General features: G+C 67.8%; 101 protein-coding genes, 1 tRNA gene, 1 other RNA gene and 1 pseudogene. 46 read left to right on the plus strand and 58 right to left on the minus strand.

Going from position 1 to position 95,714, the window contains the following annotated elements:
- Window positions 1-1,016 precede the first annotated feature (1,016 nt).
- Entirely contained in the window at window positions 1,017-2,078 is a 1,062-nt protein-coding gene (locus AX676_RS08215) for a 1,9-bis(guanidino)-5-aza-nonane synthase (protein WP_066480246.1), read from the minus strand.
- 149 nt (window positions 2,079-2,227) lie between these two features.
- Window positions 2,228-3,469, minus strand: coding sequence for a decarboxylase (locus AX676_RS08220; protein ID WP_066480091.1), 1,242 nt, complete (start codon window positions 3,467-3,469; stop codon window positions 2,228-2,230).
- Between the two features lie 151 nt (window positions 3,470-3,620).
- Between AX676_RS08220 and AX676_RS08225 the strand changes: the two genes are divergently transcribed.
- Entirely contained in the window at window positions 3,621-4,613 is a 993-nt protein-coding gene (locus tag AX676_RS08225; protein ID WP_066480089.1) for a threonine ammonia-lyase, read from the plus strand.
- A gap of 62 nt (window positions 4,614-4,675) precedes the next feature.
- Window positions 4,676-5,113 carry a hypothetical protein gene (locus tag AX676_RS08230; protein WP_066480087.1) on the plus strand — a complete coding sequence of 146 codons (438 nt, stop codon included), beginning with the start codon at window positions 4,676-4,678 and terminating at the stop codon, window positions 5,111-5,113.
- A gap of 54 nt (window positions 5,114-5,167) precedes the next feature.
- On the opposite strand, the gene AX676_RS08235 is transcribed toward AX676_RS08230, so the two are convergent.
- Window positions 5,168-5,872, minus strand: a complete 705-nt coding sequence (locus AX676_RS08235; protein WP_066480085.1) for a Crp/Fnr family transcriptional regulator — start codon at window positions 5,870-5,872, stop codon at window positions 5,168-5,170.
- A gap of 106 nt (window positions 5,873-5,978) precedes the next feature.
- On the opposite strand from AX676_RS08235, the gene AX676_RS18050 reads away from it, so the two are divergent.
- The gene (locus tag AX676_RS18050; RefSeq protein ID WP_197417173.1) at window positions 5,979-6,152 is read left to right on the plus strand and encodes a hypothetical protein; all 174 of its coding nucleotides are present in this window, start codon (window positions 5,979-5,981) and stop codon (window positions 6,150-6,152) included.
- A gap of 110 nt (window positions 6,153-6,262) precedes the next feature.
- Here AX676_RS18050 and AX676_RS08240 read toward each other — a convergent pair whose 3' ends face one another.
- Window positions 6,263-6,919: an alpha/beta hydrolase gene (locus AX676_RS08240; RefSeq protein ID WP_066480083.1), complete on the minus strand. Its 657-nt coding sequence runs from the start codon at window positions 6,917-6,919 to the stop codon at window positions 6,263-6,265.
- Window positions 6,920-7,024: 105 nt separating this feature from the next.
- Here AX676_RS08240 and AX676_RS08245 point away from each other — a divergent pair, with 105 nt between their 5' ends.
- The 7 genes from AX676_RS08245 to AX676_RS08275 all read left to right on the plus strand — a co-directional run bounded on the left by AX676_RS08245 (window position 7,025) and on the right by AX676_RS08275 (window position 12,885).
- Window positions 7,025-8,128, plus strand: a complete 1,104-nt coding sequence (locus AX676_RS08245; RefSeq protein WP_156437736.1) for a cysteine desulfurase family protein — start codon at window positions 7,025-7,027, stop codon at window positions 8,126-8,128.
- Window positions 8,125-9,210, plus strand: a complete 1,086-nt coding sequence (locus AX676_RS08250; RefSeq protein WP_066480081.1) for a cysteine desulfurase family protein — start codon at window positions 8,125-8,127, stop codon at window positions 9,208-9,210. Before AX676_RS08245 ends, AX676_RS08250 begins: the two co-directional genes overlap by 4 nt.
- Window positions 9,207-9,542 (plus strand): 2Fe-2S iron-sulfur cluster-binding protein, encoded by a 336-nt coding sequence (locus tag AX676_RS08255; protein WP_066480080.1) that lies wholly within the window; start codon window positions 9,207-9,209, stop codon window positions 9,540-9,542. The genes AX676_RS08250 and AX676_RS08255 overlap by 4 nt, the downstream gene beginning before the upstream one ends.
- 3 nt (window positions 9,543-9,545) lie before the next feature.
- Complete coding sequence (bla, locus tag AX676_RS08260) at window positions 9,546-10,427, plus strand: class A beta-lactamase (RefSeq protein ID WP_082730874.1); 882 nt, start codon at window positions 9,546-9,548, stop codon at window positions 10,425-10,427.
- 51 nt (window positions 10,428-10,478) lie between these two features.
- Window positions 10,479-10,576, plus strand: an RNA gene (gene ffs / locus AX676_RS08265) — signal recognition particle sRNA small type.
- A gap of 352 nt (window positions 10,577-10,928) precedes the next feature.
- The gene (locus AX676_RS08270; RefSeq protein ID WP_066480078.1) at window positions 10,929-12,560 is read left to right on the plus strand and encodes a DNA polymerase III subunit gamma/tau; all 1,632 of its coding nucleotides are present in this window, start codon (window positions 10,929-10,931) and stop codon (window positions 12,558-12,560) included.
- Between the two features lies 1 nt (window position 12,561).
- Window positions 12,562-12,885 (plus strand): YbaB/EbfC family nucleoid-associated protein, encoded by a 324-nt coding sequence (locus AX676_RS08275; RefSeq protein ID WP_066480076.1) that lies wholly within the window; start codon window positions 12,562-12,564, stop codon window positions 12,883-12,885.
- A 102-nt stretch (window positions 12,886-12,987) separates the two neighbouring features.
- Here AX676_RS08275 and AX676_RS08280 read toward each other — a convergent pair whose 3' ends face one another.
- Together AX676_RS08280 and AX676_RS08285 are read right to left on the minus strand one after the other, a co-directional pair.
- Window positions 12,988-13,683 carry a helix-turn-helix transcriptional regulator gene (locus AX676_RS08280; RefSeq protein ID WP_066480074.1) on the minus strand — a complete coding sequence of 232 codons (696 nt, stop codon included), beginning with the start codon at window positions 13,681-13,683 and terminating at the stop codon, window positions 12,988-12,990.
- Window positions 13,683-14,060, minus strand: coding sequence for a VOC family protein (locus tag AX676_RS08285; protein WP_066480069.1), 378 nt, complete (start codon window positions 14,058-14,060; stop codon window positions 13,683-13,685). The genes AX676_RS08280 and AX676_RS08285 overlap by 1 nt, the downstream gene beginning before the upstream one ends.
- 190 nt (window positions 14,061-14,250) lie before the next feature.
- Between AX676_RS08285 and AX676_RS08290 the strand changes: the two genes are divergently transcribed.
- On the plus strand, window positions 14,251-14,529 hold the full coding sequence (locus AX676_RS08290) for a hypothetical protein (RefSeq protein WP_066480067.1): 279 nt from the start codon (window positions 14,251-14,253) through the stop codon (window positions 14,527-14,529).
- 768 nt (window positions 14,530-15,297) lie between these two features.
- On the opposite strand, the gene mtgA is transcribed toward AX676_RS08290, so the two are convergent.
- The 3 genes from mtgA to AX676_RS08305 all read right to left on the minus strand — a co-directional run bounded on the left by mtgA (window position 15,298) and on the right by AX676_RS08305 (window position 18,007).
- Window positions 15,298-16,014: a monofunctional biosynthetic peptidoglycan transglycosylase gene (gene mtgA, locus AX676_RS08295; protein ID WP_066480237.1), complete on the minus strand. Its 717-nt coding sequence runs from the start codon at window positions 16,012-16,014 to the stop codon at window positions 15,298-15,300.
- A gap of 92 nt (window positions 16,015-16,106) precedes the next feature.
- Entirely contained in the window at window positions 16,107-17,012 is a 906-nt protein-coding gene (rpoH, locus tag AX676_RS08300) for an RNA polymerase sigma factor RpoH (RefSeq protein WP_066480235.1), read from the minus strand.
- Window positions 17,013-17,056: 44 nt separating this feature from the next.
- Window positions 17,057-18,007, minus strand: a complete 951-nt coding sequence (locus tag AX676_RS08305; RefSeq protein WP_066480065.1) for an RluA family pseudouridine synthase — start codon at window positions 18,005-18,007, stop codon at window positions 17,057-17,059.
- A gap of 20 nt (window positions 18,008-18,027) precedes the next feature.
- On the opposite strand from AX676_RS08305, the gene AX676_RS08310 reads away from it, so the two are divergent.
- The 7 genes from AX676_RS08310 (at window position 18,028) to AX676_RS08340 (ending at window position 24,374) form a co-directional block, all read left to right on the plus strand.
- Entirely contained in the window at window positions 18,028-18,450 is a 423-nt protein-coding gene (locus AX676_RS08310) for a Mov34/MPN/PAD-1 family protein (protein WP_066480064.1), read from the plus strand.
- 83 nt (window positions 18,451-18,533) lie between these two features.
- Entirely contained in the window at window positions 18,534-19,178 is a 645-nt protein-coding gene (locus AX676_RS08315) for a histidine phosphotransferase family protein (protein WP_066480063.1), read from the plus strand.
- Window positions 19,179-19,246: 68 nt separating this feature from the next.
- The gene (locus tag AX676_RS08320) at window positions 19,247-21,568 is read left to right on the plus strand and encodes a chemotaxis protein CheA (RefSeq protein WP_066544228.1); all 2,322 of its coding nucleotides are present in this window, start codon (window positions 19,247-19,249) and stop codon (window positions 21,566-21,568) included.
- Window positions 21,565-21,990 carry a chemotaxis protein CheW gene (locus AX676_RS08325; RefSeq protein WP_066480056.1) on the plus strand — a complete coding sequence of 142 codons (426 nt, stop codon included), beginning with the start codon at window positions 21,565-21,567 and terminating at the stop codon, window positions 21,988-21,990. The genes AX676_RS08320 and AX676_RS08325 overlap by 4 nt, the downstream gene beginning before the upstream one ends.
- A gap of 73 nt (window positions 21,991-22,063) precedes the next feature.
- Window positions 22,064-22,429 (plus strand): response regulator, encoded by a 366-nt coding sequence (locus AX676_RS08330; RefSeq protein WP_066480233.1) that lies wholly within the window; start codon window positions 22,064-22,066, stop codon window positions 22,427-22,429.
- Between the two features lie 32 nt (window positions 22,430-22,461).
- Window positions 22,462-23,544 (plus strand): chemotaxis-specific protein-glutamate methyltransferase CheB, encoded by a 1,083-nt coding sequence (cheB, locus tag AX676_RS08335; RefSeq protein WP_066480231.1) that lies wholly within the window; start codon window positions 22,462-22,464, stop codon window positions 23,542-23,544.
- Window positions 23,541-24,374 (plus strand): CheR family methyltransferase, encoded by an 834-nt coding sequence (locus tag AX676_RS08340; RefSeq protein ID WP_066480053.1) that lies wholly within the window; start codon window positions 23,541-23,543, stop codon window positions 24,372-24,374. The genes cheB and AX676_RS08340 overlap by 4 nt, the downstream gene beginning before the upstream one ends.
- Before the next feature lie 10 nt (window positions 24,375-24,384).
- On the opposite strand, the gene AX676_RS08345 is transcribed toward AX676_RS08340, so the two are convergent.
- A complete protein-coding gene (locus AX676_RS08345; protein WP_066480050.1) occupies window positions 24,385-24,996 on the minus strand; it encodes a CC0125/CC1285 family lipoprotein in 612 nt (203 codons plus the stop codon).
- Window positions 24,997-25,328: 332 nt separating this feature from the next.
- On the opposite strand from AX676_RS08345, the gene AX676_RS08350 reads away from it, so the two are divergent.
- The 3 genes from AX676_RS08350 to AX676_RS08360 are packed head-to-tail and all read left to right on the plus strand — an operon-like array spanning window position 25,329 to window position 31,157.
- Entirely contained in the window at window positions 25,329-26,522 is a 1,194-nt protein-coding gene (locus AX676_RS08350) for an efflux RND transporter periplasmic adaptor subunit (protein ID WP_082730875.1), read from the plus strand.
- 7 nt (window positions 26,523-26,529) lie between these two features.
- Window positions 26,530-29,718 carry an efflux RND transporter permease subunit gene (locus tag AX676_RS08355; RefSeq protein WP_066480042.1) on the plus strand — a complete coding sequence of 1,063 codons (3,189 nt, stop codon included), beginning with the start codon at window positions 26,530-26,532 and terminating at the stop codon, window positions 29,716-29,718.
- Window positions 29,715-31,157: an efflux transporter outer membrane subunit gene (locus tag AX676_RS08360; protein ID WP_066480038.1), complete on the plus strand. Its 1,443-nt coding sequence runs from the start codon at window positions 29,715-29,717 to the stop codon at window positions 31,155-31,157. Before AX676_RS08355 ends, AX676_RS08360 begins: the two co-directional genes overlap by 4 nt.
- 87 nt (window positions 31,158-31,244) lie before the next feature.
- On the opposite strand, the gene AX676_RS08365 is transcribed toward AX676_RS08360, so the two are convergent.
- The 7 genes from AX676_RS08365 to AX676_RS08390 form a co-directional block, all read right to left on the minus strand.
- Entirely contained in the window at window positions 31,245-31,664 is a 420-nt protein-coding gene (locus tag AX676_RS08365; protein WP_231726142.1) for a hypothetical protein, read from the minus strand.
- The gene (locus AX676_RS18260) at window positions 31,654-32,592 is read right to left on the minus strand and encodes a DNA/RNA non-specific endonuclease (RefSeq protein ID WP_082730876.1); all 939 of its coding nucleotides are present in this window, start codon (window positions 32,590-32,592) and stop codon (window positions 31,654-31,656) included. The genes AX676_RS08365 and AX676_RS18260 overlap by 11 nt, the downstream gene beginning before the upstream one ends.
- 137 nt (window positions 32,593-32,729) lie before the next feature.
- Window positions 32,730-32,805, minus strand: a tRNA-Thr gene (locus AX676_RS08370).
- 19 nt (window positions 32,806-32,824) lie between these two features.
- A complete protein-coding gene (locus AX676_RS08375) occupies window positions 32,825-33,691 on the minus strand; it encodes a hypothetical protein (RefSeq protein ID WP_066480031.1) in 867 nt (288 codons plus the stop codon).
- Window positions 33,675-34,022 carry a hypothetical protein gene (locus tag AX676_RS08380; protein ID WP_066480029.1) on the minus strand — a complete coding sequence of 116 codons (348 nt, stop codon included), beginning with the start codon at window positions 34,020-34,022 and terminating at the stop codon, window positions 33,675-33,677. Before AX676_RS08380 ends, AX676_RS08375 begins: the two co-directional genes overlap by 17 nt.
- A gap of 13 nt (window positions 34,023-34,035) precedes the next feature.
- Window positions 34,036-35,409, minus strand: a complete 1,374-nt coding sequence (locus AX676_RS08385; RefSeq protein ID WP_231726141.1) for a serine hydrolase domain-containing protein — start codon at window positions 35,407-35,409, stop codon at window positions 34,036-34,038.
- A complete protein-coding gene (locus AX676_RS08390; protein WP_066480025.1) occupies window positions 35,393-36,712 on the minus strand; it encodes a replication-associated recombination protein A in 1,320 nt (439 codons plus the stop codon). Before AX676_RS08390 ends, AX676_RS08385 begins: the two co-directional genes overlap by 17 nt.
- Before the next feature lie 165 nt (window positions 36,713-36,877).
- On the opposite strand from AX676_RS08390, the gene AX676_RS08395 reads away from it, so the two are divergent.
- Both AX676_RS08395 and AX676_RS08400 read left to right on the plus strand, forming a co-directional pair.
- The gene (locus AX676_RS08395) at window positions 36,878-37,297 is read left to right on the plus strand and encodes a hypothetical protein (RefSeq protein WP_066480018.1); all 420 of its coding nucleotides are present in this window, start codon (window positions 36,878-36,880) and stop codon (window positions 37,295-37,297) included.
- The gene (locus AX676_RS08400; RefSeq protein ID WP_066480016.1) at window positions 37,297-37,527 is read left to right on the plus strand and encodes a helix-turn-helix transcriptional regulator; all 231 of its coding nucleotides are present in this window, start codon (window positions 37,297-37,299) and stop codon (window positions 37,525-37,527) included. The genes AX676_RS08395 and AX676_RS08400 overlap by 1 nt, the downstream gene beginning before the upstream one ends.
- 34 nt (window positions 37,528-37,561) lie before the next feature.
- On the opposite strand, the gene AX676_RS08405 is transcribed toward AX676_RS08400, so the two are convergent.
- Both AX676_RS08405 and AX676_RS08410 read right to left on the minus strand, forming a co-directional pair.
- Complete coding sequence (locus AX676_RS08405) at window positions 37,562-38,641, minus strand: DUF5694 domain-containing protein (protein ID WP_197417107.1); 1,080 nt, start codon at window positions 38,639-38,641, stop codon at window positions 37,562-37,564.
- A 97-nt stretch (window positions 38,642-38,738) separates the two neighbouring features.
- The gene (locus AX676_RS08410) at window positions 38,739-39,905 is read right to left on the minus strand and encodes a glycosyltransferase family 4 protein (RefSeq protein WP_066480218.1); all 1,167 of its coding nucleotides are present in this window, start codon (window positions 39,903-39,905) and stop codon (window positions 38,739-38,741) included.
- Window positions 39,906-39,995: 90 nt separating this feature from the next.
- Here AX676_RS08410 and AX676_RS08415 point away from each other — a divergent pair, with 90 nt between their 5' ends.
- The 6 genes from AX676_RS08415 (at window position 39,996) to AX676_RS08440 (ending at window position 45,014) form a co-directional block, all read left to right on the plus strand.
- A complete protein-coding gene (locus AX676_RS08415) occupies window positions 39,996-40,214 on the plus strand; it encodes a DUF2945 domain-containing protein (protein ID WP_066480011.1) in 219 nt (72 codons plus the stop codon).
- Between the two features lie 262 nt (window positions 40,215-40,476).
- Window positions 40,477-41,850, plus strand: coding sequence for a DNA repair protein RadA (radA, locus tag AX676_RS08420; protein WP_066480009.1), 1,374 nt, complete (start codon window positions 40,477-40,479; stop codon window positions 41,848-41,850).
- A 59-nt stretch (window positions 41,851-41,909) separates the two neighbouring features.
- Complete coding sequence (locus AX676_RS08425; protein WP_066480006.1) at window positions 41,910-42,476, plus strand: CvpA family protein; 567 nt, start codon at window positions 41,910-41,912, stop codon at window positions 42,474-42,476.
- On the plus strand, window positions 42,473-42,913 hold the full coding sequence (locus tag AX676_RS08430; protein ID WP_066480004.1) for an iron-sulfur cluster assembly scaffold protein: 441 nt from the start codon (window positions 42,473-42,475) through the stop codon (window positions 42,911-42,913). The genes AX676_RS08425 and AX676_RS08430 overlap by 4 nt, the downstream gene beginning before the upstream one ends.
- A 2-nt stretch (window positions 42,914-42,915) precedes the next feature.
- Entirely contained in the window at window positions 42,916-44,694 is a 1,779-nt protein-coding gene (locus AX676_RS08435; protein WP_066480003.1) for a cation:proton antiporter domain-containing protein, read from the plus strand.
- 2 nt (window positions 44,695-44,696) lie between these two features.
- On the plus strand, window positions 44,697-45,014 hold the full coding sequence (locus tag AX676_RS08440) for a DUF423 domain-containing protein (protein ID WP_443025986.1): 318 nt from the start codon (window positions 44,697-44,699) through the stop codon (window positions 45,012-45,014).
- Between the two features lie 261 nt (window positions 45,015-45,275).
- On the opposite strand, the gene AX676_RS08445 is transcribed toward AX676_RS08440, so the two are convergent.
- Window positions 45,276-46,148 carry a LysR substrate-binding domain-containing protein gene (locus AX676_RS08445; protein ID WP_066480000.1) on the minus strand — a complete coding sequence of 291 codons (873 nt, stop codon included), beginning with the start codon at window positions 46,146-46,148 and terminating at the stop codon, window positions 45,276-45,278.
- Window positions 46,149-46,267: 119 nt separating this feature from the next.
- On the opposite strand from AX676_RS08445, the gene AX676_RS08450 reads away from it, so the two are divergent.
- Entirely contained in the window at window positions 46,268-48,172 is a 1,905-nt protein-coding gene (locus tag AX676_RS08450; RefSeq protein ID WP_066479997.1) for a TonB-dependent receptor domain-containing protein, read from the plus strand.
- Window positions 48,173-48,324: 152 nt separating this feature from the next.
- Here AX676_RS08450 and AX676_RS17250 read toward each other — a convergent pair whose 3' ends face one another.
- Genes AX676_RS17250 through AX676_RS08460 form a run of 3 tightly spaced genes read right to left on the minus strand, consistent with a single transcriptional unit; the run spans window position 48,325 to window position 50,107 of the window.
- Window positions 48,325-48,468 carry a DUF2256 domain-containing protein gene (locus AX676_RS17250; RefSeq protein WP_082730879.1) on the minus strand — a complete coding sequence of 48 codons (144 nt, stop codon included), beginning with the start codon at window positions 48,466-48,468 and terminating at the stop codon, window positions 48,325-48,327.
- Window positions 48,468-49,568 carry a 3-dehydroquinate synthase gene (gene aroB, locus AX676_RS08455; protein ID WP_066479993.1) on the minus strand — a complete coding sequence of 367 codons (1,101 nt, stop codon included), beginning with the start codon at window positions 49,566-49,568 and terminating at the stop codon, window positions 48,468-48,470. The genes AX676_RS17250 and aroB overlap by 1 nt, the downstream gene beginning before the upstream one ends.
- Window positions 49,565-50,107 (minus strand): shikimate kinase, encoded by a 543-nt coding sequence (locus AX676_RS08460; RefSeq protein ID WP_066479991.1) that lies wholly within the window; start codon window positions 50,105-50,107, stop codon window positions 49,565-49,567. Before AX676_RS08460 ends, aroB begins: the two co-directional genes overlap by 4 nt.
- A 100-nt stretch (window positions 50,108-50,207) precedes the next feature.
- On the opposite strand from AX676_RS08460, the gene AX676_RS18055 reads away from it, so the two are divergent.
- Genes AX676_RS18055 through AX676_RS08475 form a run of 4 tightly spaced genes read left to right on the plus strand, consistent with a single transcriptional unit; the run spans window position 50,208 to window position 53,979 of the window.
- Complete coding sequence (locus tag AX676_RS18055) at window positions 50,208-50,345, plus strand: hypothetical protein (protein ID WP_197417106.1); 138 nt, start codon at window positions 50,208-50,210, stop codon at window positions 50,343-50,345.
- On the plus strand, window positions 50,326-52,119 hold the full coding sequence (locus AX676_RS08465; RefSeq protein ID WP_082730880.1) for a hypothetical protein: 1,794 nt from the start codon (window positions 50,326-50,328) through the stop codon (window positions 52,117-52,119). Before AX676_RS18055 ends, AX676_RS08465 begins: the two co-directional genes overlap by 20 nt.
- Complete coding sequence (locus tag AX676_RS08470) at window positions 52,116-53,021, plus strand: tyrosine-type recombinase/integrase (RefSeq protein ID WP_269450163.1); 906 nt, start codon at window positions 52,116-52,118, stop codon at window positions 53,019-53,021. The genes AX676_RS08465 and AX676_RS08470 overlap by 4 nt, the downstream gene beginning before the upstream one ends.
- Window positions 53,022-53,031: 10 nt before the next feature.
- Complete coding sequence (locus tag AX676_RS08475; RefSeq protein ID WP_066479986.1) at window positions 53,032-53,979, plus strand: acetyl-CoA carboxylase carboxyltransferase subunit alpha; 948 nt, start codon at window positions 53,032-53,034, stop codon at window positions 53,977-53,979.
- A gap of 245 nt (window positions 53,980-54,224) precedes the next feature.
- Here the strand turns inward: AX676_RS08475 and AX676_RS08480 are convergent.
- Together AX676_RS08480 and AX676_RS08485 are read right to left on the minus strand one after the other, a co-directional pair.
- Window positions 54,225-54,380, minus strand: a pseudogene (locus AX676_RS08480) (Flp family type IVb pilin); the annotation flags it as partial.
- A 127-nt stretch (window positions 54,381-54,507) separates the two neighbouring features.
- Window positions 54,508-54,696 (minus strand): Flp family type IVb pilin, encoded by a 189-nt coding sequence (locus AX676_RS08485; RefSeq protein WP_066479984.1) that lies wholly within the window; start codon window positions 54,694-54,696, stop codon window positions 54,508-54,510.
- 64 nt (window positions 54,697-54,760) lie between these two features.
- Here AX676_RS08485 and AX676_RS08490 point away from each other — a divergent pair, with 64 nt between their 5' ends.
- Window positions 54,761-55,183 (plus strand): (deoxy)nucleoside triphosphate pyrophosphohydrolase, encoded by a 423-nt coding sequence (locus AX676_RS08490; protein ID WP_066479983.1) that lies wholly within the window; start codon window positions 54,761-54,763, stop codon window positions 55,181-55,183.
- Window positions 55,184-55,250: 67 nt separating this feature from the next.
- Here AX676_RS08490 and AX676_RS08495 read toward each other — a convergent pair whose 3' ends face one another.
- Complete coding sequence (locus AX676_RS08495; RefSeq protein ID WP_066479982.1) at window positions 55,251-57,422, minus strand: primosomal protein N'; 2,172 nt, start codon at window positions 57,420-57,422, stop codon at window positions 55,251-55,253.
- Between the two features lie 60 nt (window positions 57,423-57,482).
- Complete coding sequence (locus tag AX676_RS08500) at window positions 57,483-58,964, minus strand: diguanylate cyclase domain-containing protein (RefSeq protein ID WP_066479979.1); 1,482 nt, start codon at window positions 58,962-58,964, stop codon at window positions 57,483-57,485.
- 97 nt (window positions 58,965-59,061) lie between these two features.
- On the opposite strand from AX676_RS08500, the gene fsa reads away from it, so the two are divergent.
- Window positions 59,062-59,715, plus strand: a complete 654-nt coding sequence (fsa, locus tag AX676_RS08505) for a fructose-6-phosphate aldolase (protein ID WP_066479977.1) — start codon at window positions 59,062-59,064, stop codon at window positions 59,713-59,715.
- A 13-nt stretch (window positions 59,716-59,728) separates the two neighbouring features.
- Here fsa and AX676_RS08510 read toward each other — a convergent pair whose 3' ends face one another.
- On the minus strand, window positions 59,729-60,088 hold the full coding sequence (locus AX676_RS08510) for a hypothetical protein (protein ID WP_066479975.1): 360 nt from the start codon (window positions 60,086-60,088) through the stop codon (window positions 59,729-59,731).
- Between the two features lie 68 nt (window positions 60,089-60,156).
- Between AX676_RS08510 and AX676_RS08515 the strand changes: the two genes are divergently transcribed.
- The gene (locus AX676_RS08515) at window positions 60,157-61,047 is read left to right on the plus strand and encodes a tyrosine recombinase XerC (RefSeq protein ID WP_066479973.1); all 891 of its coding nucleotides are present in this window, start codon (window positions 60,157-60,159) and stop codon (window positions 61,045-61,047) included.
- A 176-nt stretch (window positions 61,048-61,223) separates the two neighbouring features.
- Here the strand turns inward: AX676_RS08515 and AX676_RS08520 are convergent, their stop codons facing one another.
- The 13 genes from AX676_RS08520 to AX676_RS08580 all read right to left on the minus strand — a co-directional run bounded on the left by AX676_RS08520 (window position 61,224) and on the right by AX676_RS08580 (window position 67,606).
- The gene (locus AX676_RS08520) at window positions 61,224-61,826 is read right to left on the minus strand and encodes a DedA family protein (RefSeq protein WP_066479970.1); all 603 of its coding nucleotides are present in this window, start codon (window positions 61,824-61,826) and stop codon (window positions 61,224-61,226) included.
- The gene (gshB, locus tag AX676_RS08525; protein WP_066479967.1) at window positions 61,819-62,787 is read right to left on the minus strand and encodes a glutathione synthase; all 969 of its coding nucleotides are present in this window, start codon (window positions 62,785-62,787) and stop codon (window positions 61,819-61,821) included. Before gshB ends, AX676_RS08520 begins: the two co-directional genes overlap by 8 nt.
- A 308-nt stretch (window positions 62,788-63,095) precedes the next feature.
- Window positions 63,096-63,503: a SufE family protein gene (locus AX676_RS08530; protein WP_066479965.1), complete on the minus strand. Its 408-nt coding sequence runs from the start codon at window positions 63,501-63,503 to the stop codon at window positions 63,096-63,098.
- 259 nt (window positions 63,504-63,762) lie between these two features.
- The gene (locus AX676_RS08535; protein ID WP_066479964.1) at window positions 63,763-64,002 is read right to left on the minus strand and encodes a hypothetical protein; all 240 of its coding nucleotides are present in this window, start codon (window positions 64,000-64,002) and stop codon (window positions 63,763-63,765) included.
- Between the two features lie 92 nt (window positions 64,003-64,094).
- The gene (locus AX676_RS08540; protein ID WP_443025985.1) at window positions 64,095-64,292 is read right to left on the minus strand and encodes a hypothetical protein; all 198 of its coding nucleotides are present in this window, start codon (window positions 64,290-64,292) and stop codon (window positions 64,095-64,097) included.
- An 89-nt stretch (window positions 64,293-64,381) separates the two neighbouring features.
- Window positions 64,382-64,708: a hypothetical protein gene (locus tag AX676_RS08545; RefSeq protein WP_066479962.1), complete on the minus strand. Its 327-nt coding sequence runs from the start codon at window positions 64,706-64,708 to the stop codon at window positions 64,382-64,384.
- 14 nt (window positions 64,709-64,722) lie between these two features.
- Window positions 64,723-65,043, minus strand: coding sequence for a hypothetical protein (locus tag AX676_RS08550; protein ID WP_066479960.1), 321 nt, complete (start codon window positions 65,041-65,043; stop codon window positions 64,723-64,725).
- 26 nt (window positions 65,044-65,069) lie between these two features.
- Window positions 65,070-65,360, minus strand: coding sequence for a hypothetical protein (locus AX676_RS08555; RefSeq protein WP_066479957.1), 291 nt, complete (start codon window positions 65,358-65,360; stop codon window positions 65,070-65,072).
- Window positions 65,361-65,390: 30 nt separating this feature from the next.
- Window positions 65,391-65,669 (minus strand): hypothetical protein, encoded by a 279-nt coding sequence (locus AX676_RS08560; protein ID WP_066479954.1) that lies wholly within the window; start codon window positions 65,667-65,669, stop codon window positions 65,391-65,393.
- 30 nt (window positions 65,670-65,699) lie between these two features.
- Window positions 65,700-66,080 (minus strand): envelope stress response membrane protein PspC, encoded by a 381-nt coding sequence (gene pspC / locus AX676_RS08565; RefSeq protein WP_066479952.1) that lies wholly within the window; start codon window positions 66,078-66,080, stop codon window positions 65,700-65,702.
- Window position 66,081: 1 nt separating this feature from the next.
- Window positions 66,082-66,351, minus strand: coding sequence for an envelope stress response membrane protein PspB (gene pspB, locus AX676_RS08570; protein ID WP_066479950.1), 270 nt, complete (start codon window positions 66,349-66,351; stop codon window positions 66,082-66,084).
- 4 nt (window positions 66,352-66,355) lie between these two features.
- Window positions 66,356-67,024, minus strand: coding sequence for a phage shock protein PspA (gene pspA, locus AX676_RS08575; RefSeq protein ID WP_066479947.1), 669 nt, complete (start codon window positions 67,022-67,024; stop codon window positions 66,356-66,358).
- 81 nt (window positions 67,025-67,105) lie between these two features.
- Window positions 67,106-67,606: a TonB family protein gene (locus AX676_RS08580; protein WP_066479943.1), complete on the minus strand. Its 501-nt coding sequence runs from the start codon at window positions 67,604-67,606 to the stop codon at window positions 67,106-67,108.
- Between the two features lie 175 nt (window positions 67,607-67,781).
- Between AX676_RS08580 and pspF the strand changes: the two genes are divergently transcribed.
- Together pspF and AX676_RS08590 are read left to right on the plus strand one after the other, a co-directional pair.
- The gene (pspF, locus tag AX676_RS08585) at window positions 67,782-68,822 is read left to right on the plus strand and encodes a phage shock protein operon transcriptional activator (RefSeq protein WP_066479941.1); all 1,041 of its coding nucleotides are present in this window, start codon (window positions 67,782-67,784) and stop codon (window positions 68,820-68,822) included.
- Between the two features lie 115 nt (window positions 68,823-68,937).
- Window positions 68,938-69,558, plus strand: coding sequence for a superoxide dismutase (locus AX676_RS08590; protein WP_066479938.1), 621 nt, complete (start codon window positions 68,938-68,940; stop codon window positions 69,556-69,558).
- A gap of 117 nt (window positions 69,559-69,675) precedes the next feature.
- On the opposite strand, the gene AX676_RS08595 is transcribed toward AX676_RS08590, so the two are convergent.
- The 3 genes from AX676_RS08595 to mtaB form a co-directional block, all read right to left on the minus strand.
- Window positions 69,676-70,296 (minus strand): septation protein A, encoded by a 621-nt coding sequence (locus tag AX676_RS08595; RefSeq protein WP_066479936.1) that lies wholly within the window; start codon window positions 70,294-70,296, stop codon window positions 69,676-69,678.
- A 126-nt stretch (window positions 70,297-70,422) separates the two neighbouring features.
- On the minus strand, window positions 70,423-71,352 hold the full coding sequence (gene ftsY / locus AX676_RS08600) for a signal recognition particle-docking protein FtsY (protein ID WP_066479934.1): 930 nt from the start codon (window positions 71,350-71,352) through the stop codon (window positions 70,423-70,425).
- Complete coding sequence (mtaB, locus tag AX676_RS08605) at window positions 71,349-72,584, minus strand: tRNA (N(6)-L-threonylcarbamoyladenosine(37)-C(2))-methylthiotransferase MtaB (RefSeq protein WP_066479932.1); 1,236 nt, start codon at window positions 72,582-72,584, stop codon at window positions 71,349-71,351. The genes ftsY and mtaB overlap by 4 nt, the downstream gene beginning before the upstream one ends.
- Window positions 72,585-72,710: 126 nt before the next feature.
- Between mtaB and AX676_RS08610 the strand changes: the two genes are divergently transcribed.
- Window positions 72,711-73,733: a methyl-accepting chemotaxis protein gene (locus tag AX676_RS08610; protein WP_066479929.1), complete on the plus strand. Its 1,023-nt coding sequence runs from the start codon at window positions 72,711-72,713 to the stop codon at window positions 73,731-73,733.
- Between the two features lie 3 nt (window positions 73,734-73,736).
- On the opposite strand, the gene AX676_RS08615 is transcribed toward AX676_RS08610, so the two are convergent.
- From AX676_RS08615 to AX676_RS08635, 5 genes are all read right to left on the minus strand, one after another.
- On the minus strand, window positions 73,737-74,624 hold the full coding sequence (locus AX676_RS08615; protein WP_066479926.1) for an acyl-CoA thioesterase: 888 nt from the start codon (window positions 74,622-74,624) through the stop codon (window positions 73,737-73,739).
- Between the two features lie 173 nt (window positions 74,625-74,797).
- Window positions 74,798-75,910 (minus strand): acyl-CoA dehydrogenase family protein, encoded by a 1,113-nt coding sequence (locus tag AX676_RS08620; RefSeq protein ID WP_066479923.1) that lies wholly within the window; start codon window positions 75,908-75,910, stop codon window positions 74,798-74,800.
- 140 nt (window positions 75,911-76,050) lie between these two features.
- A complete protein-coding gene (locus AX676_RS08625; protein ID WP_066479920.1) occupies window positions 76,051-77,235 on the minus strand; it encodes an acyl-CoA dehydrogenase family protein in 1,185 nt (394 codons plus the stop codon).
- Between the two features lie 183 nt (window positions 77,236-77,418).
- Window positions 77,419-79,446, minus strand: coding sequence for a 3-hydroxyacyl-CoA dehydrogenase NAD-binding domain-containing protein (locus AX676_RS08630; protein ID WP_066479917.1), 2,028 nt, complete (start codon window positions 79,444-79,446; stop codon window positions 77,419-77,421).
- A 235-nt stretch (window positions 79,447-79,681) separates the two neighbouring features.
- Complete coding sequence (locus AX676_RS08635; protein ID WP_197417132.1) at window positions 79,682-80,905, minus strand: serine hydrolase domain-containing protein; 1,224 nt, start codon at window positions 80,903-80,905, stop codon at window positions 79,682-79,684.
- A gap of 151 nt (window positions 80,906-81,056) precedes the next feature.
- Between AX676_RS08635 and AX676_RS08640 the strand changes: the two genes are divergently transcribed.
- Entirely contained in the window at window positions 81,057-82,811 is a 1,755-nt protein-coding gene (locus AX676_RS08640; protein WP_231726095.1) for a class I adenylate-forming enzyme family protein, read from the plus strand.
- Between the two features lie 200 nt (window positions 82,812-83,011).
- Window positions 83,012-83,929, plus strand: coding sequence for a helix-turn-helix domain-containing protein (locus tag AX676_RS08645; protein WP_066479914.1), 918 nt, complete (start codon window positions 83,012-83,014; stop codon window positions 83,927-83,929).
- Window positions 83,930-83,939: 10 nt separating this feature from the next.
- On the opposite strand, the gene AX676_RS08650 is transcribed toward AX676_RS08645, so the two are convergent.
- Genes AX676_RS08650 through AX676_RS08680 form a run of 7 tightly spaced genes read right to left on the minus strand, consistent with a single transcriptional unit; the run spans window position 83,940 to window position 89,067 of the window.
- A complete protein-coding gene (locus AX676_RS08650) occupies window positions 83,940-84,743 on the minus strand; it encodes a TrmH family RNA methyltransferase (protein ID WP_066479912.1) in 804 nt (267 codons plus the stop codon).
- Window positions 84,744-84,767: 24 nt separating this feature from the next.
- On the minus strand, window positions 84,768-85,040 hold the full coding sequence (locus AX676_RS08655) for an HPr family phosphocarrier protein (RefSeq protein ID WP_066479910.1): 273 nt from the start codon (window positions 85,038-85,040) through the stop codon (window positions 84,768-84,770).
- The gene (locus tag AX676_RS08660) at window positions 85,037-85,444 is read right to left on the minus strand and encodes a PTS sugar transporter subunit IIA (protein WP_066479908.1); all 408 of its coding nucleotides are present in this window, start codon (window positions 85,442-85,444) and stop codon (window positions 85,037-85,039) included. Before AX676_RS08660 ends, AX676_RS08655 begins: the two co-directional genes overlap by 4 nt.
- On the minus strand, window positions 85,441-86,376 hold the full coding sequence (rapZ, locus tag AX676_RS08665; RefSeq protein ID WP_066479904.1) for an RNase adapter RapZ: 936 nt from the start codon (window positions 86,374-86,376) through the stop codon (window positions 85,441-85,443). Before rapZ ends, AX676_RS08660 begins: the two co-directional genes overlap by 4 nt.
- Before the next feature lie 6 nt (window positions 86,377-86,382).
- Entirely contained in the window at window positions 86,383-86,823 is a 441-nt protein-coding gene (locus AX676_RS08670; protein ID WP_066479901.1) for an HPr kinase/phosphorylase, read from the minus strand.
- Entirely contained in the window at window positions 86,820-88,394 is a 1,575-nt protein-coding gene (locus tag AX676_RS08675) for a sensor histidine kinase (RefSeq protein ID WP_066544233.1), read from the minus strand. Before AX676_RS08675 ends, AX676_RS08670 begins: the two co-directional genes overlap by 4 nt.
- Window positions 88,363-89,067 carry a response regulator transcription factor gene (locus AX676_RS08680; RefSeq protein WP_066479896.1) on the minus strand — a complete coding sequence of 235 codons (705 nt, stop codon included), beginning with the start codon at window positions 89,065-89,067 and terminating at the stop codon, window positions 88,363-88,365. Before AX676_RS08680 ends, AX676_RS08675 begins: the two co-directional genes overlap by 32 nt.
- Before the next feature lie 214 nt (window positions 89,068-89,281).
- Between AX676_RS08680 and AX676_RS08685 the strand changes: the two genes are divergently transcribed.
- The 4 genes from AX676_RS08685 (at window position 89,282) to AX676_RS08700 (ending at window position 92,950) form a co-directional block, all read left to right on the plus strand.
- A complete protein-coding gene (locus AX676_RS08685; RefSeq protein ID WP_066479893.1) occupies window positions 89,282-90,907 on the plus strand; it encodes a phosphoenolpyruvate carboxykinase in 1,626 nt (541 codons plus the stop codon).
- Between the two features lie 47 nt (window positions 90,908-90,954).
- Entirely contained in the window at window positions 90,955-91,422 is a 468-nt protein-coding gene (locus tag AX676_RS08690) for a hypothetical protein (RefSeq protein ID WP_066479892.1), read from the plus strand.
- 85 nt (window positions 91,423-91,507) lie between these two features.
- Complete coding sequence (locus AX676_RS08695) at window positions 91,508-91,834, plus strand: hypothetical protein (RefSeq protein ID WP_066479890.1); 327 nt, start codon at window positions 91,508-91,510, stop codon at window positions 91,832-91,834.
- Between the two features lie 33 nt (window positions 91,835-91,867).
- On the plus strand, window positions 91,868-92,950 hold the full coding sequence (locus AX676_RS08700; protein ID WP_082731180.1) for a mechanosensitive ion channel family protein: 1,083 nt from the start codon (window positions 91,868-91,870) through the stop codon (window positions 92,948-92,950).
- 180 nt (window positions 92,951-93,130) lie between these two features.
- Here the strand turns inward: AX676_RS08700 and AX676_RS08705 are convergent, their stop codons facing one another.
- On the minus strand, window positions 93,131-94,939 hold the full coding sequence (locus AX676_RS08705; protein WP_082731182.1) for a DUF885 domain-containing protein: 1,809 nt from the start codon (window positions 94,937-94,939) through the stop codon (window positions 93,131-93,133).
- A 254-nt stretch (window positions 94,940-95,193) separates the two neighbouring features.
- Entirely contained in the window at window positions 95,194-95,640 is a 447-nt protein-coding gene (locus AX676_RS08710; RefSeq protein ID WP_066479886.1) for an NfeD family protein, read from the minus strand.
- Window positions 95,641-95,714 lie beyond the last annotated feature (74 nt).

Genomic DNA, 95,714 nt, shown 5'->3' on the forward strand with positions numbered 1-95,714 from the left:
ATACCCGCCCCTTCGACTGCCTGCCGGGGGAGGGGCTCAGGACAGGCTTCGCCAAGCTCAGTTGCCACTCAGGATGAGCGGACACCGATAACATGTTTGCCGTCGCCCCGGGGCTTGACCCGGGGCCTCGCTGCCTGTTCCGGCGCGAGAACCAGCGGGACCCCGGGTCAAGCCCGGGGTGACGCGATGGGGGCGTGCGCCAATGATGGCGCTGTGACTGCTGCGCCGTGGACCCCGGCACGAGGCCGGGGTGACGGTTTGCGCTGATTTCCGTGGGGTTCGTCGAGTTTCGATGCAGGGCGCAAAAAACAAGATTGTTTTATCCGGATGCGCCTTGACGTGAACATTAAGGAACGAGAATGATCTTGCATCAAAAAGGAGGTGGATATGAGGCTCACATCGCTAATTTTATCTGGTTTGGCTTTAAGCGCTCCCATCCCTGCTTTTGCTCAAGATGCGGGAGCAAATGCAGCTGCCTATGCCGAGTCGGTTTGTAACGACGGAGGCTATTTTCTCTTGGGATACATTTCGTACGAATATTGCTTCGGAGGCGAGTTCGCGAAGTATATCGAGTGGTATCCACAAGATAATGGCGGAAGCGAGCCGTCACCCGACTATGATCCTGGCGTTCCTGTAGTTCGTTGTACAGGTCGTATTGACTGCAAGGGGAGTTAAGTACTGCCCTTGCGTTTTGATAGATACGATCTATCGCTGTCGACTGCATGCCTGATATAACGGTGCCCGGGCCGATATAGGCTAAACTAAGAAGTCTGCCCTTTTATGTTATACGCGAACTCTGCAAGCTTACGGGCTGCTTGAGCGTTGGTTGGAAGGCATTTTGTCTTCAAATTTGCTGGGTTTGCCTGGTATTCTGGCTTTTCGAGCAAGGCTGCCGGGCCGCAGAGGGCGCTTGATCGGTTCAGAATCGTCGGATGTATGTCCTGTGGGGTTCGTCGATCCGGACAGGCCCCACCCCAGCCCCTCCCCTGAACGGGAGGGGCTTGAGCGTCGCGTGGTCAGGCGAACAGTTTGGCCCAGCCGCGCTTGGGGCGGTTCTTCCACGCGCCGCGGTGCCAGGCGTCGCTGGCGAGGAGCGGCATGACGCTGCCGGCTTCGGCAAACACCATCTGCTCGTGCACGGTCTGGACCTTGCCCCAGCTCGCCGCTTCCTGAAGCGTCGAGGACGAGCACGCGCCGTCGCGGACGTCGGCGACCGTGATCTGCACGGCGTATTTGTGCATCTCGACATCGTCGTGACCCAGGATCTCGGCGCAGACGACGGTGTCCTGGATGAAGTTCTTGGGCACGCCGCCGCCGATCATCAGCAGGCCCGATGCGCCGGCCGCGATCTTGATGTCGGTCAGCTCGCGGAAGTCGGCGATCGCGTCGAGCATCATGTAGGGCTTGCCTTCCTTCATCCGCTCGACCTGGTGCTTGACCAGGCCGAAGCCGGCGGAGGAGTCGACGAACGCCGGGCAGAAGATCGGCACGTCATGCTCATAAGCGAGCTTGACCAGGCTGTTGTCCTTCTTGCCGTGCTCGACCAGGTACTTGCCCATCGCGGCGATGAACTCGCGGCTGGAATAGCCGCGCGGCTCCAGGCTGTCGGCGATGCGACCGATGGTGTGATCGCAGTCCTGGAGCTGCTCTTCGTCGATATAGGTGTCGTAGATGCGGTCGATGTAGAGCGAGCGCAGCGTGTTGTCGTCGGGGATCTCGCGCGCCTGATAATGCTTGTGGCCGAGCCCTTCGAAGAAATCCATGTCGACGATGCTGGCCCCGGTCGCGACCACCGCGTCGACCATGTTGGAGCGCACCAGTTCGGCATAGAGGTCCATGCAGCCGCCCGCACTGGTCGAGCCGGCGATGACCAGGAAGATGGTGCAGTCGGGATCCTCGAGCATCATGTTGTAGATGCCGGTCGCGCGCGCCAAGTCGCGGCTGGTGAAGCTCATCTTGCCCATCGATTCGATGATCGGGCGCGCGTCGAAGCTGCGGATGTCGACATGCTCGACCTGATGCGAAAGCAGTTCGGCCTTGCGCTGGTCGTTGACGGGGGCGGTGAGGGTGTCGGTCATGGTCATTCCCTATCAAACAGCGTCGCCCCGGCGCAGGCCGGGGCTGCTAAGTTCGTGGCACAGCGATCGCCAACGGTCCCGGATCGGCTGGCAATCCAGGAATGGCTAACGGCCCCGGCCTTCGCCGGGGCGACGTTGATGGATCCGCGTTACAGGCTGAAGACGTTCGACGCCACCATCGGCGCGGCTTCATCCTCGACGTAAAGGCTGGTCATCGGCTCGTCGTCGACGACCACCGTGTCGCCGGCACCGAAGCCGTTGAACGCGGTGCGCATCGCCGCGCCATACGCGCCGAGCATGCCGACCTCCAGATAGTCGCCGGCGCGCACGTCGGCGGGCAGCATGAACGGACCCGTCATGTGATCGAGATCGTCACAGGTGGGCCCGTAGAAGCTGAACGCCATGTCGCGCGCATTCGAATCCGGCTCGCGCAGCAGACGAACGGGGAAGCGCCAGCCGAGATGCGCCGCATCGAACAACGCGCCATAGGCGCCGTCGTTGATGTAGAGCTCGTCCCCGCGGCGCTGTTCGACGCGCACGACGATCGAGCTGTATTCGGCGCACAGCGCACGGCCCGGTTCCGCCCACAATTCCGCCGAGTAGCTGATCGGCAGGCTTTCAAAGGCGCGGTGGATGGTCGCGAAATAGCGGTCGAGCGGCGGCGGCTCCATGCCCGGATAGCTCGACGGGAAGCCCCCGCCGACATCGACCACGTCGACGGTGACGCCGGCATCGACGATCGCGATGCGCACACGCTCCATCGCGTTGGCATAGGCCTCCGGGCTCATCGCCTGGCTGCCGACATGGAAGCAGATGCCGAGCGCGTCCGCCGCCTGGCGCGCGGCCATCAGCAGCACGCGGGTGTCGCCCTGGCCGACGCCGAACTTCGACGCGAGGCTGAGCTTCGAATGGTCGGACGACACGCGCAGCCGGACGCACAGCGTGAGGTCGGTCGCGACGTGGCCGGCTTCATCGGTGGTCGCGCGGACGATCTTGTCCAGCTCCTCGATCGAATCGAGCGAGAAGACGCGCACGCCATGCGTGAAATAGGCTTCGCGAATCGCCTCGGGCGCCTTGACCGGGTGCATGAAGCACAGGGTCGCCTCGGGCGCGACGCCCGCGACCAGACGCACCTCACCGATCGACGCGACGTCGAAATGGGTGATGCCGGCATCGAACAGGATGCGGATCAGGTCGGGCGACGGGTTCGCCTTCACCGCATACATCGATCGGCCCGGAAACTTCTCGACGAAGTAACGGGCCGCACGACGGGCGGCGTGCGGGCGAACAAGCGTGACCGGCTGAACCGGTGCACGATTTGCGATGTCGATGCCGCGAACGGCAATCGAATGGGGAATCGCTAACCCCAGCGCGCTATGGTGCTTGGCCAATTCAAGGGACCTCCAATTGCCTTTCGGCATACGGTGACAAAAAGCTGCCTTGCGGTTGGAAGTCCCATGGGGCAGCGGAAGCGCCACATAGGGTTGACCCGGGGGTGTGTAAAGCGTTTTTGGACCCCGGAACGCCAGCCGAGGATCATTTGTGACGACTTTGCGACAGCCCACCCGCGCAGGGGTCCGCGACGCGGCGGCCAAGCTGGCGGCGGTGGTCCCGCCGACCCCGATCTTCGTCCATGAAATCAAGGGCGTGGCCGTCACGTTCAAGGCCGAATCGCTGCAGCCGATGGGGGCGTTCAAGCTGCGCGGCGCATGGCACCGGCTGACCGCGATCGAACCCGCGCAGCGCGCCCGCGGGGTCGTCGCCTTCTCCTCGGGCAATCATGCCCAGGGCGTCGCCTGGGCCGCGCGCCGGCTGGGCATGCCGGCTGTGATCGTGATGCCCGCCGATGCGCCGCGCGTGAAGCGCGAGTCGACGCTGGCGATGGGGGCCGAAGTGGTCGATTACGATCGCGCGACCGAAAGCCGCGAGAAGATCGCCGCGCACCTGGCCCATTCGCGCGGTGCGGTGCTGGTGCCGAGCTTCGACGATCCGTGGGTGATCGAGGGACAGGGCAGCGCGGGGATCGAGGCGGCGGAACAGATGCGCGCGATGGGCCTGGGCCTGCCCGCGCATGTCGTCACGCCATGCGGCGGCGGCGGGCTGGCGGCCGGGCTGGCGCTCGCGCTGCCCGACGCGCGGGTGACCGTGGTCGAGCCCGAAGGATGGGACGACATGCGCCGTTCGCTCGACGCGGGCTGGATCGAGCCGGTCGGGGCGGATGCCCCGCCGACCGCGTGCGATTCGCTCCAGACCAAGGAAGTCAGCCCGCTGACGTTCGAGGTGCTGGCCCGGCGCGGCGCGACCGGCGTCGCCGTCAGCGAAATGCAGGTCCGCGAAGCGCAACGTTGGGCAGCGCGCCACCTGCGGCTGGTGGTCGAGCCGGGTGGCGCGGTCGCGCTCGCCGCGCTGCTCGGCGGACAGGTCCCGGTCGAGCCGGGGATGCTGGTGATCCTGTCGGGCGGCAACGTCGATCCCGATGCCTATGCCGGGGTGCTGGCGGGCGAAATCATGCAGCGCGCGCACGAGACGATTTGACGGTCGTCAAAGCGGTACGGCCGCGCCGACGCTAGGCCGCTTCCAACAAGAGGAGGCGTCCCATGACCCAGCACCATCCCAAAGCCGTCTTTGCCCAGGCCGACCTGATCGTCGCGCCGCCCCAGCCGCAGGTGCCGCCGGTCCCCGATCGGGCACAGCGCAGCTTTGACCTGCACCCGGCGATCTTTGCCGGCATCTTCGGATGCTTTGCGGCCTATCTCGGCATCATGGGCGCGACCTTCATGGGGCCGGAGCTGGTGATCCCGTTCGCCATTTTCGGCGTGTTCCTGGTGATGTTCTTCGCGCTGCCGATCTGCTGGGCGCGCGTCACCGGCGACAAACCGGGCACGCCGCAGGGCTGGCACGATTTCATGCGCGAAGGCGTGATGACCGGCAGCGGCCACGCGACCGCCGGCGCGGCGCTGGCGCAGATTTTCACCCTGTTGCTGTTGATGGTCGGTTGGGGCGTCGCCGTCGCGGTGATCGTGGCGACGTTGTAAAAACGGGACGGCGTGCAGCAACCCGCGCTGCATGCGACGCCGGGCGGCTGGCCATCAACCCAGGCCAGCCGCCCGGTGCAACATGCCGACATCGCAAATGACCAGGTGCCGCAAACCGTCACGGCGGACGATGCCTTCGGCTTCGAGCGCGCCGATCTGGCGGCTGATCGTCTCGATCGTGGTGCCGAGCAGTGCGGCAATGTCGCCACGCCCGAGCGGCAGTTCGAGCCGCAGGCCGTTATCTGCCGGACCGTCGCAATGCTGATCGACGAGCAGGCACAGCAGTCCCGCCAGCCGTGCGCGCGCATCGTTGCGCCCGATCAGCTCGATCAGCGCGTGCGACTGGGCCAGCTGATCGGTCGTCGCGGCGAGCACGCGCGCCATAAACCCGGAATGCGCGTGCATTTCGCGCTCGACATCGCTGCGCGCGAACAGGCAGAGTTCGACATCGGTCAGCGCGATGGCGCTGCTGTCGAGCGTCGGCGCGAACAGCCGGGCGAGGAAGCCGGCGGGATAGACCAGCCCGAGCATCCGTTCGGTCCCCTGCGCGTCGATGCGCGCGAGCTTGAGCGTGCCGCTGACCAATGTCGCGCAGGCGATGCTGTCATCCCCGGCCGCGAATATCGTCCGCCCGCGCGCAAAGCGCCGCCGCCGGCCCAGCCGCGCCAGGTCGCGGCGCTCCGCTTCGCCCATCCCCGCGCAGACCGCGATGTCGCGGACCGGGCATTCGGCGCAGTGCAACGGGTCGTGTTCGGCCATGCGGGGGTGTTAGGACTGGCCGGTCGATGCGGCAATGGCTTCGCAAGCGGGGCGGGCTCGGCTAGTCGTGAGCCCGACGCCAAGCAATCGACAGGAACGACGCGCGATGAACGAGTTGCCCGCTGTCGCATCCGCCGCGCTGGCGGTGATGATGATCGCCGTCTTTGCGCTGACGATCGGTGCGGTGGTGCTGATCCGGCGCGGCGACTGGCGCAAGGGCGGGCTGATGCTTGCGGCGGCGGCGGTGATGCTGGGCAATGTGCTGATCTGGACGGTGTGACGAGGCGGGCACCGGCACGGGCGAAGCCCGTGCCGTCGGTCGGCGCGTTGCGCCGCCGGCCGTGATCGTCGCCGAGATGCGGATTAGCTTCTGCTAATCCGCTGCGACGATCAACGAATCGGCGAGTTCGGATCCAGCCGCATGTCGAGATATTTGTCCACGCTGCCCATCAGCTGATCCATTTCATGTTCAAAGAAATGGTTGGCGCCGGGGATGGTGTCGTGGTGGATGGTGATGTGCTTTTGCGTGCGCAGCTTGTCGACCAGCTTCTGCGTCGCGCTGGGCGTCACGACTTCGTCGGCGTCGCCCTGGATGATGATGCCCGAGCTGGGGCAGGGCGCGAGGAAGGTGAAGTCGTACATGTTGGCCGGCGGCGCGATCGAGATGAAGCCGCGGATTTCGGGCCGGCGCATCAGCAGCTGCATGCCGATCCATGCGCCGAAGCTGAAGCCCGCGACCCAGGTGGTCTGCGCCTCCGGGTGAAAGCTCTGCACCCAGTCGAGCGCGGCGGCGGCGTCCGACAGCTCGCCGATGCCGTTGTCGAACACGCCCTGGCTCTTGCCGACGCCGCGGAAGTTGAAGCGCAGCGTGGCGAAACCGCGGCGCTGGAACGTCTTGTAGAGATCCTGGACGATGCGGTTGTTCATCGTGCCCCCCGACTGGGGATGCGGGTGCAGGATCATCGCGACGGGCGCGCGCGGACGCGGGGCGGGCGCGAAACGGCCCTCGAGACGACCTTCGGGACCGGGGAAAATGACTTCGGGCATGGGGCTGGACGCTGACCTGTCTTGCAAGCGGGAACCGCGCTGGCGCGGATGGATTGCACGGCTATATAGACGCCAGGCGCAGCCGCGCAATCATTGGAGCCGAAGTTGAGCGATCGTCGATATTTCGATCATGCGGCGACCACGCCAATGGTGCCGGCGGCGCGCGACGCGGTGATCGCCGCGATCGGCGACTGGGCCAACCCGTCCTCTCCCCATGGCGAAGGCCGCGCCGCGCGCGCCGCGATCGAGGCGGCACGGGTTGCGATCGCGCGCGGCTATGGCTGGCCGGGCGAGGTGATCTTCACCAGCGGCGCGACCGAGGCGATCGCGATCGGTATCGGCCGGGCACAGGTCGCCAGCCGGATGGTCGGCGCGACCGAGCATGACGCGGTGCTGCGCGTCGCGGGCGATGCGGTGCGGCTGCGCGTCGACCCCGATGGCGAGATCGACCTGGACGTGCTGACCGAGGAACTGGCGCGCGCCACCGCGCCGGCGCTGGTGTGCGTGCAATGGGGCAACAGCGAGACCGGGGTGTTGCAGCCGATCGCGGCGATCGCCGAGCGCGTGAAGGCGGCGGGCGGCGTCCTGTTCGTCGATGCGGCGCAGATGCCGGCGCATTGGGACGACGGCGACCGGCCGCAGGACCATGCCGACCTGATCGCGGTGTCGGCGCACAAGCGCGGCGGGCCGCCCGGGGTCGGCGCGCTGCTGGTGCGCGACCTGGCGCAGCTGCTGCCGAGCGGCGGGCAGGAGCGCGGCTATCGCGGGGGAACCGAGAATGTGCCGGGCGCGGTGGGGTTCGCGGCGGCGCTGGAGGCGCCGGAGGACCTCGACACGCTGGCCGAGCTGCGCGAGCGGATGGAGGACGCGATTGTCGAGGCGGGCGGCGAGGTGATCGCCGAGGAAGCGCGGCGCAGCCCGCTGGTCGGCGCGTACCGGATGCCGGGGGCGAAGGCGGCGGTGCAGCTGATCCGATTCGACGTGGCGGGGTTTGCGGTGTCGGCGGGCAGCGCGTGCTCGTCAGGCAGCATGCGGCCCAGCCATGTGCTGGCGCATATGGGCATCGACGCCGACCTGGCGGACGAGGTGATCCGGATCAGCTTCGGCCGGTCGACGACCGCCGAGGATGTCGATGCGCTGGTCGCGACGTGGATGACGATCGCCGAGGAGATCGCGCACGGCCCGACCGCGGGCGAGATGATCGCGTGACCTATCTCGACTATCAGGCGACGACACCGCTCGCGCCCGAGGCGCTGGCGGCGATGCTGCCGTGGCTCGCGCAGCAGCACGCCAACCCGCATTCCGCGCACGCACCCGGCCGGGCGGCGAAGGCGGCGGTCGAGGCGGCGCGCGCCGACATCGCCGCGCTGTTGCCGCCGGGCGGCACGGTGAGCTTCACCAGCGGCGCGACCGAGGCGCTCAACTGGGCGATCAAGGGGGTCGGGCCGGGGGGCGTCGTCACCTGGGCGAGCGAGCATGCCGCGGTGCTGGACACGGTGCACGCGGCCGGCGCGGGCACGACGGTCCTGGGCGTCGGCGCGGACGGGCGCATCGACCTGAAGCTCGCGCGCGCGATGATCGAGCCGGGCACCGCCCTGGTTGCCGCGATGCTGGTCAACAACGAGATCGGCACGATCCAGCCGATCGCCGAGCTGGCGGGAATCGCGCATGACGCGGGCGCGCTGTTCCTGTGCGACGCGGTGCAGGGCTTTGGCCGGATTGCGGTGCCGGAGGGGCCCGACCTGATCGCGATTTCGGCGCACAAGATTCATGGGCCGAAGGGCATCGGCGCGCTGTGGGTGCGCGACGGCGTGGAGCTCGCGCCGCTAATGCATGGCGGCGGGCAGGAAAAGGCCGGACGGTCGGGCACCTTGTCGCCGGCATTGTGCGCGGGGTTCGGCGCGGCGGCACGGCTGGCGCGCACGCAGATGGACGCGGACGCGGCGCATGTCGCGCGGCTGGCGGAGATGGCGCTGGCGCGGCTGGGGCCGGAATGGGTGCTCAACGGGTCACGCGACCATCGTTATCGCGGGAACCTCAATCTGCGGCGCGCGGGGCTCGACGTCGCGCGGCTGATGAGCGAGCTGCGCGACATCGCGTTTTCGGCCGGGTCGGCGTGCGCCAGCGGATCGGGCCGGGCGAGCCATGTGCTGCGCGCGATCGGGCTGAGCGAAGGCGAGGCACGCGCGTCGATCCGCCTGGGCTTTGGCCGATACACGACGGAGGAGGAAATGATGGCCGCGATCGACCGGATCGACAGCGCCGCGCGCGCCCAGCGGGTGGCGGCATGATCCGCGTGCGCTTTGTCAGCGCCGACGGCGGCGCGGTGCGCGAGGTCAGCGCCGAGCCGGGCGCGGTGCTGCTCGACGTGGCCCAGGCCGACGGCCAGCCGCTGGAGGGGACATGCGAGGGCCAGATGGCCTGTTCGACGTGCCACGTGCTGATCGCGGCGGAGGATTTCGACCGCCTGCCGCCCGCGCGCGAGGAAGAGGAGGACATGCTCGACCTGGCGGTCGGCGCGACGCGGCACAGCCGGCTGGCGTGCCAGATTATGCTCGACGCGACGATGGACGGGATGACGGTGCGGATGCCGCCCGCGCACCGCAACATGCAGGGGCGCTAGGGCATGGCGGAGGTTTCACGCCGCGCGGTCGTCGCCGCCGGAATCGGTGCGGGTGCCGCGATGCTGCTGCCGCGCGCGCTGCACGCGCAGGCGCGCGACATGCTGGGCGACATTACGGCGGAGATCGGCGGGCGGCTGGGCGTATCGGTGTTCGACACCGGGCGCGGCTGGCGGCTGGGGATCGACCCGGACACGCGCTATCCGCTGTGTTCGACCTTCAAGCTGCCGCTGGCCGCCGCGATCCTGGCGCGCGCGGACATGAGCCAGCTGCCGCTTAATCGGATGATCCGCTATTCGGAGGCCGACCTGCTCGATTACGCGCCGGCGGTGCGCGCCAACCTGGCGGCGGGGCAGATGAGCGTGCTCGAGCTGTGCGAGGCGGCGGTCGTGCTGAGCGACAACAGCGCGGCCAACCTGTTGCTGCCCCAGATCGGCGGGCCGGCGGGGCTGACGCGCTTTTTCCGCGCGCATGGCGACCGGCTGAGCCGGCTCGACCGCGACGAGCCGACGCTCAACATCTTTCGCCGCGAGGACCCGCGCGACACCACCACGCCGCTGGCGATGACGATGCTGATGGAGCGGCTGTTGATCGGCGAGGCGCTCCAGCCGGTATCGCGCGGGCGGCTGATCGAGTGGATGGTGGCGAGCCAGACCGGCGCGAAGCGGCTGCGCGCCGGATTGCCCAAGGGCTGGCGGACGGGTGACAAGACCGGGACGAGCGGCGCGGGCCAGTATAACGACATCGCCATCACCTGGCCGCCGGGCGGGCGCAAGCCGATCCTGATCGCGGTCTATATCGACGCGCCGGGGCTCGCGGCGGAACGCGCCGACGCGGCGATGGCGCGGATCGGCGGGCTGGTGGGCGACGTGTTCGGGCGCGGGTGAGCCGCCGTCCGCGCGAACCTTGCGTCGCGGGGCGGCTTGGCCCATATGGCGCGCGGGAGTCGGGCGGACGGGATCGTCGCCAACCCGGTCAGGTCCGGAAGGAAGCAGCCGTAACGATTTCGTCCCGGGTCGTTCCGGCTCCCACCTCCGCTTCATTTCATCGCCTCCCAAACCGCTATCTCGGCGTCGCCCCGGCCTTGCGCCCGGTTTTCGCTTCGTCGCGCCGGAACAGGCAGCGGGACCCCGGCGCAAGGCCGGGGTGACGGTTGGGGTCGGGTGGGTTCGACTTGCGTGCCGGGTGCTTCCGGGCGCGGGATGCGGCCCGGCGCACGCAGGGGTTTTCGGTCGCAGGGCCAGGCGGCGTGGTGGACCCCGGCACAAGGCCGGGGTGACGACGAGCACGTGGCGGTAATCGGTTTGAGTGGCCCGTCAGATCCCTGCGATCAACAATGGGCGGTCCCCTTCGACACGCTCGCTGCGACCGGCTAGGACGGAAGGGCCATGGAAGACGGATTCGATCTGGGCGAGCCGCCCCAGCCCAAAAAGGCCGAGGCCTATCGCGTGCTCGCGCGCAAATACCGGCCGCAGACGTTCAGCGCGCTGATCGGCCAGGACGCGATGGTCACGACGCTGGCCAACGCGATCAAGCGCGACCGGCTGGCGCACGCCTTCCTGCTGACCGGGGTGCGCGGGGTCGGCAAGACATCGACCGCGCGGCTGATCGCCAAGGCGCTGAACTGCATCGGGCCGGACGGGCAGGGCGGGCCGACGATCGATCCGTGCGGGGTGTGCGAGCCGTGCCGCGCCATCGCCGAGGGGCGCCATATCGACGTGATCGAGATGGACGCCGCGAGCAATCGCGGCATCGACGACGTGCGCGAGATTGTGGAGGGGGTGCGCTATGCTGCTGTCAGCGCGCGGTACAAGATTCACATCATCGACGAAGTTCACATGTTCACCAAGGAAGCGTTCAACGCGATCCTGAAGACTCTGGAAGAGCCGCCGGCGCATGTGAAGTTTCTGTTCGCGACGACCGAGGTGAACAAGGTCCCGGTGACGGTGCTGTCGCGATGCCAGCGGTTCGACCTGCGCCGCATCCCGGCCGAATTGCTGGCCGCGCATTTCACCGAGATCGCGCGCGCCGAGGGGTTCGAGGCCGAGCCCGAGGCACTCGCGCTGATCGCGCGCGCGGCGGAGGGGTCAGCGCGCGACGGGCTGTCGATCCTGGACCAGGCGATCGCGCACGCCGACATGGACGGCAGCGGCGTGCGCGCCGACGCGGTGCGCGCGATGCTGGGCCTGTCCGATCGCGGCGCGATCCGGACGCTGTTCGAACGCGTCATCACCGGCGATGCGGCGGGTGCGCTGGCGGGCCTGCGCGATCAATATGATCTGGGCGTCGACCCGGTCGCGGTGCTGCGCACGCTGCTGGAGACGGTGCACGCGGTCACGCTGACCCGGATCGGCGCGGACCTGGGCGCGGGCGTGTCGCGCGAGGAGCGCGCGGCGTTCGAGGGCTGGGCGGAGAAGCTGTCCTTTCCGGCGCTGCACCGGCTGTGGCAGCTGTTGCTGCGCGGCCATGACGAGGTGGCGCACGCCGCCATGCCGATCGAGGCGTGCGAGATGGCGCTGCTGCGCGTCATCCATGCCGCATCTTTGCCCGATCCGGGCGAGCTGGCACGTCAGTTGGCGGCCGGCGGGCCGGTAGCGGTGTCCGCCCCGGCACCCGTGGCGGCGAGTCCCGAGCCGGCCCCGGCAGCGGCCCTGCCCCAGTCGGTTGTAGAAATCGCCGAGCTGCTGGGGCGGCACAATCGCCATCATCTGGAGGCGCAGGTGCGCAACCTGGTGCGGCCGATCCGCTGCGCGCCGCCCGCGCTGGAGATCAGCGGCGCCCGGCCCTTGCCGGCCGAGTTCAGCCGCGACCTGGCGGCCGCGCTGCGCGAGCTGACCGGGACGGCGTGGACGATCACGGTCGGGCGCGAGGAGGGCAGCGCGACGCTGCGCGAGCTGGAGGAGCGGCGTCAGGTCGACGAAAAGGCGGCGGTGCTGGCATCCCCCGTGGTCGCCGCCGCGTTTGAAGCATTTCCGGATGCCGAACTGATCGGCTGGACCAACACCAAACGGAGTGGCTGAGATGAAGAATCTCGATGAAATCATGGCGATGGCGCAGAATGTCCAGAACGAGCTGCAGAAGGCGCAGGCCAATCTGGACACGATCGAGGTCGAGGGGGTCGCGGGCGGCGGCATGGTCAAGGTGCGCGCCAGCGCCAAGGGCCGGGTGATCGGCGTCGACATCGACGAGTCGCTGTTGCAGCCGTCGGAAAAGAACATGGTCGAGGATCTGATCGCCGCCGCGTTCAACGACGCGCGCGCCAAGGCCGATGCGGCATCCGCCACCGAAATGTCGAAGATGACCAGCGGCCTGCCGCTGCCGCCGGGGTTCAAGCTGCCGTTCTGAGACGGTTTTCGATCAAGCCGGTCCTTTCAAGCCCCTCCCCTGAAGGGAAGGGATGAGCCGGATTGATCGACCGCGGTTCCGAACCGTCGTTGCCTACTCGGCTCAGTGCTGGGGGCCGTACTGCCCCTCGATCTGGCGGAGGCATTCGGCCAGCGACCGTTCGGCGGCGGGTGTGAAGCGTTCGCCGGTGCAGGCCAGCGCGGTCATGCGATCGATGCGGAACATGCGGAAATCGGCGCGTGTCTCGCACCAGCCGACCATCGTCCAGACCTTGCCCCAGAACCACAGCCCGAGCGGATGGACGCGCCGCGACGTCGCCACCTCATTGCGGTCGCGATAGTCGAAACGCAGGATGTCGAGCGTGTCGATCGCGCGCTGGATCAGATCGATCAGGTCGCGCACATCCTGGGCCAGACCCATGGGCGGCGCGAAGACGCTGGTCCGTGCGACGCGGCTGCGATCTGCCTCGGGCATGACAAGTTCGATCTTCACCAGGGCCTCGGTCGCGGCGCGCGCCATGTCGATGCCGCCCCAGGACCGGACCATCCGGATGCCGGCGACGAGCGCCGCCACCTCGTCGCGCGAGAACATCAGCGGCGGCAGGTCGTAGCCGCTGCGCAGGATATAGCCGACACCGGGCTCGCCATCGATCGGGACCCCGGTGCTCTTCAGGTCGGCGACGTCGCGATAGATCGTCCGTTCGGACACTTCGAGCCGGTCGGCGAGCGTCGCCGCGGTGACGAGCCGACCGCCGCGCAGATACTGGACGATCTGAAACAGGCGGTCGGCGCGTCGCATCAGCGCTTGTACCGGAACAGCCCCAGGCTGTTGCCCTCGCTGTCGATCGCGTAGAAGAACGCGCCGCTCGGGATGTCGATCACCTCCGACACCACCTCGCCGCCGCCGCGCCGGACGCGGTCCATCGCGTCGCTCAGATCATCGGTGACGGCGAAGTGCGCGGTCATCCCCGCGCCATGCTGCGCAGGGGTGCCGGGATAGAGATGGCCGACGGGGTGACCTTCCGCGCCATGCGGGAACATCCAGACGGGGTTGGGGCCTTGGTCGTCATGGATGAGCGGGGCACCGAACAGGGTCTGATAGAAGTTGCAGGCTCTTTGTGCGTCCGCAACCGGAATCTCGGTGAAGACGATCGCGACGGGCGTGGCATCGGGCATGGGTCCGTTTCCTTTCATGTTGGCGATCGGGTCTTGCCACAGCGGTCCTGACAGCGTTCTGTCAGCAGTCTCCTCGACGCCGGCCGGACGTTGGATCTGCTCACCCGTGCGGTCGCGCCATTGCGGGGGCGGAACCCCTAACCTGTGCTTTCGTTAAAGCAGCGGAACAGGTTTGAGGGAGTTTGCCACGATGAGCACGGAACAGATTGATACGGTCAGCACCACCGCGCCGGGCACCCAGCCGCACACCACGATCATCGAGCGCCGCAGCAGCGGCTTCGGATCGGTGCTGATCGGGCTGGCGCTGCTGATCGGCGTCGTACTGCTCGCCTATTTCCTGGTGCTGCGCGAGAATAATGAAGCGGTCGAGACCCGTGCGGTGACCGAGGCGGCACAAGCGGTCGGCGAAGGCGCGCAGAAGGTCGGCGACGCGGCAGAGAAGGCGGGCGACAAGCTGTCGGGCGAGTGACGTTGCGCGAGCGGGTGACCGTAGCCTGAAAATGCAAACGGACACGCCAATAGGTACGCCGTCAATAGCCTTGCAAACCTTGCCTGCCTGCTCGGGACGCCATTGCGGTTGTTCGCTATGTAGCTACTATTCCCATCCGTGAGATCATGGCTCCTTCCAATGATGTGCGCCGTCGCAGGGTTGGCATGCGGATGCTCTTTTACGGAGGGCGCGCAGCACGAGTGGGATTATGGAGCTGACCCGCCGGTTGAACCGGAGAATCAGACTTCTGGAACGTGGCATGATTGGGCGACGAGTGCTTGGCCGAAGGCGTGTCAGAACGTCAGAAGGGAATATGTTTGGGGAAAGGTGTCCCGCCAAGGTCGTTCTTGCGAGTTAACCGAGGTCAGCGGTTATGTGCCGGTCATGCACATGAGAGCCAAGGGCACCTTACGGGCGGAAAACGGACGAGTTTATCGGGTTGCGTGGACATGGGACGAACTCCAAGTTGGTGATCCAGCCGAGATCTGCGCCAATAGCCCGGTTGACGAGTCAAAACGTCTCTATGTTCTTGTTCGCTCCCGATCCGAGCAAATGTGGGGAATGTCGTTTGCAGAGACTGAGGAAGTTCCCAATTTAGATCGCGATTCGGTTGAAAAAACCTGTGCCGATCTGAATAGGTATCTAGCTATCCCCACTGTCGTAGGTAGCCGCTAGCGACTCAACGGCCATCGCTACGTTCATGCAAAGGAAACGGCCAGATCGAGATGGTTGGATCGCCGCCAAACCCTACCTCAAACACCCATCCAGCCCGTCGTCGCGCACGACGTTCATCCGTGCGGCGATCGAGTTGCCGTAGCGGCGGGTGAAGCCGCGGGGCGAGATGCCGGCGCGCTTCTTGGGGAGCGGCAGGACGGCGGCGATCTGGGCGGCTTCGCGTTTGGTGAGGCTGGTCGCGCCGTGCTTGAAATAGCGGCGTGCGCCCGCGTCGACGCCATAGGTGCCGATGCCGGTCTCCGCCACGTTCAGATAGACTTCCATGATCCGGCGCTTGCCCCAGACGCCCTCGATCAGCAGGGTGAACCAGGCCTCCAGCCCTTTGCGGAAGAAGCCGCCATTCTGCCACAGGAACACGTTCTTCGCGGTCTGCTGGCTGATCGTCGATCCGCCGCGGATGCGACCGCCCTTGGCATTGCGCAGCGCGGCGGCGGCGATCGCCTTGTAATCGAAGCCGCCATGCGCGCAGAAATTGGCATCTTCGCCCGCGATCACCGCGCGCGGCATGTCGGGGTCGATGCGGTCGAGCGCGACCCAGTTCTTGGTCGCGCCATGCCCCGCGATCACGTCGCTGAGCATCGTCAGCGTGATCGGCGGCGGCACGAAGCGATAGAGCAGGACGAGCAGCACCGACACCAGGACGAAGCCGAAGACCAGCCGGCCGAGCCAGCCGGCGATGCGCCGCCCGATCGAGCGGCGCGGCCGTTTTGCCCGACGCGCTGCACGCATGGCGGCGACTCCGTCCATGTCCAGTTCGCGCAAGGGGACCGCCCCCGCGCCCGATCCGCCCCGATCCGTCATCGCGGCGTGGTGATGCCCGATCAGCCGGCGGTCAGCAACCGCTTCTCGCCCGCCAGCCGCATCATCGCCTTTTGCAGCTTCTCGAACGCGCGCACCTCGATCTGGCGGACGCGCTCACGCGACACGCCGTAGACCTGGCTCAATTCCTCGAGCGTCTTGGGATCGTCGGTCAGCCGGCGCTCGGTCAGGATGTAGCGTTCGCGCTCGTTCAAATTCTCCATCGCCTCGACCAGCATGTCGTGGCGGACATCGGCCTCCTGCGCGTCGGCGACGCGTTCGTCCTGAAGCGGCGCATCGTCGGCCAGCCAGTCCTGCCACTGGCTTTCCGAATCGTCGCGCATCGGCACGTTTAACGACGTGTCGCCGCCCATCGACATGCGCCGGTTCATGCTGGTGACCTCTTCTTCGGTCACCCCCAGATCCTTGGCGATCTTGGCGAGGTGTTCGGGCGTCAGGTCGCCGTCCTCGAACGCGTCGAGCTTGGCCTTCATGCGGCGCAGGTTGAAGAACAGCTTCTTCTGGGCGGCGGTGGTGCCCATCTTCACCAGGCTCCACGAGCGCAGGATGAATTCCTGGATGCTCGCGCGGATCCACCACATCGCATAGGTGGCGAGGCGGAAGCCGCGATCGGGCTCGAACTTCTTCACGCCCTGCATCAGACCGATATTCCCTTCGGAAATCAGCTCGCTGACCGGCAGGCCATAGCCGCGATAACCCATCGCGATCTTGGCCACGAGGCGCAGGTGCGAGGTGACGAGCTGGGCCGCGGCCTCCGGATCGCCATGCTCCTGAAAACGCTTGGCGAGCATATATTCCTGCTCGGGCGCCAGGATCGGGAATTTCTTGATCTCGGCCAGATAGCGGTTGAGGCTCGCCTCGCCGCCGAGCGCGGGGATCGTCGCGGGGACGTTGCTGCCGGTTGCCATGATCGTGTCTCCCTTCCCGGAACCGCGTGTGCGGCCCCGCATATTCATACGAGAAGCTTATCGAACAGTTCCTGCATGTCAGCAGGCAGTTCGCTATCGAACGCCAAAGCGTTACTTGTCAGGGGGTGGATGAACCCCAGCCGCGCTGCGTGCAAGGCCTGGCGACGGAAACCCAGCGTTTCGAGCAATCCGCGCTGGTTTCCCCGATTTCGCGCATAGACCGGATCCCCCAGCAGCGGGTGGCCGATCGATGCCATGTGGACGCGCACCTGATGCGTGCGGCCGGTTTCCAGCCGGCATTCGACGAAGCTGGCGTCGCGCAGCGGCCGGAGCAGCCGGTAATGGGTGACGGCGCGCTTGCCGCCCGACACGATCGCGACCTTCTTGCGGTCGTGCGGCGACCGGGCGAGCGGCGCGTCGATCGTGCCGCTGGCCGGCATGACCCGCCCGGCGGCGATCGCCTTGTAACGGCGGTCGATGCTGTGCGCCTTGAACTGGCGGGCCAGCCCCTCATGCGCGCGATCATGCTTGGCCGCGACCATCAGGCCCGACGTGTCCTTGTCGATCCGATGGACGATGCCGGGGCGCGCGACGCCGCCGATGCCCGACAATTGCCCCGCGCAGTGGTGAAGCAGCGCGTTGACCAGGGTGCCGTCGAGGTTGCCCGCGGCAGGATGAACGACCAGCCCGGCCGGCTTGTCGATGACGATCAGATGCTCGTCCTCGAACACCACATTCAGGTCGATCGCCTGCGCCACATTGTGCGCGGGCGTCGGTGCCGGCACCTCGACCCGGAACAGCGCGCCGGCCACCGCCTTGCGCGCCGGGTCGCGCGCGGGCGTCCCATGGGCATCGACGACGCGACCGGCGGCGATCAGCGTCTTCAGCCGCTCGCGCGAAAGGGTGGGGACGGCGTCCGCCAATGCCCGGTCGAGCCGCCAGCCATTGGCCGCCGCGTCGATCCGTGCTTCGATGGTAGAAATCCCTGAATCCATTTTTCATCTAGATGGGCGCAATGGCGGTTTTTTCAACACGGGTGATCGACCATGTCGCCCGCGCGGCGCGCGCCGATCCGCAGGTCGAGATCTGCGGGCTGCTGCTCGGGCGTGACGACCATGTCACCGAGGCGGTGGTCGCGCGCAACGTCGCCGACGACCCCGCCGCGCGGTTCGAGATCGACCCCGCGATGCTGATCGCGGCGCATCGCGATGCGCGGGCGGGCGGTCCGGAGGTGGTCGGCTGGTTCCATTCGCATCCGCGCGGCGACAACCGGCCGTCGGCGACCGACGCGGCGATGGCGCAACCCGATGGCCGGCTGTGGCTGATCCTGGGCGGGCCGCCCGACCATGCCCCGGCATTGTGGCGCGCGGTGCGCGACGGGCCGGTGCACGGCCGCTTCGAGCCGGTGGCGCTGCGCACTGACCCGCAGGCCGCATAGCTTGCGCGCCCGTCGCGGCTGCTCCAAAAGGCGCACGACCGCGGCGTCCGCCCTGTGCCGACGCCTCATCCGGAGTGAATTGATTGAACATCAGCCCGACCGATTTCGCCAGCATGCTGTGCTCGCGCCTGTGCCACGACCTGCTGAGCCCGGTCGGTGCGCTCAACAACGGGCTGGAGCTGCTCGCCGACGAGCATGATCCCGAGATGCGGGCGCGCTGCCTGGAACTGCTGGCCGACAGCGCGCGGGCGTCGGCGAGCAAGCTCAAATTCTTTCGCCTGGCATTCGGCGGCGCGGGCGGTTTCGGCGAGACGATCGACACGCGCGAGGCGCACGCCGCGTTGCAGGGGCTGTTCGGCGACAACAAGCGGCTGGTGCTGGGCTGGATGGTCGACGAACCGGTGCTGCCCAAGACCGCGATCAAGGTGCTGCTGAACCTGGCGCTGATCGGCGGCGATGCGCTGATCCGCGGCGGGCAGCTGGATGTCGGGGCGGAGAATGTCGACGGCGTGACCGAAATCGTCATCCGCGCCGACGGGCCGCGCATCGTGCTCGACCCTGAACTGCGCGCGGCGCTGGAGGGCGAGATTGAGGAGAGCAGCGTGTCGCCGCGCGCGGCCGCGGCGCTGCTGGTCCATGCGCTGGTGGTGCAGAGCGGCGGGATGCTGCGCGTGTCGCCGCCCGATGCCGAAGTGCTTCTGTTCGGCGCATCTTTCCGCGCCGGGTAAACTCCGCTTTAACCCTGACCGGCGCAAGGTCCCGGCGTGCAGACCGCGAGGACAGCCGCCGGGGACCCATGGACGACCTTCTTCAGGAATTCATTCTCGAGACCCGCGAGACGCTGGAGGCGCTGTCCGGCGAGATCGTCGCGTGGGAGGCGGACCCGTCCGACACCGCGCGGCTCGACGCGATTTTTCACTTCGTCCACACCGTCAAGGGGAGCTGCGGCTTCCTGGACCTGCCGCGCCTCGCCCGGCTGAGCCACGCCGCCGAGGATGTGCTGGCGCAGGTGCGCAGCGGCGAGCGCAAGCCCGACCGCGCGCTGGTCAACGCGGTGCTGGCGATCGTCGACCGCATTTCCGAGCTGGTCGAGGCGATCGACCAGGGCGTTTCGCTGCCCGATTCGGGCGAGGAGCTGCTGATCGCCGCGCTGGCGGCGGGCAGCGACGAGGTGGCGGCCACCACCGCCGCCCCGGCGGTGCGCGCGGCATCGCGCAGCGTCCGGCTGGGCGTCGAGCTGCTCGACCGGATGATGAGCGGCATGTCGGACATGGTGCTGGCGCGCAACGAACTGGCGCGGCGGCTGCGCGACGTCGATGCGGACCCCGCGCTCGACGCCTCGCTCGAGCGGCTGTCCGCGACCGTCGCCGAGATGCGCGACACGGTCACGCGCACCCGCATGCAGAAGATCGACGCCCTGTTCTCGGCATTGCCGCGCATGGTGCGCGACACCGCCGCGACGCTGGGCAAATCGGTCACGCTGAGCCTCGACGGCAGCGACGTCGAACTCGACCGCGAGATGATCGAGGTGATGCGCGACCCGCTGGTCCATATCGTGCGCAACGCGATCGACCACGGCATCGAGAGCCCGCAGGAGCGGCGTGCCGCGGGCAAGCGCGAGAACGGCCGCCTGTCGGTCGCGGCGCGCCAGTCGGGCAACCAGATCATCATCGAGATCGCCGATGACGGGCGCGGCATCGATACCGACCGGCTGATCCGCAAGCTGGTCAAGAACGGCTCGCGCAGCGAGCGCGAGCTGATGGAACTGAGCGCGCGCGCGCGGATCGACCTGGTCTTCGAACCCGGATTGTCGAGCAAGGACGAGGTGACCGCGATTTCCGGGCGCGGCGTCGGCATGGACGTGGTCCGCGCGTCGATCGAGCAGATCGGCGGGCGCATCGACCTGCAGAACCGGCCGGGCCAGGGCCTGCTGATCGCGATCCGCGTCCCGTTGACGCTGTCGATCATCCCGACGATCGTCGTCGGGGTGGGTGGACTGGAACTGGCCATTCCGCGCCAGCCGATCGAGGAGATCGTGCGCGACCGGGGCGACGCGATCCGCATCGACCTGATCGGCGACACGAGCGTGGCGACGGTGCGCGACCGGCGCCTGCCGCTGGTCGACCTGGCGCGCCTGCTGGGGACCGAACGGACGGGCGCGGACGCCCAGATGATGCTGGTGATCATCAATCTGGGCAGCATTTCCTTTGCGATCGCGGTCGATTCGGTGCTCGACAACGAGGAACTGGTGATCAAGCCCGCCGCTCCGGCGGTGATGGCGACCGGCATCTATGCCGGCCAGACCCTGCCCGACAGCGGTCGCCCGATGCTGATGCTCGATTGCGCGGGCGTCGCGCGCGCGGCGGGAATCAGTGGTGCGACCGTCGTGGATCGCGACGCCGAAGCGGTCGATGCCGAGGCCGCGGCCGCCGAGGGCATCCGCGTGCTGCTGTTCGAGGATCTGGACGGCGTGCGGCGCGCCATGCCGCTCGCCATCGTCGATCGCGTCGAAAAGGTCGACGCGAGCGCGATCCGCCACAGCGCGGGGCGGCTGCGCCTGGCCGTTGACGGATCAATCGTGGCGCTCGCCGCAGTGGCGCCGCCGCCGCCGGGCGAGGAAGTCCTGGTCCTGCGCCTGCGCGACGAGGCGTCCGAGCTCGGCTATGCCGTCGCCGAAACGGGCGACATCGTGACCCTGGCCGGCGACATCGCGCCGCCCGCCGCGCCGGGCATGGTCGCCGGCGTCGCACTGGTCGACAACGACCCGGTCGAGCTGCTCGACCCGCACTGGCTGTTCACGCATCACGGCGCGGAGGCGATCGAGGGCGATCGCGCGCCCATCTGTCTGATCGGGGCGGACCCGAGCGGGTGGATCGGCACGTTCCTGCGCCCGATGCTGGAGGGTTATGGCTACCGCGTCACCCAGCGCCTCGGCCCGGAGGAACAGCCCGCGATCGTGCTGACGCTCGACGCGCCGCCCCCCGACACCGTCGCGCCCGCCCCGGTGGTGCGGCTGACCAGCGATCGCGGTGCCGCGGAAACCGGGCAGATCTATCGTTATGACCGGGCGGCGCTGATCGACGCCCTGCAGCGCGCGGTAACGGGGGGACGCCGGTGAACAAGCTGTTTCTGGTCGCGCACATCGACGGCCGCGCAATCGCGATCGACGCGGACCAGGTGGATTCGGTCGTCGATCTGGGGCCGGTCACGCCGGTGCCGCTGGCCAGCCGGCAAGTGCGCGGCCTGGCGGCGCTGCGCAGCCGGGTCGTCACCGTCATCGACACCAAGGCTGCGCTGGGCATGCCGGCGCACGGCGCGCCGCGCCGCGCGGTGATCACGCGGATCGACGGCCATCATTATGCGCTGCTGGTCGACGCGCTGGACGACATCGTGGCGATGACGCTGCTGCCCCTGTCGCCGGCGATCCCGCTCGAGCCCCTGTGGCGCGAGGCCGCGCGCGGCGTCGTCGAACGCGACGGCGAGCCCATCCTGGTGATCGATGCTGCTGCACTGATTCCGCAGAGCGCGGCCGCAGCATGATTTGTGGATTAACGCCACGGTTACGGACTTGTGCCAAAACCCTACTCCTCGAGTGCAAAATGAAAGCGTGTTCATGAAAACCTGTCTGGTGGTCGACGACTCAAAGGTCATTCGCAAGGTTGCGCGACATATCCTCGAGACCCTCGATTTCGAGGTTCGCGAGGCCGGCGACGGCCGCGAGGCGCTGGACGCGTGCATCGCCGACGCGCCTGACGTGGTGCTGCTCGACTGGAACATGCCCGTGATGAGCGGCATGGATTTCCTGCGCGCGCTGGGCGAGAGCAGCCTGCCGGCAAAGCCCAAGATCGTCTTCTGCACGACCGAGAACGGCATCGCCTACATCCGCGCCGCGATCGAGGCGGGCGCCGACGAATATGTGATGAAGCCGTTCGATCGCGAAACGCTGCAGAGCAAGCTTCAGATCGTCGGCATGGCCTGAACGCCGTTCAGGGGAGAGCGGCGGTGGGCGAGATGACGCACCAGGCAAAAATCGACAGAAGGGGCGCCGCCGCCGCCAAGGTCGTGCGCGTGCTGGTCGTCGACGATTCGGTCGTCGCGCGCACCGTCATCTCGCGCATGGTCGACGCCATTCCCGGTTTCATGGTCGCGAACGCGGTCAACAATGCGGCGCGGGCGATCGACTTTCTGCGCCGCGAGCGCGTCGACATCATCCTGCTCGACATCGAGATGCCGGGGACGGACGGCCTGTCCGCGCTGCCCGACATGCTGCTGATCGGCGCGGGCGCCCGCATCCTGGTCGTCTCCTCGATCTGCGAGGAGGGCGCGGCATCGACCATCCAGGCGCTGTCGCTGGGTGCCGCGGACACACTGGAAAAGCCGATGGCGGGGGCGCTGGCCGGGCGCTTTGCGGCGACACTGCACGAAAAGCTGACCCGGCTGGTCGCCCCGGCGGGCGACATCCAGCAACCGACGCTCGCGCATGAGCGCCCGGTCACGCCGGTTCCGGTCGGCTCGCGTCCGTTCGACATCGTGGCGATCGGGGCGTCGACGGGCGGCATCCACGCGCTCACCCAGCTGCTGCGCGAGCTGCCGGCGGGGCTGCAGACCCCCATCCTGATCACGCAGCATCTGCCGGATTCGTTCATGAGCTATTTCGCGGCGCAGATCGCGGTACTGGCCGCGCGCCCGTGCGACGTCGCGACCGAACGCCTGCTGATCCGGCCCGGCCGGGTCATCGTCGCGCCCGGCAACGCGCACATGGAATGCGTGCAGGTGGCCGGCGGAATCGGCGTCACCCTGACCCACGAACGGCAGTCGTCGGGCTGCATGCCGTCGGTCGACCCGATGTTTGCGTCGGTGGCGCGCGTTTACGGCGACCGGGCACTCGGCATCGTGCTGAGCGGCATGGGTCGCGACGGCGTGCGCGGCGCGGAACAGCTCGCCGCGACGGGCGCGAACGTGGTCGCACAGGACGAGCGCAGTTCGGTGGTGTGGGGCATGCCGGGCGCGGTCGTCGCGGCGGGTGTCGCGCGCACCATCCTGCCCCCGTCGGAGATCGGCCGGCTGGTCGCGCGCGGGCGCGCAACCGCATGATTACGGGCCACGCCAACGCGATCGGATCCCCCCGCGCCACCGGCATCATCCTTGGCCTGCTCGAACAGCGGACCGGCCAGCGCATCGACTCCAGCCGGTCGTGGCGGATCGAAACCGCGCTCAAGCCGCTGCTGCGCGACCTGGGGCTGGCGAGCATCGACCAGCTTGCCAGCGCGCTGGGGGACGGCACGTCGCCGGGGCTGTCCGATTCGATCGTCGACGCGTTGCTCAACCAGGAAACATCATTCTTTCGCGACGCCAACGTGCTGGAGATGATCGCCGACGTCGTCGCCAGGCTGCAGGCCGAGGAACCGGACCGGCGGATGCGGGTGTGGTCGGCGGGGTGCTCGACCGGTCAGGAGCCGCTGTCGCTGGCGATGCTGTTCGCCGAAGCCGAGACGAAGGGCGGGGCCGCCGCGCCGGAAATCCAGGCGTCGGATATCTCGGCGCAGGCGATCGAACGCGCGCGGCGCGGCACGTTCAGCCAGTTCGAGATCCAGCGCGGGCTGCCCGTGCGGCGCATGGTGACATGGTTCGACGACCGCGACGGCCAGTGGGTTGCGAAGCCCGAGCTGATGCGCCGGATCAGCTTCCGGCGACACAATCTGGTCGATCAGCCCCCGCTGCCGGGCCGGTTCGACCTGATCCTGTGCCGCAACGTGCTGCTCTACTTCGCAGCACCCGTGCGTCAGCGCGTCCTCGCCAGCCTGGCGAGTGCGCTGCGGCCCGGCGGGCTGCTCGTGCTCGGCGCGGGCGAGACCGTGATCGGCCAGACCGACCTGTTGCAGCCCAGCGTCACCTATCGCGGGCTCTACGAACTCTCCCGCTGAGCCGGATGCCTCAGCGCGGCTCGGGCACGCGGATCTTCGACCCGAGCCGTTCGACGACCTGTCGCGCATCGAAGGCTCGGACATTGTCGGCCGGCTTCGGCCCGCGCCCGACGACGATCTCCGCGATCGCTTCGTAACGGTCGACCGAGCGCACGTCGAACCCGGGGCCGAAACCGCCGCCGAACCCGCCCGCGAAGAACGGGTCATAATAGCGCCAGCCATAGCCGCGGCCGAAGTAACGCCAGCTCGGGCCCCACAAGCCGCCGCCGTAGAACCCGCCATAGCCACCGAAGAAATTGCCGGTCGTGTAGGTCTGCGTCTGGCGTTCGGTATCGCGGTCGACGAGGATGAAATGGTCGTAACCGCGCTCCAGCGTCAGCTGGGCCGCGCGGTAGAGGAGATACCGCTCGACCACCTCGCGCGAGGTCAGGCTGTTGCCGCTGAAGCTGACGCGGAAGCGCGCGTCCTCGATCTGCTCGTCGGCATAGCCGGCGCGCGAGAAGCCGCGCCCCGATGCGGGCTGATAGGGGGTCGGCGTCGCACACGCACCGAGCGTCGCCGCCATCAGTACCGCCGCCACGGCCGGCCGCAGCCGACGCCGTTGTGCAACCAATCCCACCATTTTCGTTCTCCAATCAAACCGATCCGGCGAATATGCGGCGAATCGTGCGGCTGCCACGTTACAAGCCGACATGGAACCAGAACATCCATTGCTTGTTGCTGAACGCGACATGACGGGGACCGCTCCGTCGACCCGGCAACAAATTTTCCACGGCGTTACACATTGCGACAAAAGGCCGCATTGACATCCGCGACGTTGTCCGGTCGTAGGCGCATCCTGGAGCGCGCCGGCGTTCCGTCTTCTCCATCATTGCGGAGGCAGGGCTTGGCCACGTCCGACACACCAGGGATCGCGACGCGGTGCAACCGGGCCGGCCGGATAAAGTCGAGGCGATGAGGTTGAACATTCCGGGTACCCGCCGCGGCGCGCGGCGCGGCCTTGCCATCCTCCTGATCGTCAGCCTACAGGCCTGCGGCGCTTCCGAAGGCGAGCAGGCGGGCGGGCGGGCGCAGCGCACGCCGACCGTCGGCTATGTCACCGTCCAGCCGGTCAGTGCGCCGATCGAGGTCGAGCTCGCGGGACGGACCGCGCCGTTCGCGATGTCGGAGGTGCGCCCGCAAATTTCGGGGGTGATCGAGCGGCGGCTGTTCACCGAGGGTGGCCTGGTCCGCGCGGGCCAGCCGCTCTATCAGATCGATCCGAGCCTGTATCGCGCCAGCGTGAGCGAGGCGGAAGCAAATGTCGCGATCGCGCGCGCCAATGCGGAGGCGACACGCATCCGCGCCGAGCGGCTGAAGCCGCTGGCCGATATGGAAGCGGTGAGCCGCCAGGACTATACCGACGCCGCTGCCGCCGCGCGCCAGGCGGCCGCGACGGTCCAGCAGGGCCGGGCGCAGCTCGACACCGCGCGCATCAACCTGCGCTTCACGCGCGTGCCGGCCCCGATCACCGGGCGGATCGGCCGGTCGCTGTTCACCCAGGGCGCGCTGGTCACGGCCAACCAGGCGCAGCCGCTCGCGGTGATCGAGCAGCTCGATCCGATCTTCGTCGACATCCAGCAGTCGAGCGCCGATCTGCTCGAGCTGCGGCGGTCGCTGGCGCGCGAAGGGGTGATGCCGACCCAGGCGGTGGTCAAGCTGACGCTCGAGGACGGCAGCGTCTATGGACCGACGGGGGTTATCCAGTTTTCCGAGGTGATCGTCGATCCCGCGACCGGTACGGTCACGCTGCGGGCGCGCTTTCCCAACCCCGAACAGCTGCTGCTGCCCGGCATGTTCGTGCGCGCCAGCTTTGCCCAGGCGATCAACACCCGCGCGTTCATGGTGCCGCAGTCGGGGCTGACCCGCGATCCGCGCGGCCAGGCGACGGTGCTGGTCGTCGGGCGCGACGGCAAGGTCGCCGAGCGCAAGGTGACGGCCGACCGGACGATGGGGACCAACTGGGTGGTGACCAAGGGGCTGGAACCGGGCGACCGCGTGATCGTGCAGGGGACGAACGGGCTGAAGCCGGGCCAGGCGGTGAAGGCGGTGCCGGCGAGCGCGCCGCAGCCGGTCACGCGCCCCGCCGCCGGCAAGACCAAGGGCTGATCGCCACATGATCTCGCGCATCTTCATCGATCGGCCGATCTTTGCCTGGGTGATCGCGATCCTGATCATGCTGCTGGGCGTCGGATCGATCTTCATCCTGCCGACCGAACAATATCCCGACGTCGCGCCGCCCCAGGTCAATATCCGCGCCAGCTATCCCGGCGCGTCGGCGGAGACGCTGGAAAGCAGCGTGACGCAGGTGATCGAGCAGCAGCTCGCGGGCATCGACGGGCTGATCTATTTCAGTTCGGAATCGAACGCGCGCGGCCAGGTGACGGTCACCGTCACGCTCGACAAGGGCACCGACCCCGACATTGCGCAGGTCCAGGTCCAGAACCGCGTGCAGCAGGCGCTGCCGCGACTGCCCGGCCCCGTCCAGCAACAGGGGCTGACCGTCACCAAGTCCAATTCCGATTTCCTGATGATCGTCGCGGTCTATGACGCGACCGACCGGGTGACCAACCAGGACGTGTCGGATTATCTGGTGTCGAACCTGCAGGACCCGATCGGCCGGCTGCCCGGCGTCGGCGACACCAATGTGTTCGGCGCGCCCTATGCGATGCGCATCTGGCTCCGGCCCGAAAAGCTCGCCGGGGTGGGGCTGATCCCCGCGGACGTGATCGCCGCGATCCAGGCGCAGAATACCGAGGTCGCGGCCGGCGAGGTGGGCGGATTGCCGTCGCCGCCGGGGCAGTTGCTCAACGCCACCGTCACCGCACAGTCGCGGCTGCAGACCGCGGACCAGTTCCGCCGCATCGTCCTGAAATCCCAGTCCGACGGGTCGATCGTCACGATCGGCGACGTCGCGCGCGTCGAGCTGGGTGCCGAAAGCTATGCGGTGCGCACGCGCGTCAACGGGCATCCGGGCGTCGGCCTCGCCATCTCGCTCGCCCCCGGCGCCGACGCGCTGGCGACCGCAGAACTGGTCAAGGCCGAGGTCGAGCGCCAGGCGAAGAGCTTTCCCGCCGGATTCCAATATGCCTATCCGGTCGACAGCACCGAGTTCATCCGCCTGTCGGTCAAGGAAGTGGTCGAGACGCTGATCGAGGCGATCATCCTGGTCGTCATCGTCATGTTCGTGTTCCTGCAGAGCTGGCGCGCCACGCTGATCCCGACGATCGCGGTTCCGGTCGTGCTGCTCGGCACCTTTGCCGTGTTCGCCATCGCGGGCTTTTCGATCAACGTCCTGACATTGTTCGGGCTGGTGCTGGCGATCGGCCTGCTGGTCGACGACGCGATCGTCGTGGTCGAGAATGTCGAACGCGTCATGCACGAGAACCCCGGCATGAGCCCGCGCGACGCCACGATCGAGTCGATGAACGAGATCCAGGTCGCGCTGATCGCGATCGCGCTCGTCCTGTCGGCGGTGTTCCTGCCGATGGCGTTCTTTGGCGGGTCGACGGGCGTGATCTATCGCCAGTTCTCGATCACGATCATCTCCGCGATGGTCCTGTCGGTCGTCGTCGCGCTGGTGCTCAGTCCCGCGCTGACCGCGACGCTGCTGAAGCGGCGCGAGGACGAGCGGCCCGGCTTCCTCGCGCGGCGCGCGCCGGGCGTGGTTGCATGGGGCCAGCGGGCCGGCGAGCGGTTCAACCATGGCTTCGCGCGGATGACCGACCGCTATATCGGCATGGCCGAGACGGTGGTGAACCGGAAGCTCCTGTTCCTGCTGATCTATGCCGGCGTCGTTGCGATCCTGGCGCTGCTGTTCTTCCGCCTGCCGACCAGTTTCCTGCCGACCGAGGACCAGGGGCGCGCGACCGTCCAGTTCCGCCTGCCCGCGGGCGCGACGATCGAACGCACCGTCGCGGTGCAGGATGCGGTCGAACGCTATTTCCTCACGCAGGAAAAGGAGAATGTCTCGACCATGCTGAGCGTCGCCGGCGGCGGGGGCGGCGCGTCGGGCCAGAATACCGGGCGCGGCTTCGTCTCGCTCGCGCCATGGGAAGACCGCAAGGGCGCGCAGAGCAGCGCCGATGCGATCGCCGAACGCGCCGCCGCCGCGCTGGGCGGGCTGCGCGATGCCCAGGTGTTCGCGCTGATCCCCGGTGCGGTGCGCGGTCTGGGCCAGTCGAACGGCTTTACCATGGAGCTGCAGAACAGCGGCGGGCTGACGCGTGCGCAGTTCCAGGCGGCGCGCGACAAGCTGCTCGCCGCCGCCGCGCAGGACCCGATGCTCGCGTCGGTGCGGCCGAGCGACCTGCCGCCGCTCGCCACGCTGAAGGTCGATCTGGATTCCGAGAAGCTGGCCGCGCTCGGGCTGAGCCAGACCGATGTCAATTCGACGCTGTCGACCGCTTGGGGCGGCCGCTATGTCAACGATTTCATCGACCGCGGGCGGGTCAAGCGCGTCTATGTGCAGGGCGACGCCGAATATCGCGACGCGCCCGAGGATTTGAGCCAGTGGTTCGTGCGCACCGACAGCGGCGGGATGGCGCCGTTCTCCGCCTTTGCGCGGTCGAGCTGGTCGGTCGCACCCGCCTCGCTGCTGCGCTTTTCCGGCCTGCCCGCCTATGAGATCGAGGGCCAGGCGGCGCCGGGCGTCAGTTCGGGCCAGGCGATGGAGCGGATCATGGCGCTGGCGGCCGAGCTGCCCGGCACGACGGTCGCGTGGAGCGGCCTGTCCTATCAGGAGCGGCTGTCGTCGGGGCAGGCGCCGTTGCTCTATGGCCTGTCGCTGCTGGTCGTCTTCCTGTGCCTGGCGGCATTGTACGAAAGCTGGTCGATCCCGGTTGCGGTGCTGCTGATCATTCCGCTCGGCCTGGTCGGCGCGGTGTTCGCGGTGACGCTGCGCGGCCTGGAGAACGACGTCTATCTGCAGATCGGGCTGCTGACGACGATGGGGCTGGCGGCGAAGAACGCGATCCTGATGATCGAGTTCGCCGAGCAGGAAGAGAAGAAGGGCGTGCGCATCATCGAAGCCGCGCTGTCGGCCGCGCGGCTGCGCCTGCGGCCGATCCTGATGACGTCGTTCGCCTTCATCTTCGGCGTGCTGCCGCTGGCGATCGCGACCGGGGCGGGGGCCAACAGCCGCATCGCGATCGGCACCGCGGTGATGGGCGGGATGATCACCGCGACGATCCTGGCGATCTTCTACATTCCGCTGTTCTTCGTGCTGGTGCGGCGCGGCACGCGCGACGCGATGAAGAAGCTGCGCGGCGGCGACAGTGCGTCCGGCACGGGGGCGGCGGCATGAGGCGCGCGATCGGCCTGATGCTGGCACCGCTGGCGCTGGCGGGATGCTCGCTCGCCCCGAAATACGAGCGGCCCGCGCCGCCGGTCGCGCCGTCGTGGCCGGTGGGCGATGCCTATCTGCGCCAGTCGGAGGCCGAGCTCGCCAGCCTGAAGTTCGATCAGGTGTTCCGCGACGCGCGGCTGCGGACGCTGATCGAGACCGCGCTCGCCAATAACCGCGACCTGCGCGTCGCGGCCGCCAATATCGAGGCGGCGCGCGCGCAATATCGCATCCAGCGCGCCGAGCTGTTGCCGGTGGTGTCGACGGGCGGCACGGTCAACCGCAACCGCGGCGGCGCGTCGCGCGCGACCCAGGGCGCGGCGGGGGGTGCGACCGTTACCACCTTCTACACCGTCAATGCCGGGATCACCGCGTTCGAGCTCGACCTGTTCGGACGCATCCGGTCGCTGAGCGATGCCGCGCTCAACCAGTTTTTCGCGACCGAGGCGGCGGCGCGCGCGACGCGGCTGACGCTGGTCGGCGATATCGCCACCGCGTGGCTGACCTATGCCGCCGATCTGAAGCTGCTGGAGATCGCGCAGGAGACCGAGCGCAGCGCGCTGCGCAGCGTCGAGCTGACCCGCGCGCGGCTGGCGGGCGGGATCGCACCGCGCACCGACCTGCGTCAGGCCGAGCAGATCGTGGCGCAGGCGCAGTCCGACCTGGCCGAAAGCCGTACCGCGCTGGCGCAGGACGTCAACGCGCTGACCCTGCTGGTCGGCGCGCCGGTCGATCCGTCACTGCTGCCGCCGACGATCGAGCAATTGGACGGCGCGCTGGCTGAGGTGCCGGCGGGGCTCGATTCCTCGATCCTGCTGCGCCGCCCCGACGTGGTGCAGGCGGAGTATCAGCTGCGCGCCGCCAATGCGCGGATCGGCGCGGCGCGCGCGGCGCTGTTCCCGCGCATCTCGCTTACCACGACGCTCGGATTTGCCAGCCGCGCGCTGAGCACGTTGTTCGACAATAATTCGTTCAACTGGTCGGTGGCGCCCAATGTCGATTACGACATCTTCGCGGGCGGTCGCGCGACTGCCGGCGTGCGCCAGAGCAGGGCACAGCGCGATGCGGCGCGCGCAACCTATGAAGGCGCGATCCAGACCGCGTTCCGCGAGGTGGCGGACGCGCTGGCGCGGCGCGGCACGATCGACGACCAGCTGCGCGCCGACACCGCGGGGGTGGAGGCAGCCGGTGACACCGCGCGGCTGACCGAGGCGCGCTATCGCGGCGGCATCGACCCGTTCCTCAGCAGCCTCGACGCGCAGCGCGCGCTCTATGCGGCGCAGCGCACGCTGGTGACGACGCGGCTGGCGAAGGCGGCCAATCTGGTGACGCTGTACCGCACGCTGGGCGGCGACCCGGAACTGGACGCGCGGACGGTCGGGGGCGCGGCGGGGGAGTGAGCGGGGTGGTGCTTCATCTGACACCCGGCGACGGATTTCAGTGGGCGATAAAGTCAGCGCGATCTGGTCAATAGGCCGCAACCCGACCTACAACTTGAAACTCTGGTAGTCATCGTCTTGGGGTGGCCAAGGTGGATACACGATGGGTTTTCCGGCGAAGTGCCGCTCCACCGCGCGTGCGCGGCGCAAAACGACATCCTCTTCGGGACCGATCTCTTCAGGATAAAAGTAGGCGACTTCAAACTTTCCGTCGCGGAGCACATATTCCATCTCTGACCATCGATCGGGGCCGGTCTGAGCCTCCCACAGTTCAAGCAACGCGTAAGGTAGGCGCCGGTTGATTGGCCGGCGATATAGAGCATGAGCGCCTACGTCTTTGAAGATCGACTCTCCAATCATGTTGTGATCGAGCTGGGCATAAAGCAACGTAGGTTCGAACGGATACTCCCGATCCAGCGTAAGCAATTGCCCAATTTCTTGCAGGAGCTGCTCCGCCTTATCGTCCACGACGATTTCTCCCCGGCCGTTCGTTGGGAAACTTTATGCTCTTTTCGTCGCCGTCAACCGTCCACCAAACATCAATCTCTGATGGTCGCGCGGAGACGCCATTGAATCGGGGAACGATTCTAACCGTAACGATGCTTCCGGAACGCTTCTCTTTCGCCCATTCGTCCTCAAGCAGGCGATAACGACCGCGGTTAAAGCCGGCATCCTGCGCAAAGTGATTGAAGGCGTCGGTTGGTCCGTTGAAACGAGCCGCAATGTAATGGCCACCGTCGTCGCTTTGCCGACGCTCAGCGCCGCCTGCTGACGCCTGGGCCGTTCGGGAACGCATCGGAGTATCGGCGACGGTCAACGCACCGGTGACGCGCCGGGTACGATCACGCTTGTCGACCTGAAACGAGTATCCGTTTCGAAGAACGACGCGAAAGACCTCGTCGGACGCGCCTGTTGCGTTGCCTGATGCTGATCGCGACACGGTGGCGCGCGCACCGCGAACGACGCTGTCATATGGGAGCCGATCAAATGTCGGTTCGCGCGGCGCCTCAGTTGCGCTCCAAGCGCCGGTCGCTCCCGCGCCGCCATAGCCAACACTGCCGCCGCCAGAGAACCTCCCACGCTTCTGTCGGTTGTCGGAGGTCCCTTTGCGAGGTTTAGCAGATTGCTCCGGCGCTTGTGTCGCTCTCTGCAATACTGGTCGAGGAGCTTTGGCCCGGCTTTGGCTCGAACTGGCGGGTTGATCGCTCCAGGATGGTTGTGAGCCTCCGCGAGGAAAATACTTACCGGCACTGACGAAGGTGAACCTTCCATTCTCGGGGTCATGCCATGGATTGAACTTGACCTCGATCGTTCGCGCAACGTCGTCGAGACGAACGCCCGTGCGAACCCAGATTTCGAAACGTTTTCGCGCCGCGCTCTTCTGTGACAAGCTCATTTCGCCCACTCGTCATGATGGAGTGGAACGTTTCATGAACATTTCCAACATGTCAAGGTATCGACGTAATGTGAGCGGGTCACGCAACGACTTGCGCAACTTGCGGCTCATCAGGCTGATGCTTTCAGGACAGTGCATGGTGCCGCGTGTCCGACTCGAACGGACGACCTACTGATTACAAATCAGTTGCTCTACCAGCTGAGCTAACGCGGCCCTGCGGGGCGCTATTGCGTCAGATCACGCCGAAGGTCCAGCCCTCGCTGCGGGCGATTTCGGGCGTGAGCGCCGGCGGTGCCCACAGGTCCGGGCGGTGGGCGTTGGCGCGCAGCCACGCGGCGGTGACGAGCGCGTCGGTGGCGTGATCGTCATAGCGCGCGAGCGGGGCGTGGGGCGCACTGTCGAGCGCGGCGAGCGCGGCATCGAGCGCGGCAGGGTCGCGCACCTTGCTCAATCCCTTGCGCAGGCCGGCCGCGCGCGCGGCGATTGCGGTATAGATCTCGACGATGACGCTGCCGCCACGGGGCAGGGGGTCGATCGGCCAGACGGGCAGGGCATCGCCGACATGGTGGAGCAGCCGCATCCCGGCAAAGCTGGCCTTCGCGACCTGGGCCGCGCCGATCGCGTCGTAGACGGTCGACGGCTTGCCGCCGCCGCGCGCGTTGAAATGCGCCTCGCACCGGCGGAAATGCATGAAGCGGGCCTTGGGGCCATCGGCCGCGCCCAGATAGAAATGGCGGCCGCGCCGCCGCTCGAGGAAAGAGGCCGCGCCGAGATCGGCATCGTCGCAATCGCGATCGACATAGGCCCAGAAGGCGCGCGCATGGTCGGGCGTGGCTTCGCCGGGAAGATAGGCGCCGCGTTCGATCCGCGGCGGGGCGAAGCTGAAGTCGAAGCCGATCAGCATATTGCCGTCCGCGCGGCCGCGGACCCAGTCGAGCGCGGCGCGGCGCGACCAGACGCCGTCCGGCGCGGCGATCAGGCGTGGGGGCCCGCCGCCGGCATCCGCCACCGCCACCGCGATGCCGGGGTGGCGCGCGCCCTTCGCCCCCGACCAGTCGATCGCGACGAAATGGGCGAACGGTTCACGGCCGCTGGCCATCGCCCCGCTGCGCGCGCAACGCGGGGGTCGCGCGGTCCCACCAGCTGCGTTCGATATAGGCGACGATGCGATCGCGCGCCGGGGTGCCGTAGCGGACGAGCACGGCGGCATAGCCGTCATAATGCAGGGTTTGCCAGAAGGTGTCGGGATCGGTCGCCATCAGCACCTGTTTCTCGACGCTGGAGACCATCAGCACGAAACTGCCGGCCTCGCGCCCCGGCGCCAGGATCGGCTTGCCCGCCACCTTGGGCACGGGCACGCCGTAATAGGGGTCCATCGCCACCCCCGGCAGCGCGAGTGCGGTCGCGCAGGCATCGTCCCAGTCCCTCATCCGCCGCTCCCCCCTATTTCAATGCCGCGATCACGTCGGCGGCGAAGCGTTCGACCTCGAACCCATTGCCGACGGGGTCCTCGCCGCGCCGCACGATGACCAGCCGATGCTGCGGCACGACCATGACGAACTGGCCGCGATTGCCCTGGGCCGAAAAGGTGCCGGCGGGCAGCCCCTGTTGCGGGCCGAACAGCCACATCGTCGCGCCATAGCGCGGGCCGTTGCCCGCGGGCTGCGGACCGACGGGCGTCGTCATCGTCCGCATCCAGCCGGCGGGCAACAGGCGGCGGCCCTGCCACACCCCGTCCTGGAGCCAGAACTGGCCGAGCCGGGCGAGGTCGCGGGCGGTCGTATACACTTGGGACGACAGCACGAAATTGCCCTGCCAGTCCGCACCCGCAGTCGTGTGGCGCATGCCCAGCGGGGCGAACAGCCGGGTCGCCGGATAGGCGTGATACCGCGCATCGTCGGCCATCGCGGCGCGGATCGCCCGCATCGCCAGCAGGATGTCGTTATTGGCGTAGCGAAAGCGCGTGCCCGGCGGCGCGATCAACGGCCAGCCGGTCGCCTGTTCGGTGACGGTGGTGCCGCCGAAATAGATCGCGTCGGTGCGGTTGCCCGCGGTGTCGCTGTGCAGCCCGGACGACATGCGCAGCAGGTTTTCGAGCGTGATCGCGGCGCGCGGATCGCCGGGCGTGCGCCATTCGGGCACCGGGGCGGGCGCGCGCGGATCGACCAGCCGGTCGGCGACCGCCAGCCCCGCGACGGTGCCGGCGATGCTCTTTGCCACCGACCAGGTGCGGTTGGCGGTGAAGGGCCCGAACCCCTCGGCATAGCTTTCGGCGATGATCCGGCCGTCGCGCACGATGACGATGCCGGTCGTCCGCCCGCGATAGAACGCGGTCATCGCCGCGGTCACGCGGACGGCGAGGGCATCCGATGGCCTGGGCGCGATGCCGCGATCGCCCATCGGCCAGGGGCGGGGATCGGCAGGCGCAGGCAGCGGCTCATTGCCTGGTTCGCCGGCCAGGGGAATCCGTTCGCCACCGATAGGCGCGAGCATGCAGCCGAAGCGCGGCGACCAGGCAGCGACGCGCGGCTTCAGTGCCAGATCGAAGACGACGCTCACGCGGCGCGCCGGCCGGTCGATGCGCGCGGGAAGCTTCGCGACCATCGCCTCATATTCGGGATAGATGCCGGTCAGTTCGAGCGCTGCGACCGCTGCCTCGCTGCGTCCGGCGGCGATCACGCCCTCGCACAGCGCCAGCGCCTTGTAGCCGGCGGCAATGGCACGATGATGGGCGGAAGACGTCGGCGGGGTCGAAACCTGTTGCGCGGCCGCGGGCACGGCCGCCAGCATCAACCCCAGGCTAATCGCGCGTCGCACCCCGTCGTTCTCCCCACCAGGCCAGCCGTTCGGCCACGCGCTTCTCATAACCGCGATCGGTCGGGATGTAATAGCTTTCGGCACCCATGCCGTCGGGCCAGTAATCCGCCCCCGAAAAGCCGTCGGGCGCGTCATGGTCATAGGCATAGCCCGCGCCGTAGCCGATGTCCTTCATCAGCCGGGTCGGCGCGTTGAGGATATTTGCGGGCGGCATCAGCGATCCGGTCGCCTTGGCTGATTTCCACGCAGCTTTTTGCGCGCGATAGGCTGCGTTGGATTTGGGCGCTGTCGCGCAATAGAGGCACGCCTGGACGATCGCGAGTTCACCCTCGGGCGAGCCGAGGAAATCATAGGCGTCCTTGGCGGCGAGGCATTGGACCAGCGCCTGCGGATCGGCCAGGCCGATATCCTCGCTGGCGAAGCGCGTCAGCCGACGCAGCACATAGAGCGGCTCCTCGCCCGCGGTCAGCATCCGCGCGAGATAGTAAAGCGCGGCGTCCGGATCCGATCCGCGTAGTGACTTATGCAACGCGGAGATGAGGTTATAATGCCCCTCGCGGTCCTTGTCATAGACCGGCATCCGGCGGTGGAGCAGCGCCGACAAGGCGGCCGGGTCGAGCGATTCCGCGATCTCGACCGAGAACAGCGTCTCGACCTGGTTGAGCAGGAAGCGGCCGTCGCCATCGGCGCTGGCGATCAGCGCGGCGCGGGCATCTTCGGTCAACGGCAGCGCGCGGCCGGTCTCCCCCTCCGCGCGTGCGATCAGCGTGGCGAGTGCCTCCGCGTCCAGCCGGCGCAGGATGAGCACCTGTGCGCGGCTGAGCAATGCGGCGTTCAATTCGAACGAGGGATTCTCGGTCGTCGCTCCGACCAGGATGACGGTGCCGTCCTCGACATAAGGCAGGAAACCGTCCTGCTGCGCGCGGTTGAAGCGGTGGATTTCATCCACGAACAGCAGCGTACGCTGGCCGATCCGCGCATGGTCGCGTGCTTCGGCGAACATTTTCTTGAGGTCGGCGACGCCGGAGAATACCGCCGAAATCTGCGCGTAGCGCAGGCCGACCGCGGCAGCGAGCAGCCGCGCGATCGTCGTCTTGCCGGTGCCCGGCGGCCCCCACAGGATCATGCTGGACAGCTTGCCCGCCGCCACCATCCGCCCGATCGCGCCGTCCGCGCCGGTCAGGTGATCCTGCCCGACGACCTCGCCCAGCGTGCGGGGACGGAGCCGGTCGGCAAGCGGCGCGTCGGGGGCTGGGATGTCCTGCGCGGAGGGCGGGGGATCGTCGGCGAACAGGTCGGGCATGATGCGCAAGATAGGGCGTGACACGATGCCTGCCTATGCCCGGTGACTGGCGAGCCTCCGCCAGCGGGTCAAACAATCTATGCACGATGTTATATAAAATTGACACAACGTCCGGTTTGACATACATCGCCTCGGCACATAGCCAGGATTGTGGGGGAGCAGGACATGCCGTTCCGGGAAAAGATCGCGTGGATCACGCTGGGCGCGGTCTTGCTGCTCGCCACCATCTATTTCGGCGGCCTGATCGGCAGCCATGCCGGTCCGGCGGTGCTGAGAATCCACAGCATCGTCCTGTTGATCGGCGCAGTGATCATCGCGACGCTGTATTCGATCATCGCGACGACCATCGTCGCGCTGCGTGGCCGCGACGAGGCGACGGCGCCCGCCGACGAGCGTGACCGGATGATTTCGACGCGCGCGGCGTCGATCGCCTATCCCGTGCTGATCCTGGCGATGCTGGCGGCGGGGATCAGCGCGCATCTGGGCAACAGCCTGATCGGCGTGCTCAACGCGCTGCTCGGCGCGCTGGTGGTGGCCGAACTGGTCCGCTGCGCGGCGGAGATCATCGGCTATCGGCGCAGCTGATGGCCCGGCCACCGATCCGCAACGACATCCGCACGCTGCGCTTCCTGGCGGGCGAGATGACCCAGGCGGACCTGGGGCAGCAGGTCGGGGTGACCCGCCAGACGATCGCGGCGATCGAGCAGGTGCGCTATTCCCCGACGCTGGAAACCGCGTTCCGCATCGCGCGCGTGTTCGACAAGCCGCTGGAGGCGGTGTTCCAATGGGCAGAGGAGGCCGGTTCGGAAGATTGACCGGGCATGGCCCGACCTCGCCCGGTCGGCCGCGTCAGCGCAGGACGACCCCGGCATCGACCAGCCGCACGTCGTGCATCTGGTTGAGATACGCCTCGTAATAGCCCTTGTGCGATGCGCCGACGATCGCGAGCAGCCGCGTGCCCGGCTGGCGGCCCAGCACGTCGCGGAGATTGGCGACCATCCGCAGGTTGCGCGTTTCCCAATAGCCGACATAGCCGCGGCCGAACTGCTGGGGGGACGGCTCGACCAGCGCCGCGCCGAAATCGGAGCGATAGGCGCGGTCGGGATAGGTGGGCGCATTATAGGCGCGGTACATGGCCAGCACGCCATCGGGCTGCGCAAGGCCGGCATTGAGCCGCTCGTCCTCCGCCTGACGCGCGCGGGTGTCGGGGTTGTCCCAGGCGCGCATGATCGCCTCGCCCGCAGCCTGGCGCTCGGCGGGATCCGCGCTGTCGGGCGCATCCGCGCTATGGTCGTCGACGCTCCATACGCGTTCCAGTCCGAGCCGTGCCGCCAGAGTCGCGCCGATCAGGACCGATTCATTGCGCCGCCGGGCCAGCGCGGCAAGTTCGTTCACCAGCGCATCGTCCAGACCGTCGCCGGCGTGCTGCTCCTGCTCCGGCAGGCGCAGCCATTGCACCAGCGCCGAATGACGCTCGCCCGCCGCCAGAAACACCGCAGCCAGGCGCCGCCGGTCGGCCGCACCCGGCGCGGCCGGCCACGCCGCGAGCAGGCGCTCGGCCTCCGCATTTGCCGCGGGCACGTCGAGCCCGGTCGCGCGGGCGGCGGCAGTGACGTCCGGGCAATAATCGTCGACGGTGGCGGCATAGCGCGCGGGATAGCGGCGCAGCGCGTCGCATTGCAGGCCCGACAGATCCTCTGTCGCGATCGCGGTGGGACGCCATGCCGCCAGGCGATCGAGCAGCGGATCGAGCATCGACGGCGTGAAGAAATCCGGTGCGCCGGACAGATGCGGAGAGCCGAGCGTGAGCACCTCGTTCGGTGCGCCGGCGGGCGGCCCCTTCAGCGTGTCCGGGTGGAACGCCGGTCGATAATCCTGTGCGAGTGCGGCACCTGCAGCCAGAACCGACAGCGCCGAAATGCCACGCAAGACGGAACGGAGGCTCCACGACAGATTGAAAATGCGCATATCGAGCGACTAACGCAGGTGCCTTATATTGGCAATACACTCGATGCCGGCACGCTGTTCAGGTGCGGCAGTTCACCGACTGTTGCGCCGCCAGCACCTCCAGATACGCCTCCAGCGCCGCCTGGTTGGCGGTTTCCCAGACATAGCGCTGCGCGGCGCGGTGGCCGGCCTCGCCCGCCGAGCGGCGGAGCGCGGGGTCCTCGACCAGCTGCTGGATCGCGTCGGCATAAGCGCGGATATCGGTCGGGGGCACCAGAAAGCCGGTGACGCCCTGCTGCACCAGATCGACCGCGCCGGTCGCGCGGGCGGCGACGACTGCGACGCCCGCCGCCATCGCCTCGGTCGTCACATTGCCGAAGGTTTCGGTGACGCTGGGCATGAAGAACACGTCCATGCCGGCAACAGCGCGGCCGAGATCGTCGCCCGACTGGAAGCCGGTGAAGATCGCCTCGGGCACGCGTTCGGTGAACCAGCCGCGTGCCGGGCCGTCGCCGATCACCAGCACCTTGTGCGGCACGCCGCGCCGTTTCAGCTCCGCGATCACGTCGGCGAAGATGCCCAGCCCCTTTTCGAGCACCAGCCGGCCGAGAAAGCTGACCGCAACGTCGTCGTCGCCGATGCCGAGCGATCGCCGCCACGCCGGATCGCGGCGGGCGGGGTTGAAGCGCGCATGGTCGATGCCGCGCGACCAGATCGAAATCGGCGTCGTCACCCCCCAGCCGCGCAGCACCTCGCCCATGCTGGGGCTGGGCACCAGCACGCGATCGACGCGGTTGTAGAAGCGCTTCGACAGCCCGATCATCAGCGGCTCGAGCATGCCCAGGCGGTAATAGCGCGCATAGGTTTCGAACCGGGTGTGGAGTGAGGCGACCGTCGCGACGCCGTTGCGCCGCGCCCAGCTGACCGCGCGGTGGCCGGTGATTTCGGGTGCGGCGACGTGGACGAGGTTGGGAGCAAAGGCGGCAAGGTCGCGCCTGACCCCGCCCGACAGGCCAAGCCCCAGGCGATATTCGTCGCGCCCGAGCGGCAGCGCGAGCGCGGGTACGTCGACCAGGTCGCCGGTCGGCTCGAACGCGGGACGTGCGACCGTCGGCGAATAGACGCGCAGGGTGACGCCGGCATCGAGCAGGTGGCGCGCAAGCTTGTTCAGCGCCTGGTTCGCGCCGTCGCGGACATAGTTGTAGTTCCCGCTGAAGATCGCGACGCGGATGTCGGAGGGCTGCATCGCCGAGCGCATAGCCGTCGCCGCGCGGCTTGCCAACGGAACGCGCGCAGGCGGTGCGGGTTGTCACGCCGTCAGCACGGGAGCGCGAAGATGGCGAACAGCTTCAAAAAGGGTCAGGCGGTGACGTGGCACTGGGGCAGCGGCACGGCGAAGGGCAAGGTGGCCGAACGCTTCGACCGCCGCGTCCAGCGCACGATCAAGGGCAGCAAGATCGTCAAGAACGGGACGAAGGACAATCCGGCCTATCTGGTCGAGCAGGAAGACGGGGGACGCGCGCTGAAGAGCGGGAGCGAGTTGAGCGCGGGGTGAGGTCTCAAAAAGGGTAATCGCGCGAAGGCGCGAAGGCGCGAAGATTAGGTGTTTTTCACGCAGAGACGCGAAGGACGCAGAGCGGTTTCGCCGCGCAGCGGCGGTCCCTCTCCTGCAATCGGGGCGGGACGGGCCAACACGTCAATTCCCCTCCGCGTCCTCTGCGCCTTCGCGCCTTCGCGTGAACAAATCCCCGAGCGCCAACGAACCGAACGCCGCTTCGGCTATTCCCTTTTTGTTCCGCGCATCCTACACTCGCCGCATGGCGAAGCCCCGCAAGCGTTATGTCTGTCAGCAATGCGGTTCCGCGACGTCGCAGTGGCAGGGCCAGTGCGCGGATTGCGGGGAGTGGAACACGCTGGTCGAGGATGCCGGCGCGGTGGTGACGCCGTTCCAGGCGCGGCACAATCTGCAATCAGGCGGGCGGGCGATCCTGATGTCGGGGCTGGACACCGACGTGCCGCTGCCCGAGCGGATGGGCACCGGCATCGCCGAACTCGATCGCGCGCTGGGCGGGGGCTTTGTCGAGGGATCGGCGACCCTGATCGGCGGCGATCCCGGCATCGGCAAGTCGACCCTGCTGTTGCAGGCGGCGGCCAAGCTGGCGCTGGCGGGCAAGCGCGTCGCCTATGTCTCGGGCGAGGAAGCGGCCGACCAGGTGCGGCTGCGCGCGCGGCGGCTGGGGCTGGGCAATGCGCCGGTGCAACTGGCGGCGGCGACGTCGGTGCGCGACATCCTGACGACGGTGGGGCAGGGGGCTGCGCCCGACCTGCTCATCATCGATTCGATCCAGACGATGCACAGCGATTTGATCGAAGGCGCGCCGGGCACGGTCAGCCAGGTGCGCGCGAGCGCGGGCGAGCTGATCCGCTTTGCCAAGGAACAGGGCACCGCGGTCGTGCTGGTCGGCCACGTGACCAAGGACGGCAGCATCGCGGGCCCGCGCGTGCTGGAACATATGGTCGACACGGTGCTGGCGTTCGAGGGCGAGCGCAGCCACCAGTATCGCATCCTGCGCGCGGTCAAGAACCGCTTCGGCGGCACCGACGAGATCGGCGTGTTCGCGATGGACACCGGCGGGCTGGCAGAGGTCGGCAACCCGTCCAGCCTGTTCCTGACCAGTCGCGACGAGAGCGTCACCGGCGCGGTGGTCTTCCCCGCGCTGGAGGGCACGCGGCCGGTGCTGGTCGAGGTGCAGGCGCTGACCGTGCGGCTGGCGAGCGGGGCGACGCCGCGCCGCGCGGTAGTCGGCTGGGACAGCGGACGGCTGGCGATGGTGCTGGCGGTGCTGGAGGCACGCTGCGGCCTCAGCTTCTCGACCGCGGAGGTCTATCTGAACATCGCCGGCGGCTATCGCGTGCAGGACCCCGCCGCCGATCTCGCGGTCGCGGCCGCGCTCGTTTCGGCGCTCGCCGAGCGGCCGGTCGCCGCCGACATGATCGCGTTTGGCGAGATCGCGCTGTCGGGCGAGATCCGCCCGGTCGCGCACGGGGCGCTGCGCATGAAGGAAGCGACCAAATTGGGCTTTGGCCGCGCGCTGGCTCCGGCGAGCCAGCAGCGCGAGGGCACCGGCATCGAGCTGGCGGGGTTTCGCACGCTGCGCCAATTCGTTGACCATATGCTCGGACGCGGCTAGCCGTCGAACGCACGGCGGATCGTCCGCCGTTCCCGCATGACATGGATTTCTGCGCTCGCATGGACCTGACCGCGCTCGACATCATCGTGCTGATCGCAGTCGGAGGCGCGGCGGTGCTGGGCCTGTGGCGCGGCTTCGTCACCGAAGTCCTGTCGCTGATGGCGTGGATCTTCGTGGTGTTTGCGCTCAAGGTCGCGCACGCGCCGCTGACCGAACTGCTGGTCGGCGGGGTCGGCACCGCGTCGGGCGCGGCGGTGCTCGCCTTCGCGATCCTGGCGGGGGGAACCTATTTCGGCGGGCGGATGGTCGCCAACGCGGTCGGCCGGCGCACGCGCACGTCGGTGCTGGGACCGATCGACCGGGGCCTGGGCTTCGGCTTTGGCGCATTGAAGGGCCTGGTTTTGGCCAGCCTGGGCTTCCTGCTGGTCGTGCTGGTCTATGACACGTTGGGCGGCGGTCCGGCGGGGCGGCCGCAATGGATGGTGACGTCGCAGACCTATCCGCTGCTCAATTCGACGAGCGCGTCGATCGCCGACCTGGTCGATCGCCGCCGTCGCGGCGAGCCGCTGTTCGACGCCGCGCGCGCGCCGGACAAGGCGACCGCGAGCCGGGCACGACCCGAATGAGCGCGCCGCTCTATAACGCACGCATCCTGCGGCTCGCGGCATCGATTCCGCACCATGCACCGCTTGCCGATCCAATGGCCGTGGTCGAGCGCCGCTCGCCCGTGTGCGGCAGCCGGATCGGCGTCGAGGTCCGCGTCGATGCGGCGGGGCGGCTGACGGCGCTCGGCCTCGACGTCGGCGCCTGTGCGCTCGGCCAGGCGTCGGCGGCGCTGATGGCGGCGCATGCGATCGGGCGGCGCGCCGACGAACTGGCGGCGGTGCGCGATGCGTTGGCAGCATGGCTGGCGGGCGAGGGTGCGTTGCCCGACTGGCCCGAGCTCGAGCTGTTCGACGCGGCACGCGCGCATGTCGCGCGTCACGCCTCGATCCGGCTGCCGTTCGAGGCGGTTGCGGCGGCGGCGGCGCAGGCGTGCCCTGCCCCGGTGGAGGCGCGCTGACAATGGAAAGCCATGGTCCCAGCATGATCACCGAGGGCGCGCCGCTGCTCGGCTTCGGCCTGGTCTTCGTCCTGCTGTTCCGCAAGCTGGGGCTCGGGGCGACGCTGGGCTTCCTGGTCGCGGGCGCGGTCGTCGGCCCGCAGGTGCTGGGGCTGGTCGGCGAGGCTGAGTCGAAGCTGGTCATCGCCGAGCTCGGGATCATCCTGCTGCTGTTCCTCGTCGGGCTGGAGCTGAGCCCGTCGCGATTGTGGCGGATGAAGCAGGACATTTTTGCGCTGGGGCTGCTGCAGGTCGTGCTGTGCGGCGTCGCGATCGCGGCGCTGGTGTGGGGCGTCGCGCAATTCTCGCCCGCCGCCGCGATTGCGCTCGGCCTGCCGCTGGCGCTGTCGTCGACGGCGCAGGTGCTGCCGATGCTGCAATCGGCCGGGCGGCTGCGCACCCCGTTCGGCGAGCGCGCCTTTGCCATCCTGCTGTTCCAGGACCTGTCGATCGTGCCGCTGATCACGATCGTCGCCGCACTGTCGCGTAATCCCGCCGATGCGGGCGGGCCGCCGGGCTGGCTGCTGGGGCTCTATACCGTGCTGGCGATCGGGGGGCTGGTGCTGTCGGGGCGCTTCCTGCTCAGGCCGCTGTTCCGGCTGATCGGCAACCTCAACGAGCGCGAGATGTTCGTGTTCGCCGGGCTGTTCACCGTGCTCGCGAGTGCCGCGATCATGCAGGCGCTGGGGCTTTCGACCGCGCTGGGCGCGTTCGTCGCGGGCGTGATGCTGGCGGACAGTCCCTATCGGCATGAGCTGGAAGCCGATGTCGAGCCGTTCCGCACCATCCTGCTCGGCCTGTTCTTCCTGGCGGTGGGCATGATGCTCGACCTGGGCGCGATCGCCGAGCGACCGGCGTTCGTGATCGGCATGGCGGCGCTGCTGATCGTCACCAAGACCGCGGTCATCACCGGGATCGGCATGGCGTTCCGGATGGAGTGGCGCCCGGCACTCGCGCTCGGCCTGCTGCTCAGCCAGGGCGGCGAGTTCGGTTTCGTCCTGTTCACCCAGGCGCAGAACGCGCTGCTGATCGCGCCGGAAGCCGCCAGCCTGTTCGGGGCGATCGTCACGCTGTCGATGGCGACCACGCCGTTCCTGATGATGTTCACCCGCCGTTTCCGCGCCGATGCCGCGACCGGACCGACCGGCGAGGGGCTGGAGACGCCCAGCCATGACGGGGCGAGCGCGATCGTGATCGGTTATGGCCGGTTCGGGCAGACGGTGGGCCAGATGCTGATCGGCCAGGGGCTGGCGGTGACGCTGATCGATACCGATCCCGAGACGATCGAGGTCGCGGGCAGTTTCGGCATGAAGGTCTATTACGGCAACGGCACGCGGCTGGAACTGCTGCGCCAGGCGGGGGCGGCGGATGCCGACCTGCTGCTGTTCTGCCTCGACGGCGACCAGCTCGATGCCGACGCGCTGCACGCGGTCAAGCACGCCTTTCCCCACGCCGCCATCATGCTGCGCGCCTATGACCGCCGCTCGGTCGTGAAGCTGAAGGGCGCGCCGGTCGAGCGGATCACGCGCGAAGTCTATGAATCCGCAATCGCGATGGCGCGCGACGCGATGCGCTGCGTCGGCGTCGACGAGACCGAGATCGAGCGCACCGAGGACGAATATCGCAAGATGGACGCCGATCGGCTGGGCATCCAGGTCGAGACCGGCGACCTCTATGCCGCGTCGGAAAAGCTGTTCTGGCGCCAGCGCCAGCGTGCCCGGACGGAAGAGCAGCCGACGTGAACGTGTTGCTGGGGCTTGCCGCATTGTCGGGCGGACTTGCGGTGGCGGCGGGCGCGTTCGGTGCGCATGGCGCGAGCGGGCAGGCACAGGAATGGCTGCGCACCGGCGGCATCTATCAGATGGTCCATGCCGTCGCCGCGATCGTCGCGGTGCAGGCGGGCGCGCGGGGCGCGGGCTGGCTGTTCGTCATCGGCGGGCTGGTCTTCGCCGGCACGCTCTACGCGATGGCGCTGGGCGCGCCGCGCTGGTTCGGCGCGATCACGCCGATCGGCGGCCTGCTGATGATCGGCGGCTGGCTGTGGCTGGCGTTGCGGGGGTAGGGGAGCGGCTTTCCGCGTGGCTCGTCTGTCGTCGTGACCACGCCGTTCGTGACCAAAATACAGGCGCAGCAGCCGATGGCGCTGGCAAAGTGGTCGTGCGGCTTACGGCACCCTTCGCGAAATCGGTCGCGATTAACGCCTGCTGAAATCAGAGCCTCGTTACTTTAGTCTTGGCCGTTGCCGCATCAGGACGAAAGGCCGATACGTCGGGATATGGACGGCGTGACGCTGCCAAGTCATCGCTAGATGCAGCGGTATTCGTCACGCTACATTCTCGTTCAGGAAGCGTTCGGTGCGGCCCATTTCCTCGCGCACCCAATCGGCAAAGGCGCGGACGTGCGGAGAGGTCCGACGTCCGGCGGGGAGCGCGAGGTAATAGCTCCACGGCGAGGCATGGCGCGGGCCCGACACCGTGACCTCGCGGTTGGCGATCCGGTCGGACATCAGGATCAGATCGAGCACGCCCATACCCGTCCCCGCCATCACCGCCCCGATCACCAGTTCGCGCGACATCACGCGAATCTCCTGCCCGCCGTGCTGCAACTGCGGCCAAGGGTCCCAGTCGTCCTCGCACCCGACCCACAAGATTCGCGGGATCGTCGCGCCATCCGCCCGGTCACTGCGCACCAGCGGGCCGAAGTACTGCGGCACCAGCAGATGCGCATCGATGCCCGGCCAGCCGCCCGGGCCGAGCCGGATCGCACAATCGATCCGTTCACGCTCGAGATCAAGCAGGCGCGGCGAGGTCGCCAGACGCACGTCGATCTCAGGCCGAGATTCGGTGAAGCGGGCGAGGCGCGGCAGCAGCCAATTGACCGCAAAGCTGTCATAGGCACTGATCGTCATCACCTGCCTGGCGCTGCGCATATCGTCGACGGCATCGTCAATCGCGGCGAAGGCCCCGCCCAGTTGTGCGGCAAGTTTCGCGCCCTGCGCGGTCGGCACCGCCCTTCGCCCCTCGCGTCGAAGCAGTGGCAGGGGCATGGCAGCGTCCAGAGCCTTGAGCTGGTGACTGATCGCAGAGGCGGTCAGTCCCAGCTCGGCGGCCGCCGGGTTCACTCCGCCCAGCCGCACCACGGCTTCGAACACCCGCAGGGCGTTTAGCGAGACGTTGAGCGATGCGCGCGGATTCATTGTTTAGATTTCATCATATGTGATGCGGATGAAGTTGATGGTCATCGCAGCATTTGCCGGGAAAACAAGCACCCATTCAATGGGCCGGAAATTCATATTACATGAAAAATTCAACAATCATGCGACTCGCTGCGGGGCTGCTTGCGGGTATCGCCGCGGGGCCGCTGCACGCCCAGCGCTCCACCGAAAACGCGCTTCAGGCCGCCGAGGATGCGTTCGGCACCAGCATCGGTCGCGAGAACATCGGGCTCTATGGCACGGACGATGTGCGCGGCTTTTCGGCGGTGGACGCGGGAAATGTTCGGCTGGAGGATCTCTATTTCGACCCGGTGACGCTGCCTTCCCCGATACTGCGGTCAACCACCACAATCCGCGTCGGGATCGCGGCGCAGGGCTTTGCCTTTCCGGCCCCCTCGGGCGTCGTCGACATCCGGCTGCGCAGACCTGCCAGAGTTCCCGGTCGCAGCCTGTTCGCCTCGGCCGACACCTTCGGCTTTCTGGTTTCGGAGGCGACCGCCGATGTCCGGTTTTCCCAACGTGTCGGCGCAGCGCTGGGCGCTGGGGCGTATCGCGAGCGCTATGGCAACGGCACCACCGACTGGATCGCCTCAGGCAGCGCCACCTTCGAATGGAAACCGACCGAAACGATAGAGGTGGTGCCCTTTGTCTCCTATGTCGCAATGCGCGAGGCGCAGAGTCCGCCGGATTACATCACCGCGGGCGAATACCTCCCCCCGCGCGTCCCGCGTTTGTTGTTCACCGGGCCGGAGTGGGCCGAGAACTCGCGCAACCGCTACAATTTCGGCGTCATCTTCAAGTGGCAGGAGGGCGGCTGGCGGCTGCGGGCAGGGCTGTTCCGTTCGGTCTCGAACGCGCGCGCGAGCTTTGCCAATCTCTATCTCGACGTGACCCCCGATGCGACCGCGAGTCAGCTGATCGTCACCGATCCGCCCGCGCGCAACGGTTCGACCAGCGGCGAGCTGCGGCTGGACCGCGCCTTTGGCAGCGACGTTCTGCGGCATACGCTCACGCTGTCGCTGCGCGGGCGCCTGCGCGAGCGCCTGTTCGGGGGGAGCCAGTTCGTCGATCTGGGCCGGATCGCGATCGGTGCGCCGCAGCCCGCGCCGCGCCCGGACCGCGCTTTCGGAGCGCAAGACCTCAACCAGATCCGGCAGGGGACGATTGCAGCGGGGTATGCCCTAAACTGGCGGGGCGGCGTCAACCTCAATCTCGGTCTTCAAAAGACCGGCTACCGCCAGCACGCCGTGCCCGGCAACGGGGCGGCGCTGGTCGGCAGGTCGAGCCCTGTACTGCTCACCGCCACCGGTTCCCTGCGGCTCAGCGAGCGCATCTCGGCCTATGCCAGCTACGCCGAGGGGCTGGAGGACAGCGGCGCCGCGCCGGGCAGCGCGACCAACCGCAACGCCCCGCTGCCTGCGAGCCGTACCCGTCAGTACGATATTGGCTTGCGCTGGAAGGTGAAGCCCGATCTCAGCCTGGTCTTGGGTGCCTATGATCTGAGCCGCCCCTACTTCCAGTTCGACCCGCAAGGCGCGTTCAGCCAGCTCGGCAGCACCGCGAACCGGGGCATCGAGGTGAGCCTGTCGGGCGCGATCACCCCGCGGCTCGATGTGGTGGGCGGGGCGATCATCGGCGACTCCAAGGTACGCGGCTCGGCAGTTGAGGCAGGACTGGTAGGGACCGAAGCGGTCGGGCGGCCGGACCGGCGCTTCAACCTCGCCTTCGACTGGAGACCGCCCTTGGGCGAAGGCGTCACCCTGTCGCTCGGGGTACGGACACAATCCTCGATCGTCGCAACCAGCAGCAACGCCGTTCGCGTACCCGCGCGGACCCTGTTCGATGCGGGCGTGCGCTACGGCTTCCGGCTTGGCGAACTTCCGGCGCAGGCGCGGCTGAGCGCCACCAACCTAGCCGACACCTTCGGATGGGACGTTTTCGGGAGCGGCGTTTACGGCTTTATTGATGGGCGTGCGGTGCAGCTTAGCTTGGGGATCGATTTCTAGGTCGCACGGCATGCAACCACGTCCGATTAGCCGCGTGGCGAGCTGCGAGCACTGCAGGTCGAGATCGGTCGCCGGGCAAAACACCGGCATGTCCGCTCCCCAACCAATATGCGGCCTTCGCGACGGGCAATCCGGGACCAGTCGACCATCCCCTACCGCCCCGTCATCCGGCAACGGTCGGAGCAGTAGACCACATTCTCCCAGTCGCGCGCCCATTTCTTGCGCCAGGTGAAGGGGCGCTGGCAGACCGGGCAGGTCTTGGTCGGCAGGTCGCGTTTGCTGACGCCGTTGGGCATCAGCGGGGCTGGCGGTTCAGGAAATCGGCGACGGCGGCGAGGTCGACGGTCTTGTCGAGATAGGTCCGGCCGATGCCGCGCGCGAGCAGGAAGGGCAGCGTGCCGCCCGCCATTTTCTTGTCGTGGCGCATATGTGCGACCAGGGCCTCGCCCGACGCGGTGATGCCCGCCGCCGTCAGCCCGTCGGGCAGGCCGACCGCGCTGAGGTGCGCGGCGACGCGGGCGGCGTCCTCATCCGCGCACAGGCCCTGATCGGCGGAAAAGGCGAAGGCGAGCGCCATGCCGGCCGCCACCGCCTCGCCATGCAGCAGCCGGTCGCTAAAGCCGGTCTCCGCCTCAAGCGCATGGCCGAAGGTGTGGCCGAGGTTGAGGAGTGCGCGGGTGCCGGTCGTCTCGCGCTCGTCCGCGCCGACGATCCGCGCCTTGGCCGCGACCGAATGCGCGATCGCGGTCGCGCGCGCGGACGCGTCGCCGGCCAGCAGCGCCGCACCCTGCGCCTCGCACCAGGCGAAGAAGCCGGCATCGTCGATCAGCCCGTATTTGACCACCTCGGCATAGCCCGCGCGCAGCTCGCGCGGCGGCAGCGTGGCGAGCACGTCGGGGTCGATCAGCACCAGGGCGGGCTGGTGAAACGCGCCGACCAGATTCTTGCCCGCGCGCGCGTTGATCGCGGTCTTGCCGCCGACCGAGCTGTCGACCTGGGCGAGCAGCGTCGTCGGCACCTGAATGAAGTTGCAGCCGCGCTTGAGGATGGCGGTGACGAAGCCGACCAGGTCGCCGATCACCCCGCCGCCCAGCGCGATGACATGGTCGTCGCGCTCGACCCCCAGCGACAGCAGCGTGTCGGTGAGCTGTTCGAGCATCGACCAGCTCTTGCTCGCCTCGCCCGGCGGCAGGATGATCGGCTCGGCGGCGACGCCGGACTGGGCCAGCGATGCGCGCAACGTCGCGAGATGGGGGCCCAGGTTGCTGTCGGTGACGATCGCGACGGGGCGCTTGCCCGCCAGCGGCGCGATCAGATCGCCGGCACGGGCGAGCAGGCCCGGCGCGATCCGCACGTCATAGCTGCGATCGCCGAGCGAAACCGGAATGACGGTCAAGGATACAGGGCCTTCAGAATAGCGTTGACGGTGGCATCGTGCGGCGTGCGGTTGCTGGCCACGCGGATCGGGGCCATCGCATAGAGCGGGTTGCGCTGGTTGGCGAGGTCGCTCAGCACCGCCAGCGGATCGCGGTTGCGCAGCAGCGGCCGGGTGTCGCGCTTCCTGACCCGTTCCGCCAGCACGTGCGGATCGGCGTCGAGCCATACGGCGAGCGCGTGATCGAGGATGAGTTCGCGCGTCTGTTCGTTGACGAACGCGCCGCCGCCGGTCGCCACCACGCGCGGGCTGCCGTCGATCAGCCGCGCGATCACGCGGCGTTCGCCATCGCGGAAATGGGGTTCGCCATAGCGCTCAAAGATCTCCGCGATGGTCATCCCCGCCGCCTTCTCGATCTCGACATCGGCATCGACGAAGGGCAGGTCGAGCCGCGCGGCCAGCCGGCGGCCGATCGTCGATTTGCCCGCGCCCATCAGCCCGATCAGCACGATCGGCTTGCCGGTCCAGCGAGGTTGCGGTGCGAGTTGGGTCGACATCATTGCGGGGGGCTATACAGCGACGCCGCCTGTCGGGCAAAAGGCCCCCGATTCAGTCTCGTTCCATTCCGGTCCACACCGGTTGCAAGGATGCCGCCTGCCCATGTCCCGTTTGCTGTTGTTGCTGATCGTCATTGTCGTGCTGGTGGTCGGCGGGTTGTTCGTGCTGGCTGGCCGCGATTCGGCGAAGGAACCCGTGCGCGTCGAAAAGGTGGTCTCGATTGAAAACCTCTCGAACTAGCGCGATCTGCGTCACCGTCGCGCTGGGCGCGATGGTCGCCGCGCTGCCCGCGCTCAGTCAGGATACGCCCGAATCGCTGCTGCCGCCGGGCTTCAATGACCCGGTCGAGCCGGCACCGTCGCCGACGCCCGCGCCCGCCGCGACGCCGCAGGGCGGAGAGACCCTCGCCCGGCCCGCCGGTCCGCCCGACGACCTGACCGGCAATGCGGCACTCGGCAATGACAGCCTTGGCGAGGCGGTGGCGGAAGAGCTGACGCCCGAGGAGCTGGAGCGTTACGAACTGCCCGCATTTGCCCGCCGGTCGCTCAACCGCGTCGGTTTCGCGGCGGCGGGGCGCGGCGGACTGCCCGCCAATGCGTTCGGCGGCGACAATGGGCGCTTCCTGGAAGTGCTGATGCGCCGGCTGGACGCGCCGATCGCGTCGCGCTGGCTGTCGATCGCGCTGCGCCGCGCGCTGGTGAGCGAGGTCGACACGCCCGCTGGGGTCAACGGTGCCGATTTCGCCGCCGAGCGCGCGTGGCTGCTGATCCGGATGGGCGAGGCCAATGCCGCGCGTGGCGTCGTCCAGTCGGTCGATGTCGCCGACTATACCCCCAAGATGTTCCAGATCGCGCAACAGGCGGCGCTCGCCACCGGCGACCCGGCCGGGATGTGCCCGCTGGTCGACGGGGCGATGCGGGTCAGCGCCGAACGCGGCTGGCGGGTGGCGGAGGCGATGTGCGCGGCACTGGCCGGCCGGCCCGAGGAGGCCGGGCGGCTGATCGACGCGGCGCGGCGGCAGGGCGCGGCACGCGGCATCGACCTGGTACTGGCCGAAAAGATCGTCGGCGCGGGGGCCCAGGGCCGGCGCGCGGTGACGGTCGAATGGGACAATGTCGACCGGCTGGATGCGTGGCGCTGGGGGCTGGCGGCGGCAACCGGCGAGCTGGTGCCCGCACGGCTGATCGACACGGTGGGGCCGCAGGTGCGGCTGTGGCAGGCGCTCGCCCCGGCGCTGCCTGCGGCCGACCGGCTGGCGTCGGCGGAGCTGGCGGCGGTGCGCGGCGTCTATTCGGGCGCGGCCTATCGCGATCTGTTCGCGCTGGTCAGCGAGGCACAGGACGTCGCGGGTGCCGACGCGACGGTGATCGAGGGGCTGACCGACGCCTATGCCGCCCAGTCGATCGAGGGTCGGCTGACCGCGCTGCGCAACCTGTGGCAGGGATCGACGCCGATCCAGCGCCACGCGCGACTGGTGCTGACCAGCGATGCGGCGGCGCGCATCCCGGCCGCCGAAGCCTATGTCGGCGATGCCGACGCGCTGATCGCGTCGATGCTGACCGCGGGCAAGGACCTCCGCGCGTTGCGCTGGCGCGGCCTGGTGCCGGCACGCAGCGATGGCTGGGCGATGCTGGCGCTGGCCGATCCGGCCGGGCGCATCGCGGTCGATGGCGGCGACCTGTCGGCCTATGGCGGCGCGGAATCGCGCAAGGCGCAGCTTTTGTTCGCCGGGCTGGCCGGGCTGGGCCGCCTGCCCGAAAATCAGGTCGCCGACATCGCCCAGGCGCTGGCGGTGCCGATCAATACCGACAATAGCTGGACCGATGCGATCCGCACCGCCGCGAGCCGCGGCGAGCCGGGCACCGTCCTGCTGCTCGCCGCGGTGGGCATGCAGACCAGCGACTGGCGCGGCGTGTCGCCGGTGGCGCTGTTCAACATCGTCGCGGCGCTCGACGCAGTGGGGCTGAACGGCGAGGCCCGGATGATCGCTGCGGAAGCGATCGCGCGCGCGTGAGCGCGCCGGGCGATCCCGCGCTGATCGACCGGTTTCTGGAAATGATGGCGGCCGAAGCAGGGGCGGCGCGCAACACCATCGCGGCCTATGCCAGCGACCTACGCCTGGCGTCGGAGGCCGCCGGGGGGCAGCTTGCGGCGGCCGACCGGGCGGCGATCGAACGGGTGACGGGCGACTGGGCGCCGCTGGCCCGCGCGACGGTGGCGCGCAAGTCGGCGGCGCTGCGCCGCTTTTTCGATTTTCTGGTCGACGAGGGATTTCGCGCCGACAATCCCGGCGCGGCGCTGCCCCGCCCGGGCGCGGCGCGGCCATTGCCCAAAATCCTGTCGACCGGCGATGTCGACCGGCTGTTCGCGGTGATCGCCGAAAGGCTGGCGCGCACGCCGGTCGATCCGGCGGATCTGCGCCTGTCCGCGCTGGTCGAGCTGCTCTACGGGTCGGGATTGCGCGCGACCGAGCTGGTGTCGCTGCCGCGCAATGCGGTCTCGCCCGATCGCCCCTTCGTCATCCTGCGCGGCAAGGGCGGGCGCGAGCGGCTGGTGCCGATTTCGGATCGCGCGCGTGCCGCCGTGGCCGCGTGGCGCGGCGAGGTGCCGGCGGCCAGCGCGTGGCTTTTCCCGTCGCGCGCCGGGCATCTCAGCCGGGTGCGGCTGTTCCAGCTGATCCGCGCACTGGGCGCGGCGGCGGGCATCCCGCCCGACCGGATCAGTCCGCACGTGCTGCGCCACGCATTTGCCACGCACCTGCTGGAAGGGGGCGCGGACCTGCGCGCGCTCCAGGCGATGCTGGGGCATGCCGACATCGCGACGACCGAAATCTACACCCATGTCGACAGTCGCCGGCTGATCGAGCTGGTCAATGCGCGCCATCCGCTCGTTGACGTAAAGCCCCGTCGGCCCTAGCCCGCGCGCCATGGTGATGTTTCTGGATTTCGAAAAGCCGATCGCCGAGCTTCAGGCTCGCATCGACGAACTGCGCGATACCGCGAGCAGCGGCGAGCTCGACATCGGCGCGGAGATCGCGCGGCTGGAGGCCAAGTCGGAACGGCTGCTGCGCGAAACCTATCAGCGGCTGACGCCGTGGCAGAAGACGCAGGTCGCGCGCCACCAGGACCGGCCGCATTTCAAGCATGTCGTCGCCGCGCTGTTCGACGATTTCATGGCCTTGGGCGGCGACCGCGCCTTTGCCGACGATCAGGCGATCCTGGGCGGCTTCGCCCGGTTTCGCGGTCAGCGGGTGGTGGTGATCGGCCATGAAAAGGGCGACGATACCGCCAGCCGGCTGCGTCACAATTTCGGCATGGGCAAGCCGGAAGGCTATCGCAAGGCGATGCGCCTGATGGAGCTGGCCGACCGGTTCGGCCTGCCCGTCGTGACGCTGGTCGACACGCCCGGCGCGTTTCCCGGCGTCCAGGCGGAGGAGCGTGGCCAGGCCGAGGCGATCGCGCGTTCGACTCAGGTCAGCCTGAAGCTGGGCGTGCCGATGGTGTCGGCGATCCTGGGCGAGGGCGGATCGGGCGGCGCGATCGCGCTGGCGGCGGGTAACCGGGTGCTGATGATGGAGCACGCGGTCTATTCGGTGATCTCGCCCGAGGGGTGTGCGTCGATCCTGTGGCGGACCGCCGACAAGGCGGCCGATGCAGCCGAGGCGATGAAAGTGACGGCGCAGGAGCTGAAGGCGCTCAAGGTCATCGACATGGTCGTGCCCGAGCCGGTGGGCGGCGCGCATCGCGACCCGGCGGCGGCGATCGGTGCGCTGGGTGACGCGATTGCCGCGGCACTGGCGGGACTGTCGGGCAAGCCGGCGGATGTGCTGCGGCGCGACCGGCGACAGAAATTCCTGGCGATGGGGCGGATTTAGGAGCGTTGAGAGCGAACTGATTCTTCTCAAGCACCTCCCCTTCAGGGGAGGGGCTTGGAACATGTCGTTGCCACAGGCCCCGGCCACCGCCGGGGCAACGTCCATGAATCGCATGACGCCCCAAAACGAAAAGGGCGGCGTGACCGAAGCCACGCCGCCCCCCATCGGAGAATGATGTTTGCGGATCAGCCGCCGGTCGAGGCCGCCGGAGCCGCAGCACCACCGCCGGCGCCCGTCGCCGTGGTCATCGTGCCCGACACGTTCTCGAACGTGCCCTTCAGGCTGCTGCCCAGACCCTGCATGGCGGCAATGGCGGCAACGGCGATCAGCGCGGCGATCAGGCCGTACTCGATCGCGGTGGCGCCCTTGTTGTTCTTCAGGAAAGCGCGAATCTTCTGCATACCGGTCTCCATCTTCAAATAAACTGACTTCAATCACCCGACTGCTCCGGGGAGAGCCCGGTCCAGTAATTGCGTGTATCGGCGATCAGGGTTGAAAAATACTTAAGTGAACAAGGTTATAATCGCGTTAACCACCATTTTGGGGGGAATTTTCGCGAACCTTGGTGGACACATTATTCCAGATTTCCGACGTGACGCTGCCGACGCTGCTCAGGCTGGCGACCATTGCGATCACAACCAGGGAAACGATCAGGCCATATTCGATTGCGGTCGCGCCCTTTTGATCGGCGATCAACCGACGGACCTGGTTTTTCATCCCGCGTGTCAAGATGCCGAACTCCCGCTAATACTGCCCGGTCTACTGCCAAAGGAGTTAATGAATGCTCACCGCCGCGCCCGACGCACTGCCGCTGATGCTGGTCTGCGCGGCGGCGATGGTCGACGGCGACGGCCGCGTGCTGGTCCAGCAGCGGCCGCCGGGCGGTGACATGGCAGGGTTATGGGAGTTTCCCGGCGGCAAGATCGAGGTGGGGGAAACACCCGAGGCCGCGCTGATCCGCGAGCTTGGCGAGGAACTGGGCATCGACGTCGAGGCATCGTGCCTGGCCCCGGCGGTCTTTGCCAGCGCGCCGCTGGGCGCGCGCCATCTGTTGCTGCTGGTCTTCGTGCTGCGCAAATGGACGGGCGTGCCGACGGCCCGGCATGCGACCGCGCTCAGATGGTTGCGCCCCGTCGAACTCCACGCCCTGCCGATGCCGCCGGCCGACCGCCCGCTGATCGGGCTGATCGAGGCGTTGATTTAAGGAGGGATGATCTTGTGAGCGGCCCTGGCCTACCCCGGGGTCGCTTGCCAGTTGCGCACGCTAATCTTCACACGAAGCTGTAGGGATCGACGTCGACGCTGACCCGGACGCGCGCCGGCCATGCGAGCGTGCCCAGCCATGCGCGAATTTCGTCCTGAACCGCCAGGCCGCGGGTCGCGTGGACGAGCAGACGGAAGCGGTGGCGCCCGCGCAACATCGCGAGCGGGGCGGGGGCGGGGCCATAGACGTGCATGCCCTCCCGTTCGGGTGCCGATCGGCCGATCGCGCGCGCGGTGTCGTCGGCGGCCTCCCTGTCCTCGGACGAGACGATGATCGCGGCATACCGGCCGAAGGGCGGGGCGTCCGCCTCGCGGCGTGCCTGGGTTTCGGCGGCGTAGAAGCCCTCGGCATCGCCGCTGACCAGTGCCGCTATGACCGGCGCGGTCGGCTGGTGGGTCTGAAGGAGGACATGGCCGGGCTTTTCACCCCGCCCGGCGCGACCGGCGACCTGCATGATCTGTTGAAAGGTGCGTTCGGATGCGCGGAGGTCGCCGCCGGAAAGACCCAGGTCGCCGTCGATCACGCCGACCAGCGTGAGGTCGGGAAAGTGATAGCCCTTGGTCACCAATTGCGTGCCGATGACGATGTCGATCTCCCGCGCGGTCATGCGGCGCACGAACTCGGCCGCCTTGGCCGGCGACCAGATGGTGTCCGAGGTGACGACGGCGGCACGCGCATCGGGCCATAAAGCGGCGACTTCGTCGGCGATCCGCTCCACCCCCGGGCCGCAGGCGACCAGGGCATCCTCCGCATCGCAATTGGGACAGGCGCGCGGGGTTGGGATCATGTGGCCGCAATGATGACACGACAGACGATGGATCAGCCGGTGCTCGACCATCCAGGCGGTGCAGTTCGGGCACTGGAAGCGGTGCCCGCACCCCCGGCACAGCGTCAGCGGCGCATAGCCGCGACGGTTGAGGAACAGCAGCGCCTGCTCCCCGCGCGCCAGCGTCGCGTCGATCGCCTGTACCAGCCGGGGCGCGATCCAGCGGCCGCGCGGCGGCGGTTCGGCGATCAGGTCGATCGCCTCGATCGTCGGCAATTCGGCACCCCCGTGGCGCGCAGGCAGCCGGAGTTCGCGGTAGCGGCCGGCCGCCACCTGAACCCGCGTCTCGATCGCGGGCGTGGCCGACGCCAGCACGACCGGGCAGGACTCAAAGCGCGCGCGCATGACCGCGACGTCGCGGGCGTGATAATGCACGCCCTCTTCCTGCTTGAAGCTCGTTTCGTGCGCCTCGTCGACGATGATGAGCCCGAGGTCGCGATAGGGCAGGAATAGCGCCGATCGCGCGCCCACCGTCACCCGCGCCTCGCCGGTGGCGATCGCGCGCCACGCGCGGCGGCGCTGCGACTGGCGCAGGTCGGAATGCCAGGCGACCGGCGCGCAGCCGAAACGCGCGTTGAAGCGATCGAGAAACGGCTCGGTCAGCGCGATTTCGGGCAGCAGCACGAGCGTCTGGCGCCCGTCGCGCAAGGCCCGTGCGATCGCTTCGAAATAGACTTCGGTCTTGCCCGACCCGGTGACGCCGTCGAGCAGGAACGGCTGGAACTCGCGCGCGGCGACCGCGTCGGCCAGTGCGGTTGCGGCGTCGCGCTGGGCCGGGTTCAGCCGGGGCGGCGCATGATCGGGGTCGGGCAGGGGATAGGGCGAATCAAGATCGACTTCGACCGCCGCGATCGCGCCGGCGTTGACCAGCCCGCGAATGACCGCGTCCGACACGCCCGCGATCGTCGCGAGCTCGCGGATCAGCCCCTGGCGATCGCCGATCCGTTCGATCGCCCGGGCGCGTTGCGGCGTCAGCCGTTCGGGCACGACGCCGGTTGCGCGATATTCGGTGATGCGCTTCACCCCCTCCAGCGCCGATGTCGATGCCAGCGCCATGCGCAGGACTGCGGCGGGCGGGGCGAGATAATAATCGGCGGCCCATTCGACCAAGCGGCGCAGCGCGGCGGGGATCGGCGGCGCGTCGGCAACCGCGATCAGGTTGCGCAGGCGGTTGTCGCCCACCTCCTCGGTCACCAGCCGATCGGCTTCCCAGACCACGCCGACGAGCTGACGGGGGCCGAGCGGGGCGACGACGATCGAGCCCGGTTCGACCGTCATGCCGGCGGGCACCCTGTAATCGAGCGGACCGAGCGCGGAATTGAGGACGAGCACGCGAGCGCGGGGAAGAGGCATCGCCGCTATCTAGGGCGTGCGGGCACGCGGGGGAACCGGGGAAGGGGAGCGGTGCGGGCGTCAGGCCGCCCGCGTGGCGACCCCCGGACGAAACAGCAGCCCGGAATAGCTGCGCGCCGTGCCGCGTTCGAGGCGCTTGGCCTCGTAGAGCGCGGCGTCGGCGCGGCGGATGAACTCGCGGGTCGACGTGACCAGCGGGCTGAATTCCGAATAGCCGAGCGTCCCCGACATGCCGATCGCGCCCTGGCCCGTATGGACCGGCAGCTTGAGGTCGCCGGTCAGCCGCTCGATCGTCGGGGCGGGATCCGCGCAGATCGCCGGGTCGGTGACGATCAGGGCAAATTCGTCGCCACCCAGCCGGGCCGCGAAGCTGTCGGCGAGATAGGGCGCACGCAGCCGCCGCCCGACCGCGCGCAGCACGTCGTCGCCGGTCAGGTGGCCGTGGGTGTCGTTGATCGCCTTGAACCCGTCGAGATCGATCAGCACCAGCGTCAGCGGCGCCTCACCCAGCCGCGCGCGCGCCATCGCGTTCTCGAGCTCGCGGTTGAACGCGGCGCGATTGCCGATCCGCGTCACCTCGTCGACGGCCGCCGACCGGCGGAGGCTCTGTTCCATCATGTAGCGTTCGGTGATGTCCTGGATCAGGCCGGTGACCGCGACCGGCCGCCCCTTTTCCAACTCGACTTCGCCGATACAGCGCACGCGCAACGGCCGCTGGCGCGCGGTGACGAAATCGACTTCGAAATTGAAGCTTTCGCCTGTTTCGATCGTGCGGGCGAGCGCATCGCTGACGACTGCGCGGGCGTGCGGCGGATAATAATCGAGCGCGGTTTCCACGGTCAGCGGGCTGCCGGGATCGAGCTCGTGGATGCGATACACGCCCTCGGACCAGACGACGGTGTTGTCGACGATCGAATAGCGCCACGAACCGATCATCGCCAGCCGCTCGGCCTGGTGAAAGGTCCGCTCCTGACGGCGCAGCGCCTGGGCACCCGCGCTCGCGCTTTCGGCCAGGGTCATCGCCTGATGCGCACTGGTGCGTGCCGCGATCAGCGTTCCGGCGATCACGGCCAGCTCGCGCAGCTGTTCCTGCTGGCGCGCGGTGAGCGTGCGCGGCTGGTGGTCGATCCCGCACAGCGTGCCGATCACCCGCGGTTCGACATCATGGTCGATCGCCGCCGTGACCGGCGCGCCGATATAGAAGCGGATCTGGTGATGCTCGGTCAGGCCCATGCGGTCGGCAAATTGCGGCTCGCTCAACAGATCGCTGATCTCGACGACATCGCCGTTCGCGACGGTGACGTCGCACAGCGCATTCGCCCGCGGCAGCTCGATCCGGTCGACGCCGGTCGACGCCTTGGTCCACACCCGCGCGCGGTCGACCAGGGTGAGCATCGCCACCGGCACGTCGAGGACTTCGGCAGCAATGCGCACCAGCGCGTCGAACGCGGCTTCGCGCGGCGTATCCAGCAATGCCTGGGCGTCGAGCGCGCGCTGACGACCCTCCTCTTCCGGCGTTGGCGGTACGATGGGTTCGAACATCCCGCCGATCTATTCGGGCGTTGGTTAAATTAGCGTGCAACGCTTGCCCGCTGCGGACCGATCGGCGAAAGGACGGCGAAACCAGGGAGCACACCCGATGAAATTCTTTGTCGACACCGCCGACACCGCCGAAATCCGATCGCTGGCCGAATCGGGCCTGGTCGACGGCGTCACCACCAACCCGTCGCTGATCCACAAATCGGGGCGCGATTTCCTGGAGGTCGTCCGCGAAATCTGCGCGATCGTCGACGGGCCGGTGTCGGCCGAGGTCGTCGCGCTCGATTACGAGGGCATGATGCGCGAGGCGGAGACCGTGCGGAAGATCGCGGACAATGTCGCGGTAAAGGTGCCGCTGACCATCGACGGCCTGCGCGCGTGCAAGACGCTGACCAGCGACGGCACGATGGTCAACGTTACCCTGTGCTTTTCCGCCAACCAGGCGCTGCTCGCGGCCAAGGCGGGGGCGACCTTCATCTCGCCATTCGTCGGCCGCCACGACGACAACGGCTTCGACGGCATGGAGCTGATCGCCGACATCCGGCTGATCTATGACAATTACGCCTTCGGCACCGAAATCCTGGTCGCCAGCGTCCGCCACCCGGTCCACATCCTGGAAGCCGCCAAGATCGGCGCGGACGTGATGACCGCGCCGCCCTCGGTCATCCGCCAGCTGGTCAAGCACCCGCTGACCGACAAGGGGATCGAAGGCTTCCTGGCCGACTGGAAAGCGACGGGCCAGACGATCGGGTGACCGCGCACGGCCGTTATTTGCGCACCGCGTTCCAGTTGAACAGGAAGGTGCGGTGTTCGGCCCAGGTCTGTCCCTGAACGCTGTCGCCGACGAGGCACGCGGCGCTGTGATAGGGTCCGACCCCGTCGCTCGTCCGGAAACTCACACAGGTCCGATTGCGGTCGGTTTTCCAGCGGCCGGATTCGATCGTGCTGTCGTAAAAGCTGCCCGAGACGCTGCCGTCGGGCCTGAGGTCGAGGACCATCGGCTTGGTATAGGGCGGGTCGTTCGGGTTGCTGCTGAGATCGACCACCCATTCGCCGCCGAGCGGGGCTGGGCTGGCCGGCGCGGGGCTCGCCTGGGCCAGCAAAAGGATGATCGCGATGGGCAGCATGTCGGCTCCTTGCTTCGCCCGCCAAACTCGATTGTTTCGCGGTGGCGGTCAACGCTAGACTCGCGCGCGTGACAGGTCCGCTCCCACTCGCTTTCGCGGCGCATCTCTCCCGTGACCGGCGGCGGTCGGTGCATACGGTGCGGGCGTATCAGGCGACGGCGGAGCGGTTGCTGGCGTTCCTGGGCGCGCATTGGGGGGAACGGGTGGAGGCGGCGGCGCTCGCCCGCGTGACCCCGGCGGACTTGCGCGCTTTTCTGGCGGCGCGGCGGGGCGAGGGGATCGGCAATCTGTCGGCGGCGCGCGAATTGTCGGCGGTGCGCGCGTTCCTGAAATTCGCGTGTGGCGAGGGGGCGGAACTGCCGCGATTGAAAGGCCCGCGCGTCAAGAAAGGCGTGCCGCGGCCGATCGCGCCCGACGAGGCCGTTGCACTGGCCGAGGATGTCGCCGAGCAATCGGACGAAGCGTGGATTTCGGCGCGCGACTGGGCGGTGTTGATGCTGCTCTATGGCGCGGGGCTGCGCATCGGCGAGGCGATGGCGCTGACCGGCGCGATCCTGCCGCTGGGCGAAACCTTGGTCGTCACCGGCAAGCGCGCCAAGACGCGGATGGTGCCGCTGCTCCCCCAAGTGCGTGACGCGATCGAGGGCTATGCGCGGCTGTGCCCCTATGGCGTCGCGCGCGATGCGCCGCTGTTCCGGGGTGCGCGCGGCGGACCTTTGTCGCCCGCGATCATCCGCCGGTCGGTGCGCCGGGCGCGGGTGCGGCTGGGGCTGGGCGATCGCACCACGCCGCATGCGCTGCGCCACAGCTTCGCCACGCATCTGCTGGGTCGAGGGGCCGATCTGCGCGCGCTCCAGGCACTGCTCGGACATGCGAGCCTGAGCTCGACGCAGGTTTACACCGCGGTCGATGCAGCGCATCTGATGGACGTCTATCGCAACGCGCATCCGCGGGCGTGAGGGTGCACCCCAACCCGTCATGCCAGCGCAGGCTGGCATCTCGTGCCGCAAGGGTGGACACTGCGGCTTGAGGCCCCAGCCTGGGCTGGGGCGACGTGAGGCGTGTCAAACAGCGTCGCGGCCAGCGGACAGGCCCCACCCCAACCCCTCCCCTGAAGGGGAGGGGCTTTATCGCCTCACTCCTCCCGCGGTTTCCAGGTGAACACCCGGATCACATAATAGGCGACCATTGCGATGATGACCCCGGTCGACACCGGTCCCAGCCATTCGTCGACCTGAGCATAGCGCGAACCCAGCTCATAGCCCGCGACCGCCAGCGCCGTGGTCCAGCCCAGCGTGCCGAGCGTCGACCAGATCAGGAATTCGCGCCACGGCATTTCGAACAGCCCGGCGGGAATCGACACCAGCGAGCGGATCGTCGGCATCATCCGGCCGAGGAAGACGAACCAGTGGTCATATTTGTCGAAGAACGCATCCGCCCGCTTCACTTCGCGCCAGTCGAGCGTCAGCCAGCGGCCCCAGCGGTCGATGATCGGCTTGAACCGATCGTAGCCCAGCCATCGGGCAAAGGCGTACCACAGGACGTTGCCGAGCATCGCGCCCGCCGTGCCGGCCAGGATCACGCCCCACAAGGTCATCGTGCCGCGCGCCGCCTGTAGGCCGGACAGCGACATGATGATTTCCGACGGGATGGGCGGGAACACGGTTTCCAGCAGCATCAGCAGGAACACGCCCAGATAGGAGGATTGTTCGATCAGCTCGCGGATCCAGTCACCCATGGCGCGCGCTCCGTGCGGCGACGCGCGCCTCGATCGCGTCCCAGATCATGCCGGCGGTGTCGGTGCCGTTGAACCGGTCGATCGCGACGATGCCGGTCGGCGAAGTCACGTTGATTTCGGTCAGCCACTGGCCGCCGATCACGTCGATGCCGACAAAGATCAGCCCGCGCCGCTTCAACTCCGGGCCGAGCGCGGCGCAGATCTCGCGCTCGCGCTCCGTCAGGTCGGTCGCAATCGCCGATCCGCCGACCGCCAGGTTAGACCGGATTTCGCCCTCGCCGGGCAGGCGGTTGATCGCGCCCGCGATTTCGCCGTCGACCAGCACGATGCGCTTGTCGCCCTTCGCGATTTCGGGAAGGAACGCCTGGACCATGTGCGGCTCGCGATAGGCCTGGTTGAACACCTCGATCAGCGAGGACAGGTTCTGGCCGTCGGCGTCGATCTTGAAGATCGCCTTGCCGCCATTGCCGTGCAGCGGCTTGACCACGACCGCGCCATGTTCGGCCAGGAAGGCGCGGGCTTCGTCGACCGATCGCGTGACCAGCGTCGGCGGCATATATTGCGCGAAATCGAGCACCCAGACCTTTTCGGGCGCGTTGCGCACCGATGCGGGATCGTTGACCACCAAAGTCCGGTCGCTGATCCGTTCGAGCAGATGGGTGGCGGTGATGTAGCCGAGGTCGAAGGGCGGGTCCTGGCGCATCAGCACGACATCCGCGTCCTCGCCCAGGTCGAGGCGGACCGGATCGGCGAAGTCGAAATGGTTGCCGACCTCGCGCCGCACGGTGACCGGATGCGCGCGCGTCCAAACGCGGCCGGCGGAATAATTGAGGTCCTCGGGCGCATAATGGAACAGCCGGTGTCCACGCGCCTGGGCCGAGAGCATGAGCGCGAAGCTCGAATCCCCGGCAATGTTGATCTGGTCCAGCGGGTCCATCTGGATGGCGACGGTCAGGGTCATCGAGCGTCCTTGTGGTGGTGTGCGGACCAGTCTTTCCCGGACCTCGGATTTTGAGCGGCTGACCCGCCGTTGGAGTTTGAAGCCACGCGCGACCAACCTTCTACCGTCACCCCGGGCTTGACCCCGGGTCCCGCTGCCTGATCCGCCACAGGAAGAAGCGGGACCCCGGCGCGAGGCCGGGGTGACGGGAAAGTCTGGGGTATGATGCTTAAAGACGACACGGATGAGTCAGCTTTTCAACATGAGCGGTGAGGGATGAATTTGAGTGCCATAGGACCAGTTTCCCCCATGCGAAAGCGCCGTCGCGTTCACCCGGCGTAGCGCGCGGCCGTTTCGCGGATCAGCGCGATCATGTTCGGAATGCCCTGGGTGCGGTTGGAGCTGAGCTGGTTCTTGAGGTCGAAGGGTGCGAGCGCGGCGTCGATGTCGGTCGCCAGGATCACGGACGGCGGCTGGTCCTGCACGGTGAGCAGCACGAGCGCGATGATCCCCTTGGTGATCGCGGCATTGCTGTCGGCCAGGAAGTGCAGCGTGCCGTCGTCGCGCACGGTCGGATAGACCCAGACCGAGGCGGAGCAGCCGCGCACCAGCGTCGCATCGGTCTTCAGCGCTTCGGGCATGGGCGCGAGCGCGCGGCCAAGGTCGATCAGCAGGCGGTAGCGGTCGTCGGGATCGAGGAAGCCGTATTCGTCGGCCAGGTCGGCAAGCTTTGTCATGCGGCGCGATATAGCGGGCACGGCGCGGATGGGAATGCGGGATTGGGGCGAGGGGGAGGGGGCAGCGCTAATTCTGCCAGAGGCCCCGGCCTTCGGGGTTCCCCGCAAAGTACTACTTTGCGGGGGTCCCTGCGCCGGGGCGACGCGCTACCTGTCGTCGCTCCGGCGGAGGCCGGGGCCTCTCACCACTTTAAGCACCTCTTGCGGGCCGGGGCCTCTGGCTAATCCAGCGACCCTCAACGCTGGGGCTGCTCGCCAATCAGAGATCCACCCCCGCTGCGATCGCTTCCAGCTTGCGGACGCGTTCCTTGAGGTCCGCAATCTCGATCCGCGCGCCGGCCGAGCTTGGCTGGGGCTGGGCGCTCTGGCCCGTGACCATCAGCTCCTGCTGCTTGAGTGCCAGCCAGCCGCGCCAGGCGGTGAGCGCCGCGGCGGTGATCATCGCCACGCTGGCGAGCAGCGCGGTGGTGATCGCGAGGGTGAGCATCGGGTCGGTCATGTTCTCGCTCCCTTGTGTCGGACGCGGTTCCGGAGTCGGCTGTGGCGTTGCTCACCGCAGCCGTCGGTGCGTCGCTATTCCCTGATTGCGCGTCAGTTCAGCGGCTGATCGCGCAGCGTCTCGATTTCATGGGCCAGCGTGGTGCCGCGGTCGGTGACAACGCGCTCCAGCACGCGCACCCGCTGTTCCAGCCGTTCGACCTGCGCGGCATATTGCGCGGCCTTTTCGGCGGTTTGCTCGTTTAGCGCCTTGGTCATCGCTTCCTTGTGCTTCAGCCACCGCTTGAACATGTCGCCGCCCACGCCAAGCATCACGGGCAGGCCGACGACGATGAAGAAAAAACCGATGACCATCCAGCCCTTGTCCATGATGCTCTCCCTCAGCTTACCGCTTCATCGCGCAGCGCGTCGATTTCGTGCGCCAATACGGTGCCGCGATCGGTGACGACGCGCTCAAGGACCCGGATGCGCTGTTCCAGACGCTTGATGTGGGCGGACAGGTGCGCGACTTCGTCACTGTCCTGAGTGGTCAACCTGGCAATCACCAGCTCGCTTTCCTGCGCCCGGCGCTGAAGATCGGCGATCAGCTTGTCCTTCTCCGCCTGTTCACGCTTTTTGCGGTTTTCCTCGAGGTTCGCAGCAATCGTGATCCAGGCCATGAATACGATCAGCCCAATCAACAAAGCACCGACTATGAATTCCTTCATCGCGTCTCACCCTCTCAATTCGACCGGCCGCGCAGCTGCTCGATCTCGCGGTCGAGCAGGTGGCTGCTATCGGTGACAATCCGCTCGACATTGGCGAGCCGGTCCTTGACCGCGCCCAGTTCGGCGCGCAGCTGCGCGTTTTCCTGGCTGAGCAGCTTGATCCGTTCCATCGCCTCGTCATTACGCTGCGGATAGATGGACTGGCCCCAGGCACCGTCAAGCGGATAGCCATGTTTGACCCGCATCCACGTGGTGAGCACCCAGCCGCCGATCCCGAGTGCGGTGAGCGTGACGATCAGCGGCGCCGCGTTCAGAATCTGTCCGATATGTTCCATGAACTTTGCTTCCCTGTTCGTGGCGATCAACGCAGCGCGTCGATCTCTCGGGCGATGCGGTCGGCGGGATCGGTAGCGATCCGTTCCAGCACTGCGATGCGCTCCTCGAGCCGCATGATCTGACCCGTCAGCCGCTCGTTCTCGTGCGACAGCAGTTCGATCTTGCGATCGGCATCCGGGTTCGGACGCGGGGTCATCTCGCCCCGTTCATCCTCGATCGGATAGCCGTTCTTGGCGCGTATCCAGGTGGTGACCAGACCGCCGATCATCGACATGGCGATGAGCGCGATGACGAAACTCGGTCCACCCCAGCTCATTGTGCTTCTCCCTGTTCCCTTGAAGGCCGTTCAGGCCAGCGTCTCGATCTCGCGCGCCACGCGGCGGGCGGGATCGGTGGCGATCACTTCGAGCACTTCGACGCGCTCCTCGATCAGCCGGAGGTTGAAATTGAGCCGCTCATTCTCCTGGCGCAGCGCGGCGATCTCGGCGGCGTTTTCGGTGGCGGCGGCCTGGCCTGCCTGGCCCGTGCGACCGCGGAGCCAGCTGGCGGCCAGCCAGGTCGTCAGGCCCAGCGCGGCGAGCAGCATCAGCGGCTTCATCAATTCCATCAGCAGATGTTCGGACATGTTCGTCTTCCCTGTTGTGCCCGATGGTGCTTACCGCAGGCTGTCGATTTCGTCGGCGAGGCGGCGGTTGCGGCTGGTGTAATAGAGCTCGATGTCGGCGAGGCGACGGTCGATGTCGCGGAACTTCGAGCGGACTTCCGACGTCGAACGGCTGGGGTTCGAGCGCACGCCCTGCCAGAACTTGGCGTCCTCGGGGCTACCATAGAGGCCCGAAGGCTTTACCGGCGCGAGCCAGGCGATCATGAAATAGGCGATGATCGTCCAGGGAAACCCGCCCAGCAGCGTCAGGATGACGGCCCCGATCCGGACCCACATCACGTCGACCCCGGTATAGTCGGCGATCCCGGCGCACACGCCCGACCATTTGCCGTTCTGTTTGTCGAGATAGAGTTTCGTGCGGCTGGCGGACATTTCAGTTCCTCCTGGTATAGTCGTAGCCGGTGGGCTCAGGCGATGCCTGGTTCGGCCGGAAATCGGGGTCGTCGGCGGCGATGATGCGCTCCACAGTCTGGAGCCGCTCCTCGAGCCGGCGGGCGGTGTAGTGGAGTTCGTCGAGGAGCTTTTCGTCCTCGCCGGTCAGCGTCGCCGACTGCTTCCACTTGGTGATGTAGTGCATGACCACCCAGGGGAGCCCGATGAAGAGCATCCCCACGATCATGATGGGAAGGAAGACGTCTTCCATGGCGTCAGCCCTCCTTGTTCAGGCGGGCCTTCAGCGCGGCCAGCTCGGCATCGACCTTCTCGGCCGACTTGAGCTCGGCGATCTCCTCCTCCAGCGACTTGGGCGCGCCGCCCAGGCCGGCCGCATCCGCCCGGCCTTCGGCCAGGTCGACGCGACGCTCCATCAGATCGAAGCGGCTGAAGGCGTCCTGCATCCGCTCACCGGCGTACATTTCGCGCACGCGCAGGCGATTGGTCGCGCTTTCGAGCCGGGTGACGATCGAGTTCTGGCGGGCGCGTGCCTCGCGCAGCTTGTTCTGCAGCTTGGTGATGTCCTCTTCCGACGCCTTGAGCGCATCGTCGAGCACATGGATCTCCTGGGCGAGCTGCTCGGCCATGTCGGCCGCCTTCTGCTTTTCGACCAGCGCGGCCTTGGCCAGATCCTCGCGGCCCTTGCTCAGCGCGAGCTCGGCCTTTTCGGTCCAGCTCTCCTGCAGCTTCTCAAGCTTGGCGATGTGGCGGCGCATTTCCTTTTGATCCGCGATGGTGCGCGCGGCGGACGCGCGAACCTCGACCAGAGTCTCCTCCATTTCGAGGATGATCATCCGGATCATCTTGGCCGGGTCCTCCGCCTTGTCGAGCAGGTCGGTGACGTTCGCGGCGATGATGTCGCGGGTTCGGGAAAAAATGCCCATCTGGGATACTCCTTCGTGCGTGCAATCAGGTTTGACGGGCCGGGGCGACGTTGGGGGCGTCGCCGCCCCGGCCGGGACGGATCAGCTGTTCAGGCTGTCCGGGTTGCTCTTGACGTGGCCGCGAGCGACCTTGGTCGAGGTGTTGCGGATCTTCGCCCGCTCGGGGTTGAGGCTCGGGTCGCCAAAGAACACCTCCATCGCGACGGTACGCGCCGACCCGCGCAGCGCCTGGGGCATCTGCGGGAAATTGACCTTCGACACCGCGCGCATCGCTTCGCGGTCGAGCACGGCGTTTCCGGTCGGCCGGGCCAGCGTCGCGCCGCGGCACTTGCCGTCGGCGTCGAACGTCACGGCGACGATCGCTGCCGCGTTCTGGCGAACCGCCTGCGGCACACCGTCGATCGAGCGGATGTTCGCATTGAGGCTGTTGGCCACACGCGCCATCCACTGGTCACGGCTCATTTCGCGCGCCTGGGCGGCGGCGGGCTGGGCAAGACCGAGCAGCAGCGCCGCACCGCAAATCCCGACGGGGAGCAGGGTGGCAAAGCGGGTCGTGGCATTCTGGCGTTCCTGGCGTTCCATGGGTTTTCTCCCTGAACCTTGGTATCGTTGTCCACCGCTGCGGGTGGTGCAACAGGCTTTGCAACCGCTGTGCCAAATCAAGGAGTGGCGGTTTTGCGACCTTTCGCCCCGATGAACGGGCCGCGATGCGATCGACACTTGCCAAGTGTTGGGATTCTACGCCAAGTGCCAGGCCATGGAACGCGCGAGCCAGGTCATCGGACAGTCTACCGTCTTTCTGGACGTGCTGGAGCGTGCCAGCCGCGCCGCCGCGCTCGACCGCCCGGTGCTGGTGATCGGCGAACGCGGCACCGGCAAGGAACTGGTTGCCGAACGACTACATCGGCTCAGCCCGCGCTGGGACCAGCCGCTGATCGTGATGAACTGCGCGGCACTTCCCGAAACCCTGATCGAAGCCGAGCTGTTCGGGCACGAGGCGGGCGCATTCACCGGGGCGACCAAGTCGCGCGCCGGCCGGTTCGAAGAAGCGCATGGCGGCACGCTGTTCCTCGATGAACTCGGCACATTGTCGATGGCGGCGCAGGAGCGGCTGCTGCGCGCGGTTGAATATGGCGAGGTGACGCGGATCGGTTCATCGCGGCCGCTGCGCGTCGACGTCCGCATCGTCGCGGCGACCAACGAACATCTGCCCGACCGGGTCGATCGGGGCACGTTTCGCGCCGACCTGCTCGACCGGCTGTCGTTCGAGGTCGTGACGCTGCCGCCGCTGCGCGCGCGTGCCGGCGACATCCTGGTGCTGGCCGAACATTTCGGCCGGCGTATGGCGTCGGAACTGGGCCGCGACCGATGGGAAGGATTCGGCCCGCTCGCGCTCGACCAGCTGACCCAGTATCACTGGCCGGGCAATGTCCGCGAACTGCGCAACGTCGTCGAGCGCGCGGTCTATCGCTGGGAAATCGCGGGGCCGATCGACGCGATCGAGATCGATCCGTTTGCATCGCCCTATCGCCCGGGCCCGGCCACTGTCCCGACCCCCGCCGACGGTGGGGTTGCGCCCGCAGCGAGCCCGGCAGTCGCCCCGCCGCCGATCGGCGAGGCGCCGTGCGAGGGGCAGGATTTCAAGAGCCGGGTCAACCGGTTCGAGCGCGAGTTGCTGGCGCGCGCGCTGGCCGAGCAGCGGTTCAACCAGCGCGCGACCGCCGATGCGCTTGGGCTTAGCTATGATCAGCTGCGCCATGCGCTCAAGCGGCACAATCTGCTCGGGCACCTGGGCTGACGCGAAATTGCGCCCGACGTACCGTCCTTGGGTCAGTCAGCCGAATTTTGATGCGGCAAAGCGCGGCCTGATGCGTTAGGCGGACACCCGAGCCGTTACTGCCAAGGAGGACATCATGGCCTTTGAACTTCCCGCACTGCCCTATGCCAAGGACGCGCTGGCACCGCACATGTCGGCCGAAACGCTCGAATTCCACCATGGCAAGCACCACAAGGCCTATGTCGACAAGACCAATGGCCTGGTCGAGGAAAAGGGCCTTGGCGGTCATTCGCTGTCGGCGCTGATCCGCCATGCCAAGGACGCGGGCGACAAGGGCCTGTTCAATAATTCCGCGCAGATCTGGAACCACACCTTCTTCTGGCACTGCCTGTCGCCCGAGAAGCAGGCGCCGAGCGGCAAGCTGGCCGAGATGATCAACGAAAGCTTCGGTTCGGCGGACGCGCTGGTCGAGAAGATCAAGGCCGAGAGCGTCGGCCATTTCGCCAGCGGCTGGGGCTGGCTGGTGCTCGACGGCGGCAGCCTGAAGGTGACCTCGCTCCATGATGCCGACACCCCGGTCGTCCATGACGGCATGAAGCCGCTGCTGACCATCGACGTGTGGGAGCATGCCTATTATGTCGACTACCGCAATGCGCGCCCGGCCTATCTGGACGCGGTGACCGCGAACCTGATCAACTGGGAATTCGTGGCGCAAAATCTCGACGGCGAGGGCGTGAGCCGCGCCGACCAGGGCTGAGCTGAAGGCGGGCCGCCCCGGCGCAAAGCCGTGATCCCGGTGAAGGCCGGGATCGCGCGCCGAAGTCGGGCTCCAACTGCCACCGGCCCCGGCCTGCGCCGGGGCGACGCCATGTGGTCAGCCCTCCGGCGGCACCGGTATGTCGGCGGGGGGTTCGGTCTGAAGCCCGTGCCTGAGCAGCATCGGAATGTTGGCAAAGGCGAAGAGCAGGGTCAGCGGCGCCGCGCCCCACAGCTTGAACCCGACCCAGAAATCCCAGCTCGCCGACCGCCAGACGACCTCGTTCAACACCGCCATGAAGGCGAAGAAGATCGTCCAGTTGCGCGTCAGCTTCCGCCATCCGGTCGCGCTCAAGCCGGGATAGGCGCTTTCGAGCAGCATCTGGAGCAGCGGCCGTCCGGTCGCCAAACCATAGGCGAGGATGACCGCGAACATCGTGTAGACGATGGTCGGCTTGATCTTGATGAACGTCTCGTCATGAAAATAGAGGGTCAGGCTGCCGAACAGCAGCACCAACGCGCTCGAAATCCACAGCATCGGCGAGATGTGTCGCGCCTTCCACCACGACAGCGCCATCGCGGCGATGATCGCCACCATGAAGGCGGCGGTCGCGGCCAGGATACGGCTGAGCTGGGGCCCGCCGCTCAGCGTGTTGACCAGGAAGAAGACGGCAAGCGGGCCGAAATCGACAGCCATGCGCAGGCCGGGGGAGAGGGCGGGGCGTTCGGTGGGTGACATGGCGTGTCGTGTAGGGTGCGCGGGGCGGCGCTTCAACCGATGTCGCGTCGTCCCGGCGGAGGCCGGGACCGCTGGCAAAGTTCGCGCCTCACCTGCCAGAGGTCCCGGTATCCAATGGGGCGACGATCAGCTTCGGCGCACCTGCTCGACGCCCGCGATGATCCTCGAGACCTGGTTGGCGTCGAAGGGGCGCAGGTCGTCGGCGGTCTCGCCCACGCCGATCGCGTGAATCGGCAGGCCGAATTGTTCGGCCGCCGCGACCAGCACGCCACCACGCGCGGTGCCGTCCAGCTTGGTCATCACCAGCCCCGTGACGCCCGCGACTTCCTTGAACACCTCGATCTGGCTGAGCGCATTCTGGCCGGTGGTCGCGTCGAGCACGAGCACGACGTCGTGCGGCGAATCGGGGTTGATGCGGCCCAGCACGCGACGAATCTTGGCGAGCTCGTCCATCAGCTCGCGCTTGTTCTGCAGCCGCCCGGCGGTGTCGACGATCAGCACATCGATGCCCGTCGCGGTCGCTTGCTTGACCGCCTCGAACACGATGCCGGCCGCATCGCCGCCCTCGGCACCCGAGACGATGGGCACGCCGATCCGTTCGGCCCAGGTGCGCAGCTGGCCGATCGCGGCCGCGCGGAACGTATCGCCGGCGGCGAGCATCACGCCATAATCCTGATCGGTCAGCCATTTGGCGAGCTTGGCGATCGTCGTCGTCTTGCCCGATCCGTTGACGCCGATGACCAGGATCACCTGAGGGCGGGGGAAGGCGCTGATCTCGAGCGGTCGCGCCACGGGCTCGAGCGCGCGCTCGATCTCCTCGGCGACGACCAGGCGGATGCCGAGCTCCTCCATGTTGCGCTCATACTGACCCTCGCCCAGCCTGGCGCGTACTCGCGCGGCGGTAGCGGGGCCGAGGTCGGAGGCGATCAGGGCTTCCTCGATCTCGTCGAGCGTCGCGTCGGTCAGCCGCGCCGCCGACAGCCCGGCCAGATTGCCGAGCAATCGGTCAGACGTCTTCCTGAACCCGCCGAGCAGGCGTTCGGACCAGCTGCTCATCGGGCCGTGCCCACCAGCATGTCGTTAGCGAGCGAGTCTATTTCGACGGTCACGATGTCTCCGATGTTCCGGGCCGGGGTGGTGAGCGCCACATTCGCGAAATTGTCGGCATGGCCGCGCGTTCCCGGCCGCTCGACCAGTATCTGCTGCCGCGTGCCGACCAGGGTGCGCAGCCATGCCCCCCGGCGGATCGCGGCACGCTCGCGAAGCGCGGCCGCGCGCGCTTTGACACGCGCCGGTTCGATCTGCGGCATCCGCGCGGCCGGGGTGCCGGCGCGTGGCGAATAGGGGAAGATATGCGCGTGGACGATGTCGCAATCGTCGATCAGCGCGCGCGTGTTTGCGGCCATCGCCTCGTCCTCGGTCGGGAAGCCGGCGATCAGGTCGGCGCCGATCGCGATGTCCGGCCGCGCCGCCTTAAGCCGCGCGACGATCGCCACCGCCTGGGCGCGGCTGTGGCGGCGCTTCATCCGCTTGAGGATCAGGTCGTCGCCCGCCTGGAGCGAGAGATGGACGTGGGGCAGCACGCGCGCCTCGCCGGTCAGCAGGTCGAACAGCCGGCCGTCGATCTCGATCGAATCGAGCGACGACAGCCGCAGCCGTTCGACCCGCGTGTGCGTCAGGACGCGCTCGACCAGCGCCCCCAGCGTCGGCCGGCCCGGCAGGTCCGCGCCATAGCTCGTCAGGTCGACGCCGGTCAGCACGACCTCGCGGCGCCCGCCCGCCACCAGGTCGGCGATGCGATCGACCACCGCCCCCGCCGGCACGGAACGGCTGTTGCCGCGCCCGAACGGGATCGCGCAGAAGGTGCAGCGATGGTCGCAGCCATTCTGCACCTCGACGAACGCGCGGACATGCTCGGAAAAGCTGGCGGCAAGGTGCGGCGCGGTGTCGCGCACGGCCATGATGTCGCTGACGACAACGGGTGCGGGGCTGGCCCAGGCGGCGGCGGTCAGCTTGTCGCGATTGCCGATCACGCGCGTGACTTCGGGCATCGCCGCGAAGCTCGCCGCGTCGATCTGCGCCGCGCAGCCGGTGACGATCAGCTCGGCGTCGGGTCGTGCGCGGCGGGCGCGACGGATGGCCTGGCGCGTCTGTTTCACCGCTTCGTTGGTCACCGCGCAGCTGTTGACGACGATCGTGTCGCGCTCGCCCAGCAGCGCACGGATCGTCTCGCTCTCCGCAATGTTGAGGCGGCAGCCGAGGCTGATGATGTCGGGGCCGGCGGGCATGGCGGCCGATCTAGGCGCGAGGCGGTCGAAAGTCCACGCAGCCGATCGCTGACGCCGACGCGATTCACAAAGGTTTCATTCGTTACGGTTAGCGATGGAGATGAACGACCAGGACTTTCGACGGCAATGTTCGATCAAACCCGTCAGGCATCTTTGTGGAAAGCGGTGAATCGATCGCAACTCGTCGCGGAGTTCACGCCGACGGGAACCCTGTCCTGGGCCAATGAAAAGTTCCTGTCGACCTTCGGCTATCGGATCGAGGAGATTGCGGGTCGCCATCACAGTCAGTTCTGCGACCCGGTCTACGCGGCATCGCCCGGCTATGCGGCGTTTTGGCAAATGCTTGCCACCGAAGCCGATCACTCGGGCGAGGTGCTTCGCGTCGCGCGCGGTGGACGGCATATCTGGCTTCAGGCGACCTATTCCAGCCTGATTTCGGACGATGGCCAGCCGAAGATTCTGAAGGTCGCAAGCGACGTGACCGCGGCCAAGCTGCGCATGGCGGAGGATGCCGCAAAGCTGGACGCGCTCGACCGCTGGTTGATGATCGCAGAGTTCGATGCTGGCGGCAGGATGGTTCGCGCCAACCGGCAAATGATCGAGACGCTCGGCCACGGCCGTGACGGCGAAACCATGCCGCACGTCCGCGAGCTCTGGGCCGCTGATATCCATCCGCACCGCGGCGAGGATATATGGCCGCAATTGAATGCGGGGACCACGGTTTCAGGCCGCTATGCGAAACTGGGCCGAGGCGGGGCGACGCACTGGCTGCAGGTTACCTACGCGCCGATTCTCGACGGGCGTGGGCAGCCGTCGCGCGTGATCCTGTTTGCGCACGACGTTTCGCGTGAAGTCGCCCTGAAGGCCGAGCTGGAAGCGAAGCTGACGGAAACGCAGTTTTTCCAGCGCGAGGCCGAACGGCGCGAGGCCGAGCTGGGGCAGATACTCGGCGCGCTCGGCACTGTCGTCGCACAGATCGAGCAGATCGCCGAGCAGACCAATTTGCTCGCGCTAAATGCCGCCATCGAAGCCGCGCGTTCGGGGGACGCCGGCCGCGGATTCGGCGTCGTCGCCAACGAGGTCAAACGGCTCGCAGGCGAGACACGCGCGGCCACCGGCGCAGCACAGCGGTTGATGCCCCACAGGTGATCGTCAGCCGCGCATCCGGATCAGCCCCTCCTGCGTCGTGCTGGCGACGAGGCGGCCGTGCCGGTCGAAGAACTTGCCGCGGTTGAATCCGCGCGCATGGCCGGCCCAGGGACTGTCGCAGGTGTAGAGCAGCCAGTCGTCGAAGCGGAACGGCTCGTGCAGCCACACGGCATGGTCGAGGCTTGCGGTCTGCACCGGATGGGTCAGCCAGTTGACGCCGTGCGGCAACAGGCAGGTGCCGAGCAGCGACATGTCGGACGCATAGCTCAGCATCGCGCGGTGCAGCGCGGGATCGTCGGGCAGCGGCGCGGCGACGCGGAACCAGCCATGCTGGACCGGCGGCAGCTTTTCCGGCGCGAACCAATCGCGCACCGCGACCGGCCGGATCTCGATCGGGCGGGCGCGCAGGAAGAATTTGCGAAACTTCTCGGGGATACGATCGCCCATCTCCGCGCGCAGCACGGCTTCCGACTTCAGCGCCTCGGGCGGCGGCACGTCGGGCATCGCATCCTGATGCGCCATGCCAGGTTCGGGCAGCTGGAACGACGCGGTCATGTTGAGGATCGGCTGACCCTGCTGCATCGCGATGATGCGGCGATTGGCGAAGCTCTTGCCGTCGAAATCGCGCACGACGCGATAGATGATCGGAAAATCCTCGTTGCCCGCGCGCATGAAATAGGCGTGAAGCGAGTGCGCTTCCTTGCCCCCGTCGACCGATCGTTGCGCGGCCTGGAGCGCCTGCGCGATCACCTGGCCGCCAAAGACGCGTCCGACGCCGCCCGGCTGGCGCGCACCGCGATACAGGTCGGTGTCGAGGCGTTCGACATCGAGCAAGTCGATCAACTGGGCGACGAGTGCTTCAGGGGTTTCGGCGCGGGCTTGGTCGGTCATGGCAGGGTGCTCTTCAACGAGGTTTCCGTTCGTGTCGAGCCCTTCGACTGGCTGGCAAGCCAGCCGCTCAGGATAAACTTCAGCACTGCGTGCTAAAGTCGAGACACGTTTCGCCGGGTGCGCGTTTCTCGACTTCGCTCGAAACGAACGGCCTTTGGGTCAATCGGTATCGCTCAATATCCCGCCTTCTCCGCCAGCGCGTTGGCGAAGAAATTGCTGTCGCCGAACATCTCGGCCAGCACGCGCGCGCGCTTCATGTAGAAGCCGATGTCATATTCGTCGGTCATGCCGATGCCGCCGTGCATCTGGATGCCTTCCTGCACCGCCAGGGTCGTGGCGATCCCCGTCATCGCCTTGGCGACCGCGACCGCTTCGTCGGCGCGGTCTTGGCCGGCGTCGAGCATCTGCTGGGCGCGCAGCACGGCGGCGCGCGCGACTTCCATCTCCGAATAGAGATGCGCGGCGCGGTGCTGGAGCGCCTGGAAGCTGCCGATCGCGACGCCGAACTGCTTGCGCTGCTTCAGGTAATCGATCGTCATGTCCATCGCGCCCGCGCCGACGCCCAGCATTTCGGCGGCCACCCCGGTGCGCCCGGCGGCGAGCAGGCGGGCGAGCGGCGTATCGTCATCGACTTCGCCGACCACCGCATCGGCATCGACCTGCACCCCGTCGAGGGTCAGGCGCGAGGCGAGGCTGGAATCGGCCAGCCGCTGGGGGTCGATCGTCAGCCCCGCCGCCTTGGGATCGACCGCGAACAGGGTCGGCGGCGCGCCGTCCGCCGTGGTCGCCGCGACCAGGATCACGTCGGCGACGTGGGCGTGGGTGACGAACTGCTTGGCGCCCGACAGCTTGAAGCCGTTGCCGGAGCGTTCGGCCTTCATCGCGACCTTGCCGGTGAACTTTGCCGACTCGTCGATCGCCAGCGCCGCGACTGTCTCGCCCGCCACGATGCCGGGGAACCAGCGTTCGGCGTGCGGCGTCCCCTTAAGCGCCGCGACCGCCGCGACCGCGGTCGACAGGAAGGGGGAGGGCGAGAGGTTGCGCCCGATTTCCTCCAGCACCACGCCGGCCTCGACATGGCCCATGCCGACGCCGCCCTGATCCTCGTCGATCAGGATGCCGGTGAAGCCCATTTCTGCGAATTGCTTCCACAAGTCGCGGCTGAACCCGGTCGCATCGTTGCTGTCGCGCAGCTGGCGCAGGTGGCGGACGGGTGCCTGTTCGGCAACGAACTGGCGCGCGGTGTCGCGCAGGAGGGTCTGATCTTCGTTGAGGTAGAGCGGCATTACTTTCTCCCTAGCCCTCTCCCCTTTTGGGGAGAGGCGCGAGACTTGGCGGCTTGTCCGCCTAGTCGCAGCGGAGAGGGGTGCGCCCGGCTTGCCCCTCTCCCAACCCTCCCCCCAAAGGGGAGAGGGCTTTGGTGGCCTTAGGCCCCCGGCAATTCCAAAATCCGCTTGGCGATGATGTTGAGCTGGACCTCGCTCGTCCCGCCCTCGATCGAATTGGCCTTGGTGCGCAGCCAGGCGCGCGGAGCCGCGCCCTTGTTCGATCGCTCGCTTTCCCATTCGAGCGCGTCCGATCCGCCCGCCGCCATCGCCAGCTCGTGGCGGGCCTTGTTCAGCTCGGTGCCGTAATATTTCATCATGCTCGGCTGGGCGGGGTGGGCACGCCCGGCCTTCAGCTCGTCGATGAAGCGTTCGGACATGGCGGAGAACGCCTTGGCCCGCACCTCGAACAGCGCGATCTGGCCGCGCAGGATCGGGTCGGCCAGCCGCCCGTCATGGTCGAGGCCAACGGTCGCAATCGCGCTGTCGATCATCGGGTTGCCGCCGGTCTGGCCCAGCCCCATGCCCGAGATCATCTCGCGCTCATGGCCGAGCAGATATTTGGCGACGTCCCAGCCCTTGTTGAGCTCGTGCACCAGATTCTTCTTCGGCACCTTCACATTGTCGAAAAAGGTCTCGCAGAAGGGCGAATAGCCGCTGATCAGCAGGATCGGCTTGGTCGAGACGCCCGGCGTCTCCATGTCGAACAGCACGAAGCTGATCCCGCCCTGCTTGGTCGATTTGTCGGTGCGGACCAGGCAGAAGATCCAGTCGGCCTCGTCGGCATAGCTGGTCCACACTTTCTGCCCGTTGACGATGAAGTGATCGCCCGCATCCTCCGCCGACGTGGCGAGGCCAGCGAGGTCGGAGCCCGCGTTCGGCTCCGAATAGCCCTGGCACCAGCGGATCTCGCCGCGCGCGATCCTGGGCAGATGCTCGAGCTTCTGTTCCTCGGTGCCGTATTTGAGCAGCGCCGGGCCAAGCATCGAAATGCCGAAGCTGTTCAAGGGATTGCGCGCGCGGATCGCCGCCATTTCCTCGCGCAGCACCTTGGTCTCGGCCGGCGACAGCCCGCCGCCGCCATATTGCGTCGGCCAGTCGGGCACCGTCCAGCCGCGCGAAGCCATCGCGTCGAGCCATTCCTTCTGCCCCGGCTTGTAGGTCGCGCGGCGGCCGCCCCAGCACACGTCCTTGTCCGACTTGACCGGCTCGCGCATTTCCGGCGGGCAATTCGCCGCAAGCCAGGCGCGGGTTTCGGCGCGGAAGCTGTCGAGACTGTCGGTCATGTGCTCTCTCCTATCTCTTTCGCCCTCTCCCTTTGGGGAGAGGGTTGGGAGAGGGGGTGGCAGGGCTGGCCCCTCTCCAAAATCCTGTCCGCGTCATGCCAGCGAAGGCTGGCATCTCGAGCCGATCCGCGCACGCTCGCGGCACGAGGCCCCGGCCTTCGCCGGGGCGACGCCCTTACAAACTCAATTGAACCGTTCGCCCTTTTCGGCCTTGTCGCGCAGCAGCTTGGCGACCTCGAAGCCGTGGCGATCCAATCCCTCGACGATCTTCTTCAGCCCTTCGGTATCCGCCCAGAACATCGGGCCGCCGCGATAGACCGGCCAGCCATAGCCATAGATCCACACGACATCGATGTCGGACGCGCGTTGCGCCATCCCTTCCTCCAGGATCAGCGCGCCTTCATTGACCATCGTGTAGAGCGTGCGCTCGACGATCTCCTGGTCGGTCACCTCGTGCTGCGCGGTGCCGGTCTTGGTCCGCCACTCCTCGATGATCTCGGCAACGCGCGGCGACGGCGACGGATTGCGCTTCTCGTCATAGTCATAGAAGCCCGCGCCCTTTTTCTGGCCCCAGCGTTCCTCGGCGCAAAGCTGGTCACGGATATTCTCGATCCGGCTGGGATCGCGGTGCCAGCCGATGTCGACGCCGGCCAGGTCGGCCATCTGGAACGGCCCCATCGGCATCCCGAACTCGACATGGACGCGGTCGATCTGCTCGGGCGTCGCGCCTTCGAGCAGCAGCTTGTTCGCCTCGACCTGGCGCGGCATCAGCATCCGGTTGCCGATGAAACCGTAGCAGACGCCGGCGACCACCGCGACCTTGCGGATCTTCTTGGCCACCGCCATCGCTGTCGCCAGCACGTCGGGCGCGGTCTTGGCCCCGCGCACGACCTCCAGCAGCTTCATGACATTGGCGGGCGAAAAGAAGTGCATGCCCAGCACGTCCTGCGGCCGCGAGGTGGCCGCCGCAATCTCGTCGATGTTCAGATAGCTGGTGTTCGACGCCAGGATCGCGCCCGGCTTGGCGATCGTGTCGAGCTTGCCGAAAATGTCCTTCTTGACGTCCATATTCTCATAGACCGCCTCGATGATCAGGTCGCAGTCGGCCAGCGCCTCGAGCCCGAGCGTCGGGGTGAGCAGCCCCATCGCCTTTTCGACCTGCTCCGGCGTCATCCGGCCCTTGGCGGCGGTCGCTTCGTAATTCTTTCGCATCACGCCGGTGCCGCGATCCAGCGCCTCCTGCTGCATCTCGACGATCGTCACCGGCACGCCCGCCGACAGGAAGTTCATGCTGATCCCGCCGCCCATCGTGCCCGCGCCGATCACGCCGACGCGCTTGATGTCGCGCAGCTGGATGTCGGCCGAAATGCCGTCGATCTTCGATGCCTTGCGCTCGGCGAAGAAGATGTGGCGCTGCGCGGCCGACTGGACGCCGAACATCAGCTTCATGAACTGTTCGCGCTCGAACTGGACGCCCTCGGCATAGGGCACCTGCGTCGCCTTTTCGACACAGGCGATGTTGGCGGCGGGCGCGTCGAAGCCGCGGAAGCGGCGCGCATTTGTTTTCCGGAACGTCTCGAATACCGCCGGGTCGGCGCTCAGCGGCTTTTCGCTGACGCGCGGGATCGGGCGGACGGCGGCGACTTCATTGGCGAACGCGAGTGCGTCGGCGAGCAGATTGCCCTCGCTCGCCAGCCGGTCGACCAGCCCCGCTTCCTTGGCCTGAGTGGCGGAGATCGGATCGCCCTTCGACGTCATTTCCAGCGCCAGCTCGACGCCGGCCGCGCGCGGCAGCCGCTGGGTGCCGCCCGCACCCGGCAGCAGGCCCAGCTTGACCTCGGGCACGCCGAACTTGGCCGACGGGACAGCGATCCGGTAATGCGCCGACAGCGCGACCTCGCACCCGCCGCCCAGCGCGGTGCCGTGGACTGCGGCGATCACCGGCTTGTCGAGCGCTTCGATCGCGTCGACCAGCTGCGGCAGCAGCGGCTCCGCCATCGCCTTGCCGAATTCGGTGATGTCGGCGCCGGCGAAGAAGGTCTGGCCTTCGCAGATGATGACCACCGCCTTGACCGCATCGTCGCCCGCCGCTTCCTTGATCCCGGCGTCGAGGCCCTGGCGCACCGCTCCGCCCAGCGCGTTCACGGGCGGGTTGTTGGAGGTGATGACGAGCACGTCGCCATGGCGCGCGGTGGAGATGGGTGAAGTCATGCGTTCAGGCTCCTGAAGGAAAGTGTCTCTTGTGATCTGCGGTTCTCGACTTCGCTCGAACCGAACGGGAAAGGGTTTGAGTTGCGCCCCGAAGATGAGGTCGTCGCCCCGGCGCAGGGGCCCCCGCAAAGTAGTACTTTGCGGGGAACCCCGAAGGCCGGGGCCGCTATCAGATGCTGGCACATCATCGGCCAGCGGCCCCGGCCTCCGCCGGGGCGACGGGAGAGGCGCGAGCTCATGTCAGCGCCGCATAGATCATCGTCTTGAGCTCGCGACGGATCGGGTAGCTGCTCGACGGCGACAGCTGGGTCATGAAGACCATGTGGATGCGCTCGACGGGATCGATGAAGAAGGCAGTGGAGAACATGCCGCCCCAGTAATATTCGCCGACCGACCCCGGCATCATCGATTTGGCGACGTCCTGCGTCACCGCGAAGCCGAGACCGAAGCCGGTGCCGGCATTGGTCGTCTCGCTGAACAGCGATCGCGACATGCCGGCCAGATCGCCCCCGCCCGGCAGGTGGTTCATCGTCATCAGGTCGATCGTCTTGCGCGACACGATGCGCACGCCGTCCAGCTCGCCGCCATTGAGGCACATCGAACAGAAGCGGTGATAGTCGAGCGCGGTCGACACCAGCCCGCCGCCGCCCGACACCAGCTTCGGCATCCGCGACCACGCCGATTTCACGCCGGGGTCGTACAGCGCGCGGCCCTCGCCGGGCTTCAACGTGTAGCAATCGACCAGCCGGTCGATCTTGTCCGCCGGCACCATGAAGCCGGTATCGACCATGCCGAGCGGCGCAAAGATGTGGCGTTCGAAGAACTGATCGAGCGGTTCGCCCGCCACGCGCTGGACGACCGCGCCCAGCACGTCGGTGGCGACCGAATAATTCCACGCCTCCCCCGGCGAAAACTCCAGCGGCAGCTTGCCGAGTGCGGCCACGAAGCCGTCGAGGTCGAGGTTGCCGTGCCAGCTTTCGATCCGCTGCTCGCGATAGGCCGCGTCGATGTTGCTGCGGTTCTGAAAGCTGTAGGTCAGCCCGGCGGTGTGGCGGAGCAGGTCGACCATGCGCATCGGCGCGGCGGTCGGCTTGGTGGCAAAGGGCACCCCGGCACCCCCGCCGTCATAGACGCCCAGCCCCTTGAACTCGGGCAGCACGTGGTGAACCGGCGTGTCGAGCGCGACCTTGCCCTGTTCGACCAGCATCATGAAAGCGATCGACGTAACGGGCTTGGTCATGCTGGCGATGCGGAAGATCGAACGATCGTCGATCGGTGTCGGCGAATCACCGCGCGCGGCGCCCTGGTGCGAAAAATGCACGATCCGCCCCTCGCGCGCGACGAGCAGCTGGACGTGCGGAAAACGCCCGCTGGCGAGATATTTGTCCGCCAGGAACGCGTCGATCCGCGCCAGGCGATCGGCATCGAAGCCCAGCTGTCGCGGATCGTGCAAGCTCATGCGGCCTTCCATACCCTTGTTTCGAATCCGGGGCAAAGGCGCTCGCCGCGGACCTGCGTTCCCTATTGCCTTGAGCGCACGACGAATCAACACTAACGTCTCAGCAAAGCGCAAGAGCGCCAAACCCGATCTTCAACTGGAGAGTTTTGCCGTGGCCACCGAACCGTTCATCGCGCTCCCGGCCGGGTGGCCCAAATATTCGCTCGACGAGATCAGGGCGATGCTGACTGCCCCCGGCCAGCGTTTCGAGATGGACGAGGCGGATATCCGCGGCGTGCGCACGCGGGTGTGGAAGAACGCGCCACCATCGCTCGCCATGCTGATCGCCTTTTCCAAGTCGCACGGCGACCGCGAGTTCATCGTCTATGAAGGCGAGCGCGTGACCTATGACGCGCATTTCCGCGCAGTGATGCTGCTGGCGCAGAAGCTCGCCGACATGGGCGTGGGCAAGGGCGACCGGGTCGCGTTCGCGATGCGCAACCTGCCCGAATGGACGCTGATCTTCTTTGCGGTCACCACATTGGGCGCGATCGCGGTGCCGCTCAATGCCTGGTGGACGGGCGCGGAGCTGGAATATGGCGTCAACGATTCGGGGTCGAAGCTGCTCATTCTCGATGGCGAACGGCATGAGCGGCTGAAGGCGCATTATGCCAACATGCCCGGGGTCGAGCATTTCCTGGTCACCCGCGCGGTTGCGCCGCTGGAAGCCCCCGCCGCGCCGTTCGAGCCGCTGGTCGGCCCGACGAGCGGCTGGGCCCAGCTGCCCGACGCGACGCTGCCGCCGGTGGCATTGTCGATCCAGCCCGACGACGAAGTGGCGATCTTCTATACCAGCGGCACCACCGGCAAGCCCAAGGGCGCGCTCGGCACGCATCGCAACATGATTTCCAACATTTTCTCGACCGGCTACGGCGCGGCGCGGATGCTGCTGCGCCGGGGCGAAATTCCGCCCGCCGCGCCTGAGCCCAAGGTCAACCTGATCGTCATTCCGTTCTTCCACGTGACCGCGTGCAGCGCCTTCCTGATGGGCAATGTCGTGGCCGGCGGCACCATCGTGCTGATGCGCAAATGGGACGCGACCGAGGCGCTGAAGCTGATCGAACGCGAGCGGATCAACGCGACCGGCGGCGTGCCGACGATTGCCTGGCAACTGCTCGAACATCCCGACCGCGCGAGTTACGATCTGTCGAGCCTGGAGACGATCTCCTACGGCGGTGCGCCGTCGGCACCCGAGCTGGTCAAGCGCATCTATGAGGAGTTCGGCGCGCTGCCCGGCAATGGCTGGGGCATGACCGAGACGATGGCGACGGTGACCAGCCATCAGGGCGAGGATTATCTCAACCGTCCCGACAGCTGCGGTCCCGCCGTGCCGGTCGCCGAGCTCAAGATCATGTCGCCCGACGGCACGACCGAGTTGCCGGTGGGCGAGATCGGCGAAATCTGGGCCAAGGGGCCGATGGTGGTGAAGGGCTATTGGAACAAGCCCGAGGCGACCGCGGAGACCTTCATTGACGGCTGGGTGCGCACCGGCGACCTGGGGCGCATCGACGAGGAAGGCTTTTGCTACATCGTCGACCGCGCCAAGGATATCATCATCCGCGGCGGCGAGAACATCTACTCGATCGAGGTCGAGAACGTCCTTTACGCGCATCCCGCCGTCACCGACGCGGCGCTGGTCGGCATCCCGCACCGCACGCTGGGTGAGGAGCCCGCCGCGGTCGTCCACCTGTGCGCCGGCTGCACGGCGACCGAGCAGGAGCTGAAGGCCTGGGTCGGTCAGCACCTCGCCGCGTTCAAGGTGCCGGTGACGATCCGGTTCAGCGACGCCGTGCTGCCGCGCAACGCCAATGGCAAGATTCTGAAAAAGGATCTCCGCGCGCTTTTCGTGCGCGAGGCAGTGGCCTGAAAGCGGCAGCTTTCTGCTTCGTACCAGCCGCAGGGCCCAACGCGTTGGATCGGGCGGTTTTCTGATCCTGCGATAATGCGGACAATGCGCCGCGCGAGGCGCTTGAGGTCGCCGCTCCAATGCGCGACCGTGACGCGGGCTCGACACGCGATCGAGCGTTTGGCGCGCGCAGATGGCGGATCTACGCGCGGGAGGGCGGGATGGCCGAGCAGAGCATCGCAGCATATCAAGCGCACACCGGCTTCGATCCGATCGATGCGGTCCGTTATCTGCGCGAGCCGAAGATCGATCCCCATCGCCATTCGGAAACCGACATCCTGCTGTACCGCATGCACCGATATGGGCGCACGGGGGAGATGACCACTGCCGTGCGCGACGGCGACGCGCCCGACCTCATCTTCATGTCGCGCGGTGCCGGCGTACCGGCATTCGGACGCATGGCGGGGACCGCGTTCAAGCTCGAGCCCAATCGGTCGCTGCGGGTCACCTTCGTGCCCCAGGGTGCCGACAGCGAAGTGATTTTCGGCACCAGCGCCCGGTCCACCAACCTCATGTTTCCGCGCGGCTACCTCAATAAGCTGATCGAGGAGCAGCCGAACCATGGCTTTGGCCCGCTGCTGTTCCGTGACGATGCGCGGTTGATCGAACTGATCCGGATGCTTGACGTCGAAATTGCATCGCCGGGCATGGCGTCGCGAATGGTGGTCGAGGGATTGAGCCGGGCGATCGCGTCGCTGCTGGCGCGGATCGACCTTGCCGCGATTCGCGCCGATGCCGATCGCATCCACCTGCCCGCGTGGAAGCTGCGGCGCGTCACCGACTATATCGATGCCAATCTTGCCCGGCCCATCGGTGTGCACGACCTGGCCCGGGTGGCCGGCCTGTCGCCCTTTCACTTTTCACGCGTGTTCAAGCTGGCGACCGGTCAGACGCCCTATCATTTCGTCTGCGAACGGCGCCTGCGCCTGGCGTGCGAGTTGCTGGCAAAGGACGACCTTGAACTCGCCCAGCTGGCCCTGGCATGCGGCTTCGCAAACCAGTCCCATTTCACCACCGCCTTTACCCGCGCCATGGGCATGCCGCCCGGCAGGTATCGCAAGCGACCCGGCACGCATTGACCTTGCCGCGTCAGCCGCGCCGGCGCTGGTTCAGCACCTCGTACGCCATCACCGCGGTGGCGACTGCGGCGTTCAGGCTGTCGGCCTTGCCGAGCATCGGAATCTTCACCCGCAGGTCGCACTGCGCGGCATAGTCGGCGGGCATCCCCTGCGCCTCGTTGCCTGTCAGCAGAAAGGTCGGGGCGGTATAGCGTGGCTGCTGATAATCGACCGCGCCGTCAAGGCTCAGCCCGACGAGCTCGCCCGGCCCGGCGCGGAGCCAGCGAAGAAATTGGTCCCACTCCGCGCGCGCGAGCCGCACGGTGAACAGCGCCCCCATGCTGGCGCGCACCGCCTCGACCGAAAACGGATCGACACAGTCGCCGACCAGGATCAGCCCGCCCGCACCGACTGCGTCGGCGGTGCGCAGGATAGTGCCCAGATTGCCGGGATCGCGCAGCCGCTCCGCCACCAGCCAGATCGGCGCTGCGCTGCGGTCGATCCGCGCCAGATCGACCGGCAACTCGGCAAAGACGCCGATCACCGCGCCCGGATTGTCCTTGCCCGACAGCTTGGACAGGATGTCGGCGCTCGTCTCGATCGCCTCGCCACCGGCCGCCTCTACATCGGCGACCAGTGCCTCGACCAGCGGGTGTCGCGCGCTCGCGTTCGCGAAGAACAGCCATTGCGGGATATGCCCCGCCTCGCGCGCCTCGGTCAGGATGCGCAGCCCTTCGGCCAGGAACAGCCGCTCGTCGCGGCGGTGCTTCTTGTCGCGGAGCAGCCGCATCCGCTTGATCAGCGGGTTGGAAAAGGCGGTGATGGCGCGTGGCATGGGCACAAATGGCGGTGAGGGGGCTCACTCCTCGCCGAAGCGGTCCTCGACCAGCGCGGCCATGGTGGCCACGACCGCGTCGGCATCGGGGCCTTCGGCGCTGATCGTGATCTCGTCACCCATTGCGGCGCCCAGCATCATCAGCCCCATGATTGACGTGCCGGTGACGCTGGACCCGTCCTTCTCGACGATCACCTCGCCCGATTGGGTGGAGGCGAGCGTCACGAACTTGGCGCTGGCGCGCGCGTGCAGCCCGCGGCGGTTGCTGATCCGTACGGTGCGGCTGACGCGGTTCAAGCAGCCGCCTCGCCCAGCACCTCGGAGGCGACCGAGATATATTTGCGCCCGGCCTCGCGCGCGGCGGCGACGGCTTCGGCGACCTTCATCGTCTTGCGCGCGCCGCCCAGGCGGATCAGCATGGGCAGGTTGATCCCGGCGATCACCTCGATCCGTCCGGGTTCCATCAGCGAAATCGCAAGGTTGGACGGCGTGCCGCCGAACAGGTCGGTCAGCACGATGACGCCGCGCTGATCGTCGACCGCCTCGATCGCGCGCGCGATGTCCAGCCGGCGCTCCTCCATGTCGTCCTCGGGCCCGATCGAGATCGGGACGATCCGCTCCTGGCGCCCGACGACATGCTCCATCGCGACCACGAACTCTTCGGCAAGCCGACCGTGCGTCACCAATACCAAGCCGATCATGCGCGCAATTTCCCGTGTGGTTCCATTTGTCCCGGCGCGCCTTCCATCATGTCCTGCGGCGCGGTCCCAAGGTCGCGATGGGTCAAGGTGGGCGAAAAGCCCGCGTTGCGCAACCTTGCTGCGAGCCGTTCGGCGACATGAACCGACCGATGTCTCCCCCCGGTACATCCGATCGCGATGGTGACATAGGACTTGCCCTCCGCCGCATAGCGGGGAAGCAGCATGAGCAACAGCGATTCGATGGCGGCGACCGCCTCCGGATAGGCCGGGTCGCCCGCGACATATTCGGCCACCGCGGGATCGCGACCGGTGCCGGGGCGCAGCTCGGCCACCCAGTGCGGATTGCGCAGGAAGCGCATGTCGAACACCAGGTCGGCATTGCGCGGCAGGCCGCGCGCGAAGCCGAACGACACGACCGACACGACAGGGCCGCCCTGGTCGGTCGGCCCCAGCGTCTGGCGGATGTCCTGGGCCAGCTGATTCGAGGTCAGCTGGGTCGTGTCGATCAGCCGGTTGGCCCAGCGGCGCAGCGGCCCCAGCAGCTCGCGCTCGCGCTCAATGCCGTCGCTCGCCGGCCGGTCGGGCGCCAGCGGGTGGCGGCGGCGCGTTTCGGAATAGCGCCGTTCGAGTTCGGGGCCTTCGCAATCGAGGAACAGCGTCCCGATGTCGTGACCATGGTCCTCGCGCAGCCGCTTGATCCGCCGGACAATGCTTTCGGCGTCGAAGCCGCGGGTGCGCGCGCCGATGCCGATGGCGAGCGGGCGGTCATCGCCCCAGCTGTCGACCGGTTCGGCCTGAGCAAGCAGCCGGTCGAGCAGCCTGAGCGGCAGGTTGTCGACCACCTCCCAGCCCAGATCCTCCAGCGTCTTGAGCACGGTCGACTTGCCGGCGCCCGACATGCCGGTGACCAGCAGGATGTGCTTGCCCGCCATCGCGGATCAGGCCGCGTCCGGATCGATCAGGCGCAGCGCCATCTCGACCTTGATCGGCGAGGACGGTTCGAGCGCGGGCAGCGGCATGACGCGAATCGCGATGCCCGCCAGCCGCCGCTGCTCAATCTCGTCGGGCAGGCGATCGGGATGATCGTCGACGCGGACGATCATCGCGACGGGCACGTCGCGGACGAAGGGCAGGGGGACGATGCCGACACCGCGCACCTCGATCTTGCCGGCGATCGGTTCGGGGGGTGAGGCGACGAGCTGGCGTCCGCGCCGCTGCACCAAGGTATAGTCGTCGCTGATCAGCTGCGCGCCGCGATCGATCAGACGCAGCGCCAGGTCGGACTTGCCGACGCCGGACCGCCCCTCGATCAGTACCGCGCGGCCCTCGATCGCGACCGCGGAGGCGTGCACCGTTTCGGCGGACAGTTCGGTCGTCACGGCCGCGCCGCCAGCGGCAGCCGCACGACAAAGCGTGCGCCGGTGGTTCGATCCGCCCGTGATTCGACCGCGATCATGCCCTGATGTCCTTCGACAATCGTGCGCGCGATGGCAAGCCCCAGCCCCGAATGCTGGCCGAACGCCTCGCCCTGCGGGCGTACCGAATGAAAGCGGTGGAACACCGCCTCGCGCGCGTCCTCCGGCACGCCGGGGCCTTCGTCCTCGACGGCGACCTGGGCGATATCGCCGACATGGGTGGCGATCACGCGGATGCTGCCGCGATCGGGCGAAAAGGACAGCGCATTGTCGAGCAGGTTGGCGAAGACGCGCTCCAGCCGCGATCCCTCGCCCATCACGATAAGCGGATCGTCGATCCGCGCGTCGAAGGCGAGCGCGATATCGCGGCTGATCCCGCGGTCGATGCGGGCGCGGACCAGCGCGTCGAGCATCGCGGTCAGCGACACCGGCTCGAACTGCGCGCGGCTCAGCTGCGCGTCGAGCCGCGAGGCATCGGAGATGTCGGTGATCAGCCGGTCGAGCCGCAGCACGTCGTCGCGCACGATCGCCAGCAGCCGCGCCTGCAGCTCCGGGTCGCGGACGTTGCCCAGGCTCTCCACCGCCGAGCGCAGCGACGCCAGCGGGTTCTTGAGCTCGTGCGTCACATCGGCGGCGAAGGCCTCGGTCGCGTCGATCCGCGCGGTGAGCGCCTGACTCATGTCGGAGAGGGCGCGGGCCAGCATCCCGATCTCGTCACGGCGCGACGGGAGGCGCGGCACCACCACTTCGCGTGCACGCCCCAGCCGCACGCGCACGGCGGCGCGGGCCAGCCGGCGCAGCGGCCGCACGATCGTGCGCGCCAGGAACAGCGACAGCAGCACCGACACCAGCGTGACGATGCCCATGACCACGCTCAGTCGGTAGCGTTCGAGCCGGACCGTCTGGGTGATGTCGAGCGCGTTGACCACCGACATCGCGACTTCGCCGCTGGGCAGGGGTGAGGCGGCGGTGATCACTGTTGTGCGATCCGGCGCGCGCCATACCGACGCTGCGGCCGACCCGGTGGTGCGCGCCGCCTGGACATCGGGCCAGACATCGCCGCGATCGTCGGCGGGCTCGCGATAGAGCGGCGCGCGCGCGGTGCGCACGACCGTGTCGATCACCGCGTCCAGGAACCGCGCGGCGTCCTGTTGCCACGGGTCGCGATCGGGATCGCGCAGCCGGAAATTGCGCAGCCCGAGCGCGCGCGTGTCGAGTTCGAGGCGACCGTCCGTATCGTACAGCCGCAGCCGCGATCCGGTCGATTCCGCGAGGCTGAGGAACAGTGCGCGGCGCTCCGGCCTGGGTGCCGCGGCCATCGCCGCCGCGATCAGCCGCGCCTCCAGCGTCGCGCGCGCGACGCGGCTGTCGATGATCCGCGCGCGATAGGTGTCGAGGTAGAAAAAGCCGCCGGCCAGCAGCGCCAGCGCGAAGATGTTGACGAACAGGATGCGCGGCGTGAGGCTGACGCGGCCCGACCAGCGCAGCGACAGCTCGCGCTCGTCACTCGTCGACGAAGCGATAGCCCGCGCCATACAATGTCTTGATTGCGTCGAAGGTGGCGTCGACCTGGCGGAACTTGCGGCGCACGCGCTTGATGTGGCTGTCGATGGTGCGGTCGTCGACATAGATGTCGTCGTGATAGGCCGCATCCATCAACTGGTTGCGCGTCTTCACGATACCGGGCCGCTGCGCCAGCGTTTCCAGGATCATGAATTCGGTGACGGTCAGCGTGACCGGCTGTCCGGCCCAGGTAACGCCGTGGCGCGACGGATCCATCGTCAGCCGTCCGCGCACAATGCGCGGCGCGCTTTCATCCTCGGCATCGTCGGCGGCGGCCAGCACCTCTGCCCGGCGGAGCAGCGCGCGGATGCGGGCGATCAGCAGGCGCTGGGAAAAGGGCTTGGCGATGTAGTCGTCGGCGCCCATCGCGAGACCCAGCGCCTCGTCAAGCTCGTCATCCTTGCTGGTCAGGAAGATGACGGGAATGTTCGACCGCTCGCGCAGCCGGCGCAGCAGCTCCAGTCCGTCCATGCGCGGCATCTTGATGTCGAGCACCGCAAGATCGGGCGGATTGTCGATCAGCGCCTTCAATGCCGCTTCGCCGTCCGAATAGACGCGCGTCGCGAATCCCTCCGCCTGCAGCGCGATCGACACCGAAGTCAGAATGTTGCGGTCGTCGTCGACCAGCGCAATCGAAGCGGTCATCCGGGCCCTGCAGGTTGCGACTGAGGATGGGCCTAGTCCAGTTCGGCGCCGCGCTCAACCGCCTGATCCCGCGACAGCAAGGATGCAGGTGCGGCGGTTTGACGCTGTGCGATTCGCTCATTATGCGCGATGCATACGTATGCGACGGCACCAAGTGCCGCGATTGCCAAAAAGAACGCCGCGCGCAGTTCGACGCAGCGGCGGAAAAGGAGAGATGCCGGTGATTCAAACGCTGCTTCGGGTGGGCGACGATGTCGTGCCGTTGCCCGCCGACGCGCTGGTGCATGCCAATCTGGAAGCCGCCCGGCTGGTCGAGCACGCCATCCTGCGCGGCGAGGGACAGCTGGCGCGCCACGGCCCGCTGGTCGTCGCGACGGGGCGGCATACCGGCCGCTCGGCGAATGACCGGTTCATCGTCCGCGACGCGCAGACCGACCAGACCGTGTGGTGGGGCAAGTCGAACCGCGACATGACGCCCGCTCATTTCGCCGCGCTGAAGACGGATTTTCTGGCGGCGCTGGGCCGGCTGAACCAGCTGTATGTCCAGGACCTGTTCGGCGGATCGCAGCCCGAACATCGCGTCCGCGTGCGCGTCATCACGCAGCTGGCCTGGCACAGCCTGTTCATCCGCACGATGCTCGTCCGCCCGCAGCCGAACGAGCTTGCCGGCTTCGCGGCGGATTACACGATCATCGACCTGCCCGATTTCCGCGCCGATCCCGCGCGCCATGGTTGCCGAAGCGAGACGGTGATCGCGGTCAACTTCACCGAGCGGCTGATCCTGATCGGCGGCACCGCCTATGCAGGCGAGATGAAGAAAAGCGTGTTCGGCCTGCTCAACTATCTGCTGCCCGAACAGGGCATCATGCCGATGCACTGTTCGGCGAACATCGGCCCGGACGGCGACACGGCGATCTTCTTCGGCCTGTCGGGCACCGGCAAGACGACGCTGAGCGCGGATGCGTCGCGCACGCTGATCGGTGACGACGAACATGGCTGGTCCGACACCGCGGTCTTCAACTTCGAAGGCGGCTGCTATGCCAAGATGATCCGCCTGTCCGCCGACGCCGAGCCCGAGATCTTCGCGACCACGCGGCGTTTCGGCACCGTGCTGGAGAATGTCGTGATGGACGAGGTCACGCGCGAGCTCGACTTCGACGACAATCGCCTGGCGGAAAATACCCGCGGTGCCTATCCGATCGACTTCATCCCCAATGCCAGCGCGCGGAATATGGGGCCGGTGCCGCGCAACATCGTGATGCTGACCGCGGACGCGTTCGGCGTGCTGCCGCCGATCGCGCGGCTGACGCCGGACCAGGCGATGTACCATTTCCTGTCGGGCTATACCGCCAAGGTGGCAGGCACCGAGATCGGCGTGACCGAGCCGGAGGCGACGTTTTCGACGTGCTTCGGCGCGCCGTTCATGCCGCGCCATCCGTCCGTCTATGGCAACCTGCTCAAGCAGCGCATCGCCAGCGGCAATGTCGACTGCTGGCTGGTCAATACCGGCTGGACCGGCGGGAAGTACGGCGTCGGCAACCGGATGCCGATCAAGGTCACGCGCGCGCTGCTCAACGCGGCGCTCGACGGCAGCCTGAACGATGCCGAGTTCCGCACCGATCCGAATTTCGGTTTCGCCGTGCCGGTCAGCGTGCCGGGGGTCGATCCCGCGATCCTCGATCCGCGCATGACCTGGACCGATCCGGCCGACTATGACGCGACCGCAGCCCGGCTGGTCGACCTGTTCAACGCCAATTTCGCGCCGTTCGCGGATCATGTCGATGCAGGCGTGCGGGCGGCGGCACCCCGGGTGCGACAACGCGAGGCCGAACCCGCCTGACCGGCCCGACCTGATCGGGCCACCCTTTCAACAAGGAACGTCCGATCATGTCCGAAGACAACGAAGCCCTCCTGTTTGCCGACGATGCCGCGATCGCGGCGGTCGGCAATGGCTTGCTCGACCGCGATCTGCCGCGTCCCGCGTGGACGCACGAGGCGCATCTCGCCGCCTGCGCATGGCTGATCCGTATGCGCCCCGACATCGATCTGGAGCACGAGCTTCCCGCCATCATCCGCGGCTACAATGCCGCGGTCGGCGGGGTGAACGACGATCACCAGGGCTATCACGAGACGATCACCCAGTTCATGCTGGCGACCGTGCGCGCATTCCTGGCGCGGGCGGAGATGGCGATCCCCCTGGTCGACGCGGTCAACGCGCTGCTCGTCGCGCCGGAGGGGCACCGCGAATGGCCGTTGCGCTTCTATTCGCGCGAACGCCTGTTCTCGGTCGAGGCGCGACGCGGATGGGTTGACCCGGACCTGATCGGGACTGTTCCACGACAGCCGTCGACCTGACATCCTGCATGTGTCACGTTTCTCGGCTATGGTCGCATCGATCGGCACAGGGGTTGCGCCTGGCCGGGATGGACGGGAGGACCACATGAACATCGCTGCCATGCTTGCGCAACTCGGGGACCATGTCGAACTCGCCAACATGGCGACCAAGCTGGGCCTGCCCGCCGACCAGGTCGAAGCTGCCGTCGCGTCGCTGGCAAAGGCGCATGTCGCACCGACCGACACGCTGCAGACCGCAGCCGCCGACACGGGGCTGGGCGTCGACCAGCTGCGCCAGATCGTCGAGCAGATCGGCGGCGAGGGGTCGCTGACGCGCTTCGTCCAGCTGCTCAACGACGAATCGGGCGGCGGCGGCGGGCTGCTGGGCCAGATCGGGTCGATCGCGGGCGGGTTCCTCAACAACAAGGGCTGATCCGCCGCACGCCCGGGAACCCTTGCCCCGGTCATGCGCTTGACGGCCATGCCGACCCTCGACCTGTTTGGCTGGGCCGTGCCGGTCCTGGTCGTCGACCTGAGCACCGTCGCCATCGCCGTCGTCGCGGCGCTGGCGCTTCACTGGCTCGTCTTTCGCATTGCCGGCCGGATCGCGGCGCGGACCCCCGACAGCGGCGACGACATTCTGGTCGCCCATGCCCGGCGGCCGTCGCGGTGGATTCTGGTCGCGATCGCGCTCGCGGCCGTACGCGGTGTCATCCACCTTCCCGATGGCGCCAACCGGCTGTGGACGCTGCTCGCGGGCCTGATCGTGCCGGCGCTGATCGGCTGGCTGGCGATCGCGCTGATCCGCGGCGTGAACGACGTGATCGCGGTCCATGCCGACATTTCCATCGAGGACAATCTGAACGCGCGTCGCAAACGCACGCGCAGCGCGATCCTGGGGCGGATCGCGGTGTTCGTCGTCGGGTTCGTGACCGTGTGCGTCATGCTGCTCAGCATTCCCAGCGTGCGCAATGTCGGCGTGACGCTGATGGCGTCGGCGGGGCTGGCGGGGCTGGCGGTCGGCGCGGCGGCGCAGCCCGCGCTCAAGAACCTGATCGCCGGCATCCAGATGGCGTTCACCGAGCCGATCCGCATCGACGATGTCGTCATCATCGAGGGCGAATGGGGGCGGATCGAGGAAATCCGGCTGACCTATGTGATCGTGCGCATCTGGGACGACCGGCGGCTGGTCGTGCCGGTCAGCAAGTTCCTGGAGGACAGTTTCCAGAACTGGACGCGCACGTCGAGCGCGCTGATGGGCACGGTGTTCCTTCACCTCGACCCGCGCGCCGATGTCGCGCGGATCCGCGCGAAGGCGGAGGAACTGGTGGCCGCGCACCCCAAATGGGACCGCCGCGTCATCGGCACCCAAGTCACCGAACAGCGCCGCGACGCGATCGAGGTCCGCGTCCTCGTCAGCGCCGCCGATGCCGGCCGTGCGTTCGATCTGCGCTGCGACCTGCGCGAGGGGTTGATGCGCTACATCGCCGACGAGATGCCCGAGGCGTTGCCGCGCGAGCGCCTGGCGGTCGAGCCGATTACGGCCTGACCAAGCGTCGTCACCCCGGCCTTGTGCCGGGGTCCACCGTGCCGCTCGCCCAGCGGGCGGACTCTCGTGCGCAATCGGTGCCGGCGAGGTGTCGCGCAACGTTCGAGACGAGTGCAGGTGGAGAAGCGGACCCCGGCACGAGGCCGGGGTAACGGTCGGCGGGGTATAGCGCCTGAGCCGTCACGCCCGCCGGCTTGCGATGAACGCATCGACGTCGCGCTCGACGACCAGCAGCGGGCGGCCGCCGCCGGCGACCACCAGATCGTTGAAGTCGCGGACGTCGAAGCGCGTGCCGAGCGCGGCTTGGGCCTTGCGGCGCTGGCGATTGATCTCGGTATGGCCGATCTTGTAGCCGCACGCCTGGCCCGGCCACACGCAATAGCGGTCGATCTCGCTGGTCACGCCGTCGATCGTGTCGCCGGTCGCCTCCGCGAACCAGGCGCGTGCCTTGTCGCGGTCCCAGCGCTTCGCGTGGATGCCGGTGTCGACCACCATGCGCGCGGCGCGGAACGCCATCGAGGCGAGATAGCCGAGCCGCCCGACCTGATCGCCTTCATAGACGCCCAGCTCGCCCGCAATCTGTTCGGCATAGAGCGCCCAGCCTTCGGAATAGGCGCTGAAGCCCATCAGCGTGCGGAGCAGCGGCAGGCGGTTGGCATATTCGCCCTGCCAGACATGGCCAGGGATCGCTTCATGATAGGTCAGCGTCGGCAGGCTGAAGCGGGTATGCATGTCGGTCGAGCGCAGGTTGATCCAGAAGCGCCCCGGCACCGTGCCGTCGATCGACCCCGCGCCGCCATAGGCGCCCGGCGCGCCGATTTCCTCGGCGGGCGCGATCCGCTTCACCTCGACATTGCCCCGGACCAGCGTGCGGAACGCGCCCGGCACGCGCGGGCGCAGATCATCGATGCGCTGGCGGATGAACGCCATGATCTCGGCGCGGCCCGGATCGCCCTCGGCAAAGGTGAAGCGCGGGTCCTTGGCGAGCGCCAGCATCCGCGCGCCGACCGAACCGTCGGCATAGCCCAGCCCCTTCAGGATCGCGTCCATCTCGCCATGCAGTTCGGTGAGCTGGCGATTGCCCTCGTCGTGCACCTCGTCGGGCGTCATGCGGGTGGTGGAGGCGGCGCGCAATGCCCAGGCGTAATAGGCGTCGCCCTGGGGCCGGGCCCACATGCCGGCGTCGGACTTTGCCATGCCGGCGTGGCGCGCGAGCTCGGCGATCTGGCGGTCGAGCGCGGGCTGGATTTCGGCGGCAACGATGCGTTCGGCGCGCGGCGCCCAGTCGCCGGGGATGGCGCGGGTGCGATCGCGCAGCGAGGTGACCAGAAGCGCCTCGCCGGCCGCCTCGCCACGGGTCAGCCGCATCGCCGCCAGGGTCTTGGCGAGGATGAAGTCGGGGGCGACCACGCCCATGCCGCGCGCGGCGCGCAGGCGTTCGGTTTCGCCGTCGAGCTGCGCGGGAATCGCGGACAGGCGCGCCAGATAGGCGTCGGCGTCGGCCGCATTTTCGATGACGTGGCTGGCGTCGAGGAATTTGGGCGCGTCGAGATAGGCACCCATATTCTGCGCGACGGGATAGGGGCCGTTGCGCCAACCGCCGATCGCGACATCGCCATAACCGAAGCCATAGCCTTCCAGCGCGGTGGCATAGGCGGTCTGCGCGATGTCGAGTGTCTTGGCCGTCTCGCCCCGCGCCTGCGGCAGCACGGCGTCGATGCGGCCCAGCGCATCCTTCAGCCAGGCGCGTTCGGCGGCGACGCCGGCAAACGACCTGTCCTCCATCCGCGACTTGAGCGCGGCACGCGCGCCCCGGTCGATGCCGAGCCCGGTCGCCGATCCGGGCGACAGGCGCAGATAGGATTCGGCGAGATCGTCGGCGAGGGCCGCCGCACGATCGGTGCGGGCCAGCGCCAGGTCGGGAAAGGCCGCGACAAAGGCGGCGGAACCGGCACCGGCGAGCAACTGGCGGCGGGAAAGGGCGGGCATCATCTTCTCCGGGAGGTGTGGTGGTGTGGGTTTAAGTTTGGCCGATTTCTTGACTGGCCGTCACCCCGGCCTCGTGCCGGGGTCCACCGTGCAAGACGCACGGACGCCTGACCTTCGCGTCGCGCCACGCCCTGCGGCACCGTCTGCGCCCACCACTACGCGCATTCCGCTGAGTGTCACGGTGGACCCCGGCACGGGGCCGGGGTGACGATCGGGGTGGAAGGGAAGCGAGCAGGGCAATTTAGGTCTGATTCTCAGGAAAGGGCCGGGGGTTCAGGCTCGACCCGGGCGACACCTTGTTCGATCGCGATCACCCGCATCCGTGTGCCGACCGGGGCATCGGGGCCGCGCGCCGGCCATTCGCCGTCGCCGATCCGCACCCGGCCTTCGCCCGCGACGATCGCTTCGGCGACGATGGCGCGCGCGCCCGCCAGCCGGGCGGCGCGGTCATTGAGCAGCGGGTCCGTCGTGGCGACCGGATAGTCGCGATACCAGCGTCGGCCGATCAGCACCGTTACCGCCGTCCAGGCCCCGAAGCTGAGCAGCTGTCCGCCCAGCCCGAGCCCGGGCAGCACCCCGGCCAGGATCGCGGTGATCGCCGCCGCGAGCGCGGCAAAGGCGAGGAACACGCCGGGCAGCAGCAATTCGGTCGCGCCGAGCACGACTGCGACGATCGCCCAGACGATCCACGGCTCGTTCATTCAGGCGCGTCCTCCGCCCCCGGCATCGCAAAGGGACCGACACGCCGGGGGCGGAGGACGCGCCTGAATGAACG

The sequence above is a fragment of the Sphingomonas sp. CCH21-G11 genome (assembly GCF_001555965.1).
GTDB lineage: Bacteria > Pseudomonadota > Alphaproteobacteria > Sphingomonadales > Sphingomonadaceae > Sphingomonas.

Coding starts and splice junctions, on each gene's coding strand:
- AX676_RS08500 (WP_066479979.1), bottom strand. CDS start 58,964: ATGTTCGAACCCATCGTACCGCCAACGCCGGAAGAGGAGGGTCGTCAG.
- AX676_RS08490 (WP_066479983.1), top strand. CDS start 54,761: ATGCTCACCGCCGCGCCCGACGCACTGCCGCTGATGCTGGTCTGCGCG.
- AX676_RS08285 (WP_066480069.1), bottom strand. CDS start 14,060: ATGCCCGATGCCACGCCCGTCGCGATCGTCTTCACCGAGATTCCGGTT.
- rapZ (WP_066479904.1), bottom strand. CDS start 86,376: ATGGCGGGCAAGCACATCCTGCTGGTCACCGGCATGTCGGGCGCCGGC.
- AX676_RS17250 (WP_082730879.1), bottom strand. CDS start 48,468: ATGCCCAACGGCGTCAGCAAACGCGACCTGCCGACCAAGACCTGCCCG.
- radA (WP_066480009.1), top strand. CDS start 40,477: ATGGCGAAGCCCCGCAAGCGTTATGTCTGTCAGCAATGCGGTTCCGCG.
- AX676_RS08320 (WP_066544228.1), top strand. CDS start 19,247: ATGGACGACCTTCTTCAGGAATTCATTCTCGAGACCCGCGAGACGCTG.
- AX676_RS08425 (WP_066480006.1), top strand. CDS start 41,910: ATGGACCTGACCGCGCTCGACATCATCGTGCTGATCGCAGTCGGAGGC.
- AX676_RS08395 (WP_066480018.1), top strand. CDS start 36,878: ATGCCGTTCCGGGAAAAGATCGCGTGGATCACGCTGGGCGCGGTCTTG.
- AX676_RS08695 (WP_066479890.1), top strand. CDS start 91,508: ATGAACATCGCTGCCATGCTTGCGCAACTCGGGGACCATGTCGAACTC.
- AX676_RS18050 (WP_197417173.1), top strand. CDS start 5,979: ATGAACGAGTTGCCCGCTGTCGCATCCGCCGCGCTGGCGGTGATGATG.
- AX676_RS08530 (WP_066479965.1), bottom strand. CDS start 63,503: ATGACAAAGCTTGCCGACCTGGCCGACGAATACGGCTTCCTCGATCCC.
- AX676_RS08630 (WP_066479917.1), bottom strand. CDS start 79,446: ATGACTTCACCCATCTCCACCGCGCGCCATGGCGACGTGCTCGTCATC.
- AX676_RS08610 (WP_066479929.1), top strand. CDS start 72,711: ATGTTCGATCAAACCCGTCAGGCATCTTTGTGGAAAGCGGTGAATCGA.
- AX676_RS08355 (WP_066480042.1), top strand. CDS start 26,530: ATGATCTCGCGCATCTTCATCGATCGGCCGATCTTTGCCTGGGTGATC.
- AX676_RS08290 (WP_066480067.1), top strand. CDS start 14,251: ATGAGCACGGAACAGATTGATACGGTCAGCACCACCGCGCCGGGCACC.
- AX676_RS08235 (WP_066480085.1), bottom strand. CDS start 5,872: ATGGCCGAACACGACCCGTTGCACTGCGCCGAATGCCCGGTCCGCGAC.
- AX676_RS08310 (WP_066480064.1), top strand. CDS start 18,028: ATGGCGGTTTTTTCAACACGGGTGATCGACCATGTCGCCCGCGCGGCG.
- AX676_RS08485 (WP_066479984.1), bottom strand. CDS start 54,696: ATGAAAAACCAGGTCCGTCGGTTGATCGCCGATCAAAAGGGCGCGACC.
- AX676_RS18260 (WP_082730876.1), bottom strand. CDS start 32,592: ATGAGCTTGTCACAGAAGAGCGCGGCGCGAAAACGTTTCGAAATCTGG.
- AX676_RS08240 (WP_066480083.1), bottom strand. CDS start 6,919: ATGCCCGAAGTCATTTTCCCCGGTCCCGAAGGTCGTCTCGAGGGCCGT.
- AX676_RS08635 (WP_197417132.1), bottom strand. CDS start 80,905: ATGAGCTTGCACGATCCGCGACAGCTGGGCTTCGATGCCGATCGCCTG.
- AX676_RS08700 (WP_082731180.1), top strand. CDS start 91,868: ATGCGCTTGACGGCCATGCCGACCCTCGACCTGTTTGGCTGGGCCGTG.
- AX676_RS08615 (WP_066479926.1), bottom strand. CDS start 74,624: ATGACCGACCAAGCCCGCGCCGAAACCCCTGAAGCACTCGTCGCCCAG.
- AX676_RS08540 (WP_443025985.1), bottom strand. CDS start 64,292: ATGTTCAAGCGGTGGCTGAAGCACAAGGAAGCGATGACCAAGGCGCTA.
- AX676_RS08430 (WP_066480004.1), top strand. CDS start 42,473: ATGAGCGCGCCGCTCTATAACGCACGCATCCTGCGGCTCGCGGCATCG.
- bla (WP_082730874.1), top strand. CDS start 9,546: ATGGCGGAGGTTTCACGCCGCGCGGTCGTCGCCGCCGGAATCGGTGCG.
- AX676_RS08410 (WP_066480218.1), bottom strand. CDS start 39,905: ATGCAGCCCTCCGACATCCGCGTCGCGATCTTCAGCGGGAACTACAAC.
- AX676_RS08580 (WP_066479943.1), bottom strand. CDS start 67,606: ATGGAACGCCAGGAACGCCAGAATGCCACGACCCGCTTTGCCACCCTG.
- AX676_RS08375 (WP_066480031.1), bottom strand. CDS start 33,691: ATGGCCAGCGGCCGTGAACCGTTCGCCCATTTCGTCGCGATCGACTGG.
- AX676_RS08690 (WP_066479892.1), top strand. CDS start 90,955: ATGTCCGAAGACAACGAAGCCCTCCTGTTTGCCGACGATGCCGCGATC.
- ftsY (WP_066479934.1), bottom strand. CDS start 71,352: ATGAGCAGCTGGTCCGAACGCCTGCTCGGCGGGTTCAGGAAGACGTCT.
- cheB (WP_066480231.1), top strand. CDS start 22,462: ATGACGCACCAGGCAAAAATCGACAGAAGGGGCGCCGCCGCCGCCAAG.
- AX676_RS08435 (WP_066480003.1), top strand. CDS start 42,916: ATGGAAAGCCATGGTCCCAGCATGATCACCGAGGGCGCGCCGCTGCTC.
- AX676_RS08340 (WP_066480053.1), top strand. CDS start 23,541: ATGATTACGGGCCACGCCAACGCGATCGGATCCCCCCGCGCCACCGGC.
- AX676_RS08360 (WP_066480038.1), top strand. CDS start 29,715: ATGAGGCGCGCGATCGGCCTGATGCTGGCACCGCTGGCGCTGGCGGGA.
- AX676_RS08305 (WP_066480065.1), bottom strand. CDS start 18,007: ATGGATTCAGGGATTTCTACCATCGAAGCACGGATCGACGCGGCGGCC.
- AX676_RS08650 (WP_066479912.1), bottom strand. CDS start 84,743: ATGCCACGCGCCATCACCGCCTTTTCCAACCCGCTGATCAAGCGGATG.
- AX676_RS08460 (WP_066479991.1), bottom strand. CDS start 50,107: ATGATGTCGACCCAACTCGCACCGCAACCTCGCTGGACCGGCAAGCCG.
- AX676_RS08590 (WP_066479938.1), top strand. CDS start 68,938: ATGGCCTTTGAACTTCCCGCACTGCCCTATGCCAAGGACGCGCTGGCA.
- AX676_RS08270 (WP_066480078.1), top strand. CDS start 10,929: ATGGAAGACGGATTCGATCTGGGCGAGCCGCCCCAGCCCAAAAAGGCC.
- AX676_RS08350 (WP_082730875.1), top strand. CDS start 25,329: ATGAGGTTGAACATTCCGGGTACCCGCCGCGGCGCGCGGCGCGGCCTT.
- AX676_RS08645 (WP_066479914.1), top strand. CDS start 83,012: ATGGCCGAGCAGAGCATCGCAGCATATCAAGCGCACACCGGCTTCGAT.
- AX676_RS08705 (WP_082731182.1), bottom strand. CDS start 94,939: ATGCCCGCCCTTTCCCGCCGCCAGTTGCTCGCCGGTGCCGGTTCCGCC.
- AX676_RS08390 (WP_066480025.1), bottom strand. CDS start 36,712: ATGCCCGACCTGTTCGCCGACGATCCCCCGCCCTCCGCGCAGGACATC.
- mtaB (WP_066479932.1), bottom strand. CDS start 72,584: ATGCCCGCCGGCCCCGACATCATCAGCCTCGGCTGCCGCCTCAACATT.
- AX676_RS08510 (WP_066479975.1), bottom strand. CDS start 60,088: ATGCTGCCCATCGCGATCATCCTTTTGCTGGCCCAGGCGAGCCCCGCG.
- mtgA (WP_066480237.1), bottom strand. CDS start 16,014: ATGCGTGCAGCGCGTCGGGCAAAACGGCCGCGCCGCTCGATCGGGCGG.
- AX676_RS08710 (WP_066479886.1), bottom strand. CDS start 95,640: ATGAACGAGCCGTGGATCGTCTGGGCGATCGTCGCAGTCGTGCTCGGC.
- gshB (WP_066479967.1), bottom strand. CDS start 62,787: ATGACCCTGACCGTCGCCATCCAGATGGACCCGCTGGACCAGATCAAC.
- AX676_RS08620 (WP_066479923.1), bottom strand. CDS start 75,910: ATGCCGCTCTACCTCAACGAAGATCAGACCCTCCTGCGCGACACCGCG.
- AX676_RS08230 (WP_066480087.1), top strand. CDS start 4,676: ATGACCCAGCACCATCCCAAAGCCGTCTTTGCCCAGGCCGACCTGATC.
- AX676_RS08550 (WP_066479960.1), bottom strand. CDS start 65,043: ATGGAACATATCGGACAGATTCTGAACGCGGCGCCGCTGATCGTCACG.
- AX676_RS08255 (WP_066480080.1), top strand. CDS start 9,207: ATGATCCGCGTGCGCTTTGTCAGCGCCGACGGCGGCGCGGTGCGCGAG.
- AX676_RS08680 (WP_066479896.1), bottom strand. CDS start 89,067: ATGACCGCTTCGATTGCGCTGGTCGACGACGACCGCAACATTCTGACT.
- AX676_RS08595 (WP_066479936.1), bottom strand. CDS start 70,296: ATGTCACCCACCGAACGCCCCGCCCTCTCCCCCGGCCTGCGCATGGCT.
- pspB (WP_066479950.1), bottom strand. CDS start 66,351: ATGGAAGACGTCTTCCTTCCCATCATGATCGTGGGGATGCTCTTCATC.
- AX676_RS08275 (WP_066480076.1), top strand. CDS start 12,562: ATGAAGAATCTCGATGAAATCATGGCGATGGCGCAGAATGTCCAGAAC.
- rpoH (WP_066480235.1), bottom strand. CDS start 17,012: ATGGCAACCGGCAGCAACGTCCCCGCGACGATCCCCGCGCTCGGCGGC.
- fsa (WP_066479977.1), top strand. CDS start 59,062: ATGAAATTCTTTGTCGACACCGCCGACACCGCCGAAATCCGATCGCTG.
- pspF (WP_066479941.1), top strand. CDS start 67,782: ATGGAACGCGCGAGCCAGGTCATCGGACAGTCTACCGTCTTTCTGGAC.
- AX676_RS08475 (WP_066479986.1), top strand. CDS start 53,032: ATGGTGATGTTTCTGGATTTCGAAAAGCCGATCGCCGAGCTTCAGGCT.
- AX676_RS08520 (WP_066479970.1), bottom strand. CDS start 61,826: ATGGGTGACTGGATCCGCGAGCTGATCGAACAATCCTCCTATCTGGGC.
- AX676_RS08330 (WP_066480233.1), top strand. CDS start 22,064: ATGAAAACCTGTCTGGTGGTCGACGACTCAAAGGTCATTCGCAAGGTT.
- AX676_RS08450 (WP_066479997.1), top strand. CDS start 46,268: ATGCGACTCGCTGCGGGGCTGCTTGCGGGTATCGCCGCGGGGCCGCTG.
- AX676_RS08555 (WP_066479957.1), bottom strand. CDS start 65,360: ATGAGCTGGGGTGGACCGAGTTTCGTCATCGCGCTCATCGCCATGTCG.
- AX676_RS08535 (WP_066479964.1), bottom strand. CDS start 64,002: ATGACCGACCCGATGCTCACCCTCGCGATCACCACCGCGCTGCTCGCC.
- AX676_RS08280 (WP_066480074.1), bottom strand. CDS start 13,683: ATGCGACGCGCCGACCGCCTGTTTCAGATCGTCCAGTATCTGCGCGGC.
- AX676_RS08660 (WP_066479908.1), bottom strand. CDS start 85,444: ATGATCGGCTTGGTATTGGTGACGCACGGTCGGCTTGCCGAAGAGTTC.
- AX676_RS08495 (WP_066479982.1), bottom strand. CDS start 57,422: ATGCCTCTTCCCCGCGCTCGCGTGCTCGTCCTCAATTCCGCGCTCGGT.
- pspA (WP_066479947.1), bottom strand. CDS start 67,024: ATGGGCATTTTTTCCCGAACCCGCGACATCATCGCCGCGAACGTCACC.
- AX676_RS08345 (WP_066480050.1), bottom strand. CDS start 24,996: ATGGTGGGATTGGTTGCACAACGGCGTCGGCTGCGGCCGGCCGTGGCG.
- AX676_RS08675 (WP_066544233.1), bottom strand. CDS start 88,394: ATGGCGCGGGCTATCGCTTCGTCGACGAGTGACGAGCGCGAGCTGTCG.
- AX676_RS08415 (WP_066480011.1), top strand. CDS start 39,996: ATGGCGAACAGCTTCAAAAAGGGTCAGGCGGTGACGTGGCACTGGGGC.
- AX676_RS18055 (WP_197417106.1), top strand. CDS start 50,208: ATGTCCCGTTTGCTGTTGTTGCTGATCGTCATTGTCGTGCTGGTGGTC.
- AX676_RS08400 (WP_066480016.1), top strand. CDS start 37,297: ATGGCCCGGCCACCGATCCGCAACGACATCCGCACGCTGCGCTTCCTG.
- AX676_RS08560 (WP_066479954.1), bottom strand. CDS start 65,669: ATGTCCGAACATCTGCTGATGGAATTGATGAAGCCGCTGATGCTGCTC.
- AX676_RS08215 (WP_066480246.1), bottom strand. CDS start 2,078: ATGACCGACACCCTCACCGCCCCCGTCAACGACCAGCGCAAGGCCGAA.
- pspC (WP_066479952.1), bottom strand. CDS start 66,080: ATGTCCGCCAGCCGCACGAAACTCTATCTCGACAAACAGAACGGCAAA.
- AX676_RS08685 (WP_066479893.1), top strand. CDS start 89,282: ATGCCGGTGATTCAAACGCTGCTTCGGGTGGGCGACGATGTCGTGCCG.
- AX676_RS08445 (WP_066480000.1), bottom strand. CDS start 46,148: ATGAATCCGCGCGCATCGCTCAACGTCTCGCTAAACGCCCTGCGGGTG.
- AX676_RS08545 (WP_066479962.1), bottom strand. CDS start 64,708: ATGAAGGAATTCATAGTCGGTGCTTTGTTGATTGGGCTGATCGTATTC.
- AX676_RS08380 (WP_066480029.1), bottom strand. CDS start 34,022: ATGAGGGACTGGGACGATGCCTGCGCGACCGCACTCGCGCTGCCGGGG.
- AX676_RS08625 (WP_066479920.1), bottom strand. CDS start 77,235: ATGACCGACAGTCTCGACAGCTTCCGCGCCGAAACCCGCGCCTGGCTT.